Source organism: Mycobacterium sp. 852002-51613_SCH5001154, assembly GCF_001667425.1.
Classification (GTDB): domain Bacteria; phylum Actinomycetota; class Actinomycetes; order Mycobacteriales; family Mycobacteriaceae; genus Mycobacterium.
On the sequence record NZ_LZII01000054.1, the window covers coordinates 1 to 114,163 of the forward strand.

Below are 114,163 nucleotides of genomic sequence, written 5' to 3' on the forward strand. Positions count from 1 at the left end.
CCAGTAAACGACGGCTCCCGCCGCTCCGCGAAAGCGGCATACGCCGCGGCCGCGTCCGCCGTCGCGAAATTGCCCACCTGAGCGCGGGCCTCGTTGGCCAGCGCGTCGCGCAAGGTGCTGTCGGCTCCCTCGTTCAGCAGAGCCTTGGTGTGGGCGAGGGCGATCGGCGGACCGGCCGCCAGCCGGTCGGCGAGATCGTCGACGAAGGAGTCGATCTCCGCCGCCGACACCACCCACGTCACCAGGTTCAGCGCGTACGCCTCCCCGGCGTCAATCGTCTCGGCGAGCAGCGCGAGCCGCTTCGCCTGTTGCAGGCCAACGAGTTTGGGCAACAACCAGGAACCACCGAGGTCAATCGACAGACCCCGCTTGGAGAAGATCTGGCAGAACGTCGATTCCGGCGTGGCGACGACGAAGTCGCATCCGAGCGCGAGGTTCCAGCCCGCCCCGACGGCCACTCCGGCCACCTTGGCGATCGTCGGTATCGCAAGCTCGTGCAGCTCCAGCGCGACGTCAGTCAGCCGCTGCAGCTTGTAATTCGGATGAATGTCGTCGGGGACCGAGATGTCGGCACCGGAGCAGAAGCTGCCGCCGGAGCCGGCGAGCACGAGCGCGCGCACGCCGCGGTCGTGACCGGCGGCGTGCAGCGCGTCGCGCAACGCAACCCAGAGTTCGGGGTTGATCGCGTTCTTACGGCGCGGACGGTTGAGGGTCAGGGTGCGTACTCCGGCGCGGTCTTCCGACAGCAGCACGGGGTCGCCGGGCGCGGTCAATAGCTCCTCGGCAACTTCAGAACGTTGGATCCCAGGAAGTTCAGGATCATCTCCTGGCTGACGGGCGCGATCTTCATCAGCCGGGCCTCGCGGAAGTAGCGCGTGATGTGGTATTCCTCCGCGTATCCCATACCACCATGCGTTTGCAACGCCCGGTCCGCGGCGGTGAAGCCAGCATCGGCGCACAGGTATTTCGCCGTATTCGCCTCGCGCCCACAGGGTTTGCCGTTGTCATACAACCAGGTGGCCTTGCGCAACATCAGCTCGGCGGCGTCCAGGCGTGCCAGCGAGTCGGCGAGCGGGAACTGCAGGCCCTGGTTCATGCCGATGGGCCGGCCGAACACCTCACGCTCGTTGCCGTATTTCACCGCCTTGTCCAGCGCCACCCGGCCGATGCCGAGCGCCTCGGCGGCGATCAGCATCCGCTCCGGATTCAGGCCGTCCAGAATGTACTGAAAGCCCTTGCCTTCCTCGCCGATTCGGTCCTCGACAGGCACCTCGAGATTGTCGATGAACAATTCGTTGGAGCTGACGGCGTTGCGGCCCATCTTGCGGATGGGGCGGATGTCGACCCTGCTGCGGTCGAGGTCGGTGATGAACAACGTCATCCCGTCGGTCTTCTTGGTGACTTCCTCATATGACTGGGTACGCGTCAGCAGCAGGATCTTGTCGGACTCCATCGCTTTGGAGATCCACACCTTCCGGCCGTTGACGATGTAGCGATCGCCGTCGCGCTTGGCGAAGGTGGTGATTCGCGACGTGTCCAGTCCGGCGCCAGGTTCGGTCACGCCGAAGCAGACGTGCACTTCGCCGGTCGCGACCTTGGGCAGCGTGCGCGCCTTGAGTTCGTCGGAGCCGTGCACCACCACCGGTTGCATGCCGAAGATGGACAAATGGATCGAGCTGGCGGCGTTCATGGCGCCGCCGGATTTGGCGACCTCCTCGAGCAGGATGGTGGCTTCGGTGATTCCGAGGCCGTGGCCGCCGTACTCCGGGGGAATCGTCATGCCCAGCCAGCCACCCTGAGCGATGGCGTCGTAGAACTCGGTCGGAAATTCGTGCGCCTGGTCTTTTTCCATCCAGTACTGGTCGTCGAACTTGCGCGCCAACTCGGCGACCGACCGGCGGATCAGCTCCTGATCGTCAGTCAGCTCAAAATTCATTCCGACGCTGGACATTGCGCCGCCTCCTCTTTCAGCGCGAGCAGACGCAAACTCGCATAATCGCGACCGGAGTCATGCGAGTTTGCGTCTGCTCGCGGGACCGGGGGACCCTCAGTCCTTGTTGCCGGAAAGGGCCTTCGCGTTCGCCGCGAAGTCCGCGAAGGACGAGCCGCCCCGGCCGTCCTTTTCGTGGCCCTGCGCCTTGATGGACACGTCGTGCCCCTCGGCGGCCTTGCGTAGCGCACCGACCGTCGCCTGTTCGCGCGAGATGTGGGTGAACGGGTCGAACGAGTACCAGCGCATGGCGTTCTCATGTGTCATCTTGTTGATTTCGTCGTCCGGAACGTCGTTGAGGGACAACACATCCCATAGCTCTTCCGGCGCGCCCGGCCACATCGAGTCGCTGTGCGGGTAGTCGGCTTCCCAGCAGATGTTGTCGATGCCGATCATATTGCGCAGCGCCACGCCGACCTTGTCGCTGATGAAGCAGGTCAGGAAGTGCTCACGGAAGACCTCGCTGGGCAGCTTGCCTTTGAAGTCCTGGTGCGTCCATGCGGAGTGCATCTCGAAGGTCCGGTCCGCACGCTCGAGGAAGTAGGGAATCCAGCCTGTTCCGCCCTCGGACAACGCGACCTTCAGGTCCGGGTATTCCTTGATCGGCCGCGACCAGAGCAGGTCCGCGGCGGCCTGCACGATGTTCATCGGCTGCAGTGTGATCATCACGTCCATCGGCGCATCCGGCGCGGTGATCGCCAGCCGGCCCGAGGAACCGATGTGCACGTTCATCACGGTGTCGGTGTCCACCAAGGCTTTCCACAGCGGGTTCCAGTACTCGTCGTGGAAGCTGGGATAGCCCATCGCGGCCGGGTTTTCGGTGAAGGTCAGCGCATGCACGCCCTTTTTCGACACCCGGCGCACCTCGGCGGCACACGCCTCCGCATCCCAGATCACCGGGATCGCCATCGGGATGAAGCGCGCCGGGTAGGCGCCGCACCACTCGTCGATGTGCCAGTCGTTGTATGCCTGCACCAGCGCGATCGAGAAATCATGGTCGTCGGTGGCGAACAGCCGCCCGGCGAAGCCCGGGAAGGAGGGGAAGCAGATCGAGGCCAGGATGCCGCCGGCGTTCATGTCCTTGACGCGCTCGTCGACGTTGTAACAACCCGGCCGGATCTCGTCGAGCCCAGTCGGCTCGATGCCGTACTCCTCCTTCGGCCGTCCGGCGACCGCGTTCAATGCCACGTTCGGGATGACCGTGTCGCGGAACTTCCACATGTCCGAGCCGTCTGCGTTGTGCACCAGCCGCGGCGCGTCGTCCTGGTACTTCTTCGACAGGTGGTTCTTGAACATGTCGGGCGGCTCGACGGTGTGGTCGTCGACGCTGATCAGGATCATGTCTTCTTTGTTCATGGCCGTTGCCCTTCCGTCGGGTTCGTCTATTCGATTCCGCTCCCACGCAGCCTCGGCGAATCGCTGTCCCGTGCCAAGATCACTAAAATGAAAACTATCTTCTCGCCAAGCGAGAATCAACATCCAGCGGACGCCGCGGCCGGTGTTCATCGGCTGACAAACGCCGGAGCGTGCCCGTAATTTGCCCGCGTCCGAGCGACTATGCGCTGCGGCGACTGCCCGCGTTGCGCAGGACTCCGGCATCGCCGACGACGTTCTTGCTGGCAGGCGGCTGTTTCGTTGGCCGGGCGGGCGCACGGCGCCGGTGCCGGGCGCGGCCCCGCCGGCCGGCATTGACCGGCCGAGCGTTTCGTGCAACTCTATTGGTTAGAAATGAGAATATGATTCTCCTTGGCCGAGAGGTGGCCCGGAGGAGAGCGAGAGGAGAGCGCCGATGCGGTTGCCGCCGCTGCCGGCTGATCAGTGGGACGAGGTTACCCAGAAGGCACTCTCGGCAATGCGTGGCGCGGAGACCAACAATGCGCTCAGCACCCTCGCCCACCACCCGGCGCTGGCCAAGGCATTTCTGCGGTTCAACGTTCACCTCTTGACCTCGTCCACGCTGCCGGTGCGCATCCGAGAACTGGCCATCCTGCGGGTCGCACATCGTCGCGAATGCACCTACGAGTGGTCTCACCACGTCCGCATGGCCAAGGACGCGGGAATCACCGACGACGAGATCGCCGCGGTGGAACGAGGCGAGTCCGCGGACGAGTTTGATCGCGCGGTGATCGCCGGCGTCGATGAGCTCGAGGCGAAATCACAGCTGTCCGACGAGACCTGGGCCGCGCTCGGCGAGCGCCTCAACGATCAGCAGCGGATGGATTTCGTCTTCACGGTCGGCTGCTATGCCCTGCTGGCCATGGCCTTCAACACTTTTGGCGTACAGCTCGAGAACGCCGATCAGGACCATCAAGAGAGGTAGATAAGGTGCCCCACTTCCCCAAGCCGGCCGCAGGCAGCTGGACTGAAAATTACCCCGACCTCGGCACGGCGCCAGTCGATTACACCGACTCGATCGATCCGGCCTTCTTCGAAGCCGAGCGCGACGCCGTCTTCAGGAAGACCTGGCTCAACGTCGGCCGGGTCGAGCGACTGCCGCGTACCGGCAGCTACTTCACCAGAGAACTGCCGGCGGCCGGCAAGGGCACGTCGGTGATCATCACCAAGACCAAGGACGGGGCGGTCAAGGCGTACCACAACGTCTGCCGCCACCGCGGAAACAAGTTGGTGTGGAACGATTTTCCCACCGAGGAGACCTCCGGCACCTGCCGGCAGTTCACCTGCAAGTACCACGCCTGGCGATACAGCCTCGACGGTGACCTCACGTTCGTCCAACAGGAAGAAGAGTTCTTCGACCTCGACAAGAGCAAATTCGGCCTGGCGCCCGTCCGCTGCGAGGTGTGGGAAGGCTTCATCTTCATCAACTTCGACGACAACGCGGCGCCGCTGATCGACTACCTCGGGCCGCTGGCCAAGAGCATCGAGGGCTACCCCTTCGGCGAGATGACGGAGACCTACTCCTACCGGGCCGAGGTCGGCAGCAACTGGAAACTGTTCATCGACGCGTTCGTCGAGTTCTACCACGCGCCGATCCTGCACCAGGGGCAGTACACCAAGGAAGAAGCCGCCAAGATCCAGAAGTTCGGGTATGAAGCGCTGCACTACGAGGTGGCCGGCCCGCACAGTCTGCAGTCGACCTGGGGCGGTCAGGCGCCGCCCCCGGACATGTCCATGGTCAAGCCGATGGACCAGGTGTTGCGCAGCGGTTTGTTCGGTCCCTGGGATAAGCCGGAGATCATCGAGAAGCTGGAGCTGCCGCCGGGTGTCAACGTGAAGCGGGTGCCGCAGTGGGGCATCGACTCATGGCTCTTCTACCCCAACTTCATGTTGTTGATCTGGGAGCCGGGCTGGTTCCTGACCTACCACTACTGGCCGACCGCCGTCGACAAGCACATCTTCGAGTGCACGCTGTACTTCGTCCCGCCGCGCAACGCGCGCGAACGCCTGGCCCAGGAGTTGGCCGCCGTAACCTTCAAGGAGTACGCGCTACAAGACGCCAACACGCTGGAGGCGACCCAGACCATGATCGGCACCCGGGCCGTCAAGGAATTCTTGCTGTGCGATCAGGAGGTCTTGATCCGCCATCTGCACAAGACGACCGGTGATTACGTGAAGGAGTACCAGAACAATGGCGTTACCGTCTGAATTCGCGGACCTGCAGCCGTATTTGGATTGGGACCTGGCCACCGAGCCGGAGCGCTACGCCAAGCGGCTGGCCTCTACGATGGCCGAGATGCAGGCGTTCTACGACGTCGCGTTCCCGCGCCTCAACGATGCCATCGAGTACTGCGACAAATACCCGCTGGACGATCTGCCCGACGACGCGAGGACTCTCATGCACATCATGCAGTCGCTCGTGATGGTGTCGTTTCCGATCGAGGCGTGGAAACAGGCCCGGGTGCCCGACAGCGGCGCGGCCTGGGTGGAGTGCATCCGGGAACCGGTGATTTAACCGGTGTTGACCCTCAAGGCGGCCGGGCTGCTCGACGTCGACGCCGGCGAGATCGTGTCCCCCGGCGTTGTGCAGATCGAGGGTGACCGGATCGTCGGCGTCGGGGGCTCAGGTCCCCCGGGCCCAGAAGACTCGGTCATCGATCTCGGCGACCAGATCCTGCTGCCCGGGCTGATGGACATGGAGGTCAACCTGCTGATGGGCGGCCGCGGGGAGAAACCCGGCCTGTCCCAGGTTCAGGACGATCCGCCGACGCGGGTGCTGCGCGCGGTCGGCAATGCGCGGCGCACGTTGCGCGCCGGATTCACCACCGTGCGCAACCTCGGCCTGTTCGTCAAGACCGGCGGCTACCTGTTGGACGTCGCGCTGGGCAAGGCCATTGATGCCGGCTGGATCGACGGTCCGCGCGTGGTGCCGGCCGGGCATGCCATCACGCCGACCGGCGGCCACCTGGACCCGACGATGTTCGCGGCGTTCGCGCCCCACGCCCTCGAGCTGACCGTCGAAGAAGGGATCGCCAACGGCATCGACGAGATCCGCAAGGCGGTGCGCTACCAGATCAAACATGGCGCCGAGCTGATCAAGGTCTGCTGTTCGGGCGGGGTGATGTCACTGACCGGTCCGCCTGGCGCGCAACACTATTCGGATGAGGAGCTGTGCGCGATCGTCGATGAGGCCCACCGACGTGGGCTGCGCGTCGCGGCGCACACGCACGGCGCCGAAGCGGTCAAGCATGCCGTTGCGGCCGGCATCGACTGCATCGAGCATGGCTTCCTGATCGACGACGAAGCGATCGCGTCGCTGGTCGAGCACGGCACCTTTCTGGTGAGCACCCGGCGCCTGGCCGATGGCGATGCGATGGACGTCTCGCACGCTCCGCCAGAGCTGCAGGCCAAGGCGGCCGAGATGTTCCCGAAGGCCAGGACTTCGATCCTGGCCGCCTACCAGGCCGGCGTGAAGATCGCCGTCGGCACCGACGCGCCCGCGATCCCGCACGGACGCAACGCCGACGAGCTGGTCACCCTCGTCAACTGGGGCCTGCCGCCGCTGGCGGTTTTGCGGGCGGCGACGGTGACCGCGGCCGAGCTGATCAACTCGACGGACCGCGGGCGGATCGCAGCCGGGCAGCTTGCCGACATCATCGCGGTGCCGGGAAGCCCCTTGGAAGACATAACCGTTACCCAGCAGGTGAGCTTTGTCATGAAAGGCGGCAAGGTCTATGTCGACAAATCAGCCAACCCGAACTGACGACCTGGTCGAGATCCAGCAGCTGCTCGCCCGCTACGCGGTGACCATCACCCAGGAAGACATCGACGGGCTGATCGGCGTCTTCACCCCGGACGGGACATACAGCGCGTTCGGGTCCACGTACAAGTTGGACAGATTCCCAGAATTGGTGGCCGCGGCTCCAAAGGGGTTGTTCCTCACCGGAACTGCCTTGATCGAGAACATCGACGGCGATTCGGCGAGCGGCACCCAGCCGTTGTGCTTCATCGACGGCGCCACCCACGACATGCGGATCGGCTACTACCGCGACACCTACTCCCGGACCACCGACGGCTGGCGGCTGAAAACCCGCGCCATGACGTTCATTCGCCGCAGCGGCGTGCACGACTCCGGGCGCCCGCACGCCGTCGGCCGTCCCACGCCGTGAATGTCGAGGAATTCCGGGCCGGTCTGCGCTCGTGGCTCGACGACAATGACCTGACCCCAGGCCCCGACCACTCACTGCAGGGCCATATGCGGCAGTTCGCCCGGGTCAGCCGCGCACTCTACGACGCCGATTGGATGCGCTACGGCTGGCCCACCGAGGTCGGTGGATTGGGTGGTCCCGCCGTGCTGCGCGCGATCGTCGGCGAAGAGGTGGTCGGTCGCCGCCTCGCCGAACCCGGACCCTATTCGATGCTCGAGGTGCTCGCACCCACGATGATCGATTACGCGGCCCCAGAGCTTGCCGCCGAAATGGTGCCGCGGCTGCTGAGCGGCGAAGAACAATGGTGTCAAGGCTTTTCCGAGCCGGGGTCAGGCAGCGACCTGGCGTCGTTGACCACCCGCGCAACGCAGCAAGGCGAGAACTGGATCGTCAACGGGCAGAAGGTCTGGACCAGCTTCGCGCAGTTCTCGACGCGCTGCGTCCTGCTCACCCGCACCGCACCCGGACACGACGGGATCACCGCCTTCTTCGTCGACCTCGACACCCCGGGCATCACCATCCGGCCGCTCCGGACGATGCATGGGGTCGACGAATTCTGCGAGGTCTATTACGAGGACGTGGTGATCCCGGGGAGCCGGATGCTCGGCCGGCCGGGAGACGGCTGGCGGCTCGCCATGGACCTGCTCCCCTACGAACGGTCCACCTGCTTCTGGCAGCGGATCGCGTACCTGTACTCCCGCTTCGACGAACTCATCGCGCAGGCGTCCGACGTCGGCGAGCCGAACGAATCTGAGCTTGGCGCAGCCTATCTGGCTCTTCACACGCTGCGCTGCCGATCCCGCGACACCCAGCATCGGCTGCGCGACGGGGCCCGACTGGGAGCCGACACGTCCATCGACAAGGTGCTGCTCGCCGGCGCAGAGCAGCGACTCTACGACACCGTCCGGGACCTGCTGCCCGGGGCGCTCGAGCTGGACGACACGCCGTGGCGCGCGGAATACCTGTACTCGCGCGCGGCGACCATCTACGGCGGAACCGCGGAAATCCAGCGCAACATCATCGCTCGGCGGCTACTCGACCTCGGGAAGGAGTGAACCGTGGAGTCGACGGATCCTGAGTCGCTGCGACTGCTCGAAGGTTCGCTGCGGACGACGATGACGGCCGCATCGGGGGTTAAGCTCGACGTAGCGCTGGCCGACCTGGGCTGGCGCGACATGCTGGACGAAATACCGGACGTTGCCGTGCCTCTGGTGTTCCGCCTGCTTGGTGAGACGGGCGCGCACGCGCCGATGCTCAACGACGTAATCTTATGCGAGAGCGGGGCCGCGCCGGGGGACACCCTGCCGCTACCGTTCGCCGGTGGCTCCTGGGTGATATGGGAGCGCGGCGATGCGGGCGCGAAGTCGGCGGTCGACGAGTCGCTGCCGATACACCGGGTGCCACAAGGGAGTTCTTTGCCACCGGCCGCGCTGCATGCGGGGCGGCGGGCCCTGGGCTGGTGGCTGGTCGGCGCCAGCCGGGCCATGCTCGCGCTGGCGCGCCAGCACGCCCTCGACCGCGTCCAGTTCGGGCGGCACATCAGCTCGTTCCAGGCGATCCGCCACCGGCTGGCCGAGACGCTCGTAGCGATCGAGGGCGCCGAGGCGACGCTGCACGTCGCCGCGCAATCAAATGATCACGACGGCCTGGGCGCCCTGCTGGCGAAGGCCGCCGCCGGCCAGGCCGCGCTCACCGCCGCCCGCCACTGTCAGCAGGTACTCGGCGGGATCGGCTTCACCGCCGAGCACCCACTACATCACCACGTCAAACGGTCGCTGATCCTGGACGGACTGCTGGGCAACGCACAGGAGCTCACTCGGGTGGCCGGAAAAACATTGGTAGATAAGCGGTTTGCGCCGCGGCTCGCCGAGCTCTAGCCGGTCCACGGCCCCGCCGCCACGCTCGCCGCCGGAGGACCGGAAAGCCGGCGCGTAGACTCCGTCTGGCCGCCAGGAGGATGGGACGCGATGAGTCAACCCGAGCAACCACGAAACGAGATGGGTGTCGCTGCGCTGCTCGTGGGCCTGGTCGCGCTCCTGACGTGCTGGATGCTGATCGGGGTGCCCTTCGGCATTGCGGCGGTGATCACGGGCGATATCGCGCGCAGACGCGTGCAGCGACGCGAAGCGAACAATCCGCGAATCGCGCTGGCGGGCATGGCATTAGGGGCCGTATCGATCGCGGCCGGGCTCGTCGTAATCGGGTACTACGCGTGGCGGGACGCCCGCTAGTTCCGGGGCAACCCCAGCACGCGCTCGGCGATGATGTTCCGCTGAATCTCCGACGTGCCGCCCGCAATTGTCGCGGCGAAGCTGCGCGCGTATCGATCGAACCAGCTGCGGTAATGACTGTCGAGGTTCAGCGGGGCGAACGGAGCGGTCACCGCCCGGTACACCAACCCGTCCGCGCGCGCGGCGTCCAGCGCATCCTCGGACGCCCGTTGCAGGGCTTCGGATCCCAGCAGCTTGAGCACCGATTGGGCCGGTACGTCCTCTTCACCGCGCGCGGCCCGCGATAACGCCGCGGACCCCAGGAGCCGCAGCGCGTGGGCGTCCATCACCAGGGTGGCGTAGCGATCTCGCTCCAGCGCGCTCGACGGGCGGAAATCGATGCTCAATTCGTGCAACAGGTCGACGTATCCCATCCAGAGCATGACGCGTTCGTGCCCCAGCGAGCCGGTGGCCACCCGCCACCCCCCGTTGAGCTCGCCCACCAGATTCTCGGCCGGCACCCGCGCGTCGGTGAAGAACACCTCGTTGAAGTCGACTTCGTCGCTGTCGCACATGGACGCGAACGGGCGTCGCACCACGCCCGGTGTATCGGTCGGGATCAGCAACACGCTAATGCCCTTGTGTTTCGGCGCCTTTGGATCGGTGCGCACAAAGGTCAGCAGCACGTCGGCATCGTGGGCGCCCGACGTCCACACCTTCTGCCCGTTGACCACGAAGTGATCACCGTCAAGCACCGCACGCGTTTTCAGCGACGCGAGGTCCGAGCCCGCTCCAGGTTCGCTCATTCCCAGGGCCGCGGTGATCTCGGCCCGCAAAATCGGCACCGCCCAACCTTGCTTCTGTTCGGGTGTGCCGAAGGTCAGCAACGAGGCCGCGATGATGCCCACGCCTTGCGGATTGAAGCTTTGATAGATGCGCCGCCTCCCCAGCTCCTCCAAGTAAACGTATTGCTGCAACAGCGTGGCGTTGCGTCCGCCGAACTCGGGCGGGTTGCCGGGAAGCAGCCATCCGCTGTCGAACAACAGCCGCTGCCAGCGTCGGGCCCATTGCGGCACGTGCGAACTGGAGCGTGGCCGCTCGAACGCCTCGGCCCCGGTGGGCAGGTGCGCGTCCAGGAAGGCGATGAATTCGGAACGGAACGCCTCGACGTCGGCGTCAAAGGTGAGCTGCACGCGACTCCCCGGGACGGTCGTGAGCACCGCCGGGTGTCGGTAGATCACGATTTCCGCCGACCGCGCGGTTCGCTCTTATGATTACGCTTCCAAACACACGTCTAAGAGAATAGTATTCTCATGGCGAGGAAGTTACAATCTCCGACACATGATCCGTGAGGGGGTCGAGCGCAGCGATGTCACGGCGTTCTCCGGTACAGTCCAATCATGTTCTCCCCTCGCGGCAATCAGCTGAGCCGGCCGTGACCAGCCCAAGCGAAGAGCCGGCCTGGAAGCAGCGCGCCGTCGAGAGGTCGATCAAGACGGCGAAATTGCGAGCCGCGCAACGCGTTCAGCGCTTCCTCGACGCGGCGCAGGCCATCATCATCGAGAAGGGCTCCACGGACTTTACCGTGCAGGAGGTCGTCGACCGCTCCCGTCAGTCGCTACGCAGCTTCTACCTGCAGTTCGACGGCAAGCACGAGCTGCTGTTGGCGCTGTTCGAAGACGCCCTGAGCCGGTCCGCCGACCAGATTCGCGCGGCCACGGAAAGCCAGGCCGATCCGCTGGAGCGGCTGAAGGTGGCCGTGCAACTCCTGTATGAGGCCTCCCGTCCGGATCCGACCGCCCAGCGACCGCTGTTCACCGACTTTGCGCCACGGTTGCTGGTGACCCATCCCGCTGAGGTCAAGGTGGCGCATGCGCCCCTGTTGGCTTTGCTCACCGAGTTGATGGAAGAGGCTTATGACGCCGGCAAATTGCGCGCGGGCGTCAATGCGAAGCGGATGGCTGCGATGACCATGCAGACCGTGATGTTCATCGCGCAATCCAGCGGCGGCTCCGACGATGCGACCATCCATCCCATTACCAGCGAAGAGGTATGGGATTTCTGCTCACGCGGCTTCGTCGGCTAGCGCGAACCCCGCTGCGCCGTCACCCCTGCTGGGCCTGATCAAATACCGCACGTCATTTGCTGATGAGAATCAGATTCTCTAATATTTAGAATCACAAATAGCCAAAACGGATTCGTCGTTGACACTCACGAGCGGGTGGTGACAAAGTGCAAAGGCGGCGAGATGCGCAAGCCGGGGCATGCGGCAACGGCTGTTCACGCTGAGGCATGCGATCACTAGTCAGGAGTTGAGGTAGCCATGACCGGACGTGTTGAGGGCAAAGTCGCTTTCGTCACCGGAGCGGCGCGCGGTCAGGGCCGCAGCCACGCGGTGCGGTTGGCACAAGAGGGCGCCGACATCATCGCCATCGACATCTGCAAGCCCATCCGCGAGGGAGTGACGGACACCGCGATCCCGGCCTCGACGCCCGAGGATCTTGCCGAGACGGCCGACCTGGTCAAGGGCCACAACCGCAGGATCGTCACCGCCGAGGTCGACGTGCGCGACTACGCGGCGCTGAAATCCGCCGTGGACAGCGGCGTCGAACAACTCGGCCGGCTCGACATCATCGTGGCCAACGCCGGGATCGGTAACGGCGGCGACACCCTGGACAAAACCAGCGAAGAAGACTGGACCGAGATGATCGACATCAATCTCGCCGGGGTGTGGAAAACCGTGAAAGCCGGTGTGCCGCATCTCCTGTCGGGCGGCCGGGGCGGTTCCATCATCCTGACCAGCTCGGTCGGCGGCCTGAAGGCCTACCCCCACACCGGCCATTATGTCGCCGCCAAACACGGTGTCGTCGGGTTGATGCGTGCCTTCGGGGTTGAGCTGGGGCAGCACATGATTCGGGTCAACTCGGTACATCCCACCCATGTCAAGACACCGATGCTGCACAACGAGGGCACCTTCAAGATGTTCCGCCCGGACCTGGAGAATCCCGGTCCCGACGACATGGCGCCGATCTGTCAGCTGTTTCACACCATGCCGATTCCATGGGTGGAGCCGATCGATGTCAGCAACGCCGTGCTGTTCTTCGCCTCGGACGAGTCGCGCTACATCACCGGCGTGACCCTGCCCATAGATGCGGGTAGCTGCCTTAAGTAGCATCCGGTCCGTGAATGGAATTGCCGGATTTGAAGGTCGTGGGGCGGTCGTCACGGGTGGTGCGAGCGGTATCGGCTTGGCCACCGCCACCGAATTCGCCCGCCGCGGCGCCCGCGTGGTGCTCTCCGACGTCGATCAGCCGGGCCTCGAGCAGGCGGTAAACCACCTGCGCGCCCAGGGATTCGACGCGCACGGCGTGGTATGCGACGTCCGGCATCTCCACGAAATGGTTCACCTGGCGAAAGAATCCTTCCGCCTGCTCGGCCGCGTCGACGTCGTCTTCAGCAATGCCGGCATCGTGGTCGCGGGTCCGATCGCGCAGATGACCCACGACGACTGGCGCTGGGTCATCGATATCGACCTGTGGGGCAACATCCACGCCGTCGAGGCGTTCCTGCCGCGGCTGCTCGAACAGGGCACGGGCGGACACCTCGCGTTCACCGCGTCCTTCGCCGGCCTGGTTCCCAACGCGGGTCTCGGGGCCTACGGCGTCGCCAAGTACGGTGTGGTCGGCCTGGCGGAGACGCTGGCCCGCGAGGTCAAGGACAACGGCATCGGCGTTTCGGTGTTGTGCCCGATGGTGGTGGAGACCAAGCTGCTCTCGAACTCGGAACGGATCCGCGGGGCGGACTACGGGCTGTCGTCATCGCCGAAGGCGGCGGACGGGACGCTACCGACGCAGGACGAGGGCGTCGGCGTCGAGGACGTCGCCCGGTTGACGGCGGATGCGATCCTGGCCAACCGTCTGTACGTGCTTCCGCACGAAGCCGCCCGCGCGTCGATCCGCCGCAGGTTCGAACGCATCGACCGCACCTTCTCCGATCAGGCCGGCGAGGGGTGGAACCACTAGCCGGACGGGCCGAGCCGGTACTCGCCCGTTTTCGGGTCGTGATACCAGCCGCTCGCCGCGTGGGTGCCGCCGTCGACGTGCAAAGTCTGCCCGGTCAGGTAGGCCGACATGTTGGATGCGAGAAAAACTGCGACGCTGGCGATTTCGTCGACGTGGCCCGGGCGTCCCAGCGGCACCACATCGCCGATTCGGGTCAGCGCCGCCTCGCCGCCGAGCTGCGCCAGCCCCTCGGTGAGCGTGATGTCGGGCGCGATCGCGTTGACCCGGATGCCGTGCGGCGCCAGTTCGAGCGCCGCGGTCTGGGTGTAGTTGATGACGCCCGCCTTGGCCGCCGCGTACGCGGCGTAGCCGGGTGCGGCGCGCACGCCCTCGATCGATGTCACCGAGACGATGCTGCCGCCGGTGCCCGCCGACACCAGCTGCCTCGCGATGCGCTGGGTGCACAGCAGCACGTGGCGCAGGTTGGCCCGGTAGAGCGCATCCCAACCGTTCTCACTGGTTTCCAGCAGCGGTGACGAAAACACCCCTCCGGCGTTGTTGACCAGGATCGTCGGAGCGCCGAGTTCGGCGTTCGTGCGCCGCAGCGCGTCGTCCACCTGGCCGCTGTCCCGGACATCGGTCACGATGCCCAGGGCGCCAATGGATTCCGCGGCCTGAGCGCAGGTTTGCGGGTCGCGCTCCCAGATCGCCACTGTCGCGCCGAAGGCGGCGAGACCGGCCGCGACGCCGCGACCGATGCCCGCTCCCCCGCCGGTGACCACCGCCACGCGGCCGGTGAGCATGATGTCCGAGGGATCGATTGCCATCGTCGGTCACATCACCGGTGCGCAACCGATAACGCCGTCGGCTTCCAAGTCAGCGATTTCCGAGCCGTCCAACCCCAGCCCGGCCAGCAATTCATGGTTGTGCTGCCCCAGCAGCGGCGCGTGCTGGGTGTGGAACTTCGACGGCCCTGCGGACAGCCTCATCGGCACGGTGCTGAGCCTAGCCGGGCCGTTGACCGGGTGGTCGACCTCCTCGAAGAAGCCACGAAACGCCAGCTGATCCAGTTCTGTTTGGCGGTGCGGTTGCATGACCTTGGCCACCGGAACGCCGGCGTTCCAGAGAGTAGCGACGATCTCGTCGCGGCTGCGTCGCGCACACCACGCGGCCAACGGTTCGTCGATGGCGTCCTCATGCTCTTTCCGACCCCGTGCGCTGGCCAGCTTGGGATCCCTTGCCCATGGGGGTGACCCGATAGCGGCGCACAACCCCTTCCACTGTTCGTCGGTGCTTACCGCGACCGCGACCCAGCTGTCGGGCCGGCCGAACTCGTCGATGTCGTTGCTGCGGTAGAGGTTTTGCGGCACCGCCGTCGGTCCCCGGTTGCCCGCGCGTTCCAGCACTGCCCCGTACGCGGAATATTCGATGACCTGCTCCGCGGCGATGCTGAGCGCGGCGTCCACCATCGCCGCTTCGACGAACACACCCTCGCCGCTGCGGCGCCGGTGCTCCAGCGCCAGCAGCAACGCATTCACGGCATGCATGCCCGCGTTCGGGTCACCGATCGAGTATGGGTCGTACGGTGTGCGGTCGGCGTATCCGGTCAGCCACGTCAATCCGGACGCGGCCTCGATGACATACGCGAATGCCGGGTTGTCGCGCCACGGGCCCTCCAGTCCGAAGCCGGGCATCCGCACCATCACGACGTCGCGCTTAATCGATTGGACCGCAGTGAAATCCAGGCCCATCTGGTCGAGCACGCGTGGCGTGAAGTTCTCCACTATCACGTCGCAGGTCGCGATGAGACGGCGCAGGAGATCTCGGCCGCGCGGACTCTGCAAGTCCAGCGTGAGGCCCTTCTTGTTGGTGTTCAGCGCCGCGAAGATCGGCGACTTCTCCCACCACTGGTTCTCGCTGGCGGGCACGCCCGCGATCAGCCGGGTCCCGTCCGGACGGCGGGTCGATTCCACGTGGATGACTTCCGCACCAAGCATCGCCAGAAAGTGGGTGCAACAGGGGCCGGCCCAGAACGTCGTCATGTCAAGCACGCGAATCCCACTCAGAGGCAGCCGATTCCCGTCGCCGGTGGGCACGGGCCGGGGTATCAATTCTGCGGTCCGGTACTGCGCCGTGTGCTCGCCCAGCTGCGGTGCCGGTTGCGGCCGGCGAAGCCGCGCGGGCGTCATCCGGTAGGGATGGCCCGGCTGCTGGAACCGGCCGCCCGGGTTCTCGACAAACGAACCGCGCTCGCGGAACTGGTCGAGCGATGCGACGTTGGCACCGTTGGCAACCGGGGCGTTGGGGATTCGGAAGGCGGTTGCGAGTTCGCGTATCTCGTCGACCGTGTTGCTTTCGAACCACGCGTAGATTTCGTCGGCATTGAGGTTGGCCCGCTCGGTGATCGTCAGCGATGAGTCCTCGTCGATCCATTCGGGGTGGCCGACCATCGCGCACAAGTCGAACCACTGCTGCGCGGTCCCGCATCCGACGTCCACCAGTCCGTCCTTGGCGCGCGCCACACCCGGTACGGTGACGCGGCGCGCATCCCGCCAGGGCCGCCCGAGCATCTCGAAATAGGTGACGGGATAGTAGGTGAGAGAAAGGATCTGCGTTTCCAGCATGGACAGGTCGAGAAGTTCCCCCGGTTCATCGCCGCTTCGGCCGTGTCGCGAAGCGAGCATGGCCGCGCTCGCGTAGGCCCCGGCCAGATACTCACCGACTTGCCCTCCCACGAATACCGGTGCGCGGTCCGCCTCGCCACGTCCGAGGCCGATGATCCCGCCCGACCACGCCTGCAACGTGAATTCGGTGGCCGCCCTGTCGTTCCAGGGCCCCTCCAGGCCGAATGGCGTGATCGACATGACGGTGAGGTGCGGATGGCGGCGGTGCATGACCGCGGGCGCGAACTCGGGGCGCTCAGCGACTCTCGAGCCGGCGGACCACACCACCGCATCCGCGGCTGCCAGCAGCCTGTCGACCAGCTCGACGTCGACGTCGAGCCGTGGATCCACAACGACGCTGCGCTTCGACCCGGCCAGAAAGCCAAACAACGCCCCGTCGCCGCCGGGTGGTATGACGGCGCCAGAGGCGGACCAGGAACGCAGTGGATCGCCTTCGGGCGGCTCGATTTTGACGACGTCCGCTCCACCGTCGGCCAGCAACTTGGTGCAGTAGGCGCCCGCGATTCCGGTGGATAGCTCGACCACGGTACAGCCGGCCAGCGGTGGCTCGATGGCGGACTCCGTCACTACCGCTTCCGCTTTCGATTCTTGGCGCCCCCGCTCTTGCGTCCCTTCTTGCTCAGGCGCCATTCCTGGGGGAACTTGTCGTCGTTGTCTTTCACCGCTCCGCCCAGACCCCGATCGATGGCATCACCGAGCATGAAGTCGTCGCCGTCGGGTCGGACCGCACTGCCCATCGACTCGAAGAATCCGCTGAGCATGCTGCCCATGTACTCGCCCTGAAACTGTTTCATGATCTCGAAGAAGACCTTCTGCATGAACACCGTGTCGGTTGGGCGATTGCGCGCGCAGGCCAGCGCGTACTTCTCCACCTCCGCTTCCAGCTCTGCTCTGGGGACCACGCTGTTGAGGAAGTTGCAGTCGTACATCTCCGCGGCGGTGAAAGCCCGTCCGGTGAACACCATTTCCTGGAACTTCCGGATCCCCATCGTCTGCGCCCACCACCACATTCGCGGACCCCAGCCGTAATACCGGAAGGAGGGATGCCCAAAGAGCGCGTCGTCGCTGGAGATCACCAGGTCCGCGTCGGCCGCTTGGTAGAAATGCCAGCCGTAGCAGTAGCCCTTAGCCTCGAGGATGCTGATCTTCTTGAAGTCCTGCAGGCCCCTTATCCCCGAGTTCGGGTTGGCGTACCACTGGCCCAGGGTGGCACCCCGCCGAAACGAACCCTCGGGCGGAAAGCTGACGTCGTCGTCGCCGATCCGATACTCGGCGAGCCGGTGCTGCTGGTCGGCGGAGTTCTGCGCCGCCATTTCCTCGATCAGGTCCGCACCCGAGCCGAGATCGTCGCCGGCTCCGCGGACCACCAACACCTTGACCTCGTCGTCGATCGAGGCGCGGTGTAACAGGTCGGCGTAGCGCAGCCTGGCGGCGATCGTGGGTGCATTGAGTTGGCCCGGCCGATCGAACGTAATGGTGGCGATGCGGGTCTCGGCGTCCTTGTCGTACCTGACGATCTCCTCCGCTGGAGGTTTAGGCTTGCCGGCCATGGCTATTCGCGCCAAGCAGGACTGTCGGTCAGCACCTCGGAGCCCTCGGCGGTGATCAATACGGCTTCCCGTCCGAAGACCGCACCGATTCCCTGTTCCCATACGTAGCCCGTCACGGCCAGCACCATGCCCGGATCCAACCGTTCCCCGGTCGCGGTCACCGGCAGGTGCGTCGAGATCACGGGCGGATCAAAGCCCATGCCCAGCCCGCGGGCCACCGGCATCGGCGGCGGCGCCTCCCCGGCGGCCTGGTAAGCACCCAGCAATTCGTTCGCGGCGGCGCCCGGGCGGCATGCGGCCAGCAGCCTGCCCCACAGGCTGTCCCAGCGTCGATACAGGGTGGCCGCGCCGCGCACGGCGCCCACCGGCCACGTGCGCCCAACCTCGCCGATGTACCCACCGGCCAGCACACCGGCCGAAAACGCCACCAGGTCGCCGACCTTGACCCGGCCGTCACCGGTCGCCCGCCGCCACGGATGATCGGGGGACGTCACCCACGCAACATCCTGGTTCGACGGGGTACTCACCCCGCCGGCCGCGACGGCCTCCAGCAGGACACCGGCCAGCGCCTGCTCCGTTACCCCGGGCCGTAGTTCGGAAACGGCGGCGGCCAAACCCGATTGGGCGACCGAGATCGCCTCCCGCAACGCAACCACTTCTTCGGCCGTCTTGATACGCCGGGCGGCCCGCATCGCCAGCTCGCCGTCCACGAGCTCTGCATTGGGAAACGCCGTCGGCAGCAGTTGTGCGAAAATCGGTGATATCGCGTCGGTTCCAAGACGCCGGGCGGTGGATGCGCCGTCGATGCGCCGCAGCGCCGACATGGTGTTCGTCGGGTTCCACGAGATGCCGTACAGGTTCTCATGTGGAATCTCGTCGGGGATGCCCTCATCCCAGGTGCTGAGGAGATGGATCGCCCCCGTCTCACGCACCAGCACACACGCGGGGCCGAACGGCCGGGTCCCGGCGACCCACAACTGTGGTGCTCCGGTGACGTAGCGGACGTTGGCTTGGCGGCCGAGGACCAGCACGTCGAGGTCGTGCGCCGCCATCTGATCCAGCACACGCCGGCGGCGTCCCGTGCGCAGCGCGCGGTCGTCGGGGCAAACTTCAACTGACATGGGAGCCATAGGGGTCATAGGGGTAGTCGGTCAATCGGATCCAGCCCTCCTCGGTGATTACCAGGACCTCTTCGCTGCGGTAACCGCCGGTGCCGTCTTCCCACACCACGGGCTCCAAGACCAGCACCATGCCGGGTTGCAGGACGAAATTCTCGTCGAATTCCTGGCCGAGATCGGTTCCGATCATGGGCATTTCGGCCGCGTTCACGCCGATGCCGTGGCCCAGGTAGAAGTGCGGGAGCCATGGCTTGCTACCGCCGTTGGCGTTGATGGCGGCCCGGCCCAGATCCGCCGCCGTGGCGCCGGCCTTGGCGACACCCAGCACGGCGGACATGATCGCGAACCATTTGTCGAACTGCGCCTGCTGGCGGGGTGACGGGTCCCGGCCGACGATCCACGTGCGTCCGAAGTCCGAACAGTAACCGTGGTAGGTGATGCTGACGTCGGTCCACAGCACGTCGCCTTCGGCCAGTTCGCGCTCGGTACTCAGCAGGGGCAGCGCGAGGTCGCCGTGTGTGGTCCATACGCCATCGGCCTTGCTCGGCGGCATCACCTGCCAGATCGGCTCCAGCATGCTGGCCGTGGCACCCAACTCGAAGGCGCGCCGCAAAAAGCTTGCGGATAGATCGATCTGGCGAACACCTGGCGCGAGCCGCTTCTGGACCTCGACCATCGCCTCGTCGGTGATCCGGATGGCGGTGCGCATGCAGGACAATTCGTCCGGCGTCTTCACCGCCTTCGCGGCGCTGACGATGGCCGCGGCATCGATGGGCGCACCGCCGCGGAACAACGACTTCGCGGCGCGCGACATGGCACCGGTGCACTCATCGACCGCGATCACCGCCTGCGCCGGAATCAACTCGGCCAGCAGTCGCGCGAAATCCTCGACGCCCTCGTCGAATTCGAGATACACCGGCCCGTGCAGATGGTCGGCGGGCAGATCCGACTCCGACGCGGCGCCCTCGCGGAAGGGCAGGAACAAATGCGGCCACTCATCCCCGGCGAGCACCACGGCCACCGGCCGCTCCACATAGGACAAGCCTGCATCACCGAGCGGCCAGCTGGTTCCGGTGGCATAGACCACCGCGCTGTTGCCCAGCAGTATCAGTGCATCGACGCCGCGTTCGGCCATCGCCGAGCGCAGCCGAGTCCCGGTCTCGCGGCGCATGCGGCCCAGGTCGGGCGTCTCGGGGATCAGCAGGCTACTGGTGCGCGCACCCGCGTGCGCGAACGTCGTCATCGGTCCCGCCCCTACAAGCCCAGGAACTTGGTGACGTTGCCGCTCACGATTTTCGCCGCATCCGCGGGCCCGACAGCATCGACGACGGCGGCCAGTGACTTCTCCGAATAGCCGTAAGTGCTTTCGTTGTGCGGGTAGTCGCTGGACCACATCACCTTGTCCACACCGATCTTGTCGATCAGCTGCAGACCGAGCGGGTCGACCATGAACGACGCGCTCATGTGATTGTCCCAGTAGTACCGCACGTCATGCTGCAACGGGCGGTTGAACATGTGCTGGTATGAGGCCACCAGGTGCTCGGCGTCCTGCAGGGCCCACGGGACCCAGGCGATGCCGCCCTCGAACCAACCGATCCGCAGGCCCGGGTGGTCGTCGAGTATGCCGCCAAAGATGTACTTGGAGAAGGTCTCCCGGAAGCCATCGATGTTGATCATCATTCCGACGACGACGCTGTTGAACTCGGTCGGGCTCTTCGGCGGCGTTTCCCCGATGTGGTGCGTAATCGGAAGACCGGCGGCCTCGATCTCGTCCCAGACCGGCCTCATGGAGGTGCTGGAGTAGTCGATCGGGTTACCGTCATCACCCTTGCCGGGATTCAGCGGCATCAGGAAGGTCTTGAGGCCCAACGACTTCAGTTCCTCCAGGGTCTTGCGCGTGCCCTGCGGGTCCCACCAGTTGATCAGCCCGGCGCCGTAGAAATGGCCGTTGGAGCGCTCCTGGAGTTCGGCGATGTACTCGTTGTAGATCCGGAACGCGAGCTCACGCAGATCCTTGTCCGGGTAGTGGAAGAGCGCCAAAATCGCGTTGGGGAAGGCCAACTCCTTGTCGACCCCGTCGTCGTGCAGCTCCTGGATGCGGGCGTCGATGTTGGTGCTCGCCGCCCCGGGCAAGTCGTCGTACTGCATCAGCACCGCGCTGAAGTCACCCGGCAGGAACGACTGTCCCTTGCGGCCGACCTGGTAGGCGCCATCCTCGTACCAGATTCGCGGCGCCTTGTCCTTGAGATCGTCCGGAAAGCGTTGGTAGAAGATGTCGTCCGCCAGAGAGATGTGATTGTCCGCGGAGAACACCACGGTTCCCGCCGGCAGGCCGATTTCCGCGCCAGAGGCGTGACCGCGCCGGTCCTTCGGGGCGCCGAAGCCTTCGGGTGGGTAAAGCGAAACGGTGCTTGTGTGAGTCGTCATCATTGACCCTCCATTCGGATCGGCATTTTCACAGTAGTGACCTGCGGGCTACCAGGTCACCGGAAGTTCGTAGACGCCGTAGGCGAGCCGGTCGTCCTTGAGGGGTACGTCCTCGACCGGGACGGCGAGTTCCAGCGTGGGCACGCGGCGCAACAGGGTGCGGTAGACGATCTGCAGCTCGGCGCGGGCGAGCTGCTGCCCCACGCACTGATGCCGGCCATAGCCGAAGGCGACGTTGCGGTCGGCCCCCGAGCGGTGCAGGTAGAGCCGATCGGGTTCGGCGAACGCGTGCGGATCCCAGTTGGCCGGGGCCAAGTCGATGATGATGCCTTCGCCGGCACGGATCGTCTCCCCGGCGATATGGATGTCCTCGAGCGCGACGCGGCGCTGGCCGTTCTGAATGATGCTGAGGTAGCGCAACAATTCCTCGACCGCGCTGGCGACGACCTTGGGATCCTCGGCATCGCGGATGACTGCCAGCTGGTCCGGGTTCACCAGCAGCGCTAGCACCCCGAGTCCGATCATGTTCGAGGTGGTCTCGTGCCCGGCGATCAGCAGACCGGTGCCCAGCTGGGCGGCCTCTTTCACGCTGAGCTCACCGGCTTTCACCCGCTCGGCAAGGTCGGAAACCGCGTCCTCAGCCGGGTTCTCCAACTTGGCCTCGACCAGCTGCGCAAGGTACTTGTGCAGGCTCATGGCGCCCTTGACGGTGTCTTCGCCCGTCGCATAACGCGCGAGGCCGACGTTGGCGTGGTGCTGGAACATGTCGGCGTCTTCGTACGGAACGCCGAGCAGCTGGCTGATCACCAGGGACGGGACGGGCAGCGCCAACGCGGTGACCAGGTCGGCGGGGCAGGGTCCGGCCAGCATCGCGTCGATGTGGTCGTCGGTGATCTGCTGAATGGTCGGACGCAACCCTTCAACCCGCTTGAACGTGAACGGTTTCGACAACATGCGCCGAAATCGGGTGTGCTCTTCCCCGTCGGCGGTGAAAACCGATCGCGGACGCTTGTGCACGGTGGACAACATGCCCGCATTCCAGTGCGGAAACCCGGGCAGCCGGTCGTCGACACTGACCCGCGAATCCGAGAACAGCTCCCGCACTTGCTCGTAGCCGGTGACGAGCCACGGTGTGCTGCCGTCCCAGATCCGGACTCGGGACAGCGGTCGCGCGTCGGCCAGCGCCATGACGCCCGGCGGCGGGGCGAAGGGGCAGCCCGCCTGCCTCGGCATCGGATAATCGGGGATTTCGGGGGCCACCTCGGCCGCAGAAGTGTTCGTCAGCGTCTCTGACATGTCATTCCTCGATGTGAATGGCCAGCGCGGGGCACGCCGCGGCGGCTCGCCGTGCGCCCTCGGCCTGTTCGGATGATGGATTGGGGTTGAGCAGAACGACGACACCGTCGTCGTCGCGCTGGTCGAACACCTCGGGGGCGTTCATCACGCAGTTTCCCGACGAAGCGCAGACGTCTTGGTCGACAGTCACTTTCATCTGCAGACCCTTCACTCGTACGGCGTCACGGGCGCCAGCCACAGGCCGACGATCGCGTCGATGAGACCGGATGCGGCGGCCCGCCAGGATCGCTGGGGGGGCGAGGCACCCCCGGCAAGCGCTCGTTCCCGATCGGCGCAAGTGTGCATCAACAGGTTGCGGGCCATGATGTTTCGTTCGAAATGCACTTCGGCCGGCAGGTTGGGCAGACAGCGGTTGATGCCCTCGACGACCTGAACCAGCGACGGTGAGCTAAGGGCGCCCTTGACGATGATGTTGTAGTACGCGGGATCGGTCATCGCCTGCGCCGCGAAACGCGCGTACCAGGTGGGGTTGCCGAGCACTTCGAGGTGATCGGTGAGCGGGCGCACCAGGCACGCCACCCAGTCCCTCATCTCGGTCGAACCACCCGATTCGCGTAGCTCGCTCACCATCTGCTCGCGCAGCCGCTCGACCGGCAAGCGGTGCTTCTGTTCGATCGCGCGCACCAGGTCGGCCTTGGTGCCGAAGTGGTAGCCCACGGCGGCGTTATTGCCCTGCCCGGCGGCCTCGCTCACCTGCCGATTCGATACCGCGAACATGCCGTGCTCGGCGTACAACCGCTCAGCCGCGACCAGGATCGCTTCCTGGGTGGAGCTGGCCCGCTCCGTGCGAACCGTCCGGCCGATGGTGGTCACCCGGTTAGTCAACCGCGGGCCGGCGATTAAGTCAAGCGATTGATTTAATTCGGGCCAGTTTAGTCCGGCGATCTCCACTTCGGTGCCACATAGCGGACAACGGGTGACAAAGGTCCCTCGCCCCTAGTCGCTCCGCTGGGTGACGATGGCTTCTTGCGCGGCGGCAACGTGGCGGTGTCAGAACGGTGAATCATTGCGGGGGTAGGGATGTTGTCAGCCAGCCGGGTCTCGGCGATCGAGGAATCGGCGTGGTTTCAGTCGAAGTGGGCTCCCTACCTGTTGACCGATGCGGATTTGCGCATCCGCGCGGTGAACCCGGCCTGCGAGCTCGTGTCGGGACACCCGCGGGAGGGCCTGCTCGGCCACCAGCTGTTCGACGTCTTCCCGGATAACCCGCGCGATCCGGAAGCGGACGGAGTCGCCAACGCTTCCGCGTCGCTGGAGTTGGTCCTTCGTCGCGGGATCCGGCATTGGCTGGGGGTGCAGCGGTATGACATTCCCGACTGGCGGAACCCGGGCGAGTTCGTCTACAAGGTTTGGACGCCGGTGAATTCCCCGATCAAAGAGGGCAAGAAGACCGTTGCCGTGCTGCAGCATGCCCAGGACATCACCCGCGTCGTGCCGCCGGCGCCCACCGACCGCGCGTATCCGAAACTGCTCGAGTTGAGGAGCGCTGCCGAGGTGCTGGGGCGCCAGTTCCCCGACCTTCCCCTCGAGGCTGTGCTCAGCGTGCTGGCGCATTCCCACAGCGTGATCATGGAAAGTGCTGGCGTGGAAGACCTTAAGCGCGCGGAGGCACTGGCCAAGCTACGGCTCGAAACCCACGCCGGACATCCCGCCGAAGGGCCATGACGTCACCCTCACTCACCCTTGCGCGACTCGTTGCGTGGGCGAATCACCTTCCCGGCGGATGTCCCCCCGTCTACCGGTAGCACGGCCCCGGTGACATAGCGGGACCGATCGGTGGCGAAGTACAGCGCCGCCTCGGCGACGTCCTCGGGAGTGCCCTCCCGCTTCAGTGGCCGGTCGTCCCGCATTCCCTGGCGAATCCGCGCTTCGAACCGCGCGAGCTCATCGGGGTCCACGTCGACCGCCGACGAAGCCAGGATCGGCGTAGGGATGCTGCCCGGGGCGATGGCGTTGACCCGAACTTCGTGGCGCGCCAACTCAATTGCCGCGGACTTGGTGAACTGGATGACCGCGGCTTTGGATGCCCGGTAGATCATCACCCCGCCGCCAGCCTGGATGCCGCCGATCGACGTCAGGTTGATGATCGATCCGCCCCCGGATTCGGCCATGTGCCGGGCGGCATCTCGGGTACCGGCCATCACTCCCAGGACGTTGACCCCCATCACCCGGTGGAAATCGGTCAGGTCGTCGTCGAGCAGAGGGCGCAGCGGGCTCGAGATGCCGGCGTTGTTCACCATGACGTGCAGACCGCCGAATTTCTCGACGGCGGTGGCGATCAGCGCCCCGACCTGTTCGGGATCGGAGACGTCCGTGCGCCGAAACGCGGCGCCGGCGCCCAACGCTGCGGCCAGCTCCTCTCCCCGGTCGGTCTCGATGTCGGCGATGACGACTCGCGACCCCTCGGCCACGAACCGTTCCACTATTCCGCGACCGATGCCGGACGCACCGCCGGTGACGATGGCAACCTTGCCATCCAATTCGTTGACCACCCGATGAGTTAATCGGCGGCGAGCGCGTTAAGTCAAGCAATTGATTTAAGCGGCCCGTGCGGGCCGGTACGGCCTTAGGGGTTCCCCTCGTCCCGCGCACGCGCCATGCTGAGGGGCCAGTGCATCGGGAAACTCGGGAGGTTTGCACATGAAGGTTCTGGTCGTCGGCGGCAGCGGACTCATCGGATCGCAGGTCGTCGCCCAGCTCAACGAGCTGGGACACGAGGCCGTCCCCGCCTCGCCGAGTTCGGGGGTCAACACCATCACCGGCGAAGGCCTCGCCGAGGCTCTCGCCGGTGTCCACACGGTGGTGGACGTCTCCAACTCGCCATCCTGGGCCGACGACGATGTCCTGAACTTCTTCACCACCTCCACCCGCAACCTCCTCGAGGCGGAGCGAGCCGCGGGAACGCAGCACCACGTCGCACTCTCGATCGTGGGAGCCGACCGGACGGCCGAAAGTGGTTACATGCGGGCAAAAGTTGCCCAGGAAAAGGAGATCGTGGAATCGGGATCTCCGTATTCGATCGTCCGGGCGACCCAATTCTTCGAATTCGTTGAGGGCATTGCCGATTCGATGGCGGACGGCGACACGGTTCGCGCACCGCACGGGGCGTTCCAGCCCATCGCCGCCGCGGATGTCGCCACGGCCGTGACCCGCGCGGCGAGCGGCGACCCGGTCAATGGGGTGATCAATATCGCCGGCCCCGAGAAGCAGGGCATGGACGACTTCATCCGGACTCGGTTCGCCGCAACCGGCGATGACCGCCAGGTGATCACCGACAATGACGCCCGCTATTACGGTGCGGTGCTCGACGACCGCAGCATCGTCCCCATCGACGGCGAAGACGTGGTCGTCTACCCCACCACATTCAGCGCCTGGATGGCCTCCAGCGCGGCGGGCGAGACCCGCTAGGAAAACAGCACTTCGAAATTGCCGTGAGGGCGGTGATTCGTCATCGACCGCACGGCCCTGGCGGCAATCTCGACATCCACTACGTAGGTGGTTGCGCTGAGCCCCGCGGCCGAGCACGGTGTAAGACGCCGGAGATCTATGACGACGAGGAGCGATCAATGCCTGTGCAACCCAGACCCGGCGCCCCCGTCGACAAATCGGTCCTCACCAGACGCGGATTCATGGCCGCCGGCATCGCGGGCGGATTCGCGTTGGCGGCGTGCAGTCAGTCCAAGCCCGCGCTATCGGGCAACGCCCAGATGTCCGCGGCCATCGCCGCGGCCGAGGCCGCCCGGCCGCATAGTGGCCGCACCGTCACCGCCAGCCTGACCGTCCAGCAGGTCCAGGTCGACCTGGGTGGACCGGTCGTCCGCACCCTGGCCTACGGAAACACGATCCCGGGCTCGCCGATCCGCGCCAGGATCGGCGATGAACTAGTCGTGACGGTGAGCAACCGGCTCGACCATCCGACTTCGGTGCACTGGCACGGCATCGCGCTGCGCAACGACATGGACGGTGCCGCCCCCGCCACCCCGAACATTCCTGCCGGCCAGGACTTCACCTACCGGTTCTCGGTCCCGAATTCGGGCACCTACTGGGCCCATCCGCACACCGGTCTGGACGCCGACATGGGCCTATACCTACCGGTAATCGTAGACGACCCCACCGAGGGTAACTACGACGCCGAATGGATTGTGGTCCTTGATGATTGGACCGATGGTGTCGGAAAGTCACCTCAGCAGCTCTACACCGAGCTGACCAACCCGAACAAGCCCGCCCCCTCAAGCGCCCCCGAGACCACGTCGACAACGCCGCCGACCACCACGACAACAACGACAGCCAGTGAGACCTCGACGACCTCGTCCACCAGCGAAACCTCGACGACGTCGACCAGCCCCACCACGTCGACCAGTCCGACCACCCCGGCAGCCGGGAGCGTCGGTAGAAGTGATCTGCTCGGGGGCGACGCCGGAGACATCGCTTACCCCTACTATCTGGTCAACGGCCGAGTTCCCGCCGCTCCCATGACCTTCAGCGCGAAGCCCGGCCAGCGTATCCGGATCCGTTTCATCAACACCGGTTCCGACACCACGTTCCGTGTGGCGCTGGGCGGTCATTCGATGACCGTCACCCATACCGACGGCTACCCGGTGGTGCCGGCCCAAGTCGACGCCCTGCTCATCGGCATGGCGGAGCGCTACGACGTCATCGTGACGGCGGCCGACGGCGTTTTTCCGCTGGTCGCACTCGCCGAAGGAAAGAATGCCGTGGGGCGGGCGCTGTTGTCGACCGGAGCGGGCAGCCCACCCGATCCGGGGTTTCAACCGCCCGAACTCAACCGGCGGGTGGGCACGGTGGAAATGTTCACGGCGACAACGCCCGTCAATCTGGGCCGGCCCCAGTCCGGACTCGACCTACCGGTCGTGCTGGGCGGCAACATGACCCAATACAACTGGACGATCAACGGAAAGCCCTACAGCGCCACGGAGCCGTTGCACATCCGAGAGGGGGAACGGCCCACCCTCACGTTCGACAACGCCACGATGATGTATCACCCGATGCACCTGCACGGCCACACGTTCCAACTGATCAAGCCCGACGGCAGCCCCGGCGCGCGCAAGGACACCCTCATGGTGCTGCCCAAGCAGAAGTTGCTCGCCGTGCTGGTGGCCGACAATCCCGGCGTGTGGATGTTGCACTGCCACAACACCTATCACCAAGAGGCCGGCATGCAGACCCGCCTGGAGTACGTCTTCTAGACCTAGGCGGCGGCGAAGAAGTCGAGCAGCAGCTGGTTCACCGTCGTTGGCTGCTCGATCTGCGGGCAGTGGCCGGCCTTGTCGACCACGACCGAACGGGCGCCGTCGATCTCCTTGGCGATCTGCGCGGCCCAGCCGGCCGGAAGGAGCTTGTCGTGTCCACCCTCGACGACCAGCGTCGGCGCGGTGATGCGCTCGTAGGCTCGAGCGCTCGAGGGTGTGCCGGACGGCGTGGCCCCCGGGCGACGAAACCGGGCCGCGGCGACGGCCTCCCACGCCCCCGGCGCGGTGCTCGACTCAAAGCGGCGCCGCACGTAATCGTCGTCGGCGGGATAGCCCGGGTCGTGGAACAGGGCCTCGACGATGCGCCGCATGCCGGGCAACGTTGCGTCGTATTGCTGTAGCGCCTCGAAGTGCTGATTCTGTTGAATTTCGCCGCCCCCGCAGATGATCGTCAGGGTGCGGACGGGCAGCAGGGGTGCGTCCGAGGTGGCGTCGGTCAGCAAGTTGATGGCGCCCATCGAGTTGCCCACGAAGTGCGCCGAGGCGATGCCGAGCAGCTCGCAGAACCGCGCCACGTGCCGGATCCGCATCCCGCGTCCGTCAACGAAGTCGATGACCTTTGCCGACTCTCCGAAGCCTAGCTGGTCCGGCGCCAGCACTCGGTATCGCGCGGCGAGGGCGGCGATGTTGCGTTCCCAGCCGAGTTCGGCGCCGGCACCGAACTCACCGCCGTGCAGCAGCACCACCGGGTCGCCGTCGCCCGCTTCCAGATAGCTGGTGGCCAGCCCGTCGACCGTCGTGGTTCTGCGCTGGATCTGCATCACTTGATCGCTATCGGATTCACCGGTGAGCCGACGGCCCCAACGAATCTCAGGGGCGGCGCGACGAGCTGGAACTCGTAGACCCCGTCCTCGGCGCAGTCGGCCGCCAGCGCGGAAAGGTCCCAGTACTCGCCGAGCATCATTCCCATGTCGCGCAGCGTCAGCAGGTGGAAGGGCAGAAACACTCCGTCGACACCGGACACCGGGTCTTCGACCTGCAGGTTGTCGGAGGCCACGGCGGCGACCTCGTGATCGTGTAGCCACGAGGCGCACCGCCAGTCCAATCCCGAGTACGGCTCGGTCTTGTCGCCGGTCATGAGAAACCTTGTCCACCAACCGGTTCGGATGAGCACGATGTCGCCGCGTTCGATCGTTACACGCTGCGCGCGAACGACGTCGTCCAGTTCCTCGGGGCTGATCGGGTTTCCGTGTTCGAGGAACACCTCGGCGCCCCGGTGGCGGACCAGGTCCAGCAGCACGCCACGCGAGGTGATGCCCTTGCCGTCGACCTTCTCGATTCCAAGGTGAAAGGCCCCCAGGCTGGTGACCGAACTCGCCGAGAAACCGTTGTAGAGCTTGTCTTCGTAGTACACGTGCGACAGCGCGTCCCACTGGGTGGCGGCCTGAAGCGGCATGATGATCATGTCGTCGTTGAAGCGGAACAGGTTGTCGACGAAGTACGGGCCCATCTGCGCCGCCGTCGGATTCCGCCCCCAACCCGGTCCGTACTGCGGGAGTGAGTTGACATCGCCGCCGTCCACCGTCATGACGTGTATCGGATTGTGCCGGAAACCGAAGGCGCCCTGCGGGCCTGACGAACCGAAATCCACTCCGAGCGGGAACACCTTGCCGTGCCGGACCAGGCCGGCGGCCTGGGCAACCTTGTCCGCGGTGATGAAGTTCAGCGTGCCCAGCTCGTCGTCAGCGCCCCACCGCCCCCAGTTGGAGACTTCGCGAGCGGCCCGGCGGAAGTCGGTCACGCTGGCCACGGCGCTCCCTCCTCCAGTTCTCTGGCGATGGCGGCACCCACGTTCCCGCCGTCGACCCACAACACCTGGCCCGAAATATAGCTGGCGGCATTGCTATTCAGGAAGAGCAGGGCCGAGGCTTGTTCGGCGGGCCCGGACACCCGCCCCAGGGGTTTGGGGATGTCGTCGAGGAAGGCCTGCCCGTACGCGCCGCGAAGCTGGTCGAGGATCGGGGTTTCGGTGACCCCGGGACCGGTGCAGTTGATGCGGATTCCCCGCCCGCCGAGGACCGTGGCGCTTCGCATCGTGTAGAGGATGATCGCTTCCTTGGAGAACTGATAGCCGCGGCCGGCGAGCGCGTCGGGGTGGGCGTGGCACCAGTCGATGCCTTCCCGCATGGTCGCGGTGTTCAGTAGCGGCGCCACCGACCGGAGATGGTCGCGGTATGCCGCCGCCGCGAGTGACGAGACGCTCACGATGGAAGACCCCGCCGGCATCCTCGGAATCAGCGCCTCGGTGATGTGCCGCAGCCCAAGGAAGTTGATGGTGACGACCAGTGGCGGATTGCCGATGCCCGACGAGACACCGGCGACGTTGAAGAGCGCGTCGACGCGCCCGTCGACGGCGGCGACCGCGGCATCGATCGATCCTTGCTCAGCGAGGTCGACCTCGTGAAAGTCGTTGATTTCGAAGGCGGGCGGCCGCTTGTCCAGACCGACGACTTCGGCCCCCAACTCCGTGAGCTGGCGCACCACATGTTCGCCGATGCCCGAGGCGCAGCCGGTCACCAGCGCCCGGCAGCCGTCATAGCGCCACAGCTCGTCGATTCGTCCCAAGACTCAACCGGCTTTCGGTGTCACTTGCCTTGCTGTTCTTTCAACCGCTGGGCCGCCTGGACGCGGCCCTCATTGATCTCCGCCATGGCTTCGGGGATCTCGCTGGCGGTGAACTTACCGCCCCGGCCGGTCGGCAGGCCACCGAACGAATAGTGCTCGTCGAAGTGCGGCGCGGTCGATGCCGGCCGCCGCGCCTCGACCTTCTCGATGACGGGCTCCAACCGCTTGGCCTTTTCGGCCGTTGCTTTCGCGTCGCGCTCGATGAACTCGGGCAGCACTTCGGAGCCCATCAGCTCGATGGATTCCATGGTGCCCTCGTGGCTTCGCGGGTTGAGCAGCAGGATGATCTCGTCCACGCCGCTTTCCTCGTAACCGCGCAGGAACTCCCGCACCGTGGCCGGAGAACCGATCGCGCCCCGGCCGGGGCCGTAAGCCAGCGTCGGATCCTTCTCGACCTCTTCGAGATACCGCTGCCAAACCCCGGTCCGCCCGGGAGTGTGTACGCCCGTCATGTAGTAGTGCATGATGCCGAACGAGAAGAAGCCGCCGCCCTGACCGAGCCGTTGCAGCGCCTGCTCGTCGGACTTGGCGACCATCATCGACAGGTCGCCGCCGATGGCCAGAATGTTCGGATTGATCCGCGGTGTAACGGGCACGCCGTTCTCTTCGAACTCCTTGTAGTAACCGTTCACCCGTTCGGTCAGCGGTCCGGGTCCGGTGTAGGCGAAACTCAATGCACCAATGGCCTTTTGGGCAGCCATCTGCACGCTCGCCGGGCGCGTGCAGGCGACCCAGACCGGCGGGTGCGGCTTTTGCAGCGGCTTGGGGACGACGTTGCGTGCCGGCATCTGGACGTGCTCACCGTTGAAGCCCGCGAAGGGTTCCTCGATCATGCAGCGGATCGAGACCTCGAGCGCCTCCTCCCACTGGGCCCGTTTGTCGGCCGGATCGATGTTGAATCCACCGAGCTCACCGACGGAGGACGACTCCCCGGTGCCGAATTCCACGCGGCCGTTGGAGAGCAGGTCGAGGGTGGCGATGCGTTCGGCGACCCGGGCCGGGTGATTGACCACGGGTGGCAGATGCATGATGCCAAACCCCAACCGGATGTTCTTGGTCCGCTGACTGGCCGCGGCCAGGAAGATTTCCGGTGCCGTCGAGTGGCAGTACTCCTCGAGGAAGTGGTGCTCGGTCAGCCAGACGGTGGAGAATCCTGCCTTGTCGGCGGCCTCGACCTCGTCGAGGCAGTCTTGCATCATGACGTGCTCGTCGTCGGGCGCCCAGGGCCGCGGTAGGGCGAACTCGTAGAACAGCGATATTTTCATTGCTACCTCCTATGAGAATTAAGGGTTCGGTTGGCGGCTTGTGCGGCAAGGTGATTCGCCGCGACGAAGCCGAAGGTCATCGCGGGGCCGATCGTCGCCCCCGCGCCGGCATAGCTGCGTCCCATCACCGGCGCGGACGTGTTGCCCACCGCGTACAGCCCCGGCACCACGGTGTCGTCGTCCCGCAGCACCCGCGCGTATTCGTCGGTACGCAGGCCGCCGGATGTCCCGAGGTCGCCCAGGACGATCCGGAATGCGTAGTACGGCGGATCGCCCAGCGGGTACAGGTTCGGGTTGGGCAGGGTCGGATCACCGTAGTAGTTGTCGTAGACGCTGTCGCCGCGGTTGAAGTCGTCGTCGTGGCCCTTGCGGGCGAGTTCATTGAAGCGCCTGGCGGTTTCGGACAGATTCTGCGCGGGAACGCCGATCCTGTCCGCCATCTCCTCCCACGTCATCGCCGCCTTGACCACGCCCGATTCCAGCCAAGCCGAAGGGACCTTGCGGCCGGTGGGGACCGGCGCGCCCGGGATTTTCGGTATCGGCAGATGGCCGCCGATGACATAGCGATTCCACGACCTGTGGTCGGTGAGCAGCCAACAGGGGATGTGGGTAACTCCGGATTTGTGGCCGTCGATCATGGCGTGACCGAAGTCCATGTAGGGCGCGGCCTCGTTGATGAAGCGCGTGCCGTTGCCGTTGACGATGAACTGCGCAGGCATCATGCGTTCGTTGAGCATGAATTGCATGCGACCGTCCGGCCATTGGATGGCGGGGAACCACCACGCCTCGTCGAGCAACTCGGTTGCGGCGCCGACCTTTTGCGCCGCCCGGATGCCGTCGCCCATGGCGGCGGGGTTGCCGAAGCTCCAGTCCTGATCCACTACGGGTAGTAGTTCCTTGCGCCACGCGAGGTCGTGGTCGAAGCCACCGGACGCCAGGATGACCCCGAGGTGCGCCCCGATCCGCTGCGTTTCACCACCCCTTTCCAATGACACGCCGGTAACGGTCCCGTCCGCGTCGGTGAGCAACTCGGTCATCGGCGAGTCCAGCCACAGCGGGATGCCGCGTTCACGCATGGTCAGCCGCAGGCGCGCGGCCAATGACTGTCCGATCGCCGCCATCCGTTCGCCGAACAGCCGCGCCCGAACCATCCGCGAAATCAGCTTGAGGAGCACGCCTTTGCCGGCCCACGATTGCCGGATGCGGTAGAAGGTCCGAAGTTCTTTGGGCCCCAGCCAGATTCCCTTGGGGGCCAGCGCCAAGGGCTGCAGAAGCTTGTGCTCGTCGGGCCCCAGTTTCCGCAGGTCGATGGGCGGCACGTTGATCGTGCTGCCGAGTTCGGATCCGCCGGGCAGTTCCGGGTAGTAGTCGGCGTAACCGGGTTTCCAGACGAATTCACACCACCCGGAGAGCCGTTCGAGGAATTCGAGCATTTTCGGCGCGGATTCGACGTACTGCCGTATCCGGGCCTCGCTGACGAATCCTTCGGTGATCCGTTGCAGGTATTCGACGACGCCCTCGGGTGAGGGCACGTAGCCCTCCCTGCGCTGCGCGGGCGCGCCCGGCACCCAGATGCCGCCCCCGGACAGCGCGGTGGATCCGCCGAAGAACGACGACTTCTCCACGACCAGCGCGTCCAGGCCCGCGGCTTGGGCGGTCAGGGCGGCGGTCATGCCGCCGCCGCCCGACCCGACGACGAGTACGTCGACGACGTGGTCGAACCCGTCCTCCCCGCCCGTCATTTCAGCACTGCCGTTCTGATGGCGAACCCGGCGATCAGTTCGGCGGCCGGCTTGTAGTAGCGCCCCACGGTTTCGTACGGCCCGGCGCTCGCCAGCGCCGAGAATGCGGCGATCCAGGTTCTGATTTCCTGGGCGGAGCCCCCACCCTCGTGCGCGACGAACGAGTTCGACCACTGGTCGAGTTCGGCGAGCCAGCCGCCGTCGATGATCTCGAGGAATCGCTGGTCCCACACCGGGTTCAGTGCCTGCAGCTCGTCCTCGCCTGCGGCGAAGCGCTTGGCCGCATCGATCACGGCCGCCTGCCGGGCCTGGCGCTGCTCGGGCGTCATCGGCCGGCCGTGCACGATGCGCTCCAGTACCGGCGGCGGTGCGGTCGCCAATGTCGGTACCGGCGGGCTGTGGGAAAGCCCACCGGATCCCAGCACCAGGACCCGCTTGTCGAGTGTGGTCAGATAGGTGCCGACGGCCGCACCGAGCGCCCGGCAACGATGCAATGGCCCCAGTGGGACGCCGATCGCGTTGATGAAGATCGGTATCACCGGGCGTGAGGTGGCCTCGCCAAACAACTTCTCGAGGGGCTGAACGGTTCCATGATCCACGTCCATGCAGGCCGAAACCGCGACGTCGACCCCCGCGTCGAGGACGGCTTTCGCGCACTCGGTGGCCAGCCTTTCCGGAACGTCGAGCGGGCCCGCATGGGTGCCGTAATCACCAACTCCGTTGGCGCCCGTGCCGATACAGAAGGGCGGCATCATCTTGTAGAAGAACCCGTTGTAGTGGTCCGGGGAGAAGGTGACGACCAGTTCGGGGTCGTAGTCGGCGACGAATTGTCGCGCGCCGGCGATCGCGCCTTCGATGTCGTCAAGCAGGTCCTGCGACGGCCCCGGAAGATTCAGGAGCGGGCTGTGCGACATACAGCACAGAGCCAGTGCCACTTTGCGGATCACCCCCTCGCGGCGTGAGTGTGAGTGCATCGATGAGCGCGGCGCTCAGGTCGGGGGCGCGCTGCGCGATGCACGCACCGGCGATGCACCGATCGGGACGCAGGAACAACACCGATTCCTCGTGGGTGTCGAACCAGGATTTGACCGCACCGTCGCGGTCGCCCACGACGACGACGTCGGGATCGTCGTGGCCGGTCCAGTGCAGTTGGGTCAGTGGCCGCAACGCAATGAATCGGGCGCCCAGGGCTTTCCAGTTCGCGAAGGCGGCGTCACCGAGAATGTACCGGGGGTTGTTGTTCCAGCAGAGCACCGCGAACCAGTCGCCGAGCACGTCGTCCAGCAGCACGTTCTGCCGATCCCGGGTGTCGACCCGGGGCTGGATGAACAGCGTGCCCACCGCTGAATCCGCCCGGCCGGTGCCGGGTTCGTGAACGACGGCCCCCTGTTCGTAGCGCGGCATCGGCTTGAACCGCATCTCCAGGACATACCGCTTGAGCGACGGCACAATTGACGCCGACCGCACCAAAAGGTTTCGCGCGCCGGCCACCCGGCGGTTGGTGGGCGAAATCACTCGCCCCACCATGGTGGAAAGGTCGATCATGGCCCGCGCGTGCTTGCGGCGCTCCATGTCATAGGTGTCCAGCAAGTGCTCGCCGGCACGCCCGCTCACGACCGCGGCGAGCTTCCAACCCAGATTGGCCGCGTCGCGGATGCCGCTGTTGTAACCCTGGCCCTGCCAGACGGGCATCAGGTGCGCGGCGTCCCCGGCCAGCAACAGCCGGCCCTTGCGGAACGCGCCGGCGATCCGCGAGTGATGGGTGTAGACCCGGCGCCGGATCACGTCGACGCGGTCCGGGTGCGGCACCATCCGGGCCAGCATCCGCGTCAGGAACGCCGGATCCTCAGCCTGCTCGTCGGTCTCGTCGGCGTGAATCATGAACTCGAAGCGGCGAATTCCGTGCGCGATCGAGATCGAGGCATAGGGCCGTTCCGGGTCGGCGCCGACCTCGCTGTTGGGGTGACCGAGCGGGTCGTTGGCGATGTCGACCACCAGCCAGCGGGTCGACGAAGTTGTCCCGTCGAAAGATACGCCCATCATGCGGCGGGTCATACTGCGACCGCCGTCGCATCCCACCACGTAACGCGCTCGGAGGCTGGACGTTTCATGGTCGCGCTCGCCCCCGAGTTCGACGGTCACCCCGTCGGCGTCGTCCTGACACGCCACCATCGGTCGTCCCCACCGCACCTCGACGTGCCCGAATCGTTCCAGCCCGGCCAGCAATTCGGCGTCGACGAGCGGTTGCACGAAACCGTTGCGCTTCGGCCACCCGAACCGCGCATCGGGCGGCGCCATTTCGGCGAGCACCCGCCGCCTCGCGTCGACGAACCGCAGGATCTGGTTGGGCACCGTATGCGGCACGATGCGATCGGCCAGCCCGATCGACTGGAAGGTCCGCAGCGCCTCGTCGTCGAGCCCCACCCCGCGCGGATAGTCGATCAGCGTGTCGCGTTCGTCGACCACCACGGTCCGGATGCCCCGCAGCCCAAGGATATTGGCCAAAGTCAGGCCGACCGGGCCGGCGCCGACCACGACGACGTCGGTCTCGATTCCTGCCGGCTGGCGCCCCGCGTCGACCATCACCGCCCCAACAGGAAGTCGAGATGCAGCCGATTGAAAGTCTTGGGGTCCTCGTACTGCGGCCAGTGCCCGCAGCCGGGCATCACCTCGAAGCGGGCGTTGGGAATCATCGACGCGATGCGGCGGCCCTCGGTCACGTCCGCGGTGGGGTCGTCGCTGGTCCACAACACCAGCGTCGGCGCGGTGATCGCACCGTATTCGTCCGGGCCGATGATGTTGCGCGCCCGAATCTCGGGGTCCTGCAGGGCCATGATGTCGCGCATGGCGTCGACGAATCCCGGTTGGCGATAGACGCGTTGGCGGCTGGCGACGAGGTCGTCGTAGCCCTTGGACTTGTCGGCCATCAACCACTTGATCCGCGCTTGCACCGTTTCCCACGTCGGGTCTTCCGCGGCCGCCATGGATAGCGTGATGATGCGCTTCATCACCACCGGGTCGGCTTGGGAGCCGCCGGCGGTATTGAGGACGAGGCGGTCGACCACGTCGGGATGGTCGATGGCGGCGCGGGTGGCCACCCAACCGCCCAGCGATTCACCGCTGATGCTGGCGCGATTGACGCCGATGGTGCGCAGGACGGCCATCAGGTGCTCCACATAGTGGTGGACCTCCAGCGGGTGGCCCGGTTTGCTGGTGTAGCCGTGGCCCAGCATGTCTATCGACCAGGTCCAGAAGTGCTCGGCGTGCGCCCCCAGGTTGCGGACGTAGGCCTCGGCGTGGCCACCGGATCCGTGCAACAGCATCAGCACCGGCTTGCCGGGGTCGCCGGCCCGCAGGTAGCGGGTCCGCACACCCCCGGCGTCGAGGTAGCCCTGCTCAAACGCGACGCCCTGGAGATCGCTCCAGATGCTTTCGAACTCCGCCACGGTTCCTCTCTGGCCTTCAGATCGTGGAAATCGTATTCTCGTTCTTGACGAACTTGGTGTGCTAATATCGCACACTAGCGTGCGTTATTAATAGAGCTTCGCTCTCGCAAGGAGGTCTGTCAAGGCTGTGGCAGGTTCGGTGACAGGTTCACAAACGCTGGCCCGGGGGCTGACCGCGCTGCAGGTGGTGGCGGATGCCCCAGGTGGGCTTACCGTGCAACAGCTCGCCGAACAGGTCGGGGTGCATCGCACCATCGCCTATCGACTGCTTTCAACGCTGGCCGAATTCCGATTGGTGGCCAAGGGAGAGGACGGGCGCTACCGGCCGGCTTCCGGGCTCGCCGTTCTCGGCGCTTCGTTCGACCGCAACGTGCGCCAGGTCAGCCTGCCGACCCTGCGCGCGCTGGCCGACGAGCTGGGCACCACGGTGTCGTTGCTCATGGCCGAGGGGGACCAGCAGGTGGCGATCGCGGTCATCGTGCCGAGCCATGTTGCCTACCAACTGTCCTTCCACGAAGGAAGTCGATATCCGCTCGAACGGGGTGCGGCCGGAATCGCCTTGCTCGCGAGCATGCCGCCGCGTCCCGGGGAACGCGACCTGGTCACCCGCGCTCGCGAGAGCGGCTGGGTGAGCACCTACGGGGAGATCGAGCCGAACACCTACGGCCTGGCCGTGGCGGTGCGCCGCCACCCGCCCTCCCCGCCCACGTGCATCAACCTCATCTCCCACCGAGAAGACGTCGTGATGCGTGGAAAAGATGCGGTCATCAAAGCCGCGAAGCAGTTGTCCGAGCTGCTGGGCTGAAGGGATAACGATCAATGTCGTGGGACATGCAAGTCGACGTCGTCGTGCTCGGCAGTGGTGGCGCCGGGCTTACCGCCGCCCTCACCGCGGCCGCATCCGGCGCCTCGGCGGAGGTCTTCGAGAAGGCGCCGACCGTCGGGGGGACCACCGCGGTGTCGGGTGGCGTCGTCTGGATCCCGGCCCATAACCGTTCGCCCGACGGCGAATTGACGACCGCCGACGCGTTGCGATACCTGCGCGCGCAGTCCCTGGGCTCGATGGACGACGAGTCGGTCGAGACATTCGTGCGCACCGGCCCGGCGATGCTCGACTTCGTCGAGGCGCACAGCGGTTTGCGCTTCGAGATCGCCACCGGCTTCCCCGACTATCGGCCCGAATTGCCGGGAGGGCAACCGGCCGGCGGCCGTTCACTGAGTGCCGCTCCCTTCGATCTGGCGCAGTTGGGCGAGTGGGCCACTCGGATCACGTCGTTTCCCGCCGACTGGTCCAACGTCGGATTCGATGCCGAGACCAGGGCCCGTCTGCACGCGGCGATCGATGAAAGAACGAGCCACCTGTGCGTTGCAGGCACCGCCCTGATCGCCGGGCTCCTCAAGGGACTGCTGGACGCCGGCGTCACCCCACACACCAACGCGCGGGCCGAACGACTCATCGCCGAGGACGGAGAAATCACCGGGGTGCGAATCGGCCTGCAGGGACGCAGCATCGACGTTCGCGCCCGAAACGGCGTCATCCTCGGCACCGGCGGCTTCGAGTGGGATCCCGCTCTGGCGCAAGCCTTTCTGCGCGGCCCGATGCACGGCGCGGTCTCGCCGCCCAATAACACCGGCGACGGCCTGCGCATGGCGATGGCACAGGGCGCGGACCTGGCGAACATGGGCGAGGCCTGGTGGGTGCCGATCGTCCAAATCCCCGACGACACCATCGAGGGCAAGCCACGCAGCCGCAGTGTACGGCTGGAACGGACGCGGCCAAGGAGCATCATCGTCAATTCGGCGGGCCGTCGATTCGTCAACGAGGCCTGCGACTACAACTCGATGGCCGGTGCGTTCCACTACCTCGATCCACGCGGCGGGTACGTCAACGACCGCGGGTGGATGGTGTTCGATTCAATTCACCTGCAGCGCTACGGGTTCCTGGGCATCGAACCGGGACAGCCCGTTCCGGACTGGTTCTGTGAGTCGGCGGACCTCGCCGAGTTGGCGGGCAAGACCGGCATCGAGGCGGACGGCCTGATCCGCACCGTCGAGGCCTGGAACCGCCACGTGGCCGCCGGCGCCGATCCCGACTTCGGGCGCGGCTCCAGCGCGTACGACGGCTACTGGGGCGACGACAGTGCGACCACACCGGCCGGCAAAACCCTCGGCCCGATCGACACCGCCCCCTTCTACGCGGTGCCGGTGCGCATCGGCGCGATGGGCACCAAGGGCGGCCCCCGGACCGATCGCGACGGCCGCGTGTTGCATGTGGGCGGTGAGCCCATCCCGGGTCTTTACGCCGCCGGCAACGCGATGGGCGGTGTGACCGGACGCGCTTACGGCGGTGCCGGCGGAACGTTGGGTCCCGCAATGGTGTTCGGTTACCGCGCCGGGTATGCGGCCGCCACCGGAAAGTCCGTCGACCTGAAGTAGCGAGCCGCGCACCACCTTGGGCATCGAGCGTGGCCGATTACTTGCGGTTGCCGTCGCCCAATCAGCCTATTTCGCGATCGGCACCTCGACGCAGATGTGAGTTCCGACCGGGACATCGAGGAAGACGAAATCTCCCCCGGCGGCGTCCACACGCGCCCGGTGCGACGCCAATCCGATGTGTCCCTCACCGAGGCGGCGGGCCACGGTCCCGACGTCGAATCCCACGCCATCATCGACCACGTTCAGGACGCACCTGTCGTCGGTAATTCCAAGCATGACCGAAGTGCTGCGAGCCCGGGAATGTTGCACGACATTGGACAGCAATTCGCGCACCACACCGAACACGATCGGGTCGATCGCATTGCGAATCGGGTAATCGATGTCGGTGGAGATCTCGATGCCCGAACGCTGGGCGGCGAAGACGGCCAGCTGCTGCACCGCGGCCGCGAGGCCGACCTGCTCGAGGACGGCGGGATGCAACTCGAAAGTCGCCTGCCGCAGGCGTTCCGACGCCATCTGAAGACCGGTGAGCGCCCGTCCGACACGATCATCGCCGGGCAGTTCCGCGCCCAACTCGACGAGTTCTTGGCGCACCGCCAAGATGTCCTGCAGCGGCCCATCGTGAATGGATTCCGAGATCCGCCGCTGCTCGACGTCGGACGCGGTCATCGTTTGAGCGAGCAACTCCTCACGCAGTGTGCTCAGGCCCGCGACTGATCGCACGTGTCGCTCCTCGATCCGGACGACGACGAGTGCCGTGGCGCACAGAAACCCGTAGAGCCCGAGCAGAAATACCGAGCTCGGCCAGTGCCCCGGACTCATCAGCACCCTGTCGTGGATGCCGGCGATGGCGAAGCCGACGAGCGTGAAGGTGAGCACCACCGCCGCACGCCGCGACGACACATCCACGCCCACCAGAACCGGCAGCAGCACCATGATCAGCAGCGGCAGGATCCCGAGGGCGGACAGCAATTGAAAGCCCGTCAACGCGACCACGTCGAGGATGGTGAAAGCAAACGGCTCCAGCCGGCCGACCCCGGCCGGGCCGCCCAACCCGACCCATCGGCGCACGGGGGTGAATGCCAGCACGAACGCGCAGAGCGCAACGAATGCGTACGCGACGACGAGGGCGCTTTGCTGCGGCCATTCCCACCGCGGGGTGTCGACGACCATGGCGGCAACCATGAGGCCCACCACACAGATCCGGAGCACCGAAACGATTCGATACGAGCGCAACTGGTGCACGCTGCGCACCCGGTCCAGTTCTGTGTCGCTGCCTTCGGTCATCCGATCACCGTAGTAATCCGCCTCGGCCCCGCCGAAGCAAACCGGCAGATTCCCCATCAGATTGCCCGGAAATTGAGAACGGCGCTCTTGAGCAGACCGCTACACTCATCGCCATGGCCGGGCCAGCAACGCCAGAAAAGGTGCGGGTGGTTGTCGGCGACGACCACCCGCTCTTTCGCGAAGGCGTGGTGCGTGCGCTCTCGTCGAGCGGTTCGGTGCATGTCGTCGGCGAGGCGGAGGACGGCTCGGCGGCGCTGGAATTGATCAAGGAGCACCTGCCCGACATCGCTCTGCTCGACTACCGAATGCCCGGCATGGACGGTGGCCAGGTGGCGGCGGCGGTGCGGAGCCAGGAGTTGCCGACCCGCGTGCTGCTGATCTCGGCGCACGACGAGCCCGCCATCGTGTACCAGGCGCTGCAGCAGGGCGCAGCCGGATTCGTGCTCAAGGACTCGACCCGCAGCGAAATCGTCAAGGCCGTGCTCGACTGCGCGCAGGGCCGCGACGTGGTGGCACCGGCTTTGGTGGGAGGCCTTACCGCGGAGATCCGTCACCGGGCGGAGCCGACGGGTCCGGTACTCAGTGCGCGAGAACGCGAGGTGCTCAACCGGATTGCGCGTGGTCAGAGCATCCCGGTGATCGCGGGTGAGCTGTACGTGGCTCCGTCGACGGTCAAGACACACGTGCAACGCCTGTACGAGAAGCTTGGCGTCAGCGATCGCGCGGCCGCCGTTGCCGAGGCGATGCGGCAAGGTCTGCTCAGCTAGCGGCCGACCGGTCGGGTCCGACCGGCGCCGGCCCATCCGCCCGCAGCAGCGCTTTCGCGAAGGCCGCGGCCTCGGCCACCAGCCGGCGAGCCCGGTGTTCCACCTCGTCGAGGTGTCCGGCGCTCACCCCGGCGCGGGTCAGCTGCCGCTTGGCGGAAACCAACGGATCGACCGCGGCGGGGTGGTTGGTCCGGAAGGTCACCGCTTCCACCATCGCAGGACCGCCACCGGCGCTCGCTCGTTCCACCGCTTCCGCGACCGAGTCATACACGGCCCCAACGCTGTTGCCGTCCACCGACAGCACGGGCAGGCCGTGGTGCTCGCGCGGACCCCGGCGCACGCCGGACGCGCTGCGGATGTTTTCGACGACGAACACCACCGGGAGTCGCCACGACAGCGCGATCTGCGCGGCCGACTTGAACTCGGCGGAGTTCACGGCTTCGTCCCCGATGACGCACAGGGTCACCTTCCCGTCGCCGGCGTGCCGCTGCGCGTAGGCATCACCCAACGCGAACAAGATCGACTGCCGCACAGGGTCGGTGGTGGCGAACAACTGCTTCCATTCCGTGGCGAATTGGCTTTCCTTCGCGCCTCCGGCCGCAGCCCGGCTCGGGGTGATCATCTCGGCGATCGCCGGACCCAGCGGAAGGGCGAGGCCGACCCGCTGGGCGTGCTCGAAGTGGTGGATCGCGGTGCTCATGACGTCGCCGGGTCGAAGCGCCGCGACGGCGCCGACGGCCACCGCCTCCTGGCCGAATGCGGCGCCCGTCGTTCCCTTGAGCAGACCGCCGATGCGACGCTCTTCCAGCGCCATGTCGAGCAGTCGCATAACCCACATCCGGCGGTACAGCTCCAGCTGCTCACCGAGGTTTACGGCCGACAATTCGGGTGTGCGAGCCATGTGCGGGTCTCCTAACTGATCCTGGGTGGCGGCGTCGAGGTGACCGCCGTGTTGTACACAAGATCAACGTAGGCAGAGTGACGCGACCGGACCTCCGCCGATCGGTCCGCAAAGGGGATGAATCCGCGTTCCCCCAATTGGGGGACAAGACGGATGGTCAGTCCTGCGGGCCATTGGTCGGTGACAGCAACTGCTCGGCCGCCGAGTAGGGGTTTTGGTCGCCGTCGACGACCGTTTCGGCCAGCCGGTCGAGATCCGGCCGGCTCCGCAGCCGGGTTTGCGCCAGCGACAGGATCTGCGCGCGGGCGCGGGCCAGTCGACGGGCACGACTGTCGGCGCGGTGGTGGGCCTCGATGGCGGCCATCAACTCCGCGATGCCTTCGCCGCGAGCGGCGATGAGGCTGACGATCGGGGCATCAGTCTCCTCCCGCAGGTCCCGAACGGTCCGTTCGGCACCTTCGCGGTCGGCCTTGTTGACCACCACGATGTCGGCGACTTCGAGCACCCCCGCCTTCGCCGCCTGAATCGCGTCGCCCGCACCGGGATTGAGGATGACGACGGTGGGATCGGCGACTGCGGCTATCTCGATCTCGGATTGCCCCACCCCCACGGTCTCCAGCAAGACCACGTGGTAACCGATCGCCCCCAGCAGCCGGATGGCTGCGGGGACGGCGGCAGCCAGCCCCCCGACATGACCGCGGGTCGCCACCGACCTGATCAACACGTCGGAGTCGTTGATATGCGCGGCCATTCGTATCCGGTCACCCAACAGCGCACCACCGCTGAACGGCGACGACGGGTCCACCGCCAACACCGCCACCCGGTCCCCCCGCTCGCGGTAGGCGCCGACCAGGGCGGCGATCGTCGTGGACTTGCCCGCGCCCGGCGGCCCGGTGAGGCCGATTACGCTCACCGATGAGGGCTCGATAGCGGCCAGCACCTCGTCGCGGCGCTCGCCCTCGACGAGAGACAGTAGCCGACCCACCGCGCGCGGAGATCCGTTGCGCGCGCCGGCGAGCAAGTCGGCGATCTCCATTTAGGGAGCTGGGACCTCGATGACGGTGGCAGACCCCATGCCGCCGCCCGCACACATGGCCGCGACCGCGATTCCGCCGCCACGACTGCGCAATTCGTGGATCAGCGTGACGAGCATCCTCGCTCCCGTCGCCGCCACCGGGTGGCCCAGCGAGCATCCGCTGCCGCTGACGTTGACCTTGTCCGGGTCGAGGTCGAGCAGCTTGACGGTGGCCACGCACATTGCGGCGAAGGCCTCGTTGATCTCGAACAGGTCCACATCCGAGAGCGAGAGGCCGGCGCGGGCAAGAGCTTTCGGGATGGCTTCCACCGGCGCCAAACCGGTGATCGCCGGGTCCACCCCGACGGATGCCCAGGACCGAACCGTGGCCAGCGCCGGTAGCCCAAGCTCGTCGCTCGCGATCGTCAGCGCCGCCGCGCCGTCGTTGGCGCCGCAGGCATTGCCGGCGGTGATGGAAAAGCCCTCAATCTCGGGATGCAGCGGCTTGAGGGCGGCCAGCTTTTCCATGGTGGTGTCGCGGCGCGGGTGTTCGTCGACGGCGAACAGTCCGTGCGGCGTTTCGATCGGGACGATCTCTTGTTTGAAGCGGCCCTCGTCGATCGCGGCGATGGCGTTGCGGTGCGAACGCAGCGCCCACGCGTCCATCTCCTCGCGGCTCACACCGGCTTTGACCGCGGCGTTCCAGCCGACCGTGATCGACATGTCGAGGTTCGGCGCCTCGGGACTGTCTGGATGGGTCGGGGGAAACCAGTCGACCCATTCGCCGTCCACCTGCATCCGGGATCGTGGGGACGTGGAGGCGGAGTTCACACCACCGGCGATGACGAGCTGATCCATCCCGGCACGCACGCTTGCCGCCGCACTCTGCACCGCCGCCTGTCCGGCCGCGCAGTGGCGATTGTTCGCCAGACCGGGCACCTGGGTCAGGCCGGCGGTGATGGCCGCATGCCGTGCGATCACGCCGCCGCCGTAGAGTCCCTCCCCCAGGATCACGTCGTCAACCTGTGCCGGGTCCAGGTCCTTCACCGCTTCGGAGACCACGTGGTGCGCCAGGTCGAAGGCGCTGGTGTCGCGCAGCGTGCCCTTCCGGGCGGTGCCGATGGGAGTGCGCAGGGCGGACACGATGACGGCTTCGGGCACGGTCTTCTCCACTTCGGCGAGCGCGACGCGAGTGCTCGAGAGCCCCCGCAGCTATGAGAACAATATTCTCTCATTGCGAGAGTCAGCGTTGCAAGGAGCGGCGAACTGGCGAGCAGACGGAAGATCGCATGAACCGGGTCGTAGGCTGCGATTTGCGTCTGCTCGCCAACCAGGAGGCATCGTCGGCAATGGAGGGAACGATCGCGGTCCCGGGCGGCACCGTGTGGTTCAAGCGGGTCGGTGCCGGAGCGGGCCTTCCCCTGCTGGTGGTGCACGGCGGTCCCGGCCTGCCCCACACCTATCTGCGTTCACTGGAGCGGTTGGCTGACGAGCGCGAAGTCATCTACTGGGATCAGCTCGGGTGCGGCAAGTCCGAGCGCCCGTCGAACCGCGAACTGTGGACCATGCAACGGTCGGTGGCCGAAATGGATGCCGTCGTAGCGGGCCTCGGCCTCAACCGCTTCCACATCTTCGGCAACTCGTGGGGCGGGATGTTGGCTCAGCAGTACGCCCTCGACGTGCCGTCGCGGGCGGTCAGCCTCACCATTTCGAACAGCATCGCGTCCATACCGCAGTTCTCGGAGATGGTGGCGCGGTTGAAATCGGAGCTCGATCCGGCAACGCAATCCGCCATCGAACGTCATGAAGCCGCGGGGACCACGTACACCGCCGAATACCAGGACGCCATCCGCACCTGGAACGAAACCTACCTGTGCCGCGTGCGCCCCTGGCCGCCAGAGCTTTTGGAAGCCTTCGCCAAGATGGGCACCGACATCTTCGAGACGATGTTCGGCCCCAGTGATTTTCACATCGTCGGAACAATCAAGGAATGGGACGTGTTCGACCGATTGGCCGAAATCACATTGCCCACGCTCATCCTCGCGGGCAGGTTCGACGAATGCGTGCCCGAACACATGTGGGACATCCACCAGCGCATCGCCGGCTCACGGTTCGTGTTTTTTGAAAAGAGCGCTCACATGCCCTTCATTGAGGAACCGGCCAAGTTCGACTCCGTGGTGCGTGACTTCCTGCGGCAACACGATTCGTCGCGCGCGTGACCGCGATCAGTTCTTGCCGGCCGCCAGCTTGGTGACGATCGACCGGAAGTCTTCGGTGAGGAACGACTGGCTCTCAGCGGACAGCGCATAGTCGAGGCTGGCCAGGACCGCCCGCTCCAGATGGATATTGAGGACCCGCTTGGTGCTTTCGACCGCTTGCTGGGGCAGCTCGAGAATCTTTTTGGCGCAGGCGATCGCGTCCGCGACGGGGTCGGCCGCCACGTGGTTGGCCAGCCCGAGCTCGACGGCACGCTGCGCGCTGATGCGGGTGCCCGTCAACGCGAACTCCTTGGCGAGCAGCAGGCTGATGTGCAGCGGCCAGGTCAGCGGGCCGCCGTCGGCGGCCACCAGCCCCACTTGAACGTGTGGATCGGCGAGGTAGGCCTCTTCGGCGATGTAGACGATGTCGCTCAGCGCCACCAGGCTGCAGCCCAGCCCGACGGCCGGGCCGTTGACCGCGGCCACCACGGGAATTCGGCAGCGTGCCATGCCCAAAACGATCTCGCGTCCGTCCCGGATGGTCTTGGCGCGCAGGTCGGCGTCGGTCGACAGCTCCTTGAGATACGAGAAATCACCGCCGGCCGAAAAAGCCCTGCCGGCCCCGGTGATCACCGCCGCGCGAGCCGCGGGGTCGTCGGTCAATCGCTGCCACAGTCGCGCAAGGCCGACATGCAAATTGTCGTTGACCGAGTTGAGGGAATCCGGCCGGTTCAAGGTGATGATCCGCAGCGGGCCGTCGGCTTGGACGTCGATTTCGGCAGGCATGTCGTACATGTCAGACTCCCAATCCCAAGATGCGTGAAGCGATGATGTTCTTTTGTATCTGCGATGTCCCGCCCATTACGCTCTGCGCGCGGCTGTACAGATAGGCGCTGAGCAGGTCCGCATCGCGGGTGCCGGTGACCGCCAGCGCGGCGTGTCCGACAGATTGCTCGACCCAGGTCATCAGCAGCTTGTCGAGCGACCCTTCGGGTCCGTGCGAAACCCCGTCGAGCTGCTCGGACAACCGCCGCCGGACATGATGGGTCAGCATCTCCGACTGGACCGCGGCCCACGAGAGCTCCTCGGGAACCGGACCACCAGAACTCCCGTTGCGGGCGTAAAGGCTTCGCACCAATTTGCCGTATCGGGCCGCGTAACCGAGAGTGGACGGCTCGCGCTCATGCCCGACGACGGTCATGGCGACCGCCCAGCCATCGCCGGGCGCGCCGACCATCCGGTCGGCCGGTACCTTGGCACCGTCGAAGAACACCTGACCGAATTCGTTGGTCACCCCGTTGATCATGCGCAGCGGGCGCTGTTGCACGCCAGGTTGTTTCATCTCCAGTACGAAGGCCGACAGGCCACGGTGGCGTTTGGCCTCTGGGTCGGTGCGGGCCAGCAGAAGGCACCAGTCCGCGACATCGGAGTAGCTGGTCCAGATCTTGTGTCCGTTCACCACATAGGTGTCGCCCTCGAGACGGGCGGTGGTGGTGAGCGAGGCCAGATCGGAACCGGCGCCGGGCTCACTGAAGCCTTGGCACCAGCGCTCGGTGCCGTTGATGATGCCGGGCAGGAACCGCTGCCGCACTTCGTCGTTCGCGTGGCGGCCGATCCCATAGATCAAGTAGCCGACGCTTGGCCGAGGCGGGGCCCCGGCTCGAGCGAGTTCCTCGTCGACGATGACGTCGTACACGGGCGGCAACTCCTGCCCGCCGTATTCGCGGGGAAACGACAACCCGAAGAAGCCCTCTCGGTACAAGGCCTGGTGCCATTCGGCCTGCCGGGCCCAGTACTCGTCGCCGGATCCGGAGAACCCCGTGGCGTACACGGAAAGCCAGGACCTGAGCCGCTCCCGGAAGGCGGCTTCGTCTGGCGAGTCACGAAAGTCCAAGATCGATCTCCTTCAACGCGACGGGCCACAGCTCGGTCGATGTCAGGGCGCGGCGCAGGTAGACGTGCACCAGGCAGTCCCAGGTGTTGCCGATGCCACCGTGCACCTGAATGGCCGTCTCACAGACGGTTCTCGCGGCACGGGCGCAGTAGACCTTCGCCACCTGGGCGGCGCGGATGGCTTCCGGGGTCGGCAGCTCGTCGACCGCCCACGCGGCGTGCCGCGATACGCTGATCGAACCTTCAATCAGCGCAAGGCTTTCGGCGAGCAGGTGGGCGATCGCCTGATAGGACCCGATCTGCTTGCCGTATTGCTCCCGGATTTTTGCGTAGTCACACGCGACCGCATGGGCGCCCCGCGCGATGCCCACCAGGTCCGCCGTCGTGGTGACGAGCGCGAGCGCTCGCCATTGCCCCGCCACGTCGGAAGAGACTTCGCCCAGTGTCGCCGCCGTTTGCGCGATTGTGGCATCGGCCCGGGTCAAATCCGCGCCGTCGGTCACGTCGCGCACATCGGCGGCGAGGACCCGCCCGTCCGAGAGGCTCAGGGCCCGCTGGGCGCCGCGCGCGTCGACGGCGCGATCGTCAACCGCGATCGTCGCGCCGGCGCTATCGGCGCCGACGCGGCGGGAGAGGTCGTCGGCGAGCACCGGGCCGAGAAACGGTGTGTCGACCAGCCGGCGTCCGAATTCCTCGGCGACAATGGCGACTTCGACACCCGACGCGCCGTCGGAGCGCAGCGACCTCCAGCCGGTCCCAGCGAGTTGCCTGTCCAGACGCGCAATCCGGCCCTGGTCGTCGAGGTCTTGGACCGCCGAGGGACCAAGGTCGTCGGCCAGCTTGGCGGCCGCGTCGCGCAATTGCTGTTGTTCAGCTGTCAGACGTACATCCATAGCGCTCCTTTAGGACTCGGCGCAATACCTTGCCCGATGGCAGGCGCGGAATGTCGGGCACGAACACGACCCGGCTCAGGTGTTTGTAGGAAGCCAGCCGCTGATCGACCCGGGCCGTGAGCTCGCCGGCGTCGACGGGTGCGCATGTCGCGACCGCGGCGACGACCGCTTCCCCGTTGATCCCGTCGGGTACACCGAACACCGCGCAGTCTTTGACGGCCGGATGACCGTGCAGCACCGTCTCGATTTCGGCGGGCGCAACCTGAAAGCCGCGCACCTTGATCATTTCCTTGAGGCGGTCGGTGATTCGCAGCCAGCCTCCGGTGTCGATCCACCCGATGTCGCCGGTCCGGTACCAGCCATCTCGAATCACCTCGGCGGTCGCTTCGGCCGGGAGGTAGCCGGCCATCAGCGACGACGACCGGGCCTGGATCTCACCGATCTCTCCGGGACAGACCGGCTCACCGGTCTCCAGCGAGACCACCCGCAGGTCGACACCCGGTACTGGACGGCCGACAGCGTCCAACCGGGCGCCCTCGATCGGATTGCAGGCGATTACAGGCAGTTCCGTGGTCCCGTACGCCGGCACCCAGCCGACGCCGGTGCGCCGGGTCACGGTCTCCGCGATGTCGGCACTGACCGGCGTCGCCCCCCACATGATGTAGCGCAGTGAGGACAGGTCGTAGGACTCGAGCCTGGGATGCGAGGCGATGGCCAGCGCGATGGGCGCGACCGCCATTTCGACTGTGATGCGGTCGCTTTCGATGTGATGCAGCATCCGGTCGATGTCGAACCGGCTATGCAGCCGCACGCAGGCACCCGTGCGCAGCGCCGTGACGATGTTGAGCAGCCCGAGGATGTGCGAAGGCGGCGTGGCGATTTGAATCCGGTCGCGCGGCGTCAGCCGCAGCGCTTCGCGCCAGTGCCGCACGGCCTCTTCCAGCGCGGCGTGGGTGTGCCGGACCGCCTTGGGCAGCCCCGTGGTGCCGGAGCTGAACACCAGCACCGCGTCGGATCGAGGCGGTGGCGGGCCGACGATCGGTTCCCCCGGCCCGGTCGGTTCGTCGAGGTGCAGCATCGGCATGGCGCCGGCCAGTACGGGATGGTCCCCGACGGCGTGGGCGGGATTGGTCAGGGCGAGCGCGTGGTCGACCTCGTCACGCTTCCATGCCGGGCTGATCAGCACCGCCGTTGCGGCCAGCCGCCAGATTCCAAGCAAAGCGGCGACGAATTCCGGGCGGTTGGACGCCATCAGCGCGACCCGCTGACCGGCTGAGACACCCTTTCTTGCCAGGGTCGCGGCCCAGCCGTCGGCCAGCGCGTCGAGCTGGGGCAGGCTCAGTCGCCGCTCCTCGAACACGACCGCGGCCGGCTCGGTCACGTCCTGTCCTTCCTGACAGGCCGGGCCGACCTGACATCCGCGCAAACTTGAGAAGATCCTATCGCTCTGTGAGAATAGTATTCTCTACAGTGAAGAATGCAAGTACGGGAGGGGGCGGTTGCAGTGACAGTCGCCCGAAGCATCGAGGAGACCCCACGGGTGACAAATCCGTCAAACGGCTCCGGGGCGGGCACGGTGACCATCCTCATGGACCGGAAGAAGGTCTCAGTGCCGCTGGTTCCCGGCGAAACGCTTTTGCAGAGCGCGCGGCGGGCCGGACTGGAACCGCCGTTCAGTTGCGAGGCGGGCAACTGCGGCACGTGCATGGCCAAGCTCGAAGAAGGCCATGCCACCATGCGGGTCAACGACGCTCTCGAAGAAGACGAGGTTGCCGAGGGCTACATTTTGACGTGCCAGGGCGTGCCGGACACCGACTCGGTAACGGTGCGTTACGAGTAGCAACCCGAAGAGAGGTGGCGGCGATGGCCAAGGGAATCATGTACGTCGAAAGTCGGCCCAGTTCGCCCGATCGCGAACAGGAGTACAACACCTGGTACGACGAAGTACACATACCCGAACTGCTGGCGCTCGACGGAATCGTCGCGGCTCGCCGGCTGCGCCCGATTGACGGGCAGGGTCCCTACGTCGCCATCTACGAACTCGAAGGCGACGATCTGCAGGCCATCTTGGACAACATGATCGCCAACGCCGGCCAGCTGCACATGTCCGATGCGTTGCTGTTGGATCCCGCGCCCATCCCCCGACTGCTCGAAACGACCAGCGAACAGAGCCGCTGAGCCTGATGAATGTCGATGACCTGATCCTGGTGAGCATTGACGACCACGTCGTCGAGCCGCCGGACATGTTCCTGCGCCACGTGCCCGCGAAATACAAGGCAGAGGCCCCGATCGTCGTGGTCGACGACAAGGGCGTCGACCAGTGGATGTACCAGGGCAGGCCGCAGGGTGTGAGCGGGCTCAACGCCGTGGTGTCGTGGCCGCCTGACGAATGGGGCCGCGACCCGGCCGGTTTCGCCGAAATGCGCCCGGGCGTCTACGACGTCCATGAACGCGTCCGGGATATGAACCGCAACGGCATCCTGGCCTCGATGTGCTTCCCCACCTTCACCGGCTTCTCCGCGCGCCACCTCAACATGCACCGCGAGGAGGCGACCCTGGTGATGGTCTCGGCATACAACGACTGGCACATCGACGAGTGGGCCGGCTCCTACCCGGATCGATTCATTCCCATCGCCATCCTGCCGACGTGGAACCCGGAGGCGATGTGCGCCGAAATCCGCCGGGTGGCGGCCAAGGGCTGCCGGGCGGTGACCATGCCGGAACTGCCGCACCTGGAAGGACTTCCGAGCTATCACGACGAGTACTGGGGACCGGTGTTCCGCACCCTGTCCGAGCAGAACGTGGTGATGTGCCTGCACATCGGCACCGGATTCGGGGCTATCAGCATGGCCCCCGACGCACCGATCGACAACCTGATCATCCTGGCCACCCAGGTCTCGGCGATGTGCGCGCAGGACCTGCTCTGGGGACCCGCCATGCGCAAGTATCCCGACCTGAGGTTCGCGTTCTCCGAGGGCGGCATTGGCTGGATCCCCTTCTATCTGGACCGCAGCGACCGCCACTACACCAATCAGAAATGGCTGCGCCGCGACTTCGGGGACAAGCTGCCCAGCGAGGTCTTCCGCGAACACTCGCTGGCCTGCTATGTCACCGACAAGACGTCGTTGAAGCTGCGTCACGAGATCGGCATCGACATCATCGCCTGGGAATGCGACTACCCGCACTCGGACTGCTTCTGGCCGGACGCGCCCGAGCAGGTGCTGGCCGAGCTCAATGCCGCCGGTGCCGACGACAACGACATCAACAAGATCACCTGGGGCAACGCCTGCCGGTTCTTCAGCTGGGATCCGTTCGCGCGAACCCCCCGCGACAGGGCGACCGTGAAATCCTTGCGCGCCAATGCTGTTGACGTGGACGTGTCGATCCGGTCGCGCGCCGAATGGGCCCGGCGCTACCAGGAGAAGCAGCTCGCCGAGCTGCCGTAGCAGGGCGGCTACCCACGCGCAGGTGACGCCGAGTGTGCGGCTCGCTTCACATTCGGCGCCGAGTGTGCGGCTAGCTTCACACTCGCGCGGTGGCGGCCCACCGCGTCGCTCACTTACCGAAGTAATGGCCGGCGTCGAGGTCCTCGATCAACCCGGCGTGCTCGGGGTGCCAGTCGAGCACCTTCTGCGTCAGCGCATTCGACGTCGGGTTGTCCAAGGCGGCGAAAAGCGCGAGGAATCCGAAGTGGCCGGCTTCTTCGGCCGGAATGCTCACCGCGGGCACCCCCAGATGACGGCCGATCACGGCGGCGATGTCGCGGAGCGGCACCCCCTCATCGGCCACCCCGTGCAAACGAGTTCCCGCTGGCGCGTTTTCGAGAGCCAGCCGGTAGAGGTGCGCGGCATCGAGCGTGTGCACCGCGGGCCAGCGGTTGGCGCCGTCACCGATGTAGCCCGACACCCCGGTGCTGCGGGCGGTGTCGATCAGGTGGTTGGTGAAGCCGTGATGATCCAGGTTGCTGTGCACCAGCGGGGATAGGCGAACGACCGACGATCGCACACCGCGTTCCGCGAGCGCGATCACGGCGTTCTCCGAGTCGGCCCGCGGTCCGCCGGGCACGGTGTCCTGTTCGGTTCGGAGTCCGCCCTGCCCCAAGAGCGAGAGCAGGAGCGTCCCCGACGTGCTGACAAACGGCCGGTCAGACCCCACGAGTTCGTCGCCTATCGCTTCCACGGCGCGCAGATCCGTCTCGGCCGCGGCCACGAAGTCGTCGAAATCATGCCTAAAGGCGAGGTGGATCACACCGTCGGACTTAGCAGCGGCGGCCCGCAGGCCGTCGCGGTCGTCGAGGTCGCCCCGGTGCACGCCGGCGCCCTTGGCCACAAGTGGCGCGGCGGACTCGTCGGAGCGGGCCAGCCCGGTGACGTGATGCCCGGCCTCCAAGAGTTCGTCGACGACTGCCGAACCGATGTGTCCGGTCGCGCCCGTCACAAAGACATGCATGGATGGTCCCTTCGCTTGCGTTGACTTTCGCGGTATCCAGTCAACGGCCACACCGGGCCGGGCGTCCAAGACCTATTCCGGATGACGCGATACCAAATAGGTATCACCGCACCTCAACCGGTACACCATTGGGCGGAGCGGGCTTCTTTACGGATACACTGTCGGCATGACCGAGTCCGCATCTCAGGTGATCGACCTGGACCTGCGACTGGTCGGTTACTTCGTGGTGGTGGCCGAACAGCGGCACTTCGGCCGTGCCGCAACCGCGCTGCGAATCGCGCAGCCGTCGCTGAGCCGGCAGATCCGCCGCCTCGAGCAGCAGCTCGGAGTCCGACTGCTCGATCGCACGCCGCAGGGCACTGGGCTCACGGGGGCCGGCGAGGTGTTCCTGCCCAGGGCCAAGGCGCTGCTGCGCTCGGCCGCGCAAGCGGTCGCGCAGGCCCGGGCCGCCGCCGAACCGAGCCGCATCACGATCGGGTACACGACGGGCATGATCGTCACCCCCGCGGTGCGCGAGATGCGCCGCGAGCACCCGGACGCCGAAGTGCAAGTCTTGCACCTGAATTGGGGCGAGGCCCTGGACGCCTTGCTCGGCCATCGGGTGGATGCGGTGGTAACCCGGCTACCGTTCCCGACCGATGGGCTGCACGTGACGATCCTCTACGACGAGCCACGAGCGCTGGCGCTATCCGTCGACCACCGCCTTGCGGGCCGGGACTTCGTGACACTCGACGACATCGCCGACGAGCCCATGCCGCGCGTGCGCAACTCCGACCCGGCCTGGAGTGCTTATTGGCGGATCGATCCTCGGCCCGGCGGCCGCCGGGCGCCCGATGGACCATTCATCGACGCGCTCGAGGACAAGTTCGAAGTCATCGCCTCCGGGCAGGCGGTGGCCATCACGGCCGGCTTCCACGGCACCGCCCTGCGGCCCGACATCACAACGGTGCCGCTGCGAGGCATCGAACCCTGCCATGTCGTTTTGGCGACTCGTGCCGGCGACCGCAGCCGGTTGGTTACGGCCTTCCGCAAGCTCGCTGAGGCGCATCTCACCGGCCCGGTCAAGGCGTAGTCGCTGCCGGCATGCTCCGCAGCGGCCTACCCGCTCAGCTCAGGCGGTGGCCGGTACTCGGGCTGGTAACCAGAAACGTTGATCGGACTCCCGACGAGGCGGAAATCGCCGGCAGTCACAACGATTTCGGGGGTCGCTTCCAGCGCCTCAGGCAGCGTCCTCACCGCAGCCGCGGGAACCCCCAACGGACGCAGCCTACGTTCCCAATCAGCGGCGGTGTCGGTCGCCAGCATCGCCGTGACCACCGCGAGCACCTCGTCGCGGCGGGACACCCGTTCGGCCATCGTCTCGAAGCCGCCGATACCCGCCTCGGTCGCGAATGATTTCCAGAAGCCGTCGTGCGTGATGAACAGTGCGAGATAGCCGTCGGCGGTCGGGAAGAGTTGCGCCGGAACATAATACGAATGGGCACCGTAGGGCCTTCGCTGCGGTTCGACAGCCTCGTTGAGGTAGGCGGAGGCGTGATAGTTGAGCTGCGACAGCATGACGTCGCGCAGCGAGACGTCCACTTGCCCGCCGGTGCCGGAGACGATTTTGGCCAACAGTCCCAGCGCTGCACACATTCCGGTGGAGTTGTCGGCCGAGGAGTAGCCGGGCAGCGTCGGCGGGCCATCCGGGTCACCGGTCAGTGCGGCGATCCCGAAGCCCGCCTGCACCACGTAGTCGAAGGCGGGATCGTCGCCGCCGTGCAGGCCGAACCCGGTGATCGCTACGCAGACGATCCGCTCGTTGTGCCGGCGCAGCTGCTCATAGGTCAAGCCCAGCCGGCGGATCGCCGACGGCTTCAGGTTCACCAGCAGCGCATGGGATTCCGCTACCAGCTCACCCAGCCGTTGCTGTCCCGTGTCGGAGTTGAGGTCCAGGCAGATGCTGGCTTTATTGCGGTTGAGGCTGGCGAAGTAGCTGGGCCCTACGCCGCGCGAGATCTCCCCGCCGCGCGGCTCGATCTTGGTGACATCGGCGCCCAGGTCGGCGAGCAACATGGTCGCGTACGGGCCTGCCAGCATGGTGCCGACCTCGAGGATGCGTATCCCCTCAAGCGGTCCGGCGGACGTCGGGGTCAACGCAATTCCGTTGCGAGCGAAGCGATCATCTCGCGTGTCCGCCTCTTGGAGGCGACCAGCTCGTCACGGTTGTCGCCGATTGGCAGCAGCCGCACTGAAAGGTCGGTGACGCCGGCATCGGCGAAACGGCGCATCCGGGCAACGATTGCCTCCGGATCGCCGGCCGCACACAGATCGCCGACATCGCGGGCGTCGCCGCGCATCAGCAGGCGCTGGTAGTTGGGCGACACCTCGGCCTCGCCCAAGATGCGGTTGGCGCGCTCCTTGGCTTCGTCGACTTGTCCAGGCGCACAGAGACATACCGGGATGCCCGCGACGATTCGCGGCGCGGGCCGCCCGGCATCCGCGGCGGCCTTGGTGATCTTGGGTGCGATGTGGTCACCGATGGCCCGCTCGTCGGCCATCCACAACACGGTGCCGTCGGCGAGTTCACCGGCGATCTGCAGCATCACCGGCCCCAACGCAGCGACCAGAACCGGCATCGGGGTATCGGCCCCGATCGCCAGTGGATTGTGCACCGTGAACGAATCGTTCTCGACGTCAACCGGTCCCGGTCCGGAGACCGCGGCGTTGAGCACCTGCAGGTAGTCGCGGGTGTAGGCGGCCGGCTTCTCATACTGCAGTCCGAGCATGTCCCGGATGATCCAGTGGTGCGACGGTCCGACTCCCAGCGCCAACCGTCCGCCGGCCACGGCGTGCGTCGAGAGCGCTTGGCGGGCAAGTGCGATCGGATGCTGAGCCTGCAGGGGCACCACCGCGGTGCCCAGCTCGATGCGCGAGCTGTGCGCGGCCATCAGCGACACCATGGTCAGGCAGTCGAAGTCGTTGGGCACCTGCGGCATCCAGGCGGTGTCCAGGCCCGCGGATTCCGCCCATTCGATGTCCGAGGCCAGCTTGTCCACCTTGCGGGCCATGTCGCCACGCTCGGCGCCGATCATTACTCCGACGCGCACTGGTCCTCCACAACGGGTTCGGGGGTGCCGGTCAATGCCCGGATCTCACGCACGAGGACGTCGAGCGATGTCCCGGTGGGGAATACCGCGGCGGCACCGGTGTCGAGCAGCTTGGGCACGTCGGCGTGCGGGATCGTTCCCCCGACCACGACAGCGATGTCCGCGGCGTCGGCGGCACGCAGTGCCTCGATGGTGCGGGCGGTGAGCGCCAGGTGCGCACCGGACAGGATGCTCAGGCCGACGACCGCCACGTCCTCCTGGACGGCGATCGAAGCGATGTCCTCGATGCGCTGCCGGATGCCGGTGTAGATCACCTCGAAGCCGGCATCACGCAGCGTGCGGGCGACGATCTTGGCGCCGCGGTCGTGTCCGTCCAGGCCCGGCTTGGCGACCAGAATCCGGGCGGCCACTAGAACACCACCGGTTGCTGGAATTCGCCCCACACTGCCTTGAGCGCGGAGACCATTTCACCGACCGTGCAGTATGCGTTGGCGCAGTCGATCAGCCTGTGCATCAGATTGTCGTCTCCTTCGGCGGAACGCGATAGTGCCGCGAGACTGGATTTGACAGCGGCCGAATCCCTTTCGGCCTTCACCTTGGAGAGTCGCTTGAGCTGAAGATCGCGGCCCTCGGCGTCCAGTTCGTACGTCACGACATCCGGTTCGGGCTCCTCGGTCACGAACCGGTTGACCCCGACGACGGGCCGGGCACCGGACTCGATGTCCTGATGCACCCGATAGGCCTCGTCGGCGATCAGGCCCTGCAGGTAGCCGTCCTCGATGGCATGGACCATTCCGCCGTGCCGCTCCAGGTCATCCATGATCTCGATGATGCGGGCCTCGGTGGCGTCGGTCAGCGCCTCGACAAAGTAGGAGCCGCCGAGCGGGTCGGCGACGCTGGCCACGCCGGTCTCGTGCGCCAGGATCTGCTGGGTGCGCAGCGCCAGTGTCGTGGTTTCCTCGGTGGGCAGGGCGAACGGCTCGTCCCAGGCCGCGGTGAACATCGACTGGACCCCGCCCAGCACCGCGGCCATCGCCTCGTAGGCCACCCGAACGATGTTGTTGTGGGCCTGCGGCGCGTACAGCGATGCGCCACCACAGACGCAGCCGAAGCGGAACATCGCCGCCTTGGCCGTCGTCGCCCCGTAACGTTCCTGCACGATGGTTGCCCAACGCCGCCGCCCCGCACGGTATTTGGCGATCTCTTCGAAGAAGTCCCCATGGGTGTAGAAGAAGAACGAGATCTGCGGTGCGAACTGGTCGATGGTCATCCGGCCGCGTTCCACCACGGTGTCGCAGTAGGTCACCCCGTCGGCCAGGGTGAACGCCATCTCTTGCACCGCGTTGGCTCCAGCGTCGCGAAAGTGCGCGCCCGCCACCGAAATCGCGTTGAATCGCGGCACCTCGGCCGCGCAGAACTCGATGGTGTCGGCAATCAGCCGCAGCGACGGCTCCGGCGGCCAAATCCACGTGCCGCGGGACGCGTACTCCTTGAGGATGTCGTTCTGGATGGTCCCGGTGAGTTTCGCCCGCGGTATGCCTTTTTTCTCGGCCGCGGCGACGTAGAACGCCAGCAGGATCGCCGCCGTCCCGTTGATCGTCATGCTCGTGCTGAGCTTGTCCAAGGGAATGCCGTCGAACAGGATCTCGAAGTCGGCCAGGGTATCCACCGCGACGCCGACCCGGCCGACCTCCTCGCCGAACTCGGGATCGTCGGAGTCATATCCGCATTGGGTCGGCAGGTCCAGCGCGACCGACAACCCGGTCCCGCCTTGCTCCAGCAGGTAGCGGTACCGGCGGTTGGATTCCTCGGCGGTGCCGAATCCCGAGTACTGCCTGAAGGTCCAGAGCTTGCCGCGGTAGCCGGACGCGAAGTTACCCCGGGTGAACGGGAACTCCCCGGGCGCCGCGGGTGACGCCTTGACGTCCCCCGGGCCGTACACCGGCGCAAGCGGAATGCCGGATGGTGTCTGAGCAGCGTTATCCATCGATGAATAACGTACTTGCAAAAAAAGAGAATGCCAATACCACATACTTGAGCTGGGGAAACAAGCGCAGCTTGGCGGTGCTCCGGACCCGATCGGGCTTTGATCCGGCCTATCGCCGGCAGAGAATCTCACCGTGGGGGATCGACAGCCAGCCATCCGGCGCCGCGGCCCATGCGCGCCACGCCGCGGAGATCTCCTCGAGTTGCGCCGCCGTGGCCAGCCCCAGATCCAGCAGGTCTCGCGCGACCCGCGAGTGCAGTATCCGATCGGCCCACATGCCGCCCCACCATTCACGCGTCGCCGGCGTCGCGTAGCACCACACGCTGCCCGTCGGCGTCACGTCGTCGAAGCCCGCCTGCTGGGCCCAGGACAGCAACCGCCGCCCCGCATCGGGTTCGCCGCGGTTCGCACGAGCGGCCCGCTGATACAACTCGCGCCACAGCTCCAGCGCCGGCAACTGCGGGAACCAGATGAATCCCGCGTAGTCGGCGTCCCGGGCCGCCACAACGCCGCCGGGGGCGCACACCCGTTTCATCTCCCGCAGCGCCCCTACCGGATCGGCGACGTGTTGCAGCACCTGGTGTGCGTGCACGATGTCGAATGCGCCGTCCGGAAAGTCGAGCCGGTGCACGTCGGCGGTCGCGAACGACACGTTCGAAAAGCCACGCTGCTGGACCTCGGTGCGGGCGACGCCAAGCACGTCGGCCGACTGGTCGACGGCCGTCACCTGTCCCGGCGCGACGCGGGCGGCCAGGTCAGCGGTGATCGTCCCGGGCCCGCATCCGATATCCAGCACCGACAAGCCGGACTTCAGGTGGGGCAGCAGGTAGGCCGCCGAGTCCTCCGCGGTGCGCCGCTGGTGACTGCGGAGCACCGACTCGTGGTGCCCGTGCGTGTAGGTGGGCCCGCGTTCGTGCGTCATGCCCGAAGCGTAAGCCGATGATCCATATTATGGAATTTGTATCTCACTATATGAGATTCAATCCTCTGGCACGTTGAGGATCGGGCGGTCGACCGCGGCACCGGGGCCATCGAAATGCCACCACTCCCCGGAGTACGGGGCGAGCCCGCCGTACTTCATGGCGTCCCGCAGGGCCGCCCGGTTCGCCTGGGCGTCGGTGCTGACCCCCTGGGTTGCGAAAGCGTTTGCGCGCGAAGAGAAATCATCGAAGTCGGTGCCCATGTCGGCCAAGCAGAGCCCGTCCGCGTGCAGGCCGGACGCGCACGGCTGCTGCGTCGTCGTCAACGTCACGTCCACTGAGCGCCCCGACTCATGGCTGTGCGCATACTGCCCGGGCCGGGCGACCCACGCCGGGTTGGGCACGACGTTGAACATCTTGACCTGAACGTCGTGGGGCCGGTAGCAGTCCCAAAACACGAGCAGGTGCCCCTGCGGGCGCAGCGCCGTGGCGGCCGCCGCCAGCCCGGGGGCCATCGTTTGGTGCACCAGGCATCGGGAGTCGGAGGGGTACAGCTGTGTGTGGGTGAAGTTGTTGGTCGTCGCGTAGCGCAGGTCGATGACGGCGTCGGGGACCACGCTGCGGACGTCGACGAATCCAGCCGCGCGCGCCGCATCGCTTACCGGCGGGACATCGGGACTCGCCTGGGCGGTCCCCATCCCGCAGACCGCGACCGCTAGCGCAAGGGCGGGGCGCAAGTGACGCATCCGGTCATTGTGGCGGTTGGCCGCGCCGAGTCGCGTTATCTGTTAGGAGATGTCGCCCTCGACGTAGCGTTGCAGGTTCGGCGCCATCGCCGCCACCACCTCGTCCTCGGGCATCGAGGCGATCGGCTCCATCTTCCAGACGTAACGCAACAATGCGAAGCCGATCAGTTGAGTGGCGATCAAGCCACTGCGCCGCAGTCGTTCGTCCTCGTCGGCGCCCAGGGTGGAACCGCCGATCAGTCCGCGTTCGACGATCAGCCGCAGCTTGTCTCGGGTCTTGTCTTCATGGGCGGCGGTCAGCACCACCGCCCGCAGGATCGGCCCGACTTCGTCATCGGTCCAGGTGTCCAGCACGGTGCGGATCAATTGCCGTCCCAGATCGGCCGTGGGCGTCGCCCACGTCGCGGCCACCGCATCGAGCCACTTCTGCGGCGGCGTGGTGGCGGCGTCGAGCAGGCCCTCCTTGGATCCGTAATAGTGATAGATCAGCGCCGGGTCGACGTCCGCGGTCCGCGCGACGGCACGAATGGCCGTGCCGGCCCAGCCATGTTCGGCGAATTCGTCGCGGGCAGCGGCCAGAATGCGCGCCGCAAGCACGCCGCGCTCGTCGCGCGGGCCGGGGGTGATCGATCGCTGCGGCACCGCCCCACCATACCCGAAGTTTCATCTTGCGTTGAGACTAGTTTCAACGTATCGTGAAACTATGACCATTCTCAACGGCCCGCAGACCACCGGTCGGGAATACCGGAACCTCAGCGAGCCGCGATACGCGTCGCGCACCGACATCAATACCGCGATCAGAATGCGGGACGGCGCAACGCTTTTGGCCGACGTGCACCGGCCCGATGCCGACGGCCGGTTCCCGGCGCTGTTGGCCGCCTCGCCATATCCGCGGCAGATGCAGGACCTCGGCGCCCCGGCGGGTTTCATCGAGGCCGGCAAGACGGACTTCTGGGTGCCACGCGGCTATGTGCATGTCATCGCCAACCTCCGCGGCACCTGCGGCTCCGAGGGCACGTTCAACTTCTTCGACGCGCAGGAACGCCAGGATGTGCATGACCTGGTGGAGTGGGTTGCGGCGCAGCCGTGGTGCGACGGAAACGTCGGCATGATCGGCATCAGTTATTTCGCGATGACCCAACTCGAGGCGGCCGTCGAGCGGCCGCCGCACCTCAAAGCGATCTTTCCCCTTGCCGTGACGAGCGACCTGTACGAGGGCGCCAACCACCACGGGCTGTTGAGTTCGTCGTTCATCACCCCGTTTCTCGCCATGATGGGCCTGACGTCCGACCGCAGCGACAAGCTGTGGCGCAGCAAGCCTGTCGGGTTGGCGCGGCGCGTCCTCAACAGTCCGGGCGTACACAAGAAGTTCGAGACCATGAACGGCGAGGCGGCGGTCACCATGCTGCGCCAACTGCTCAGGCTGCCCCACAACCCCCACCCGTGGGACGAACTATGGCAGGAGGCGGCGGTCAAGCACCCGACGCGCGACGAGTGGTGGGAAGAACGAAACCTGCTGCCACTGCTCAAGGAAATCGACATCCCGGTCTACTTGGGGTGCGACTGGCAGAACGTGCCGCTGCACCTGCCGTCGACCTTCGCCGCCTGGAACGCGTTGTCGGACAACGGGTGTGTGCGAATGGGGATGCTCGGTGAGTTCGGGCTGACCTGGCCATGGGAAAGCATGCACACCGAGGCATTGGCCTGGTATGACCACTGGTTGAAGGGCCGCGACACCGGGATCACCGACGGGCCGCCGATCCGCTACTTCTTGCCAGGCGCCGACGAGTGGCGAACGGCCGACTCCTGGCCGCCGAACGCATTGCATCGTGAGCTGGCCCTGCGTGCCGACGGCGGTCTGGATGCGGACGAGGGCGAGCCGGGAGGTCGCGAATTCATGGTGCTGGGGTCAGGTCTGGGCCGCGTCAAAGCCAGCGAGATCGATCCGCCGTCGCTGTTGGTGTGGACCAGCGAGCCGCTGAGCCAGGACGTCGATGTGGTCGGTGATATCGAGCTGCGGCTGGTGGCCTCGGCGACGGCGATGGACACCGCGTGGATCGCGACGCTGCAGGACGTGGCGCCCGACGGGAAGACGACCGACGTGACCGCGGGCTGGTTGCGCGCCAGCCTGCGGGAGGTCGACGACGCGTCCAGCCGGCCCGGTGCGCCGGTGCTGCCCTGCCGCACGCCGCAAGCGGTGCCGCCGGGAGAGGATATCGAGTATCGAATCCCGTTGGTTCCCAACGCACGCCGCTTCAAGGCGGACCACCGCATTCGGCTGACGCTCACCAGCGACGACCAGGACCCGTCGACGCCGGCGATCATGAATTTCCGGCATGCCAGCGTCGGCACCTCCAGCCTGAACACCGTGCGCTCGTCGTCGCGGTTGTTGATTCCGGTGCTCAGCCCACCGGCGTGAACTCGACGTTCAACTCGGTAAGCCTGCCCAGCAGCAAGGTGGGCTCGTAGCGGTACCGGCGACAGCCCGCCTGGCCGTGGCTACGAGTGGTTTTCGTCAAAACCGACAAGGTTTTCACCGAGTAGGAGACGGCATCAGCTGCTTCGCCAAATACGGCGCCGTTCGGCTGTGTTTCGTACGTGCAACCTCATTCGGCGTGCCCGCCGCGACAACCTGTCCACCGTCGCTGCCGGCTCCAGGCCCTAGGTCGATCACCCAGTCCGCACCCTCGACCATCCGCATGTCATGTTCGGCCACCACCACGGTATTGCCCGCATCGACCAGGCGGTGCAGTTGACGATCGAGCAGATCCACATCTGCGGGATGAAGCCCGGTCGTCGGCTCGTCGAGGACGTAGAGGGTATGCCCTCGGCGCGGTCGCTGGAGTTCGGAGGCGAGCTTAATCCGCTGCGCCTCGCCACCTGATAGCTCAGTCGCGGGCTGTCCGAGACGGAGATACCCCAGTCCGACGTCTCGCAACGTAGTCAAGCTCCGCGCCGCCTTCGTCACGTCGGCAAGAAAGCCCGAGGCCTCGTCGACGGTCATCGCGAGCACGTCGGCGATCGTGCGATCGCGGTACCGCACCTCGAGTGTCTCGTCCGAGTAACGCGCTCCTTGACACGCCGGGCAGGTGGCGTATGTGCCCGGCAGAAACAACAATTCGACGGAGACGAACCCCTCCCCCTGACAGGTGGGACACCGCCCTTCGGGCACATTGAACGAAAACCGGGCCGCTGTCCAACCGCGCCGACGAGCCTTGGCAGTCGCGGCGAATTCGTGGCGCACGGCGTCGAACAAGCCGGTGTAGGTCGCCAGCGTCGAGCGCGGAGTGCGTCCGATCGGGCGCTGGTCGACAGATACCAGCCGATTGATCTCCTCGACACCTTCTGCCGTCACGCCGACGCTCGCGTCGTGATCGAGATCGACGATCTCGGTGTCGGTTTCGTCGTTACCAGATTCGCCCGGCTCGGCTGCGCGTCCGGTGCCGAGGTGGCTGTTCACGACGTCGCCGAGGACCTTGACGACGAGCGTCGACTTGCCTGAGCCGGACACTCCGGTGACCGCGGTGTACACGCCAAGTGGCAGGTCAACGTCGAGGTCTCGCAGATTGTGGAAGCAGATCCCGCGCAGTCGCAACTGCCCGGACCGCGTCCGCGGTTCACGGGGCGGCGGCCTGGCCCCATCGAAGAGGTACCTGCGAGTGACCGATCCCTCGATGTCGGCGAGACCCGGCACCGGCCCGCTGTAGAGCACACTGCCGCCAAACTCCCCGGCCCCGGGTCCGACATCGACGACCCAATCGGCACGGCGTACCACATTCATGTCGTGCTCGACCACGAATAGCGAATTGCCGGCGCGCCGTAGGCGATCGAGCACCTCGAGCAGCGGTTCGGCGTCCGCTGGGTGCAGCCCGGCCGACGGCTCGTCGAGCACGTAAAGCACGCCGAACAACCCGGCGCGCAGTTGGGTGGCCAGCCGCAACCGTTGCAATTCGCCCGGTGACACTGTCGGGGTGCGGCGACTAAGCGTGAGGTAGCCGAGGCCGAGGTCGACGAGTACCTGAAGGCGTGCGACCAGATCGGCGGCGATCATCGTCGCCACTTCTGTCAACTCGCCCGATTCCGTTGACTCGTACGCGGGGGCGGCATCGGTCCGAGAAGCCGTCGGGCGCAACGTGTCAGCAAGATCGGCCAGCGGCATTGCCGCGTAGTCGGCGATGGTGTGCCCGGCGAATGTTACCTTCAGCGCTTCCGGTCGCAGCCCGGAACCGTCGCATACCGGGCATTCGACGGTGTCGACGAATTGCAGTACGCGACGGCGCATCATCGGGCTATGGGAATTGGCCAACGTGTGGCGGACGTGGCGCTCGGCACTGGAGAACGTCCCGTTGTAGTAATAGTCGGCCTGCACCGGGTGCTGGCGCGGGTCAATTTCGACCGTTGGCTGCTCATCGGTGAACAGAATCCAATTGCGTTGACGCTTGGGCAGTTTCCGCCATGGCTTATCGATGTCGTACCCCAACGTGATGAGGATGTCACGTAAGTTCTGGCCCTGCCACGCGCCCGGCCATGCGGCGACGGCGCCTTCACGGATGGTCAGCGACGGGTCAGGTACAAGTGACTCCTCCGTCACCCGATGAATTCGCCCCAATCCGTGGCATTCGGGACACGCCCCCACCGCGGTGTTCGGGGAGAACGCATCGGAGTCCAGTCGTTCAGTGGCCCCCGGAGGGTAGGTTCCGGCGCGCGAGAACAACATCCTCAGCAGGTTCGACAGGGTGGTGACGGTGCCGACCGTCGACCGCGACGTTGCCGAACCGCGGCGCTGCTGCAATGCGACGGCGGGCGGTAGGCCCGTGATGTCATCCACCTTGGGCGCGCCGGCTGGCAGCAGCAACCGACGGGCGTACGGGGCGACGGATTCGAAGTAGCGACGCTGGGCCTCGGCATAGATGGTCCCGAACGCCAATGACGATTTGCCGGATCCGGAGATCCCGGTGAACGCGACCAGCGCGTCGCGGGGCGCTACGACGTCGACACCACGCAGATTGTGGACCCGCGTCCCGTAAACGCGCACACATGAGTCGATTTCATCAGTGCGCAGGTCGGATTTCACTGTCATCGTGCTCAGACGAGTACCCGCGCTGCAGCCCAGCAAGCATGATGTTTGCTGCTCACCGTCGCAGCGCGCATACGGGTACGGGTGGAACGAATCGTTATCCGTCCAGTCGGCCAAGACGATGGTGTGTCCTGTGGCGCCCGACTCGGGACGAGGTTCCGGTCGCGCACCGCCTCCCGGTCGAGCCAGGTGGCGCCGACCTTTACCAGGTCGTCGCGGATGCCCGGCCACGAGGTCAGGGTCCGCCCATCGAGCAATCCTGCGGACACAAGCGCCGACGGCCCGTGAGACCGCCAAGTATGTGGGTTAGCAGTCCCGGCACCGAGAGCGTGCCGGATTTAACGCGGTGGCTTAAAGGACAATTCCCTGTCCTCAAGACTGGTGGCCAGGGGCGGGATCGAACCGCCGACCTTCCGCTTTTCAGGCGGACGCTCGTACCGACTGAGCTACCTGGCCGGAAGGCATGTAGTGCCTCGCCGAGTTGGCGACCCTGACGGGACTCGAACCCGCGACCTCCGCCGTGACAGGGCGGCGCGCTAACCAACTGCGCCACAGGGCCTTGCTGCTGCTCCGCGTCACCGCGTCGCGTACCCCCAACGGGATTCGAACCCGTGCTACCGCCGTGAAAGGGCGGCGTCCTAGGCCACTAGACGATGGGGGCCAGAACCGAATCACTCCGGGGTACTCGCAACGTGGTTTCGTTAGGAGCCACGTCAGCTTAGGTCACTGTGTGCCCAATCCTCAAACGAGCCGGCTTTCGGGCCCAAGTATCCTGAATCTCCGCGGCCCCTATAGCTCAGTTGGTAGAGCTACGGACTTTTAATCCGCAGGTCCTAGGTTCGAGTCCTAGTGGGGGCACCAAAGCGGCTAGTTGGCCGCGTCGATCGGCGCTCAGCGCCCGAGCACCGCGCTGCTGTAGGTGACATCGGCAAAGGCTTGGGCGACCTCATCGTCGGCGTAGACAAAGCCGTTGGCCGCGTGCAGTTCCGCGACCGTCTGCGACGAGGTCCGCCAGCCGCGCTGGTCGAGGTGGTCGACGATGTGGCTGCGCTCGCCGTGATAGACGAGGTCGTTGAAGTCGACCTCGAAGCCGAGCTCGCTCATCCGGTCGTGGTGCGCCCGCCAGCGCGGGTCGGCGAAAATGGCGGTGTCAGGCACGAAGTCGAAGGCCAGGCGGCTGCCGGGGGCGCTCAGCGCGGTGATGTTGTCGAACAACGCGTCCTGGGCCGCCTCGGGCAGATACACCAACAGACCCTCGGCGCTCCACGCGGAGGGGACCTGCGGATCGAATCCGGCATCGCGCAACGCCGTGGCCCAATCGTCACGCAGATCGACGGCCACGGTGCGCCGCTCGGCGGTCGGCACGGCGCCCAGATCGTCCAGAGTCAGAGTCTTGAACTCGATGACCTCCGGCATGTCGACCTCGTAGACGACGGTGCCCGCCGGCCACGGCAGGCGGTAGGCGCGCGCATCCAGCCCCGACGCGAGGATCACCGCCTGGCCGATTCCGCTCCGCGTTGCGTCCAGGAAGAAGTCGTCGTAAAACCTTGTGCGACACGCCATCCCCCGCGCCATCCGGTGCGGATCGAACTCGGAAGCCCCACCGGCCGGGATCTCGCCGTTCACCAGCCGGACGTAGACGTCGATCCCGACGGCGCGCACGAGCGGCGCCGCATAGGGGTCGTCGATCAGCTTCGCGTCGGAGGACAGGGCCCGCTGGGCGGCGACCATCGTCGCCGTCGCACCGACGCTCGTCGCCAGATCCCAACGATCACGATCGGTGCGCGCCATGGTGCTCCTCATCCCGACCAAATTAAATAGACAACCTAGTCAGTATCGCAGGACTGATCCTCAAAGCCCGCGGGACTACCCTCCGGCCTATGACCGACTTCGCCCAGCGGACGATCGACCTGGCCCGGCGCAACGTCGCGGAGGGCGGTCGGCCGTTCGCGACCGTGATCGTCAAAGACTCCGAAGTCCTCGCCGAGAGCGCCAACAAAGTGGCACAGACGAGCGACCCGACCGCCCACGCGGAAATCCTGGCCATCCGGGAGGCGTGTATGAAGCTGGGCACCGAGCACCTGGTCGACTGCACGATTTACGTGATGGCCCATCCGTGTCCGATGTGCCTCGGCTCGCTGTATTACTGCTCACCCAAGGAAGTCGTCTTCCTCATCACCCGCGAGGCCTACGAGCGGTACTACCTCGACGACCGCAAGTACTTCGAGGTGTCCACCTTCTACGACGAATTCGCCAAGAGTTGGGACCGGCGGCGCCTGCCCATGCGCTACCAGCCGCAAGAAGGCGCGGTGGACGTCTACCGGCTCTGGAACGAGCGCAACGGGGGTCAGCGCCGGTCCACGGTCGTCCCGTCACCCTGAGAAGGCAGCCGTTGGCAGCGCCGCCGAACTTGAATATTATTTGCGTATGCATGCAGGTAGTAGCGAAGCCCGGCTGCCGGACGATCAGGCGAGTCTGGTGGTCGAGGTCTTCCGGATGCTGGCCGACGCCACCCGCGTGCAGGTGCTCTGGTCGCTGACCGACCGCGAGATGTCGGTCAACGAACTCGCCGAGCACGTGGGTAAGCCGGCGCCGTCGGTCTCCCAGCATCTGGCGAAGCTGCGAATGGCGCGCCTCGTCCGCACCCGCCGGGAGGGAACGACCATCTTCTACAGCCTGGAGAACGACCACGTCCGTCAGCTCGTCATGGACGCGGTCTTCAACGCCGAGCATGCGGGTCCGGGCGTGCCCGGTCATCACCGCACGGACGGCGGGCTGAAGGCCGTCGCCGAATCAGCGCCCTTGCCGGGCCGGCGGGACAGCGGCACCAAGTGAATAAGGGATCGGCACAACGCTTTTGACCCAAGGAGTCACACCATGACCGAGCAGCACACCCATGACACGCCGCACGCGCACGAACACGAGCACGGCGACGTCACTCATGCGCACACGCACACCGCGCACGAGCACGACCACGTCCAGCACGAGCACTCCCACGGCCACGCCGACGGCACCGAGCACAGCCATCAGCACGTGCACCAGGCGGGCCTGGAGGACGTGCACGGTCACCCGCACTAGAGGGCGCTAAACCCGAGGGCAGTAGTGCATGGGATCGCCGCGCTTGTCCAGCGGCGGCAGATTGCGTGCCGGCGTCTGCGGCAGCGGCGCGTCGGCCGGGATGCGCCCGGATGCGCGGTCGAGGCCGGCACGGGCTCGCGGGTGCTTGCGGTACCTGGGCGGCACAACGGCGAAGATCAGCCGCACCATGTTGCCGAAGCGTCGGTGCAACCACTCGTCGCGGCCGGTCCACTGAAAGCCCAACCGTTCGCGAACGGCTGGGTGATAGAAGCCGACTGTGAGCCAGACGAAGAACGGCCGTGACAGCTTGCTCAGGCCGCCCCACAGCCAATCCGGGAGCCACGGAGCGATCGGCAGCTTGTCATATATGGTCAGATCGAGCACTGCCCGCGTCGCGTAATTATCCTCTAACACGTTGCGACACATGTGGTCCCAGTAGACCTGAAACTCTTCCCAGGTCTTCGGCACCGGACGCATGCTCATGCCGTACATCCGGTACCACTGAATGTGTTCGTCGAAGAGTTGGCGCTTTTCGGCTTCGGTCAGACCGCCGCCGAACCGTTCGGCCACCAGGATTGTGCCCATGAAGAACGTGCTGTGTGCCCAATAAAAGACGTCGGGATTGAGTGCGTGGTACCGACGCCCTTGGTCATCCACGCCCTTGATGTCGGTGTGGTAGTCGCGGACCTCGGCACCCGTCGTCGGAGCCCGGTCTCCGTCGAAGACCACCCCACCGATCGGGTAAAGCGACCGCATCACCCGCGGCAACGGTTCCCGGAAGAACGTCGAGTGTTGCTCCACAGCGGCGCCCAACTGCGGGTGCATGTTCTGCATGGATCCCGCGAACGGGCCCTGCAGCATGCCGCGCCAGTCGCCGAAGTACCGCCAGGTCAGCGATTCGGGGCCGAGCGGGACTGGTGGCGCGTCGTAACCGAGGGGCGACACCGGGCAGCCGCCGGCTACACCGGCCGACGAGTCCGCCGTGGTTGCAGCGTCGCGCACGACGTCGCTGGTCAGCGGACGGGGTCCGGACGTATGTTGAGGCACTATTAGGTTCCTGTAGGTATCTGCAAAACTGACTACATGCGTTGTCAGTTTCAAGCTTAGGAGCGATGTGCAGTCCGGTCAACGACGGGGCCGTTGGACCGGCGTCCCCTTGGGGGATCGCCTTGCCCTCCGCCGCGACGACCTCATCGCCGCCGGGGTGCAATTGCTCGGCAGCGACAGCCGACCGGCGTTGACCGTGCGTGCCGTGTGCCGCAAGGCCGCGTTGACCGAACGCTACTTCTACGAAAGCTTCTCGGATCGAGACGAATTCGTGCGCGCGGTCTACGACGACGTATGTACGCGCGCAATGAACACACTCACCTCCGCGAATACCCCGCGGGAGGCCGTCGAGAGGTTCGTCGAGCTGATGGTCGACGACCCGGTCCGCGGGCGCGTGTTGTTGCTGGCACCGGCGGTCGAGCCGGTATTGACGCGCTCGGGTGCGGAGTGGATGCCCAACTTCATCGAACTGCTGCAGCGCAAGTTGTCGCGGATCGGCGATCCCGTGCTGCAGAAGATGATCGCCACCAGCTTGGTCGGCGGCCTGTCCAGCCTGTTCACCGCGTATCTGAACGGCCGGCTCGGCGCGACGCGCAAACAATTCATCGACTACTGCGTCGACATCCTCTACATCACGGCGGCCCCGTACGTGCCCGCCCCCGACCTGGGGTAAGTGCGACCAACCTGTTTATCGGCCGCGCCGCGCCGGCAACTCGTAAAAGATGAACTTGTTGGCCGCGAGAAGCGCAAAATATGGGATCTAACCGTTACCGCGGGGGCGGCCGGGCAGCTTGATGCTACTGATGTACACAGATATATTGACTGCTACCCGTCGACACAGATAACTGGAGGCCTTATGTCAGCCGAGCTGACACACCTACAGCTGCTGCACGAGCTCGAGCCGTTCGTCGAGACCTACCTCAACCGGCACGAGAGCATGCATAAGGACTGGAACCCGCACGACTACATCCCGTGGTCGGACGGCAAGAACTTCTACGCGCTCGGGGGTCAGGACTGGGAACCTGAGCAGAGCAAGCTGTCCGACCTCGCCCAGGTGGCGATGGTGCAGAACCTGATGACGGAAGACAACCTCCCTTCGTACCATCGCGAGATCGCGATGAACTTCGGCCTGGACGGCCCCTGGGGCCAGTGGGTCAACCGGTGGACGGCCGAGGAGAACCGGCACGGGATCGCGCTGCGCGATTACCTGGTGGTGACCCGCGCCGTGGATCCGATCGAGCTGGAGAAGCTGCGCATCGAGGTGGTGAACCGGGGCTTCAGCCCGGGCCAGAACCAGCAGATTCGAGCCGACCTGTTTGCCGAGAGCCTGTTCGACTCGGTCATCTACGTGACGTTCCAGGAGCTGGCCACCCGGATCTCCCACCGCAACACGGGCAAGGCGTGCAACGAGACGATCGCCGACCAGCTGCTGGCCAAGATCTCGGCCGACGAAAACCTGCACATGATCTTCTACCGCGATGTCAGCGACGCCGGGTTCACCGCGGCCCCCAACCAGGCGATGAAGTCGCTGCACAAGGTGCTGCGCAACTTCCAGATGCCGGGCTACCAGGTACCCGAGTTCCGCCGGAAGGCCGTCCTCATCGCCGTGGGCGGCGTGTACGACCCGCGCATCCACCTCGACGACGTGGTCATGCCGGTGCTGAAGAAATGGCGCATCTTCGAGCGTGAGGACTTCACCGGAGAGGCCGCCGCCATGCGCGACGACCTTGCGCTGCTGATCAAGGAGCTTGAGCAAACCTGCGAGAAGTTCGAGATCTCGAAGCAGCGTCAGCTCGACCGGGAAGCGCGCACCGGCAAGAGGACCACCGCGCTCGAGCTGCACCAGACCGCGGGCACGCTGACCATGAGCCGGCGGTAACCACGCGGTGCGCATCGGGCCCATCACGCTCGCCAGCCCGGTGGTGCTGGCACCGATGGCGGGCGTAACCAACGTCGCGTTTCGGACGCTGTGTCGTGAACTCGAGCAGTCGAAGGTCGGCACCGTCAGCGGGCTCTATGTCTGCGAGATGGTGACGGCGCGCGCGCTCGTCGAGCGGCATCCGGTCACCATGCACATGACCACCTTCGCGCCGGACGAGTCGCCACGCTCGTTGCAGCTCTACACGGTCGATCCGGCGACCACGTACGCCGCGGCCAAGATGATCGCCGACGAGGGCTTGGCCGACCACATCGACATGAATTTCGGCTGTCCGGTGCCCAAGGTCACCAAACGCGGCGGCGGGGCCGCGTTGCCGTACAAGCGGCGGCTGTTCGGGCAGATCGTCGGGGCGGCCGTGCGCGCAACCGAAGGCACCGACATCCCGGTGACCGTCAAATTCCGCGTCGGCATCGATGACGAGCACCACACGCATCTCGATGCCGGCCGCATCGCCGAAATGGAGGGTGCCGCCGCGGTCGCGCTGCACGCCCGCACGGCGGCGCAGCGCTACTCGGGCACCGCAGACTGGGAGCAGATCGCCCTGCTCAAGCAGCACGTGCGGACGATCCCGGTGCTGGGCAACGGTGACATCTACGACGCCAGCGACGCCCTGACGATGATGGCCAGCACGGGATGCGACGGCGTCGTGATCGGACGCGGCTGCCTGGGCCGGCCCTGGCTCTTCGCCGAACTGTCGGCCGCATTCACCGACAGCCCGGCCCCCGTGCCGCCCACGTTGGGCGAGGTAGCGGGCATCGTCCGCCGGCACGGGCAGTTGCTGGCCGCGCACTTCGGCGAGGACAAGGGGATGCGCGACATCCGCAAGCACATCGGCTGGTACCTGCACGGCTTCCCGGCCGGCTCGGAGCTGCGCCGAGCGCTGGCGATGGTCAAGACGCTCGACGAACTCGATTCGCTGCTAAGCCAATTGGACGGCACCGTGCCCTTCCCGGACGCAGCGAGCGGCCCCCGGGGCCGGCAGGGCTCACCCGCGCGGGTGGCACTGCCCGAAGGCTGGCTCACCGACCCGGACGACTGCACTGTGCCGGCCGGCGCCGACGTGATGCACTCCGGAGGCTGATCGACCGCGCGAAATCGCGTCCGGGCAGATAACTCAGTACGATGTGGACCTTGCTGCATTGCGCGTTGCTGCGGCGGATCGGTAACGCGCCGCCGCCCGAGCGCGACAAAGGAGTGCGACCCACGGGTGGCATGACCGCTGCGCGGATACGCCAGGCGCTGGGCCGACATTGCGCACGGATACGCTGACATCCGCATCAGAGCTTCGGAGGCCGGTAAGACATGAGTGACGCCGAGGACGACGCCACTCGCGACGCCCGACGCGCTGCGCTTGGCGCCGCCCCCTGGGAGCGGTTCTCCGAGCCGCCGGCTGACTACAGTCGGCACCTCTGGCAGACCGAGAGTGCGGTCGAGCCCATCCAATCCCGGGCCGCCGACGACGAAGAATCCGGATCCCATACGGCGGGCGGAGTCAGCGTCGCCGACCTGATCGCGAAACTCGGTGCCCCTTCGACCGGCCGGTCCACTCACCGCCGCGCCGAGCCGGACGTCGAACCCGCCATCGAACCGGCCCAAGCCGAATCGGACCTGCCGGTGGAGCTGCAGAAAACCCAGGTGATCGAGGACCTGGCCTATTCGCTCGACGCGGTCTCGGAGCTCCCCGACCTCGACGCCGCCGAATATCCGAGCGGCCAGGGACCCGTATCCGGCGAAGATTCGGACGCCCAGCGGCGGACGCCCCGGCGCCGCCGCCGGCCGATGCTGCTGGCCGCGCGCGCGGTGGCCGCGGTGCTCGCGGCGCTTACCCTGGCCATGACCGGCGGGGCGTGGCAATGGAGTACGTCGAAGAATGCCCGGCTCAACACGATCAACGCTCTCGACCAGGACTCCAGCGACATCCGCGACCGCAACGGCCAGTACGGGGACGAAGATTTCCTGATCGTCGGCCTCGACTCGCGCGCCGGCGACAACGCCAACATGGGCGCCGGTAACACCGACGACGCGGACGGCGCCCGGTCGGACACCGTGATGCTGGTCAACATTCCGGCAAACCGCAAACGCGTGGTGGCGGTGTCGTTCCCGCGCGACCTGGCGATCACCCCGATGCAGTGCGAGGCGTGGAACCCGGAGACGGGTAAGTACGGGCCCCTCTACGACGCAAAGACCAAATCCTGGGGTCCGAAGATGATCTACACCGAGACCAAACTGAACTCGGCATTCGCCTTCGGCGGCCCGAAGTGTCTGGTCAAGGAGATCCAGAAGCTATCCGGTCTGAGCATCAACCGCTTCATCGCCGTCGACTTCGCGGGGTTCGCCAAAATGGTCGACGCGCTGGGCGGTGTGGAGGTGTGCTCGAAAACCGCGCTGCACGACTACGAGCTGGGCACCGTGCTCGACCACGGCGGCCGCCAGGTCCTGGACGGCTCGACCGCACTGAATTACGTGCGAGCCCGTCAGGTCACCACCGAAACCAACGGAGACTACGGCCGCATCAAACGCCAGCAGCTATTCCTGTCCTCGCTGCTGCGCTCGCTGATCTCCGAGGACACGCTGCTCGACCTGAACAAGCTCAACAATGTCGTCAACATGTTCATCAGCGACACCGTCGTCGACAACGTGCAGTCGAAGGATTTGATCCAACTCGGTCAGTCGTTGCAAGGCATGGCGGCCGGGCACGTCACGTTCGTCACCGTGCCGACCGGCGTCACCGACCAGAACGGCGACGAACCGCCGCGCATGGCCGACATGCGGGCGCTGTTCGACGCCATCATCAACGACGATCCGCTGCCCGAGGAAAACGACCAGAACGCAAAGAATCTCGGGACCTCTGACGACAAGTCCGGCGGGCAGACGAAGGCACCCGCCACCAAGAAGGCACCCGCCCCTACCGCGGCGCCCGAGGCCCGGCATGAGCAGGTCACCACGACCACACCCGGTGATGTCACGGTGCGCGTCTCCAACGCGACGACCCAGAGCGGCCTCGCGGCCACCGCGACCACCCAGCTCAAGCGGGACGGCTTCAACGTGATGACGCCGGACGACTACCCGAGCTCAGTGAACACGACGACGGTGTTGTTCTCGCCCGGCAACGAGCAGGCGGCGGCGACCGTGGCGTCTTCCTTCGCCAATGCGAAGGTGCAGCGAGTGTCCGGCTACGGGCAGGTCGTTCAGGTGGTGCTCGGACCCGACTTCAAGTCGGTCGCCACTCCCCAACCGAGCGGCTCGTCGATCAGCTTGCAGATCGAACGCGGCTCGGGCAGCGCGCCGGCCAAGCTGCCCGAGGACCTGACCGTCACCAACGCCGCCGACACCACCTGCGAGTAAGCGCCTTTGGCGGCGCTCCACCGCTCTTTTTCTCAGCCGAGAACGTAGGCTTGGCGATATGCGGACCGCCTACCACGAGCAACTCTCGGAGTTATCCGAGCGGCTCGGCGAGATGTGCGGGCTGGCGGGCATCGCCATGGAGCGGGCCACCCAAGCCCTGCTGCAGGCCGATCTGGTGCTGGCCGAACAGGTGATCTCGGACCACGAGAAGATCGCCACCCTCAGCGCCCGAGCCGAGGAAAGCGCCTTCGTGCTACTGGCCTTGCAGGCGCCGGTCGCCGGTGATCTGCGGTCCATCGTGAGCGCTATTCAAATGGTGGCCGACATCGACCGGATGGGCGCGCTGGCCCTGCACGTCGCGAAGATCGCCCGACGTCGGCATCCTCAGCACGCGCTGCCCGAAGAGGTCAATGGCTACTTCGCCGAAATGGGCAGGGTTGCAGTCGAATTGGGGAACAGCGCGCAAGAAGTGGTGATGTCACGCGATCCGGAGAAAGCCGCCCGGATCCGCGAAGAGGACGACGCCATGGACGACCTGCACCGCCATTTGTTCTCGGTGCTGATGGACCGCGAATGGAAGTACGGTGTGGCGGCCGCCGTCGACGTGACGCTCCTGGGCCGGTTCTACGAGCGCTTCGCCGACCACGCGGTCGAAGTGGCCAGGCGCGTCATCTTCCAGGCGACCGGCAAGCTGCCCGAAGAAGAAACGAAACCCACCTCGCAGTAAGCGAAACCGGGGCCGGGCTAGCCGAAGCGGCCGGAGATGTAATCCTCTGTCGCCTTCTGGCTCGGGTTGGAGAAGATCTTCTCGGTGTCGTCGACCTCGATCAACCGCCCCGGTTTTCCGACGGCTTCCAGGTTGAAGAACGCGGTGTAGTCGCTGACTCGCGCCGCCTGCTGCATGTTGTGGGTGACGATGACGATCGTGTAGTCCTGCTTCAGCTCGCTGATCAGCTCCTCGATGGCCATCGTCGAGATCGGGTCCAGCGCGGAGCACGGCTCGTCCATGAGCAGCACGTCGGGCTGCACGGCGATCGCCCGCGCGATGCACAACCGCTGCTGCTGGCCGCCGGATAATCCGCCGCCCGGCCTGTCCAACCGGTCCTTGACCTCGTCCCACAGGTTCGCGCCGCGCAGCGAGTATTCAGCGGTCTCGTCGAGCACCTTGCGATTGCGCACGCCCTGCAGCTTCAAACCCGCCACCACGTTGTCGCGAATCGACATGGCGGGGAACGGGTTCGGCCGCTGGAACACCATTCCGATCGCCCGGCGCACGCCGACCGGGTCGACCCCGGCGCCGTAGATGTCCTCGTCGTCGAGGAGCACGCTGCCCTCAACCCGGCCGCCGGGGACCACCTCGTGCATCCGGTTGAGCGTGCGCAGCACCGTCGTCTTGCCGCAGCCGGACGGGCCGATGAACGCGGTCACACTGCGGGGCAGGATGGACAGCGTCACATCCCCTACCGCGTGAAACGAACCGTAGTAGATGTTGACGGCTTTGAGGTCCAACCGCTTTGCCACTTAGTGCTCCTGCCTATGACTTTCTGGCGCCAAGAAACTTCGCTGTCACTCGGGCCCCGATGTTGAGGGTGGCGATCACCAGGATGAGGGTTAGGGCGGCACCCCACAACCGATCCGTGGGGACCGGGTTAACGCCGGCGCCGGCGCTGGTCTGGTTGTACATCATGCCGGGTAGCGTCCCCATGAATCCACTGAAGATGTCGAAGCTCATAGATTGCGAGTAACCGACGAGAATCAGCAATGGGGCCGTCTCGCCCATCACCCTGGCCACCGCCAGCATGATGCCGGTGATGATGCCGGACACCCCGGTGGGAAGCACGACCCTGACGATCGTCTTCCACTTCGGGATGCCCAGCGCATAACTGGCCTCGCGAAGGTCAACCGGGACGATCCGCAGCATCTCCTCGGTGGCTCGCACGATCACCGGCAGCATCAACAGGACCAGCGCGAGGGACACCGCGAACTGGGAGCGAGGAAGGCCCAACGTCGCCACGAACAGCGCGTAGACGAACAACGCCGCCACGATCGAGGGCACTCCGCTCAGGACGTCCACCATGAACGTGGCAAGCCTCCCCAGCGGGGTGCCGCCCCCATATTCGGCCAGATAGATGGCGAGCATGAGGCCGATCGGGATGGAGATCAGCGCGCATACCACTCCTTGCAACACGGTGCCGACGATCGCGTGATAGGCGCCGCCGCCGGCCACGAAGGCCGTCATGCCCGCTTGCGAGTGAGTCCACCAAACGGTCGACGCGATCGCCTTGAAGCCCTTGGCGATCACCGAGTAGAGCACCAACAGCAGGGGCGTCACCGCAATCACCATCGACAGCGAAACAAGCACCATCGCAACATGATCCGCGACCCGGCGGCGCCGGCTCGGCCGAGCGAACGTGCGCGGCTTCAGCGGGCGGTCCAACATCGAGGTCATCGCCCGGCGCCCCATCTGGTTCTGGAGGCGGCGCCGCGCGCCAGGGCATCGACCAGGAAGGTGAGCACGAACAGCGCCAGCCCCGCCGCGATGTACGCGCCGGCCTTGTATTGGTCGTTGAATTGCGCCACGGTCCCCGCGATCTTGGTCGCGACGGTGGAGCCGCCGTCGAACAGCGACCAGCCGAACGCCGCCTGGGTTCCGCGCAAGATGATCAGCAGCGCGACCGTCTCGCCCATCGCGCGGCCCAGTCCCAGCACCGCTGCGCTGATGTATCCCGACCGCCCGAACGGCAGCACGATCGTCTTCACCACCTCCCAACGGGTGGCGCCGAGGGCCAGCGCGGCCTCGACCTGATCCTGCGGTGTCTGGACGAACACCTCGCGGGTGACGGCGGTGATGATCGGCAGGATCATCACCGCCAGGACGATGCCGCCGGTGAAGATGGTGCCGCCGCCGGCCACCGACGCGTTGCCGTCGGCGAACAGGAAGCACCAGCCCAGGGAGTGGTTCAGCCAGGTGGCCACGGGTCGCAGTTGCGGCGCCAGCACATGCAGGCCCCACACGCCGTAGATGATGGACGGCACCCCCGCCAGCAGATCGACAGCGTAGGCCAAGGAGGCGGCGGCCCGGCGCGGCGAGTACTGCGTGACGAAGATGGCGACGCCCAGCGCGACGGGCATGGCCAGGATCAACGCGAACGCCGACACGAACATGGTGACCTTCAGCAGGTCGGAGATGCCGAAGTGCATGGCCGAGGTGTCGGTGGTGATCCAGTTGCCGCCGTAGCTGAAGAAGTTCTCCCGATCGCGCCTCAGGGCCGGGATGGCCCACAGCAGCAGGAAGCCGCCGATTGCACCGATGACGACGACGATCAGCAAGCCTGAGCTCTTGGCCAGCCAACGGAACGCGCGATCCCCGACGTGGGGGCGCGCATCACCCCATGGGTTGATCGGTATCGTCGGCGCCTCCGGGAACGGCGCGGCAACGGTCGCGCCCGAGCCGGCGTCGATCGGGTTTGGCGTAGTCACTGTGATCCCAGCACAGTTCACTCGCTCCTTAAGCGCGGGGCCGATTGGTCACTGCAGAGCGTTGATCGCGGCAACCAGTCGCTCTTTGACCCTATCGGGCAGCGGGACATAGCCGGCCGAGGGAAGCTCGGTCTGCCCGCTGCCGGCGGCGACCGTGAGGAACGACTTGATCGCGCCGGAGGTGTCCGGGTCGGAGCCCTTCGAACACACGATCTCGTACGTCGCCAGGACCAGCGGATAGACACTCGGTTCCTGGGAGCGGTACATCGAGTTGAGGTCCAGCACCAGGTCGTTGCCGTCGGCCACGAAGTTGGCAGCCTTCACCGCATTCCCGGCCGTCTCGTTGGTGAGCGGGACCGCGACGCCCTTATTGGTGGCGATCTGGGCGTACGGCATACCGCCCTGGTCGGCGAAGCCCTTCTCGACGTATCCGATCGCGCCCGGCGTCGCCCGCACGGCCTGGACGACGCCGGCCGACTTCATGGCGCCTTCGCCCACCCCGCCCTGAAATTCGGTGCCCACGCCTTTGGTCCAGCTCTGCGGCGCGGCGGCCGTCAGATATTTCTGCATGTTGTCGGTCGTTCCCGACGAGTCCGTCCGGTAGATCGGTGCGATCTTGGTATCGGGCAGCACGACGCCGGGATTGAGGGCCGCCAGGATGGGGTCATTCCAGGCGGTGATCCGTCCGCTGAAGATCTTGGCCAACGCGTCACTGCTCACCACCAATGCCGGCACTCCGGCCAGGTTGTAGACCAACGCGATCGGCCCGAACACCAGCGGCAAGTCCCACGCCGGGTTTCCATCGCATCGTGCGGCGGCCGGACCGATCTGATCGGAGGCCAGCGGCGAGTCGGCGCCCGCGAAGTCGACGTGGCCGGCGATGAACTGCTCGCGGCCGGCGCCCGAACCGGTCGGGTTGTACGACACGCTCTTGCCCGGGCAGTACTGGCCCCAGACCTGGTTGAACAACGCCATCGCGTTTTGTTGGGCCGTCGAGCCTTCCGCCGTCAGCTTGTTTTTGCCGCTGCATCCCGCCGTGCCGGTGGGCCCGGAGACGGCTGCCGCCGAAGCGTCGCGGTGGTTCTGGTCGCTGCCACAGCCGGTCAATGCGCCGATACCGACTGCGACCACCACCGCCAGCACCGCCAGCGCTCTGCCACCACCCCTGTCGAGCCTCACCGATCTAGCTTCCTGCCCCCTACGGGCCCGCGTGTGCCTCGCCGGCCATCTCCCAACAGGTTGCCAGGTCGTCGCGAAAATATGCGCTGCCGCATCCCGCGCATTCGGTTCGCGCCCACGCGTCCGTCAGTCGGAGGCGACGGCGTAGGCGGTGTCCACGCTGTAGGTGGTGAAGCCCAGGCGCTGGTAGGTGCGCACCGCGGCGACGTTGTCCGACTCCACGTAGAGCAGCACGGTCGGTTCGGCCGCCCCGGCCAGCCGCTGCGCCAACGACCCGATCCCGATGGCCGTCAGCATCTGTCCCAGACCCCGCCCCTGCGCCGACGGGTCGACGCCCACGACGTAGACCTCCCCCAGGCCGGGTTGATCGGGATGCACCTTGGTCCAATGGAAGCCCAGCAGCTTGCCCGGCTGATCGGTTTCGGAGACGCCGAAAGCGAGGAACAAGCCGTCCGGGTCGAACCACGGCTCGTTGCGCCGCTCGGCCAGCTGCGTTTCGGTCCAGCCGCCCTGTTCGGGATGGTCGGCGAAGGCGGCGTTGTTGACTCGCAGCAGTTCAGCGTCGTCGGCCGTTCCCGCGTAGGTGCGGACCCGCACGCCGGGAACGGGCCGGACCAAGTCGTGGGTGTCACGCAGCGTGCGGCGCATCTGCAGCAATTCGCGTACCGGGACGAGGCCCAGCGCGTCGGCGGTGGCCCGGGCCGGCTCGAGTGTGCCGTGCGCCCAGAACCGGTTCCGTCCGCCGGTCTCGGCCAGGGCCGCACGCGCCAGCGCCGTCCCGAAGCCGTGCCGGCGGACCCGCGGATGCACGACGAGTTCCGCCATCGCGGCTTCTGCGTCGTGCGAGAGATTGAGGTAACCGACGGTCCCGTCGGTCTCGGTGATGAGCAGATGCCCGGTGCGATCGTGCGCGAGCTCGCGCAGCACCTGTTCACCGACGGGCGCCACCCCATCGAATTCCGTTGTCGCCGTGACTAGTTCGCGCACTTGCCGCTGCTCGTCCGCGGTCAGCGCCGAGCGCCACTCGGGCGCGGTCACTGACTGCGCAACGGGTCGCCCAGGGGTTCTTGCATTTCCTCCGAGTCGGACTCGACGTCGGCGGCGGCTTCGTCGTCAGTGGCGTCGGCGATCGGGGCGCGGCCACGTGCAGGCCGGACGGCTTTGTAGCCGACGTTGCGGACGGTGCCGATCAATGCCTCGTATTCGGGGCCGAGTTTGGCGCGCAGCCGACGCACGTGGACATCCACGGTGCGGGTGCCGCCGAAGAAGTCGTATCCCCAGACTTCGTGCAGGAGCTGCGCGCGGGTGAATACCCGCCCGGCATGCTGGGCGAGGTACTTGAGCAACTCGAACTCTTTGTAGGTCAGGTCGAGCGGGCGGCCCCGCAGTCTCGCGGTGTAGGTGCCCTCGTCGATCACCAGCTCACCCAGGCTCACCTTGCCGGCGCTTTCCTGGTCGGCCAGCCCGCCGCGGCGCCCGACCACCAGCCGCAGCCTGGCGTCGATCTCGGCGGGCCCGGTGCTCGGCAGCAGGATCTCGTCCAGCCCCCAGTCGGCGCTGACCGCCACCAGACCACCTTCACTCACGACAGCCAAGACGGGGACCGACCGGCCCGCGGTGCTCAACAGCCGGCAAAGGCCACGGGCCGACGACAAATCGGTGCGCGCGTCCACCAGCACGGCGTCCGCAGTCCCAGCCTCGAGCAACGAGGACGGCTCCGCCGGTGCCGTGCGGACGGTGTGGGGAAGCAGCGACAACGACGGCAGGACCGGGTCGGGATGCAGCTCCGAGGTCAGCAGTAATAGCTCCAACTAGCCCCTCCAGCTCGGGGGAACGGCATCTTCCACAATTCGCAACGCAACGACGCGTTAGTTGCCAGGCCACCTAACGATAACTTGCCACCTGCCATTTTTGCGTGGTGACGATGCAGTGTGAGCCCCGCCACCCGGGTGGTCCGCGGCACGGCGCGCAGGGGGCTACGCGACAATATGCGGGTGCGCAAGGTCCTGATCGGGGTGGTGGCCGTGGCGATCGCGCTGGCCGCTGTTGTGGTCGGTGCCGTTGTTGTCGACTACGGAAGCAGCATCTACGCCGAATACCGGCTGTCCTGCAGCGTGCGCAAGGCGGCCAATCTGAGGTCCGAGCCGTTCGTGGCCATCGTGGCGTTTCCCTTCATCCCGCAGGCGATGCGCCACCACTACAACCAGGTGGAGATCAAAGCCAACGCCGTCGACCATGCAACGGTCGGCAAGGCCACCCTCGAAGCCACCATGTACGCGGTCGACCTGACCCACACGTCTTGGCTGATCGAACCCGCCGCGAAGCTGCCGGTGGGCAAACTGGAGAGCCGCATCATCATCGGCTCGACCCACCTGGGCCGCTATCTGGGCATCAGCGACCTGATGGTCGAGGCGCCGCCGAAGGAGACCAATACCGCCACCGGCGGCGTCACCGCGTCGGGCATCTCCGACAGCCACGGTCTGGTGTTCAGCGGCACCCCGCACTCGGCCAACTTCGAGCACCGGGTCAGCGTCTCGGTGGACCTTTCCATCGCCCCGGACGACCAGTCGACGCTGGTGATCACTCCGACCGGCGTCCTGACCGGGGCGGACACCGCGGATCAAGCCGTTCCGGATGACAAGCGGGATGCGGTGCTGCGCGCCTTCACCACCAGGGTGCCCAACCAGCGGCTCCCGTTCGGGGTGGCACCGAAGACCGAGGGCGCGCGCGGCTCAGACGTGATCATCGAGGGCATCAGTTATGGAGTGACCGTCGATCTGGACGGCTTCAAGCAGTCGTGACCCCGCCATCGCCGACGGCTTGCGGTCCGCGGGGCGACCGCCGCTGGATTTGATCACTGAACGTCATTCGGTAAGCTTGCCGACGTGCTAGCCCGCATTGAGCCCCTGCTCACCCAACGCCGCGCAGTCGATCTGTGCCGCACCGCGGGCTGTTGCTGTCGCTGTAGCTGCTGAGTCGCCGCGCACTTTCGCGCCGCACTCGGAGCAGCCCCGGAACGTTACCGTGGCCCGTCTCCCGTCGTTCGTTCCCTCAGCAGCAGGCGTATTCAGGAGTAGTACCGTGCCGATCAGCAACACCAACACCCAGCCGGACACCGTCGACGTGCGCGGCCCCAGGTTCGCCGCCTGGGTGACCACCGCGGTCCTGGTGCTCACGCTTGCCGTGTCCGCCGCGAGTCCGCTGGCGGCGGCGGTCATTCTGGGGGTGCAGGCCATTGTCTTCGCCATCGGCGCCGCGGGCGGCCCGCGCAAGCATCCCTATGGGCGGATATTCGCCCTCGTCGTTGCACCCCGGATCGGCCCCGTCACCGAGCGCGAACCGGTCGCACCGCTGAAGTTCGCCCAACTCGTCGGCTTGATCTTTGCGCTCGTGGGTGCCGTCGCGTTCGCCGCGGGCGCCTTCTTGGTCGGCGTCATCGCCACCGCCGGGGCGCTGGTCGCCGCGTTCCTGAACGCCGCCTTCGGCATCTGCCTGGGTTGCCAGCTCTACCCACTGGTTGCGCGTTTCCGAGGAGCCGCGCGCACCACATGACCTGTTCATAGAAAGCGATCGAAAGGATCCCCCGCATGGCACGCTCCGACGTCCTGGTCTCCGCGGACTGGGCCGAGAGCAATCTCGACGCAGCCGGTGTCGTCTTCGTCGAAGTCGACGAGGACACCAGCGCATACGACACCGGCCACATCCCCGGCGCGATCAGGCTGGACTGGCGTTCCGACTTGCAGGACCCGGTGAAGCGGGACTTCGTCGATGCGCAGCAATTCTCGAAACTGCTCAGCGAACGCGGCATCTCCAACGACGACACCGTGATCCTTTACGGCGGCAACAACAACTGGTTCGCCGCCTACGCCTACTGGTACTTCAAGCTGTACGGCCATGACAAGGTCAAGCTGCTCGACGGCGGCCGTAAGAAGTGGGAACTCGATGGGCGTGCACTGTCCAGCGACACGGTCACCCGGCCCGCAACCTCTTACACCGCCGCCGCCCCGGACAACAGCATCCGGGCTTTCCGCGACGAGGTCATCGCTGCCATCAACGCCAAGAACCTGGTCGACGTGCGCTCACCCGACGAGTTCTCCGGCAAGATCCTGGCGCCGGCGCATCTGCCGCAGGAGCAGAGCCAGCGTCCCGGCCATATCCCCGGAGCGATCAACGTGCCGTGGAGCAAGGCCGCCAACGAGGACGGAACCTTCAAATCCGACGAGGAGTTGGCCAAGCTCTACGCCGACGCCGGACTGGACGGCACCAAGGAAACGATCGCGTACTGCCGCATCGGAGAGCGTTCGTCGCACACCTGGTTCGTGCTCCGGGAATTACTCGGCCACAAAAACGTCAAGAACTACGACGGAAGTTGGACGGAATACGGCTCCCTGGTGGGTGCCCCGATTGAGTTGGGAAGCTGATATGTGCTCTGCCCCGAAGCAAGGAGTGACGTTGCCCGCCAGCGTCGACTTGGAAAAGGAAACGGTGATCACCGGCCGGGTCGTGGACAGCGACGGCCAGGCGGTGGGTGGCGCGTTCGTCCGCTTGCTCGACTCGTCGGACGAGTTCACCGCCGAGGTCGTCGCGTCGGCCACGGGCGACTTCCGATTCTTCGCGGCGCCAGGGTCCTGGACGCTGCGGGCGTTGTCGGCGGCCGGCAACGGGAACGCCGTGGTGACCCCGTCGGGCGCGGGCATCCACGAGGTGGACGTCAAGATCGCCTGAGACCCCGGCTGCCCTGACCGGGATCTCCCGCGGCGAATAGACTTGTCCCCGTGGTGCTCTTCTTCGAGATCATGCTGGTCGTCGCCGTCGTGGTGATCTCATGGTTCGCGCTCTACACGCTGTACCGGCTCATCACCGACGAATCGTGACCGCTGACGACCTGGGTTCTTCTGCGAGCTCCGGCGATCGCGCGGTGGCCGCCGCCGCTGAGCGCGCCAAGCTGACCGCCGGCCGCAACATTCCCGCCTTCGACGACCTGCCGCTTCCCGCCGACACCGCCAACCTGCGCGAAGGCGCCAACCTGCATGACGCACTGCTGGCGCTGCTGCCGCTCGTCGGTGTGTGGCGCGGAGAAGGCGAGGGCCGCGGACACGACGGGGATTACCGTTTCGGCCAGCAGATTGTGGTCTCGCACGACGGCGGCGACTACCTGAACTGGGAATCCCGCTCGTGGCGGCTCGACGAGACGGGCGATTACCAGGCACACGGCTTGCGCGAAACGGGCTTCTGGCGCTTTGTCAGCGATCCCGACGACCCCACCGAGTCTCAGGCCATCGAGTTGCTGTTGGCCCACTCGGCCGGGTACGTGGAACTGTTCTACGGACGGCCCCGTACCCAGTCGTCGTGGGAGCTGGTGACCGATGCGCTGGCCCGCAGCCGATCGGGTGTGCTGGTCGGCGGTGCCAAACGGCTCTACGGGATCGTCGAGGGCGGCGACCTGGCCTATGTCGAGGAACGGGTGGACGCCGACGGCGGCCTCGTTCCCCACCTTTCGGCGCGGCTCTCGCGGTACGCCGGGTAACCGCCCAGCTCATTCAGCCTCCAAGCGGTCGTCTCCAGTGTCATCATGTGCGTGCAACCACGATCTGAGGAGGTCGGCGGATGCGTCGTAGTGTGACGACGTCCCCTCCTGTCCGCCGTATCGCGTCCGTTGCCGGCCTGCTTCTCCTTGGCTATCTGTGCCTCTTGGCGCTGCGGCCTGTGAGCAGGGACGCATTGCCGGCGTGGTTGAGGTGGTTCGGTCAGCCCGGCTCGGGGCCGACGCTGTTGGTGACCTTGGCGATCCTGGCGTTATTCGTCATGGCGTTCCGATCGACGGGCGGCGGCCGCGCAACAGGTATCTCGTTCACCGTTATCGCGGCCCTGATCGGTTTGACCGCCATACTCGGCCTCAGCTCCTTTTGGTCTTGCCACGATGCAAACCACCCGGCGCTGTTCACCCCGCTGATGGCTACCGCCTCGTTAGTCAAGGGCAGCACCGGTGATTTCTCGCTGAGCGGACAACCCTGCCCTGTGCCCACCCCAATCGCCTTGGAGGTGGCACGGGTGACCGCCCTGGCCGCGATCTTCACTGGATTGGGTGGCGTTGTTATCGCGGCCTTTCGGTCCCAGGTGGACCGATTACGGGCGAACCTCGCAGACTCCGTCACTGTCATCGTGGGCATTGACGACGAGACCCAGGCGATGATCAGCGGGATCGCGGAGACGTTGGACCGTCGCAACACCTTGGTGGTGATCACCAACGCGGGTGACGACCACGTACAGCGGGCCCGCAGGCAGGGTGCCCGAGTGGTGCTGGTCGATTTCAGCACGCCGTCCACCCTTGTGTCGCTGCGACTGTGGCGCCACCTCGCACGGCTCTACTTGATGGCGCCCGATCCGGCGATCAATCTGTTGTGGCTTGACCTGATCGGTCGTCGGCTCGCCGAGGTCGGTCACAAGCAGCGGTTGCCGCTCATCGTGCGCATGGACGACCCGTGGTTGGCCGAAGCGTGGCGCGCCCAGCAATTCGGTGGATCGGACACCCGGTGGGCGGCCGACGTGATCGGAAAGTACGAGGTGACCGCAGCCCGGCTCCTCGACAGCATCATCGACGCCCAGACAATTCAGCGGGTATTCGTATGCGGCACTTCGCAATTAACCCTGGCGTTGTGCGCGGACCTGACCCGCCGCGCCCTCGAGCGTGACTTCTATACGCCTCCGGATGCACTCCCGCTACCGGCGCTCACCCTCGTCGAACGCGACGCCGACGACTACTTGCGGGATCACGACTTTCATCGCCAGCAGGCCGGCTTCATGTCGGATGGACCGGCGATCGATGCGGTATCGGAGGCAGCAACGGTACCCACCATGCTGCGTTTGATTGGCGATGCCGACCCGAAGACCAGCGCGGTGATTTTGGTCGACACTCAGGCAGCGATGGCAAGTAGGCTGGCTGCGCGCTTCCCCGAGATGCCAGTTTACGCATCGGATCTCAACACCAACCTCGCTGACGACGCGATCCGGGTCGTGGGAATGCTGCAGTCGTACTCGCTGGTGCTCGACAGTCGTGAGGGCCGAGTCCAGGATGCTTGGGAGCGTGCGGCGAGGCTGATTCACGAGCGCTATGTCTCGACGATCGACCCGGGGGGGCCGCGGTCGCCGGCCGCGATGCCGTGGGCCGACCTCAATGAGTTCTACCGCGGGTCCAACCGACGTCAGGTACGCAACGCCCTGTGGATGGTGGAAAACATCGCGGGGCACACCTGGAATACGTGGGGCAGCCCACCGGCGCAACTTTCCGGGAACGACATGGTGGGATTGCCGCCATTGGAGCAGCTTGCTCTGATGGGCTTCGACCGGGATTCCGCGATGAGCATGGCGCGGGCTGAGCACGAGGACTGGTGTCGCTATTACCGCGACCACGGCTGGAAATACGGTTCGCCTCGCGATGATTCACGAAAGATCCACGACAAGCTGGTCGACTGGTCGGTGGTGGAAAGCACGCCGGACTTGCTCAATACCGCTGTGCGGAGCTTGGCGGGTACTTTGTGGAGCCTGCGCCAGCTGGGCTTCCGGTCGCGCCCGATGTGGCAATCCTTCACTCGGGTCGGGACGGTCAGCGCGGAACAACGCGACGCCCCGTGGACGTGGACGTCGGATTCCGGGCACACCATGCGCGCCGACGCCGGCGACTGGGCGCTCCAGGAAGACGGAAAGATCTGGTCCGTGCGCGACGCCATTTTCCGCGACACGTATGAACCGGCAATTGACGGGAAATGGCAACGCAGGGGCTGCGTTCAGGCACGTCCCGCGCACGCTGGTGAAACGGTCAACACCCTGGAGGGCCCCACCATCGCCGCCGAGGGCGACTGGATCGTACGCGGGGAGACCGGCGAACAATGGCCCGTTCCCGGCGAGGAATTCGGGCGGCGCTACGCCGAATTTCAGCCCACCCAAGAAAGCCATATTTTGAATGGCGACGAGCGATAAGCGTCGAGGGCGCAATCGACTCGAATGGCGCTGAATTGGCCATCCCGAAAGGGTCTAGCACTGATACGGTATCGGCGCATGTGGAAGGTCGCATGCGGGCTATGGCCAACTTGGTTCGCTCGGCCTCACCTTAGGAGACTGTGATGGCGCTGTTTCTCAGCTACTCGAGCCAGGACAGGTCAACGGTCGATGCCCTGGCGGCCGCCCTTCGCCGCGCCCAACAGCAAGTGTGGTTCGACCAAGAGCTAGGCGGCGGCGACTCCTGGTGGGCCAAGATCCTCGAGCAGATCCGTGCCTGCGACCTGTTCCTCGTCGCGCTCTCAAGCAACTGGTTACAGTCCAAACCCAGTCAGTCCGAGCTGCGCTACGCGCAGGCTTTGAACAAGCCGATCCTTCCGGTTCGCATCGGCGACATAGGCAGCATGCGCGTGAATCCGCTTGCCGCATTGCAGATCATCGACTACCGGAATCCGACCGTTGACGCCGGCATTCAACTGGTCACCGCCGTGCACTCGCTCACCGCTAAGCCCCACCCCTTGCCCGATCCGCTGCCCGACGAGCCGCCCGTCCCGTTCGGCTACATAACACGGTTGGGCGACATGCTTGCCGAGAAGGAGCTCAGCCCGCAGCAGCAGCTCCAATTGTTGGTCGAACTCAGATCCGGACTCGATGAGGACGGCGACGACCCGAGCGCCCGCAGCGACATCGCCCAACTGTTGCGGATGCTGCGTCTGCGCCACGACGTCACCTACCGCACCCGAAACGACATCGACAATGTGCTGGCGTCGATCGACTCTGACCAGGAAGAGTCGCCGACGACACCCGACGCCAAGGCGCAGGCGCCGAAGACCTTTTCGGAAGGCACGGCCACTGCGACGACACCAGGCGGCGCATCAACCGCGACCGCGGTCCCTGCCTCGGCCGGCGGCGATTCCAAGAGGCGGCTCATCATCATCGGCGGAGCCGCGCTCGCGGTCGTCGTCGCAATCGTGGTGGGGGTTGTCGTCATGAGCCAGGGATCAACTTCGAAGAAGGCACCGGCCGGGACACGTGCTACGGCGACGGGGGCGGCCACGGTAGCGCCCCCACAGGGGGCGACCGGGCAGGCGGCGCCCGCGCCGGAGCCGAACGCGCGGCTGGACTCGCTTTTGCTCGACGCTGGGCAGGTGACCACCATCATGGCAGCGCCACAAACCCTGGAAATCGCGAGCAGCGAGACGACCACGCGGCTACGTCCGGACGAGAACTTGTCAAATCCGGCTTGCTTCGCCGCGTTCGATCCGATTCGGCAGTCCGCCTACCAAGGCTTCACGCCGACGGGAGTCAGCGGGCAGGGCTTGGATACGGCGGACAGCAGCTACCGCGTTTACCAAGCCGCGGTCAGCTTCAAAAGCGCAGCGGAAGCCAATGATTTCCTGAAGGCATCGACCCAGAAATGGAAGGCTTGCAATGGCTTAACCGTGCGGTTCAATAACAAGGCCAACTGGACCTTCGGGAACGTGGTCGAGGCTCCGTCAAGAATTACCCTGTCGCGCAAGCCGGGAGATCCCAGCCGTGCATCCTGCGAGCGCGTGCTGAGCGCGGTAGCTGATGTTGTGCTCGACGTCATGGCCTGCGAAGTGGGCATCCAGGACCAAGGCGGTCAGATCGCCGATGCGATGGCCGCCAACGTGAAGTGAACGCGCACGGCTCTCCGGTGTCGTGACATGGAGCGGCCCCCGAGCAAGGCTCCTGGTTGGACAGACCGGAAGCTCGGGGGCCGGGTGGCTACGGGGAATTCGCCAGCGCGCGTAAATCGCCGGCTCTTCGAAAGCCACTGCTGCTAGCGCGCAGCCACCTCACATGTCCATGAAGCTATCAATTTCGCGGACCACCTCCCTTCTTGTGTACGGCCGACCGTACCCGGGATTCCGCAAGCCGACAACACAATTCAGCGCTTAGCGATCACTGACGATCGCCGAGTCGACCAGTGCGGCGAATTCGGCGGCCAGCGGAGACCGGGGCAGCGGCCGACCGTCGAGCGTGTGTACGCGGGCAGCCAACGTCATACTCGAGACCAGCCAGATCCCCTGCGCCGCATTGAGATCGGCAAGCCGCAACGCGCGGTAGTCGCAGTCGTAGCCCTTGGTCCGCGCCACCTCGAAGAGGGCCTGCTGCGTGGTGCCACGCAAAATCGGATACCACGGCGGCGGTGTCAGCAGGCACAGGTCCCCACCGGCCTCCGTTGCGATCACCACCGTCGAGCGCGGTCCTTCCAGGATGTAGCCGTCCGAGCTGACGAAGATGACGTCGCCGGCGCCTTGCCGGGCGGCATGACGCAGGGCGGCCATGTTGACCGCATAGGACAGGGTCTTGGCGCCGGCGAGCAGCCACGGCATCGCGTCGGCGCCGGCGGCGGGCAGTCCACGGTCCAACGTCATCGCGGCCAGGCCCTCGCGCCGGACCGCCGTCACTCGTTCGGGGACGGCGTTGACCATCACGTAGGTAGTCGGCGTCGTCCCGCCCTCCCGGCCGCGGCTGTAGATCAGCCGCATCGCGCCTTCGTCAGCGGTGTCCGCGACCCACTGCCGAGTGGCCAGGTCGATCGCATCGCGCCAGCTCGGCAGGTCGGGCTCGGGCAGGTCCATCAGCCTCGCCGACTGGGTCAGCCGCTGCAGATGGGACTCGACCAGGCAGGGTCTGCCGTCGCGAACCAGCAGCGTCTCGAAGATGCCGTCGCCGCGAACCGCCGCCAAGTCGTCGGCGTGCAGCAGAGGCGCGTCCGGCGGATGAATCGCGCCGTCCAGCGTGACGATCACACCCGCCTGGCCTGCCATGGAGGTAAAGCCTAGCCGCGGGTGTGCGGCCCGCCGCACGCTCGGCGGCGGGTGTGCGGCCAGCCGCACGCTCGGCGACGCGGTCGCGGCTAATCCGTAGAGTTGACGTGTGAATCGCGCCGGCGACGATGCGGAGCCTAGCGATGTGGGGGTACCTCCCGCTTGCGGGGGAGAGGAGCGGCGCACATGAATCCAGTCCCCGCGCCCGATGCCGGACCCGACGCGGGCGCCGTCTGGCATTACGGCGATCCCCTGGGCGAGCAGCGCGCGGCCGAAACCGCTGCGGTCGTGGTGGACCGCTCGCACCGCGCCGTCCTCACCCTGACCGGTAGCGATCGCCAGAAGTGGCTGCACAGCATCTCCACTCAGCACGTCAGCGACCTCGCCGAGGGCGCCAGCACGCAGAACCTCAGCCTCGACGGTCAGGGCCGCGTCGAGGACCACTGGGTCCAAACCGAACTCGGCGGCACCACCTACCTGGATACCGAACCCTGGCGCGGCGAACCGCTGCTGGAATACCTGCGCAAGATGGTCTTCTGGTCTGATGTCACCCCGGCTGCCGCCGACATGGCGGTGCTTTCGCTGTTGGGGCCGCGCCTGTGCGACCGGGCGGTGCTCGACACGCTCGGCGTGGACGCCCTGCCCGCCGAGCTGACGGCGATCCCGGTGGCCGGCGGGGGCTTTCTGCGACGGATGCCCGGCGGTCCCGCCGGCCAGATCGAACTGGATTTGGTGGTCCCGCGCGGCCAGTCCGCGGGCTGGCAGGAACGTTTGGTGCAGGCGGGCCTGCGACCTGCGGGGGTGTGGGCGTACGAAGCGCACCGGGTGGCGGCGCTGCGCCCGCGATTGGGCGTCGACACCGATGAGCGCACGATTCCGCACGAGGTGGGGTGGATCGGCGGTCCCGGCGGGGGCGCCGTCCACCTGGACAAGGGCTGTTATCGGGGGCAAGAGACAGTCGCGCGGGTGCATAACCTCGGTAAACCGCCCAGGATGCTGGTGTTGTTGCACCTCGACGGTTCGGTCGAGCGGCCCTCGACGGGTGACCCGGTGCTCGCCGGCGGTCGCGCGGTCGGTCGCCTTGGCACCGTGGTGGACCACGTGGACCTCGGGCCGGTGGCCCTGGCGCTACTCAAACGCGGGGTGCCCGCCGACACGGAACTGGCGACCGGCCCGCAGGCTTCGGTGGCTGCGGTGATCGACCCGGATTCGCTGCCGGCCGCAGAGCAGATCGGCGCGGGACGGCTGGCCGTTGAACGCTTGCGGGGCGGTGCGAGATAATTGTGAATGACGTCCGCCACAGCGGCAGGGGGGACCGACACCCGACCGTAAGGCACGGTAAACTGTCAGCAGGACAATAACGACACCAGGAGATCGGAGCCGCCTACTCGTTAGGCCGCTCCGTTATTGCGCGAGGGGGTTCCCCCATGGGCCGCGGCCGGGCTAAGGCAAAGCAGACCAAGGTTGCTCGAGAACTCAAATACAGTTCCCCGCAGACCGACTTCCAGCGGCTTCAGCAAGAGCTGGCAGGAACGGGTGCCGACGACTCCACCGACCTGGAGGACGACGGCGTCGCCGACTCCTGGGCAGACAGCGACGACTGGCGTCGCTAAGACCAGCACCACTGCGCCGGTGCCATCCGCTTCGGCACGGCGCTAGCCCGGCTCCCGGCTTTTAGAATCTCGGGTGCTGCCCGACGAGCTTTGCCCGCGGGCCCTCTTTACCGCCTTTGCAGACGGTTCCCAACACCCAGCAGTCCAGGTGGCGGGCCGTCAAGATGGCCAGGGCCCGGTCGGTGTCCTCCGGGGCGACGACGGCGACCATGCCCACGCCCATGTTGAACGTCTTCTCCATCTCCTCGCGCGTCACCCGGCCACGCTGGGCGATCATGGCGAACACCGGTGCTGGCGTCCAGGTCCCGCGGTCGATCTCGGCGACCAGGCCGTGCGGGATGACGCGTTGCAGATTGCCGGCCAATCCGCCGCCGGTGACATGGCAGAACGTGCGGACATGGGTTTCGGCGGTCAACGCCAGGCAGTCTTTGGCGTAGATCCGGGTGGGTTCCAAGAGCTCTTCGCCCAGCGTGCGGCCGAACTCCTCCACATAACCCGCCAAGTTCATCCGGTCGATCTCGAGCAGCACCGTGCGGGCCAGAGAGTAGCCGTTGGAATGCAGGCCGGAGGAGCCCATCGCGATGATGGTGTCGCCGGGTTTGACGCGTTCGGGACCCAACACGTCGTCGGCCTCGACGACGCCGATACCGGTCGCCGAGATGTCGTAGTGGTCCGGTTCCATCAGGCCGGGGTGCTCGGCCGTTTCGCCGCCGAGCAGCGCGCAGCCGGCGCGCACGCACCCCTCGGCGATACCCGCCACGATCGCGCTGAGGCGTTCGGGCACGGTCCGGCCCACCGCGATGTAGTCCTGCAGGAACAGCGGCTCGGCGCCGCAGACCACGAGGTCGTCGACCACCATCGCAACCAGGTCCAGGCCGACGGTGTCGTGCTTGTCCATCGCCTGGGCGACCGCCAGTTTGGTTCCGACACCGTCGGTGGACGCCGCCAGCAGCGGTTCGCGGTAATCGTTGCGCAACGCGAACAGTCCGGCGAACCCACCTAGGCCGCCCCGCACCTCGGGCCTGGTGGCCTTCGTCGCCAGCGGCTTGAACATTTCAACGGCGCGGTCGCCGGCCTCAATGTCCACCCCGGCCGACGCGTAGGTGATGCCGTGGGTGCCCGGGCTTCGTCCGGGGCTTTTTCCGGGATCCGTCATCGCGATAAAGGCTACCGGGCGCCGCCGACCGCCGTTATCAAACGTCTTGGAAGGGGCGCGCCGGACGTCCCTCAGTGGACGATCGGCACTTCGTCGGGTGCCAGATCGTCGAGACCGGCTCCGCGGGCGGCATTGGTGAGCATGTGCTCGATGACGTTCTTGCCCAAGGCAGTCTCCTCGGGCAGTTCGATCGGATACTTGCCGTCGAAGCAGGCGGTGCAGAGCCGCGACGCGGGTTGTTCGGAGGCCGCCACCAGGCCGCGCAGCGAGATGTAGCCGAGGGTGTCCGCGCCGATGGCGTGCCGCACCGCCTCGAGAATCTCCTCTTTGTCCTGCACGGCGTTGGCGATCAGTTCGGCCGGCGACGGGAAGTCGATGCCATAGAAGCAGGGCCACTTCACCGGCGGCGACGCGATACGCACGTGGACTTCGACGGCGCCGGCCTCGCGCAGCATGCGCAGCAGCGCGCGCTGGGTGTTCCCGCGCACGATCGAGTCGTCGACGACGATGAGCCGCTTGCCTCGGATGACCTCGCGAAGTGGGTTGAGCTTCAACCGGATACCGAGCTGGCGGATGGTCTGGGACGGCTGGATGAAGGTCCGCCCGACGTAGGCGTTCTTCATCAAGCCCTGTCCGTACGGGATGCCGGACTCCTGCGCGTATCCCACCGCGGCGGGGGTACCCGACTCCGGGACCCCGATCACCAGGTCGGCGTCGACCGGGCATTCGCGGGCCAGCCGGCGACCGATCTCCACCCGGGTGGCGTGCACGGACCGGCCGGCGATCGTGCTGTCCGGACGCGCCAGGTAGACGTATTCGAAGACGCAGCCCTTGGGGGTGGGGTTGGCGAAACGCGTGGAGCGCACCCCGTCGGCATCGATCGCGAGCAGCTCGCCCGGCTCGATGTCGCGCACGAACGACGCGCCGACGATGTCGAGGGCTGCCGTTTCGGAGGCCACCACCCAGCCGCGATCCAGCCGTCCGAGTGAAAGTGGCCGCACCCCATGCGGATCGCGGCACGCATACAGCGTGTTCTCGTCCATGAACGTCAGGCAGAACGCGCCGCGCACGGTTGGCAGCAGATCCAGGGCCGCCTGCTCCAGCGTGGAATCGGCCGCGCCGTGGGCCAGCAGCGCGCCCAAGATGTCGGAGTCCGTCGTGGCCGGGGCGGGGGCGCGCCGGGCGATCAGGCCCGCGTCGCGGGCGCGGGCGGCAAGCTCAGCGGTGTTGACCAGGTTTCCGTTGTGCCCCAGAGCGACGCCGGTGCCGGCGGCGGTGTTGCGGAACACCGGTTGCGCGTTCTCCCAAGTGGTGTCGCCCGTGGTGGAGTAGCGGCAATGCCCGATGGCCACATGGCCCGGCATCGCCGCGAGCGTCTGCTCGTCGAACACCTGGCTGACCAGGCCCAAGTCTTTGAAGACGAGGACCTGCGATCCGTCGGCGACGGCGATACCCGCGGCTTCCTGCCCGCGATGCTGCAGGGCGTACAAGCCGTAATAGGTGAGTTTTGCGACGTCCTCGCCCGGGGCCCAAACCCCAAAGACACCACACTCTTCACGAGGCGAGTTCAGGTCCTGCTCAGGTTCTCCGGCGGTCACGATTGGGCGGCTCCCTGGGGAACGATTGGTGACGAAACGGAGTCTACGGGTCCGACGCCCGCGACCGCGAATTAACAGCGCGTGTTGGGCGGCGAAAATTCCCGCAGCCGACCCTAAACCTGCAGTTCAGAGTTGTCATTCAGCCGACACCGAACAAGGGCAGACAGTGTTCGATCTCACCCGTCCGAGCGCCGGAAAGGCTCAGCGCACCGGCGTCCTTCGCGTCCTGGAAGGACAGCATCCCGGTCGCCAGCAACAGCCACGTCCGCGGATCGGTCTCCACCACGTTGGGAGGCGTGCCCCGGGTGTGCCTCGGCCCGGCGACGCATTGCACCGCCACAAACGGCGGGATACGCACCTCGACGCTGGCGCCGGGCGCCACGGCGGCCAGAGTGCGGGCGGTGAGCCGGACGGCCGCGGCCAGCCCCTCGCGGTCGGGCCCCGGCAGGGATTCGTCGCGCAACCAATCCGCCACCGCCAACACGGCCTGCCGAGTCTTTGCCGGATCGGCCTTTTCACGGGCGGCCATACCCTAGGGTCTCAAACTCATGGAGCGTCGTCGCTTGCGGCGCGGGCCACCGTACAAGACCGTCGGCCTCGTGACGGTCATCATCATGGGTTTGGCCGGGTCGCTCCTGTACTTGCAGTTCCGTGGCGACCTCACGCCGACGACGAAGCTCACCATGGTCGCCACCCGGGCCGGGCTGGTGATGGATCCGGGATCCAAGGTCACCTACAACGGAGTGCAGATCGGCCGGGTGGCGAGCATCTCCGAGATCACCCGCGACGGCAAGCCGGCCGCCAAGGTGGTCCTGGACATCACCCCCCGGTACGTCGCGATGATCCCGGCCAACGTGGCGGCCGCCATCAAGGCGACCACGGTATTCGGCAACAAATACGTCGCGTTGAACTCGCCGTCTCAGCCCGCAGCCCAAGCGATCACACCGTCGACCGTGATCGATGCGAGGTCCGTGACGACCGAATTCAACACCGTGTTCGAGACACTCATCTCGATCGCGGAGAAAGTCGACCCGGTCAAGGTGAATCTGACGCTCAGCGCGGCCGCGCAAGCCCTGACGGGATTGGGCGACAAGTTCGGCGCCGCTGTGGTCAACGGCAACACGATCCTCGACGACGTGAATCCCCAGATGCGCGAAATCCGCGTTGACGTCCAGCGGTTGGCCGCGCTCGGTGACACGTACGCCAACGCCTCGCCGGACTTGTGGGACGCGCTCGACCACGCGGTGACCACGGCGCGGACGCTCAACCGCCAGCAAGCCGACCTGGACGCGGCGCTGCTGGCGGCGGCCGGACTGGGCGGCGCGGGCGCCGACGTATTCGGTCGCGGCGGGCCGTACCTGGCGCGGGGGGCCGCCGATCTGGTCAGCTCCAGCCAGCTGCTCGACGAGTACAGTCCGGAAATCTTTTGCACCATTCGGAATTTCAACGAAGTCGGACCCAAGATCCACAACGCCCTCGGCGACAACGGCTACTCGTTGGGCGCCCACGCCGCGGGCGCAATCGCCGGGGCGCCCAATCCCTACATCTGGCCGGAGAATCTGCCCCGGACCAACGCCAGAGGCGGTCCCGGCGGTCTGCCTGGCTGTTGGCAGACCATCACTCGGCAGTTGTGGCCGGCGCCGTTTCTGGTGATGGACACCGGCGCAAGCATGGCCCCCTACAACCACTTCGAACTCGGCTCACCACTTTTCGTCGAGCATGTGTGGGGTCGGCAGCTGGGCGACTACACCATCAACCCGTGACGCCGCACGCCCAGCGCGGCGATCGCGCCGGCCTCGTTGATGGCCAAATGCACCAACATGGGCGCGGCGAGGCTGCCGGAACGGTCTGCCAGCCAACCGAATAACCAGCCCGCGATGCCCGTCACCAATACGGTGCCCACCACCGGGTCGCCCGCCGACCTCGCATCCGCGACGTGGGAGAGCCCAAAGCACGCCGCTTGCAATAACATTCCACCCGACCGGCCGCACGCCCCGGAAGCGGCGGCGGTCAGCGCGGCGCGGAACGCGGCCTCCTCGGCCCAGACGGTCCCGACGGGGATGCGCAGCAGCAACCAGCCGGGCACCGATCCGGGCGGTTCCCGCTCGGCCATCGATGCCCGCACCAACGGCACCGCCGTCGTCGCCGCGATCACGCTTGCCGCCGCCGCTCCGGCCGCCGACCCAAGCCGCAGCCCCGTCCACAGCCGCGGCGGAGATAGACCCAGCGGAGCACGCGTCACCAGCACCAGCAGGCCGGCCGCGCCGGCCTGGACCGCGGCGCGCCACGCCGGGGGCAGTCGCGGGCCCAAGAAGCTCCAGCCAACCAGGGCGGCGGCCAAAGAGAACGCTTGCGCCCGGCGAAAACCGGTTCGGCCCATCAGGGTTCGCTGCTGGGTCTCATCCGAAGAGGCGGGGCAGCACTGCCTCGGACGTCTCGCGCAGTTCCTCCAGCGACGCGGTGAATAGGCCCTGAACCTCCACCGCGTCCGAGTCCTGATCGACGACGCCGATGCGCACCGCGGGCAGCCCGCGCGCCTCACACATCGCCCGGAACCGGCTCTCCTCGGTGCGCGGCACCGCCACCAAGACCCGGCCCGCCGACTCGGAAAACAACGTGACGAACGGATCGGTACCCTCGGGAAGCACGATGCGGCAACCGGTTTCGCCCGCCAGGGCCGCCTCCACGATCGCCTGCGCAAGCCCGCCCTCGGACAGGTCGTGCGCCGCGGACACCAGTCCGTCGCGAGAGGCCGCGGTCAGCACCTCGGCCAATAATCTTTCGCGTGCCAGGTCCACCGCGGGCGGCACCCCACCCAGGTGGTCGGCCGTCACCTGCGCCCAGATGGAACCGTCGAGTTCATCGTGCGTATCACCCAGCAGCATCAGGGCCTGGCCCGGTTCGCCGCCCAGACCGGTTGGGATGCGCCGGCCGACATCGTCGAGCACACCGAGCACGCCGACTACCGGCGTGGGCAGAATCGCCGCCGACCCAGTCTGGTTGTAGAAGCTGACGTTGCCGCCGGTAACCGGAATGCCAAGGGCCGCACAACCATCGGCCAGCCCCCGCACCGCCTGAGAGAACTGCCACATCACCCCGGGATCCTCCGGAGAGCCGAAATTGAGGCAGTTTGTCACCGCGACGGGGGTGGCGCCGGTGACGGCGACGTTGCGGTAGGCCTCGGCCAGCGCGAGTTGGGCTCCGACGTAGGGGTCGAGCAGCGTGTAGCGCCCCGACGCGTCAGTCGACAAAGCGATGCCGCGGCCGGTGGTTTCGTCGACACGGAGCACGCCGCCATCGGCGTGCTCGGCCAGCACGGTGTTGCCGCGCACATAGCGGTCGTACTGCTCGGTGATGAAGGCACGGCTGCACAGGTGCGGGCTGCCCAGCAGTGCAAGCAGAGTCGCGCGCAGCTCCTGCCCGGTCGTTGGCCGCGGCAGGCCGGTGGACCGGTCGGCGTTCAGGGCGTCCTGCGATTCGGGCCGCGCGAGCGGCCGCTGGTACACCGGGCCCTCGTGCGCCACGGTGCGCGGCGGCACGTCGACGATCGTTTCGCCGCGCCAGGTGATCCGCAATCGGTCGCCGTCGGTGACCTCGCCGATCACCGTGGCCAGCACCTCCCATTTGCGGCAGACCGCCAGGAAGGCGTCCACGTTCTCCGGCGCCACCACCGCGCACATCCGCTCCTGCGACTCGCTGCAGAGCACCTCCGCGGGCGTCATGTCCTTGGCCCGCAACGGGACGGCATCGAGCTCGATCGCCATCCCGCCGTCCCCGGCCGATGCTAATTCCGATGTGGCACAGGATAATCCGGCCCCGCCCAGATCCTGGATGCCGATCACCAAGCCGCCCGCGTAGAGCTCGAGGCAGCACTCGATGAGCACCTTCTCCATGAAGGGGTCGCCCACTTGCACCGACGGGAGCTTCTTGCGGGACCCTTCGCTGTCGAAGGTTTCCGACGCCAGCACCGATACCCCACCGATGCCGTCGAGGCCGGTGCGCGCGCCGAACAGGATGATCTTGTTTCCGGTGCCAGAGGCGAACGCCAGGTGCAGGTCTTCCTGGCGTAACACGCCGACGCACAACGCGTTTACCAACGGATTGCCGGCGTAGCACGCATCGAAGACCGTCTCGCCGCCGATGTTGGGCAACCCGAGCGAGTTGCCATAGCCGCCGATGCCGCGGACCACCCCGTCGACCACCCGGCGCGTGTCGGGGGCGTCGGCGGCGCCGAACCGAAGCTGGTCCATCACCGCGACCGGCCGCGCGCCCATGGCCATGATGTCGCGGACGATGCCGCCCACGCCGGTCGCCGCACCCTGGTAGGGCTCGACATAGGACGGGTGGTTGTGCGACTCTACTTTGAAGGTGACCGCCCAGCCGTCACCGATGTCGACCACGCCCGCGTTTTCGCCGATTCCGGCCAGCATGCCCGCACGCATGGCGTCGGTGGTGGTCTCGCCGAAGTAGCGCAAATGAACCTTCGACGACTTGTACGAGCAGTGCTCGCTCCACATCACCGAGTACATCGCCAGCTCGGTGTCGGTGGGTCTGCGGCCCAGGATCTCGCGGATCCGCTCGTACTCGTCCTCTTTGAGGCCCAGCTCGGCGAACGGCTGCGGCTGGTCGGGGCTGGCAGCGGCGTGCTCGACGGTGTCGGTCGCCTGGGTGCGGGCGCTCGTCCCGGAGACAGTCACGCCAGACAGTCTAGGGCGACGCCGCCATCGCCGTGGGGCGCCGCGTGGCTATTGCCCGACGACGCAGAAGACGTTGCCCTCCGGGTCGGCCAGCACCACCCAGCGAAAATTGTCGCCGAATGTGTGCCGGCCGACCTCCGTGGCCCCGCCGGCCGTCAGCCGGGAGACCTCGGCGTCAACGTCGGCGGCACCGAAGTCGAGGTGCACCCGGTTCTTCCCGGGCGTGGGATCGGGCACCTTCTGGAATCCGAGCCGGGGCCCTTCCGACAAGCTCACCGCGGTGAACTCGTCGGCGAGCAACTCCTGCGTCGTACCCCCGAACTGCTCGGCCCACCATCCGGCCAGCATCGCGGGGTCGCTGCAGTCGAAAGTGATCATCTCCACGTTGAGCGCCATACCGCCAGACCTTAGGCCTCGGAGTGACTCGGGTGAAAGGACTGCGCGGATCGCCGCGGTAATCCGGCGGTTAAGCGATGGTCAGGAAGTCGGCCATCATGGCCATGTCCTCGTGCTCGAGGTTGTGGCAATGCAGAAGGTACGAGCCGGCGTAGTCGGTGAATCGGGTGAGGACTTCCACCGCCTCGGCCGGGCGGACGTCGACGGTGTCTTTCCAGCCCATATCGAAACGTCCGGGTGCGCGGTTGTTGCGGGACAGCACTTGGAAGGAGTTCAGGTGCACATGAACGGGATGGTGGAACTCGGTGATGAACCGCCAGATTTCCGTCGTGCCGATCCTCGGGCGCGCCAGCGGCCGGCCCGGTTCATATGGCAGGTCGTTGATCGTCCATACCCCTCTTCTGCCTAGGCGGAAGAGGAAGGTCCGAGTGCCCACCACTTGCTCTCGGCTTAGGGGGGCGCTTGTGCTGAGCCGGTCGGGGATCGCCGAATCATCGGCACGGTCGGTGCCGACGATGTCGAACCGCATAACCTCGGCGGCGCTTCCGGCACCCAACAGGTTGAGTAGACGCACGCGTGTTCCGCTTTGGTAGCGGCCGAAGTCGACCGCGACCTCGAAGCGTTCGGCCGGAGCGATGTCGATGAAGTCATGGCTTACCGGCCGCGCGAGCAATCCCCCATCACTGCCGATTTGCACCAGCGCCGACCCTCCGGGCGGCTGCGGGTCCAATTGCAGCCGGTAGCGACGGGCATTGGATGCGTTGAGTAGCCGCAGGCGATAGCGGGCCGGATCGGTTTGCAGCACCGGCCATGGCGCACCGTTGACGAGGATGACGTCACCCAGGACGCCGTTCATGTAGTCGCCGGTCACCCCACCGGACTCAGCGGCCGGGTAGCGAAACGAGCCATCGGCGGCGAACGCACGATCGGTGATCATCAGCGGGATATCCCGAGAGCCGCGAGGCAGCGGCAACGCATCTTCCTCGTCGTCATGAACCAGGTGAAATCCGGCTAGCCCGCGCCACACCGCGGCACCGGTGTAGCCCATGCGGTGATCGTGGTACCACAACGTTGCGGCCCGCTGATCCATCGGATAAACGTATTCACGTTGTCCGACAACGCTGTTGCGTGCCATGTCCATCGCGGCGGGTTGACCCTGCGGCAAGATGAAATCGGTCGGATATCCATCGTGGTCTGGCGGGGTGTGCCCGCCATGCAGATGTACCACCACTGGCACCGGCAGACCGTTGCGGTGCCGCACGACGGTGCGTCGGCCGGTCCGTGACGCAATGGTGGGGCCCGGGAAGCTCGTGTTGTAAGTCCATGCCGCAGTGGTCATCTCGGGCAGGATGCGCAACTGTGTGACCTGCTGTGTGATCTCGTAGTAATCGGTGTGAGCATCGGTGCCGACTGGCGTCAATTGTTCCGGGATCGGCAGCGGGACTTGATAGGGGGCGGGCAGTTTGGGCTCACTGCGAATCAGCCGCCCCGACTCGGCGGAGCCCAGCAGTGCGTGCGACATTGGCCAGCTGGCGCCCACGACGCTGATCCCTGCCGCGGCGGCGCCCAACCGCAACGCGCTGCGCCGATTCACCGAGCCACATCCTGCTGTTCCGCGAGAGGGTGCGCGGTCAGCGGCAGACGCCAAACCGATGCGGTCAGCTGCACGATTCCAGCAATGAGCAGAACCCCGAGCGGAACGTGCAGGCCCGTCAGCCGCAATTCGCCCGAGGCGAACTCGGCAACGAAAAGAATTGTCACGAGCGTACCGACCGCTATCGGCCACCGCGGCCCGCCTGTTCTGCTGACGACCACGAGCGCAACCACCTGCACGACGGAGAGCATCGTGGTCACCCTGGCGCCGATCGAGTGCAGCATCAGTGCGTCGTACTGCCCGCCCAGGAAACTGCCGGCGAATGCGGCCTGAGCGACCGCCAGGATCGCCAATGTGGCGCTGGTAGCACGGGCGACTACCCGGGGCCAGCGTCGGCCGTCCGAGTTATCCGCCGTCATCGCGGCACACCCGCTCGGTTAAGGGTCACCGCGGCATACAGTTTGGCGGCTGTCATGGTTCTCCTTCGTCATGGCGTCGGACATCCGGGCTCAGGAATGACGACGAGACGACGCTGCGAAAAGTTACGCACGCAGTTGTAACTTTCGGCGCTGCCGAACCGTCCTTGAATTACGAGCTGCGAGTGGGCGTCGGTTGCTACCCCGGCGGTGTCCCGTCACAGCCGATTCCACGCTCACCGCAACGGAATACACCAAGGAGAAATGATGTCCAACCCGACGCCGCCCCGCTGGCTGAAGCCGATGAACAAGTTCATGATCGCGATGCAAAAGCTCGGGGTACCCACGGGACCGCCCATGGTGTTGACGGTGCCCGGCCGCAAAACCGGGAAGGCGCGCAGCACGCCCATGACACCCTTCAGGCTGGATGGACAGCTTTTTGCCGTGGCCGGATTCCCCGGTGCCGATTGGGCACGCAATGCACGCGCAGCCGGCGCCGGGACGCTCCGCAAGGGCCGAAAGGTGCAACGCGTCAGGATAACTGAGCTGGCCGCCGAGCAGGCCCGCCCGGTGTTGCGGGAATACCCGAACGAGGTGCCGGTCGGTGTCGCCTTCTTGAAGCGCTCGGGCCTGGTGCGTCACGGCCATCCCGAAGAGGTCGAGGCGCTGGCCGGCCGGATCGCCGTGTTTCGACTAGACCCCATTCCGGCGAGCTAACGCCGGACGATTCCACTATCGGTCGACCATCCCCGGAAGCCACCAACATGCACACTGCGTACCTTGTCGTGACGATAATCGCCATTGCCCTCGACGGATTTTCGGGCGTGAGCGCGCTGCTCCATTTCGCGCCCATCATTCCGCCGATGAGACGGGCCGGGGTTCCCCTGTCCTGGCTGAGATTTCCCATCGGCACCTTGAAAACCCTAGGCGCGCTTGGGCTTGTGGTCGGACTCTGGATTCCGGCAATCGGCGTCGCGGCGGCGGCCGGGCTAATTATCTTCTTCATCTGCGCGATGTACACACATGTACTCGCCAACGATATTTCCGGTCAGTTCGTCTTCGCGGGGTTCCTGCTCACGCTCAACGCCGCGACCTTCGCACTCACCCTGATCGCCCACCCCGCCGCCGTCTAGGCCTCGGAAACCTCAGAATGATTCAGGCGAAAGGAACGCGCGCATCGCCGCAGAGTAGGTCGCTACGTCGTGGGCGCCCATCAACTCGCGCGCGGAGTGCATCGCGAGCTGTGCGGCGCCGATGTCGACGGTGGGGATACCAGTCCGGGCCGAGGCCAGCGGCCCGATCGTCGACCCACAGGGCAGGTCAGCGCGGTGCTCGTAACGCTGCAGGGCGACCCCGGCCTGGTGACAGGCGAGCGCGAAGGGCGCGGCCGTGCGCCCGTCGGTGGCATAACGCAGGTTTGGGTGCACCTTGAGCACCGGCCCGGCGTTGACCTCGATGAGATGGCCGGGCTCGTGCCGCTCCGGATAGTTGGGGTGGGTGGCGTGCGCCATGTCCGCCGAGGCCAGCAATGACTCGGGCAGCCGACGCAGGAAGTCCTCCCGGGTGCCGCCGGCGGCGAGCACGATCCGCTCGAGGACGGTGCTCAATAGGTTGGACTGCGCACCGTGATCCGAAGACGAACCGACTTCCTCGTGGTCGAAGACCACCAACACGGGCAGGACGCCACGCGGCTCGGCGGCCAGCAGAGCCTCCATCCCGGCATAACAGCTGGCCTGGTTGTCCAGCCGGGGAGCGCTGAGCAGGTCGCCGTCGGCGCCGATCACCGTCGACGGGGTCAGGTCGTGGGTCATGAGGTCGGCCGCCAGCACGCTGGTCGGCGTCACCCCGGCGCGTTCCGCGACGAAGTCGATGAACGGCCTTATCTCCGCACCGGCTCCCCAAACCGCGTTGACGTGGCGTTGCGGGTCCAGGGTCAGCGATTTGCGGTCCTCGGCGAGGTGGATGGCCAGCTGGGGTACCCGCAGGATCGGGTCGTCGATCCGGACCAGCCGGTGCTCGATCCCTGCGCCGTCATACACCGACAACCGTCCACTGATGCCCAGGTCGCGATCCAGCCAGGAGTTGAGCCATGCCCCGCCGTACGGTTCCAGCGCCACGACGCGCCAACCGGCGACCAGCCGATCCGGATGCTGCTTGACCCGCAGGTTAGGGCTGTCGGTGTGTGCGCCGACGATCCGGAACGGGCCGTCGGGCCCGTCGGAATTCCAGGCGACCAGCGAGCCGGCCCGCACGGTGAAGTAGCGACCCGGTTCGTCCGGCCAGCGTTGGGCCTCGCTCAGTTCGGTGTATCCGGCGGCGGTCAGCCGCGACGCCACCGTGGCACAAACGTGAAACGGCGACGGAGAGGCGTCGATGAAATCGCAGAGGCCTGCGGCGTTGGCCGACATGTCCAACATCATGGCTGTCGACGACAACGGAGTTCACGCTAGGTCCGATTGCGCGGCTCCTTGCTCGCGCACTTCCTGCGCTCGCCGTCGCCACGCTAGGGTCGCCCATGTGCCTCCCGTCCAGCCGCAGCCGATCCTCGAGCCGTTGACGCCTGCGGCGGTCTTCCTGGTAGTGACCATCGACTACGGCGGAGAAGCGACGGTGCACGACGCGCTGCCCGACATTTCCGGCCTGGTGCGCGCGATCGGCTTCCGCGAGCCGCCGAAACGGTTGTCCGCCATCACCTCCATCGGCTCGCGAGCCTGGGATCGCTTGTTCTCCGGTCCGCGTCCCGCCGAGTTGCACCCGTTCGTCGAACTGGAAGGCCCGCGGCACACCGCCCCAGCCACGCCCGGGGATCTGCTGTTCCACATCCGGGCCGAAAGCTTGGACGTGTGTTTCGAATTGGCCGACCGCATCCTGAGGTCGATGGCCGGTGCCGTCACCGTCGTCGACGAGGTACACGGATTCCGCTATTTCGACAACCGCGACCTGTTGGGCTTCGTCGATGGCACCGAAAACCCCGACGGCCCCTTGGCCGTCAGCGCCACTGCCATCGGCGCCGAGGATTCCGAATTCGAGGGCTCGTGCTACGTACACGTGCAGAAGTATCTGCACGAAATGTCATCGTGGAACGCCCTGTCGGTCAGCGAGCAGGAGTTGGTGATCGGCCGGACCAAACTGGAGAACCTCGAACTCGACGACGACCAAAAGCCGGCCAACGCCCACATCGCCCTCAACGTCATCACTGACGACGACGGCACCGAGCTGAAGATCGTCCGGCACAACATGCCGTTCGGCGAACTCGGCAAGGGCGAGTACGGGACCTACTTCATCGGCTATTCCCGCACGCCGCGCGTCACCGAACAGATGCTGAGCAACATGTTTCTCGGTGATCCACCCGGAAACACCGACCACATCCTCGAGTTCTCCACCGCGGTCACCGGTGGCTTGTTCTTCTCCCCCACCGTGGACTTCCTTGATGATCCACCGCCACTGCCGGCAGCGCCGGTGGCGGAAACGTCTGTTGCACAAGACGGCTCACTTTCGATCGGCAGCCTGAAAGGAACCCCTTCATGAACAACCTCTACCGCGACCTGGCACCGGTCACCGAAGCCGCTTGGGACGAAATCGAAACGGAGGCGACCCGGACATTCAAACGCCATGTCGCCGGGCGCCGGGTAGTCGACGTCAGCGGCCCCGGCGGTCCGGTCACCGCGGCGGTCAGCACCGGCCGCCTGATCGACGTGGCGGCACCGTCTGACGGCGTGGGGGCTCACCTGCGGGCGAGCAAACCCCTTGTCCGGCTGCGGGTTCCGTTCACTCTCTCACGTTACGAGATCGACAATGTCGAGCGTGGTGCGCAGGACTCCGACTGGGACCCGGTCAAGGAGGCCGCCAAGAAGTTGGCGTTTGTGGAAGACCGGGCGATCTTCGAGGGTTACGCCGCCGCATCGATCGAGGGCATCCGCTCCGCCAGCTCGAACAAGCCGTTGACCTTGCCGGCCGATCCTCGCGAAATTCCGGATGTCATCACGCAGGCGATCTCCGAATTGCGGCTGGCCGGGGTCGACGGCCCCTACTCGGTGTTGCTGTCCGCCGATGTCTATACGAAGGTCAGCGAGACCACCGAACACGGATATCCGATCCTCGAGCACATCGACCGGCTGGTTCCGGGAGACATCATCTGGGCGCCGGCCATCGACGGTGCTTTCGTGCTTACCACCCGCGGCGGTGACTTCGATCTGCAACTCGGGACCGATGTGTCGATCGGCTACACGAGCCATGATGCGGACACCGTGCGGCTGTATCTGCAGGAGACGCTGACATTCCTGTGCTACACCGCCGAGGCGGCGGTCCCGCTGAGCTCCTAGGAATAAAAGCCGGGATGCGGCTGCTGTCGGTGAGGCAAGTGAACTTCTCACCTGGAGGCAGGATCCGATGGCAGCAACGATGGCCGGCTCCACCGCGCTGGTGACCGGGGCCACGTCCGGTATCGGCAAGGAAATCGCGCTCCAGCTCGCGGAACGCGGGGTTGAGGTCGTGGTACACGGCCGCGACGCCGAACGCGGCGCGAAGACCGTCCGCGAGATCGAAAATGCCGGCGGGAGAGCCCGTTTCGTCGCGGCGGACCTCAACGACCCCGACGACGTGCGCCGCCTGGCGGCCGAGGCGGGGCCGGTCGACATCTTGATCAACAATGCCGGAATCTACAAATTCGGAACCACCGTGGAGACGGATGACGCCGCCTTCGACGAGCACGTGAATGTGAACCTGCGCGCCCCTTACATTTTGGTCCAGCAATTGGCGCCGGGGATGATGGAGCGCGGCGGTGGCGCGGTGGTCAACGTGAGCACCGTCGCGGCGTCGGTGCCGGCCAGCGGCGCGGGCATCTATGGCGCTACCAAGGCCGGCCTGGAGCTGCTGACGCGTGTCTGGGCGGACGAGTTCGGCCGGTCCGGAGTGCGGGTGAACGCGATCGCGCCGGGACCAACCGACACCCCCGGCACCACCGCGACACCCGGCATGCTGGAGGCGGTGGCGGCCAGCACCGCGATCGGCCGGCCCGCCGAGCCGAGTGAAATCGCGAGCGCAATCGTCTTTCTCAGCTCTCCCGACGCCAGTTATGTCAACGGCGCTGTGGTGCCCGTGAGCGGCGGTCAACGCGCGATCACCGCCTGACGCAACGGTTTTCGCTACAGGTCCAGCACCAGCTCGGTCTCCGGGGCCGCCGAGCAGATGAGTATGGTCCCCTGCTCGGGCGGCTCCAGCGGCGGCTGCACGTAACTGGCCCTGCCGGCGACAACTCCGGTGACGCACACATGACACACGCCGCTGCGGCAGGAGAACCGGGTGGGCACGTCGCAAGCTTCGGCCAACTCGAGGATGCTCCCGAATTGGGATGACCAGTTGACCGTTAGGCCGCTGCGCGCGAAGGTGATCGACGGGCCCGTTCCCGCAAGTCCGGCCGGCGGGTGCGGCGGCGTGCGAGGAGCGCCGTCGACGATACCCGGATTGATCGACGGCAGGGCGCCGAATAGCTCGCTGTGGATCCGCTCAGGAGCCAGGCCCTCCGCGGTGAGTGCGTCGCGCATGTCGCTCATGAACTGGGTTGGGCCGCACAGGTATGCCGTGGCATTGGCCGGGATATCTAGCGCCGCGATGGCCGGGCGGTCCAAACGGCCTTGGGTCTGTGTGTAGAACACCGACTGCCGAGCACTCGGCAGAGATTTGATCAAGCTGGCGACTTCGGTTGCGAAAGCTTGCATTTCGCGGTTACGGGTGGTGTGCAGCCACCAGATGTCGCGCCTGCTGCAGGCCTCGGCGAGCGTGTGCAGCATGGCCAAGACGGGTGTGATGCCGATTCCCGCCGACATCAGCAGCACCGGGCCGCCGCCGTCGACGAGGCAAAACTCTCCGCGCGGGGCGGCGGCCTCGACGACCGAGCCCGGCTGAACGTGCAAGTGCAGCCACGAGCTGACCAGTCCGTGCTCTTCCCGCTTGACGCTGATGCGGTAGTACCCCGCGGCGGGGTCCCCGGAGAGGGAGTAACTACGCAGCGGCGCCGGGGCTCCCGCGCCGGGGATTCGCACCGTCAGATATTGCCCTGGCAGCGGCGCCGGTAGCGCGGAACGGTCCTCGGCTTCCAGTTCGATGGACATCACCTGTGGGCTTTCCCGGCGCACTCCCCTAACCCGTAAGGGCCGAAACCCATCCCACGCCGGTATCACGGTCGGAGGCTCGGACGCCGGTCCCTGCGGTGAGGCGAGCATGTCCCGGAACGACTGCTGCCAGCCCGGGCTGAGCGCGGGGACGTCGACAATCTTGTGGAGTAGCTCGAGGTCGCGGTCCGGCAAGTACAACAGCGCATCGACGTCGGCGACGCTGAGCTCGTGGCGACCACGGCGCGTACGCACGACGTCATCGCCGGCACGCACCTGTCCTTCGGAAATCACCCGAAAGTAAAATCCCGGCCGGCGTTGGGAGACAAGGAGGTTCGGCATCCTTGGTTCGTCGAGGCGCATTCCGACCCGAAAGCAGGTGACGCGGGGCTGGGTGACCTCGAACTCGGCTTCACCGATTTGGTAGCGGTCACCGATGCACACCTCGTCGTCGGGCAGCCCGCTGATGGTGAAGTTCTCCCCGAAGTGGCCCGGCACGAGGTCGTCGCGGCCCAGGTATTTCTTCCAGAAGTCATATGACTCGGTCTGATACACCATGACGGCGCGCTGCTCGCCGCCGTGGCCGCCGAGATCACCCTGACCGTCGCCGTCGATGTTCAGACGACGCACCATGACCGGCCCCTCGACCGGTGTTTTCCAGATCCCGGTGTACACGGTCTTGTGATGCCACTGAACGTTCTTGGGGCGGCCGACGTTCACCGAAACCAGCTTGCCCACTATTCACCTCCGGGCTTCGCCAGTGGGACGGCCGGCCCAGAATATGCCGCTCCGTGCCGGAGGGCAACAGGAGGTGGGACTGTTGCGCGGTGCCCGCTCAGGTGCATACTGGGCGACACAACCCAAAACGGCGCGACAGTGGATTCCTGAACGTGTGCCCGGTGCCGCGTGCTGTTTGAGGGCGAATCCGAGGAGGAAAACAATGCCGGCTGTCCATCATCGTTACGCCACCGTCGGCGGTCACCGGCTGTTCTTCCGGCACGCGGGCGACCCGAACCATCCCGCCCTGGTGCTTTTGCACGGGTTTCCCACCAGCTCCTACATGTTCCGCCATCTGATCCCGATGCTCGCCGACCGCTACCACGTCATCGCACCGGATCACCTGGGCTTCGGGCTTTCCGACGCGCCGTCCGTCCAGGAGTTCGACTACACCTTCGACGCGCTGACCGACCTCACTGCCGCATTGCTGCGCGCCGTCGACGTCGACCGGTACGCGATGTACGTCCAGGACTACGGCGCGCCGATCGGCTGGCGGCTGGCGCTGCGCGACCCGTCGGTGATCACCGCGATCATCACCCAGAACGGCAACGGCTACGACGCGGGATTCGTCGACAGCTTCTGGAAGATCGTGCGCGCATACCAACGCGAACAAACGCAGGAGACGGAGGCCGCGGTCCGGCAGTTCCTCACGCTGGATGCCACTCGATGGCAATACGTCACCGGCGTTGCCGACGAGACCCTCGTCGACCCCGAATCGTGGCACCACGATTACGCGCTCATATCGCGGCCGGGCAACGACCTGGTGCAGCTGAAATTGTTGCGGGACTATGCAACCAACGCGCCGCTCTACCCGGTGTTGCACGAATACTTGCGCGCCAGCCAGGTACCGCTGCTGGCGGTGTGGGGCCGCGGCGACGAGATCTTTGGTCCCGCCGGCGCCGAGGCGTTCGCCGACGACCTGCCGGATGCCGAGATCCGCCTGCTTGAGGGCGGCCACTTCCTGCTGGAGTCCGCACTGGACGACGTCGCCGCGCTGATTCGCGGCTTCCTAACCAAGGTTGACATGACCGCCTGACCGGTTCCGGGATCAATGGGTTGGATATCCCATAGTTCCCAAGGCTCGCGGGTTAGCCTGACGCAATGGCCCATTCCGATGTTCAAGACGAACAACGGTTGACCGCCAAGGGGCGCGCCACCCGGGACCGCATCGTGGAAGCGGCCGCCCAGCTGATCGTCACCGAGGGCCTGTCCGCGGCGAACATGGAAAACGTCCGCAAGGCGGCATCGGTCAGCGGTTCGCAGCTGGCCCACTACTTCGCCGACAAGAGCGCGCTCATTCGCGCGGTCCTCAGGCGTCAGATCGGCGTGGTGCTCGACTTCCACCGGCAGCCCCAGCTGGGTGGCCTGGCTTCTTTCGGAGACTTCGAGCGGTGGATCGACCTCAACATGCGATACCTCAGGCGCATCGGATATTTCGGCACACCCACCTACCACGCGCTTGCCGCCCAGCTGGCGAAGTCCGACCACGCGACGCGTGAAACGCTGGCGGCGGGCTATTGGCAGTGGGTCGATCTGCTCCAGGCAGCGATCCAGCGGATGAAGGATGGCGGCGCCTTGGTCGCGAACGCCGACCCTCGACGATTGGCGATGGTCATCGTCGCCGCCCATCAGGGCGGAGGCACTTTGGCATTCACCTACCGGGCGGAATGGCCGCACGCCGACGCGGTGCGCTTCGCGATCAACTACCTGCGCACCTTCGCAACCGATCCGGACGAGCGAACCCCGCGACCGGCGCGGCGTACCCGGCGCCGCGCGAGGGCCGCCACGTGAATGCCGAAAGCCCGGGACGATTCACCCGCAAGGGACTGGCGACGCGCGCACGGATCGTTGATGCAGCCGCGCGGCTCACGTTCGAGCGTGGCGTCGCCAACACCAGCATCGACCAGGTACGGCGCGCGGCCGGAGTGGGCGGCTCACAGATCGCGCACTACTTCCGCGACAAACGCGAGCTGACCCGTCAGGTCGTTGCCGCCCGCCGCGAAGACGTGCGGGCATTTCACACCCAGCCACCGCTCGGCGCCCTGGACAGCGTCGACGCCCTGCAGGCCTGGGCCGACGCCTGCGTCGCCGACATAGACGCCGTCTACCGCGTCGGCGGTTGCGTCTACGGCTCCTTGGCGGGCGAGCTGATCGACGCCGACGACGAAATTCACGACGATCTCTCCAGAGGTTATGACCAGTGGATTGAGCTGTTCGAGACCGGTCTTATGGCGATGCGCCGGCGCGGCGACCTGCGCCCCGACGCCGATCCGCGGCACCTGGCGGTGTCGTTGGTTGTCGCCCACCAAGGCGGCGCCATGCTGACGTACGCCACCGGGGATGGGGAACCACTGCGGGCCGCCGTCAACGCCGGCGTCGACTACGTCCGCTCCTTCACAGCGCAGACGCGCGCGAGCCGAGCCACCTCGACGCGGCGCCGCGGCACGTCCCGATCCAAGTAAGCGCACCGCTTCTCTGGACAGAATGGGATAGCTAGCCCATAATAATTGGGTTGGTTGGCCCAGTGAGGTCTGCGGCAGCTCACCGGTTCTGGTGGCGCGCCGATATCCCCACGCCCCCGCTGGATATTTGGGAGGAGCGCCACGTGTCCACCACCAATGCACCTGAGCTACCCTCCGCACCCGCCGTAGTCCGTGAGCGGCCCGGCGGGGAAACCATGCGGGCGATCATCCTGGAGGGATTCGGCGGCCTGGACAGCCTGGTCTACACCGACATCCCAAAGCCGTTGCCCAAGGACGGCGAAGTGGTGATCGAAGTCAAGGCCTTCGGCATCAATCACGCCGAGCTGCACATGCGCCGGGGCGAATGGGCCGAAGCCGCGGAGGTCAGCGGCATCGAATGCGTCGGCATCGTCGACTCGTGCCCGAGCGGTGAGTTCCGCGTGGGCGCAAAAGTGGCGGCGCTGATGGGCGGCCTCGGCCGAACCATCAATGGCAGCTACGCGCAGTACACCCGCGTGCGCGCGGCGAACGTCGCCGCCATCGAATCCGAGCTGCCCTGGGCACAGTTGGCCGCGCTGCCCGAAACCTACGCGGTCGCTTGGACATGCCTCTTCCGCAACCTCGGCCTGAGGTCGGGACAGACGCTGGTCCTGCGCGGCGCGACCTCGTCGCTCGGGCAGGCCGCGCTCAAGATGGCCGTCGCCGCCGGCTCGCGCGTCATCGCCACCGCGCGAAGTCACGGCCGGTTTCCCATGCTCGAGGAGCTCGGCGCATCGCGCGTCGAATTGGAAAGGCGCGACCTGGCCGACCATCTCCTGGAGGCCAAACAGGTCGATGTCGTCCTGGACTTGGTCGGCAACAGCACCATCCTGGATTCCCTCGACATGCTGCGCCGCGAGGGAACGGCCTGCCTGGCGGGATGGCTGGGCGGGCTGGACCCGATCGGGAATTTCAACCCGCTGTTGCGCATGCCAAGCGGGGTCAACTGGAACTTCTTCGGCAGCTTCGTGTTCGGGACACCCGGCTTTCCGCTCTCGGATGTCCCCCTGCAAGACATCGCACGCCAGGTCGCCGACGGCACGCTGGAGGCCACGCCGTCCCGCGTCTTCGCCTTCGACGAGATCCGCGAGGCGCACCGCGTGATGGAATCAGGGGAGGCCGGCGGCAAGATGGTCGTGGTGATGCAATAAGAGAAGCCTGTTCCAGCAAAGAAATTCGCGGGGAAGGGACTAGACGATGGGGCTGGCATGGCAGCAAGGTCCGCTTGCGACCGGATCAGCGGGACGATTCCTGACCGAGCAGCCGTTACCACGACGACTGCTGTACGCCGAGCCGCTGCGAAGGCGAATGCGAGTGCAATTCGCGGACAGGTGGATCGCTGACAGCGAGAACGTGGTTCTGTTGCACGAGCCGGGTCGCTATCCGGTCGCCTACTTCCCGCTCGGCGACATCGAGGCGGGCATCGTGTTGGCCGAGGATCGCGTCACAGAGCATCAGGACCTTGGTGGCACGCAGTGGTTCACCATCAAGGTCGCGGAGCGGGAGGCCAGCCACGCAGCTTGGCGGCATACTTGTCTGCCGCCCTATGCATCGGACCTCGACGGGCGTCTCGCGTTTGCCTGGCGCGCCATGGACGCCTTTTACGAAGAGGACGAGCGCATCGTCGGGCATGCCGCGGACGCCTATCATCGCATCGACATCCGTTCCACGGCACGGCATCTGATTGTTCGTGCTGGTGACAGGGTGATCGCCGATACCCAGCACCCGCTGGCGCTTTATGAGTCAGGATTTGCGCCACGCTGGTATGTGCCCCGCGAGGATATTGACGAGTCTGCTCTCGAAATTGTTGAGACGCAAACCTTTTGCCCCTACAAAGGTATCTGCTCCTATTACGATATCGGCGACCGGAAACGCGCGGCGTGGTCCTACCTCAGCGCATGGCGCGAGGTGAGGCGGGTGGCGAACTGGGTTTCCTTCGAGCCGGATAAGATTGATGTCTACCTCGACGGCGAACAGCTTGAACTCGAGCCAGGCCAGACCGTCATTCCCCACGGCATCGACCGCGGATTGGACACAGATGAGGTCTTAGGGAAGACACCAACCGCGGGGATCCCATGAAGGCTTCCCTCGAAGTTGTCGTCGTGCCTGTTACGGATCCCGATCGCTCGCTGCAAGGTCTCTACCTGGTCGTTTGCGACATCGAAGGCTACCGGGCGGAGCTTGTGGGACGCGGGGTGACGGTCAGCGACACCCGGCACAAGGACACGTGCGGTGGCTGGCGCGGCGGGTTTCTTCCTGGCCCAGCTAGCGGCCGCACTGACTATGCGAGCTTTGCGGATTTCCGCGATCCCGACGGTAATGCGTGGGTGTTGCAGGAACGAAACCATCAACGAGCCTGAAGGGGGCGCAGTGGTTGTGCGCAAATCCAGTCCCGACCGGGTGGGAGCGTTCTCCGACGGTGTGTTCGCGGTGCTCATCACGATCTTGGTGCTGGAGCTCAAGCCTCCGACCGCCCACAGCTTCAGCGCCCTAATCCCGCTATGGCCCACCGGCCTGAGCTATGTGGTCAGCTATTTGTTCATCGCGATCGTATGGGTCAACCATCATCACCTGTTCGGCTATGCGGAGCTGGCGACGCCGCGGCTGGTGTGGTCGAACTTCGCGCATTTGTTCTCGGTCTCGCTCATCCCGATAACCACCGAGTGGATCGCCGACAGTAGGTTCGCCGCTGCCCCCGTGGCCTCATATGCGTTCGTGTTCGTGCTCGTAAACATCACGTATCTCGCACTGTGCTGGGAAGTGGTCGACCGGCCCGCTCCTGAAGAAGTCACGGATCGAATGCGCAGGTTGTTGCGGATGAGGTCATTCATCACGATCGGCGTCTTCACAACGGCCGGCGTGGCCGCGCTTTGGTGGCCCTTTGTGGGGATGGCTTTGATTTGTTTGTGTTTGATCGGGTATCTCCGGCCGGATGCTCCAACTCTGAAAAAGGACAAGCCGTGACCATGCGCGTACCGTCAGTCCTGGTTTTCGACGTCAACGAGACACTGGTCGATATCGATTCCCTCGCACCGCTTTTCAGTGATCTTTTCGCTGATCAGCGGGTGCTTCGCGAGTGGTTCGCCCAGCTGATCATGTACTCGATGTCCGCCACGTTGGCGGACAGCTATGTGAACTTCTCCACCCTCGCCCAAGGCGTGCTGCGCATGGTGGGCGTCATCCACCACGTCGACGTCTCCGACGATGACCTGCAGCGCCTGAAGACAGGCTTGCTCACGATGCCCGCCCACCCAGACGCGGCGCCAGGGCTAGCCGCCCTACGTGACAACGGTTTTCGTCTGGTCACCTTGACGAATTCACCGCCCAACCCGGACGGGCCAACGGCGCTGCAGAGTTCCGGGCTGGCCGAATTCTTCGAAGTGCAATTGAGCGTCGACGCCTGCCACGCCTTCAAGCCGGCGCCCGCCGTCTACCGATACGCGTGCGAGACGCTCGAAGTGGCCCCGGCCGACTGCATGATGGTGGCCGCCCACGTGTG

General features: G+C 66.3%; 113 protein-coding genes and 4 tRNA genes (1 of these 117 cut by a window edge). 55 read left to right on the forward strand and 62 right to left on the reverse strand.

What is annotated here, in order from left to right; all coding sequences use genetic code 11:
* The 3 genes from A5750_RS14080 to A5750_RS14090 all read right to left on the reverse strand — a co-directional run.
* A partial coding sequence (locus tag A5750_RS14080; protein ID WP_066958082.1) for an enoyl-CoA hydratase/isomerase family protein occupies window positions 1-773 on the reverse strand: 773 nt, incomplete at its 3' end.
* Window positions 770-1,936: an acyl-CoA dehydrogenase family protein gene (locus A5750_RS14085; protein ID WP_067263531.1), complete on the reverse strand. Its 1,167-nt coding sequence runs from the start codon at window positions 1,934-1,936 to the stop codon at window positions 770-772. The genes A5750_RS14085 and A5750_RS14080, both read right to left, overlap by 4 nt.
* Before the next feature lie 111 nt (window positions 1,937-2,047).
* Entirely contained in the window at window positions 2,048-3,346 is a 1,299-nt protein-coding gene (locus A5750_RS14090) for an amidohydrolase family protein (protein ID WP_066958050.1), read from the reverse strand.
* Between the two features lie 433 nt (window positions 3,347-3,779).
* Here A5750_RS14090 and A5750_RS14095 point away from each other — a divergent pair, with 433 nt between their 5' ends.
* The 8 genes from A5750_RS14095 to A5750_RS14130 all read left to right on the forward strand — a co-directional run bounded on the left by A5750_RS14095 (window position 3,780) and on the right by A5750_RS14130 (window position 9,824).
* Window positions 3,780-4,310 (forward strand): carboxymuconolactone decarboxylase family protein, encoded by a 531-nt coding sequence (locus A5750_RS14095; protein ID WP_067263534.1) that lies wholly within the window; start codon window positions 3,780-3,782, stop codon window positions 4,308-4,310.
* A gap of 5 nt (window positions 4,311-4,315) precedes the next feature.
* On the forward strand, window positions 4,316-5,593 hold the full coding sequence (locus A5750_RS14100; RefSeq protein ID WP_067263541.1) for an aromatic ring-hydroxylating dioxygenase subunit alpha: 1,278 nt from the start codon (window positions 4,316-4,318) through the stop codon (window positions 5,591-5,593).
* On the forward strand, window positions 5,577-5,900 hold the full coding sequence (locus A5750_RS14105; RefSeq protein WP_066958044.1) for a hypothetical protein: 324 nt from the start codon (window positions 5,577-5,579) through the stop codon (window positions 5,898-5,900). Before A5750_RS14100 ends, A5750_RS14105 begins: the two co-directional genes overlap by 17 nt.
* A 3-nt stretch (window positions 5,901-5,903) precedes the next feature.
* Entirely contained in the window at window positions 5,904-7,148 is a 1,245-nt protein-coding gene (locus A5750_RS14110; RefSeq protein ID WP_067263544.1) for an amidohydrolase family protein, read from the forward strand.
* Complete coding sequence (locus A5750_RS14115) at window positions 7,120-7,554, forward strand: nuclear transport factor 2 family protein (protein ID WP_066958040.1); 435 nt, start codon at window positions 7,120-7,122, stop codon at window positions 7,552-7,554. The genes A5750_RS14110 and A5750_RS14115 overlap by 29 nt, the downstream gene beginning before the upstream one ends.
* Window positions 7,551-8,648: an acyl-CoA dehydrogenase family protein gene (locus tag A5750_RS14120; protein ID WP_067263548.1), complete on the forward strand. Its 1,098-nt coding sequence runs from the start codon at window positions 7,551-7,553 to the stop codon at window positions 8,646-8,648. Before A5750_RS14115 ends, A5750_RS14120 begins: the two co-directional genes overlap by 4 nt.
* Before the next feature lie 60 nt (window positions 8,649-8,708).
* Complete coding sequence (locus A5750_RS14125; RefSeq protein ID WP_082959113.1) at window positions 8,709-9,470, forward strand: acyl-CoA dehydrogenase family protein; 762 nt, start codon at window positions 8,709-8,711, stop codon at window positions 9,468-9,470.
* A 90-nt stretch (window positions 9,471-9,560) separates the two neighbouring features.
* Entirely contained in the window at window positions 9,561-9,824 is a 264-nt protein-coding gene (locus A5750_RS14130) for a DUF4190 domain-containing protein (RefSeq protein WP_067263557.1), read from the forward strand.
* On the opposite strand, the gene A5750_RS14135 is transcribed toward A5750_RS14130, so the two are convergent.
* A complete protein-coding gene (locus tag A5750_RS14135; protein ID WP_067263751.1) occupies window positions 9,821-10,996 on the reverse strand; it encodes an acyl-CoA dehydrogenase family protein in 1,176 nt (391 codons plus the stop codon). The genes A5750_RS14130 and A5750_RS14135 overlap by 4 nt on opposite strands.
* Before the next feature lie 242 nt (window positions 10,997-11,238).
* Between A5750_RS14135 and A5750_RS14140 the strand changes: the two genes are divergently transcribed.
* The 3 genes from A5750_RS14140 (at window position 11,239) to A5750_RS14150 (ending at window position 13,825) form a co-directional block, all read left to right on the forward strand.
* Complete coding sequence (locus A5750_RS14140; RefSeq protein WP_067263559.1) at window positions 11,239-11,889, forward strand: TetR/AcrR family transcriptional regulator; 651 nt, start codon at window positions 11,239-11,241, stop codon at window positions 11,887-11,889.
* Between the two features lie 237 nt (window positions 11,890-12,126).
* Entirely contained in the window at window positions 12,127-12,975 is an 849-nt protein-coding gene (locus A5750_RS14145; protein ID WP_067263562.1) for a mycofactocin-coupled SDR family oxidoreductase, read from the forward strand.
* 19 nt (window positions 12,976-12,994) lie between these two features.
* Window positions 12,995-13,825 carry an SDR family NAD(P)-dependent oxidoreductase gene (locus tag A5750_RS14150; RefSeq protein WP_156659786.1) on the forward strand — a complete coding sequence of 277 codons (831 nt, stop codon included), beginning with the start codon at window positions 12,995-12,997 and terminating at the stop codon, window positions 13,823-13,825.
* On the opposite strand, the gene A5750_RS14155 is transcribed toward A5750_RS14150, so the two are convergent.
* From A5750_RS14155 to A5750_RS14195, 9 genes are all read right to left on the reverse strand, one after another.
* Window positions 13,822-14,631 (reverse strand): SDR family NAD(P)-dependent oxidoreductase, encoded by an 810-nt coding sequence (locus A5750_RS14155; protein WP_067263566.1) that lies wholly within the window; start codon window positions 14,629-14,631, stop codon window positions 13,822-13,824. The genes A5750_RS14150 and A5750_RS14155 overlap by 4 nt on opposite strands.
* Before the next feature lie 6 nt (window positions 14,632-14,637).
* Window positions 14,638-17,055, reverse strand: coding sequence for a CaiB/BaiF CoA-transferase family protein (locus A5750_RS14160; protein WP_067263569.1), 2,418 nt, complete (start codon window positions 17,053-17,055; stop codon window positions 14,638-14,640).
* Window positions 17,055-18,038 carry an enoyl-CoA hydratase/isomerase family protein gene (locus tag A5750_RS14165; RefSeq protein ID WP_067263572.1) on the reverse strand — a complete coding sequence of 328 codons (984 nt, stop codon included), beginning with the start codon at window positions 18,036-18,038 and terminating at the stop codon, window positions 17,055-17,057. Before A5750_RS14165 ends, A5750_RS14160 begins: the two co-directional genes overlap by 1 nt.
* A 2-nt stretch (window positions 18,039-18,040) precedes the next feature.
* Complete coding sequence (locus A5750_RS14170; protein WP_067263573.1) at window positions 18,041-19,159, reverse strand: Xaa-Pro peptidase family protein; 1,119 nt, start codon at window positions 19,157-19,159, stop codon at window positions 18,041-18,043.
* Window positions 19,149-20,399, reverse strand: a complete 1,251-nt coding sequence (locus tag A5750_RS14175; protein ID WP_066958015.1) for a Xaa-Pro peptidase family protein — start codon at window positions 20,397-20,399, stop codon at window positions 19,149-19,151. The genes A5750_RS14170 and A5750_RS14175 overlap by 11 nt, the downstream gene beginning before the upstream one ends.
* Window positions 20,400-20,410: 11 nt before the next feature.
* Window positions 20,411-21,472: an amidohydrolase family protein gene (locus A5750_RS14180; protein WP_197505428.1), complete on the reverse strand. Its 1,062-nt coding sequence runs from the start codon at window positions 21,470-21,472 to the stop codon at window positions 20,411-20,413.
* 159 nt (window positions 21,473-21,631) lie between these two features.
* Window positions 21,632-22,879, reverse strand: a complete 1,248-nt coding sequence (locus A5750_RS14185; protein WP_067263576.1) for a cytochrome P450 — start codon at window positions 22,877-22,879, stop codon at window positions 21,632-21,634.
* Window position 22,880: 1 nt separating this feature from the next.
* A complete protein-coding gene (locus A5750_RS14190) occupies window positions 22,881-23,075 on the reverse strand; it encodes a ferredoxin (RefSeq protein WP_066958072.1) in 195 nt (64 codons plus the stop codon).
* An 11-nt stretch (window positions 23,076-23,086) separates the two neighbouring features.
* Window positions 23,087-23,752: a TetR family transcriptional regulator gene (locus A5750_RS14195; RefSeq protein ID WP_067263579.1), complete on the reverse strand. Its 666-nt coding sequence runs from the start codon at window positions 23,750-23,752 to the stop codon at window positions 23,087-23,089.
* A gap of 207 nt (window positions 23,753-23,959) precedes the next feature.
* Here A5750_RS14195 and A5750_RS14200 point away from each other — a divergent pair, with 207 nt between their 5' ends.
* Window positions 23,960-24,604 (forward strand): PAS domain-containing protein, encoded by a 645-nt coding sequence (locus A5750_RS14200; protein ID WP_067263582.1) that lies wholly within the window; start codon window positions 23,960-23,962, stop codon window positions 24,602-24,604.
* An 8-nt stretch (window positions 24,605-24,612) separates the two neighbouring features.
* On the opposite strand, the gene A5750_RS14205 is transcribed toward A5750_RS14200, so the two are convergent.
* Window positions 24,613-25,431, reverse strand: a complete 819-nt coding sequence (locus tag A5750_RS14205; protein ID WP_067263585.1) for an SDR family NAD(P)-dependent oxidoreductase — start codon at window positions 25,429-25,431, stop codon at window positions 24,613-24,615.
* 148 nt (window positions 25,432-25,579) lie between these two features.
* Between A5750_RS14205 and A5750_RS14210 the strand changes: the two genes are divergently transcribed.
* Both A5750_RS14210 and A5750_RS14215 read left to right on the forward strand, forming a co-directional pair.
* A complete protein-coding gene (locus A5750_RS14210; RefSeq protein ID WP_067263588.1) occupies window positions 25,580-26,347 on the forward strand; it encodes an SDR family oxidoreductase in 768 nt (255 codons plus the stop codon).
* A 158-nt stretch (window positions 26,348-26,505) separates the two neighbouring features.
* Window positions 26,506-28,146 (forward strand): multicopper oxidase family protein, encoded by a 1,641-nt coding sequence (locus tag A5750_RS14215; RefSeq protein ID WP_067263590.1) that lies wholly within the window; start codon window positions 26,506-26,508, stop codon window positions 28,144-28,146.
* A gap of 2 nt (window positions 28,147-28,148) precedes the next feature.
* On the opposite strand, the gene A5750_RS14220 is transcribed toward A5750_RS14215, so the two are convergent.
* Genes A5750_RS14220 through A5750_RS14255 form a run of 8 tightly spaced genes read right to left on the reverse strand, consistent with a single transcriptional unit; the run spans window position 28,149 to window position 37,287 of the window.
* On the reverse strand, window positions 28,149-28,970 hold the full coding sequence (locus tag A5750_RS14220) for an alpha/beta fold hydrolase (RefSeq protein WP_067263592.1): 822 nt from the start codon (window positions 28,968-28,970) through the stop codon (window positions 28,149-28,151).
* Complete coding sequence (locus A5750_RS14225; protein WP_067263594.1) at window positions 28,970-29,959, reverse strand: cyclase family protein; 990 nt, start codon at window positions 29,957-29,959, stop codon at window positions 28,970-28,972. The genes A5750_RS14220 and A5750_RS14225 overlap by 1 nt, the downstream gene beginning before the upstream one ends.
* Window positions 29,947-30,774 (reverse strand): coniferyl-alcohol dehydrogenase, encoded by an 828-nt coding sequence (locus A5750_RS14230; RefSeq protein WP_067263596.1) that lies wholly within the window; start codon window positions 30,772-30,774, stop codon window positions 29,947-29,949. Before A5750_RS14230 ends, A5750_RS14225 begins: the two co-directional genes overlap by 13 nt.
* A gap of 20 nt (window positions 30,775-30,794) precedes the next feature.
* Window positions 30,795-32,099 (reverse strand): LLM class flavin-dependent oxidoreductase, encoded by a 1,305-nt coding sequence (locus tag A5750_RS14235; protein ID WP_066958000.1) that lies wholly within the window; start codon window positions 32,097-32,099, stop codon window positions 30,795-30,797.
* 2 nt (window positions 32,100-32,101) lie between these two features.
* Window positions 32,102-33,841, reverse strand: coding sequence for an FAD-binding protein (locus A5750_RS14240; protein WP_067263598.1), 1,740 nt, complete (start codon window positions 33,839-33,841; stop codon window positions 32,102-32,104).
* On the reverse strand, window positions 33,838-34,755 hold the full coding sequence (locus tag A5750_RS14245; RefSeq protein WP_067263600.1) for a 3-carboxyethylcatechol 2,3-dioxygenase: 918 nt from the start codon (window positions 34,753-34,755) through the stop codon (window positions 33,838-33,840). The genes A5750_RS14240 and A5750_RS14245 overlap by 4 nt, the downstream gene beginning before the upstream one ends.
* Window positions 34,703-36,424, reverse strand: coding sequence for a bifunctional 3-(3-hydroxy-phenyl)propionate/3-hydroxycinnamic acid hydroxylase (locus A5750_RS14250; RefSeq protein ID WP_067263601.1), 1,722 nt, complete (start codon window positions 36,422-36,424; stop codon window positions 34,703-34,705). Before A5750_RS14250 ends, A5750_RS14245 begins: the two co-directional genes overlap by 53 nt.
* A complete protein-coding gene (locus A5750_RS14255; protein ID WP_067263604.1) occupies window positions 36,424-37,287 on the reverse strand; it encodes an alpha/beta fold hydrolase in 864 nt (287 codons plus the stop codon). The genes A5750_RS14250 and A5750_RS14255 overlap by 1 nt, the downstream gene beginning before the upstream one ends.
* Before the next feature lie 127 nt (window positions 37,288-37,414).
* Here A5750_RS14255 and A5750_RS14260 point away from each other — a divergent pair, with 127 nt between their 5' ends.
* The gene (locus A5750_RS14260; RefSeq protein WP_067263606.1) at window positions 37,415-38,092 is read left to right on the forward strand and encodes an IclR family transcriptional regulator; all 678 of its coding nucleotides are present in this window, start codon (window positions 37,415-37,417) and stop codon (window positions 38,090-38,092) included.
* Window positions 38,093-38,106: 14 nt separating this feature from the next.
* Entirely contained in the window at window positions 38,107-39,723 is a 1,617-nt protein-coding gene (locus A5750_RS14265; protein WP_067263608.1) for an FAD-dependent oxidoreductase, read from the forward strand.
* A gap of 66 nt (window positions 39,724-39,789) precedes the next feature.
* Here the strand turns inward: A5750_RS14265 and A5750_RS14270 are convergent, their stop codons facing one another.
* The gene (locus A5750_RS14270; protein ID WP_067263754.1) at window positions 39,790-41,010 is read right to left on the reverse strand and encodes a sensor histidine kinase; all 1,221 of its coding nucleotides are present in this window, start codon (window positions 41,008-41,010) and stop codon (window positions 39,790-39,792) included.
* Between the two features lie 113 nt (window positions 41,011-41,123).
* Here A5750_RS14270 and A5750_RS14275 point away from each other — a divergent pair, with 113 nt between their 5' ends.
* Window positions 41,124-41,777, forward strand: coding sequence for a response regulator transcription factor (locus A5750_RS14275; protein ID WP_066957983.1), 654 nt, complete (start codon window positions 41,124-41,126; stop codon window positions 41,775-41,777).
* Here A5750_RS14275 and A5750_RS14280 read toward each other — a convergent pair.
* The 3 genes from A5750_RS14280 to A5750_RS14290 all read right to left on the reverse strand — a co-directional run bounded on the left by A5750_RS14280 (window position 41,770) and on the right by A5750_RS14290 (window position 44,854).
* Window positions 41,770-42,678, reverse strand: a complete 909-nt coding sequence (locus A5750_RS14280; protein WP_067263610.1) for a thiamine pyrophosphate-dependent enzyme — start codon at window positions 42,676-42,678, stop codon at window positions 41,770-41,772. The genes A5750_RS14275 and A5750_RS14280 overlap by 8 nt on opposite strands.
* A gap of 157 nt (window positions 42,679-42,835) precedes the next feature.
* Window positions 42,836-43,714, reverse strand: a complete 879-nt coding sequence (gene meaB / locus A5750_RS14285) for a methylmalonyl Co-A mutase-associated GTPase MeaB (RefSeq protein WP_067263612.1) — start codon at window positions 43,712-43,714, stop codon at window positions 42,836-42,838.
* Complete coding sequence (locus A5750_RS14290; protein ID WP_067263757.1) at window positions 43,715-44,854, reverse strand: thiolase family protein; 1,140 nt, start codon at window positions 44,852-44,854, stop codon at window positions 43,715-43,717.
* Window positions 44,855-45,042: 188 nt separating this feature from the next.
* On the opposite strand from A5750_RS14290, the gene A5750_RS14295 reads away from it, so the two are divergent.
* Entirely contained in the window at window positions 45,043-45,912 is an 870-nt protein-coding gene (locus tag A5750_RS14295) for a proline iminopeptidase-family hydrolase (RefSeq protein WP_067263760.1), read from the forward strand.
* A 6-nt stretch (window positions 45,913-45,918) separates the two neighbouring features.
* Here A5750_RS14295 and A5750_RS14300 read toward each other — a convergent pair whose 3' ends face one another.
* From A5750_RS14300 to A5750_RS14315, 4 genes are read right to left on the reverse strand one after another with little or no spacing between them, the layout of a single operon-like run.
* Window positions 45,919-46,686, reverse strand: a complete 768-nt coding sequence (locus A5750_RS14300) for an enoyl-CoA hydratase/isomerase family protein (RefSeq protein WP_066957975.1) — start codon at window positions 46,684-46,686, stop codon at window positions 45,919-45,921.
* Window position 46,687: 1 nt separating this feature from the next.
* Window positions 46,688-47,785 (reverse strand): acyl-CoA dehydrogenase family protein, encoded by a 1,098-nt coding sequence (locus A5750_RS14305; RefSeq protein WP_067263615.1) that lies wholly within the window; start codon window positions 47,783-47,785, stop codon window positions 46,688-46,690.
* Window positions 47,772-48,677 carry an acyl-CoA dehydrogenase family protein gene (locus tag A5750_RS14310; protein ID WP_067263619.1) on the reverse strand — a complete coding sequence of 302 codons (906 nt, stop codon included), beginning with the start codon at window positions 48,675-48,677 and terminating at the stop codon, window positions 47,772-47,774. The genes A5750_RS14305 and A5750_RS14310 overlap by 14 nt, the downstream gene beginning before the upstream one ends.
* Entirely contained in the window at window positions 48,655-50,058 is a 1,404-nt protein-coding gene (locus A5750_RS14315; protein ID WP_067263622.1) for a class I adenylate-forming enzyme family protein, read from the reverse strand. Before A5750_RS14315 ends, A5750_RS14310 begins: the two co-directional genes overlap by 23 nt.
* A 123-nt stretch (window positions 50,059-50,181) precedes the next feature.
* On the opposite strand from A5750_RS14315, the gene A5750_RS14320 reads away from it, so the two are divergent.
* The 3 genes from A5750_RS14320 to A5750_RS14330 are packed head-to-tail and all read left to right on the forward strand — an operon-like array spanning window position 50,182 to window position 52,123.
* On the forward strand, window positions 50,182-50,517 hold the full coding sequence (locus A5750_RS14320) for a 2Fe-2S iron-sulfur cluster-binding protein (protein WP_067263625.1): 336 nt from the start codon (window positions 50,182-50,184) through the stop codon (window positions 50,515-50,517).
* A 23-nt stretch (window positions 50,518-50,540) separates the two neighbouring features.
* Window positions 50,541-50,855 carry a DUF4286 family protein gene (locus A5750_RS14325; protein ID WP_067203144.1) on the forward strand — a complete coding sequence of 105 codons (315 nt, stop codon included), beginning with the start codon at window positions 50,541-50,543 and terminating at the stop codon, window positions 50,853-50,855.
* 5 nt (window positions 50,856-50,860) lie between these two features.
* A complete protein-coding gene (locus tag A5750_RS14330) occupies window positions 50,861-52,123 on the forward strand; it encodes an amidohydrolase family protein (protein ID WP_067263627.1) in 1,263 nt (420 codons plus the stop codon).
* Window positions 52,124-52,232: 109 nt separating this feature from the next.
* Here A5750_RS14330 and A5750_RS14335 read toward each other — a convergent pair whose 3' ends face one another.
* Window positions 52,233-53,126: an SDR family oxidoreductase gene (locus tag A5750_RS14335; protein WP_067263630.1), complete on the reverse strand. Its 894-nt coding sequence runs from the start codon at window positions 53,124-53,126 to the stop codon at window positions 52,233-52,235.
* Between the two features lie 166 nt (window positions 53,127-53,292).
* Between A5750_RS14335 and A5750_RS14340 the strand changes: the two genes are divergently transcribed.
* A complete protein-coding gene (locus A5750_RS14340) occupies window positions 53,293-54,198 on the forward strand; it encodes a LysR family transcriptional regulator (protein ID WP_067263633.1) in 906 nt (301 codons plus the stop codon).
* 26 nt (window positions 54,199-54,224) lie between these two features.
* Here the strand turns inward: A5750_RS14340 and A5750_RS14345 are convergent, their stop codons facing one another.
* The 7 genes from A5750_RS14345 to A5750_RS14375 form a co-directional block, all read right to left on the reverse strand.
* Window positions 54,225-55,262 (reverse strand): CaiB/BaiF CoA-transferase family protein, encoded by a 1,038-nt coding sequence (locus A5750_RS14345; protein ID WP_067263637.1) that lies wholly within the window; start codon window positions 55,260-55,262, stop codon window positions 54,225-54,227.
* Window positions 55,259-56,215 (reverse strand): LLM class F420-dependent oxidoreductase, encoded by a 957-nt coding sequence (locus A5750_RS14350; protein ID WP_067263640.1) that lies wholly within the window; start codon window positions 56,213-56,215, stop codon window positions 55,259-55,261. Before A5750_RS14350 ends, A5750_RS14345 begins: the two co-directional genes overlap by 4 nt.
* Window positions 56,200-56,625 carry a cobalamin-dependent protein gene (locus A5750_RS14355; protein WP_066957957.1) on the reverse strand — a complete coding sequence of 142 codons (426 nt, stop codon included), beginning with the start codon at window positions 56,623-56,625 and terminating at the stop codon, window positions 56,200-56,202. Before A5750_RS14355 ends, A5750_RS14350 begins: the two co-directional genes overlap by 16 nt.
* Window positions 56,625-58,202 (reverse strand): methylmalonyl-CoA mutase family protein, encoded by a 1,578-nt coding sequence (locus A5750_RS14360; RefSeq protein WP_066957956.1) that lies wholly within the window; start codon window positions 58,200-58,202, stop codon window positions 56,625-56,627. The genes A5750_RS14355 and A5750_RS14360 overlap by 1 nt, the downstream gene beginning before the upstream one ends.
* A 109-nt stretch (window positions 58,203-58,311) precedes the next feature.
* On the reverse strand, window positions 58,312-59,124 hold the full coding sequence (locus A5750_RS14365) for a class I SAM-dependent methyltransferase (protein WP_067263643.1): 813 nt from the start codon (window positions 59,122-59,124) through the stop codon (window positions 58,312-58,314).
* Window positions 59,125-59,181: 57 nt separating this feature from the next.
* The gene (locus tag A5750_RS14370) at window positions 59,182-59,820 is read right to left on the reverse strand and encodes a M15 family metallopeptidase (RefSeq protein ID WP_231989204.1); all 639 of its coding nucleotides are present in this window, start codon (window positions 59,818-59,820) and stop codon (window positions 59,182-59,184) included.
* Between the two features lie 90 nt (window positions 59,821-59,910).
* Entirely contained in the window at window positions 59,911-60,510 is a 600-nt protein-coding gene (locus A5750_RS14375; RefSeq protein ID WP_067263648.1) for a TetR family transcriptional regulator, read from the reverse strand.
* Window positions 60,511-60,571: 61 nt separating this feature from the next.
* On the opposite strand from A5750_RS14375, the gene A5750_RS14380 reads away from it, so the two are divergent.
* On the forward strand, window positions 60,572-62,287 hold the full coding sequence (locus A5750_RS14380; protein ID WP_067263656.1) for a CocE/NonD family hydrolase: 1,716 nt from the start codon (window positions 60,572-60,574) through the stop codon (window positions 62,285-62,287).
* 114 nt (window positions 62,288-62,401) lie between these two features.
* Here A5750_RS14380 and A5750_RS14385 read toward each other — a convergent pair whose 3' ends face one another.
* The 5 genes from A5750_RS14385 to A5750_RS14400 all read right to left on the reverse strand — a co-directional run bounded on the left by A5750_RS14385 (window position 62,402) and on the right by A5750_RS14400 (window position 65,606).
* Window positions 62,402-64,948: an excinuclease ABC subunit UvrA gene (locus A5750_RS14385; protein ID WP_067263660.1), complete on the reverse strand. Its 2,547-nt coding sequence runs from the start codon at window positions 64,946-64,948 to the stop codon at window positions 62,402-62,404.
* Window positions 64,949-64,953: 5 nt separating this feature from the next.
* Window positions 64,954-65,283, reverse strand: a complete 330-nt coding sequence (locus tag A5750_RS26615; RefSeq protein WP_082959108.1) for a DJ-1/PfpI family protein — start codon at window positions 65,281-65,283, stop codon at window positions 64,954-64,956.
* A gap of 41 nt (window positions 65,284-65,324) precedes the next feature.
* A tRNA-Phe gene (locus A5750_RS14390) sits at window positions 65,325-65,401 on the reverse strand.
* 26 nt (window positions 65,402-65,427) lie between these two features.
* Window positions 65,428-65,504, reverse strand: a tRNA-Asp gene (locus A5750_RS14395).
* Window positions 65,505-65,533: 29 nt separating this feature from the next.
* Window positions 65,534-65,606, reverse strand: a tRNA-Glu gene (locus A5750_RS14400).
* A gap of 124 nt (window positions 65,607-65,730) precedes the next feature.
* On the opposite strand from A5750_RS14400, the gene A5750_RS14405 reads away from it, so the two are divergent.
* Window positions 65,731-65,806: transfer RNA gene (locus tag A5750_RS14405), tRNA-Lys, on the forward strand.
* 30 nt (window positions 65,807-65,836) lie between these two features.
* Here A5750_RS14405 and A5750_RS14410 read toward each other — a convergent pair.
* On the reverse strand, window positions 65,837-66,736 hold the full coding sequence (locus A5750_RS14410) for a class I SAM-dependent methyltransferase (RefSeq protein WP_066957944.1): 900 nt from the start codon (window positions 66,734-66,736) through the stop codon (window positions 65,837-65,839).
* Window positions 66,737-66,825: 89 nt separating this feature from the next.
* Between A5750_RS14410 and A5750_RS14415 the strand changes: the two genes are divergently transcribed.
* From A5750_RS14415 to A5750_RS14425, 3 genes are read left to right on the forward strand one after another with little or no spacing between them, the layout of a single operon-like run.
* A complete protein-coding gene (locus A5750_RS14415; protein WP_066957941.1) occupies window positions 66,826-67,326 on the forward strand; it encodes a nucleoside deaminase in 501 nt (166 codons plus the stop codon).
* Window positions 67,327-67,372: 46 nt separating this feature from the next.
* On the forward strand, window positions 67,373-67,780 hold the full coding sequence (locus A5750_RS14420; RefSeq protein WP_082959109.1) for a metalloregulator ArsR/SmtB family transcription factor: 408 nt from the start codon (window positions 67,373-67,375) through the stop codon (window positions 67,778-67,780).
* Between the two features lie 42 nt (window positions 67,781-67,822).
* Window positions 67,823-68,023: a zinc transporter Slc39a7 gene (locus A5750_RS14425; RefSeq protein WP_067263663.1), complete on the forward strand. Its 201-nt coding sequence runs from the start codon at window positions 67,823-67,825 to the stop codon at window positions 68,021-68,023.
* A 6-nt stretch (window positions 68,024-68,029) separates the two neighbouring features.
* On the opposite strand, the gene A5750_RS14430 is transcribed toward A5750_RS14425, so the two are convergent.
* The gene (locus A5750_RS14430; protein ID WP_082959110.1) at window positions 68,030-69,070 is read right to left on the reverse strand and encodes an oxygenase MpaB family protein; all 1,041 of its coding nucleotides are present in this window, start codon (window positions 69,068-69,070) and stop codon (window positions 68,030-68,032) included.
* Window positions 69,071-69,137: 67 nt separating this feature from the next.
* Here A5750_RS14430 and A5750_RS14435 point away from each other — a divergent pair, with 67 nt between their 5' ends.
* From A5750_RS14435 to phoU, 5 genes are all read left to right on the forward strand, one after another.
* Window positions 69,138-69,743, forward strand: coding sequence for a TetR/AcrR family transcriptional regulator (locus A5750_RS14435; protein WP_066957937.1), 606 nt, complete (start codon window positions 69,138-69,140; stop codon window positions 69,741-69,743).
* A 183-nt stretch (window positions 69,744-69,926) separates the two neighbouring features.
* Window positions 69,927-70,949, forward strand: a complete 1,023-nt coding sequence (locus A5750_RS14440; protein WP_066957935.1) for an acyl-ACP desaturase — start codon at window positions 69,927-69,929, stop codon at window positions 70,947-70,949.
* 7 nt (window positions 70,950-70,956) lie between these two features.
* The gene (dusB, locus tag A5750_RS14445) at window positions 70,957-72,090 is read left to right on the forward strand and encodes a tRNA dihydrouridine synthase DusB (protein ID WP_066957933.1); all 1,134 of its coding nucleotides are present in this window, start codon (window positions 70,957-70,959) and stop codon (window positions 72,088-72,090) included.
* A 221-nt stretch (window positions 72,091-72,311) separates the two neighbouring features.
* Window positions 72,312-74,354: an LCP family protein gene (locus A5750_RS14450; RefSeq protein WP_067263667.1), complete on the forward strand. Its 2,043-nt coding sequence runs from the start codon at window positions 72,312-72,314 to the stop codon at window positions 74,352-74,354.
* A 58-nt stretch (window positions 74,355-74,412) separates the two neighbouring features.
* Window positions 74,413-75,081 carry a phosphate signaling complex protein PhoU gene (gene phoU, locus A5750_RS14455; protein WP_066957929.1) on the forward strand — a complete coding sequence of 223 codons (669 nt, stop codon included), beginning with the start codon at window positions 74,413-74,415 and terminating at the stop codon, window positions 75,079-75,081.
* Between the two features lie 17 nt (window positions 75,082-75,098).
* Here the strand turns inward: phoU and pstB are convergent, their stop codons facing one another.
* The 6 genes from pstB to A5750_RS14485 all read right to left on the reverse strand — a co-directional run bounded on the left by pstB (window position 75,099) and on the right by A5750_RS14485 (window position 80,824).
* Window positions 75,099-75,875: a phosphate ABC transporter ATP-binding protein PstB gene (gene pstB / locus A5750_RS14460; protein WP_046186002.1), complete on the reverse strand. Its 777-nt coding sequence runs from the start codon at window positions 75,873-75,875 to the stop codon at window positions 75,099-75,101.
* 13 nt (window positions 75,876-75,888) lie between these two features.
* Window positions 75,889-76,803: a phosphate ABC transporter permease PstA gene (gene pstA, locus A5750_RS14465; protein ID WP_066958061.1), complete on the reverse strand. Its 915-nt coding sequence runs from the start codon at window positions 76,801-76,803 to the stop codon at window positions 75,889-75,891.
* Window positions 76,800-77,834 (reverse strand): phosphate ABC transporter permease subunit PstC, encoded by a 1,035-nt coding sequence (pstC, locus tag A5750_RS14470; RefSeq protein ID WP_369828740.1) that lies wholly within the window; start codon window positions 77,832-77,834, stop codon window positions 76,800-76,802. Before pstC ends, pstA begins: the two co-directional genes overlap by 4 nt.
* Window positions 77,835-77,882: 48 nt before the next feature.
* Entirely contained in the window at window positions 77,883-79,013 is a 1,131-nt protein-coding gene (pstS, locus tag A5750_RS14475) for a phosphate ABC transporter substrate-binding protein PstS (RefSeq protein ID WP_066957927.1), read from the reverse strand.
* A gap of 126 nt (window positions 79,014-79,139) precedes the next feature.
* Window positions 79,140-80,051: a mycothiol synthase gene (gene mshD, locus A5750_RS14480; RefSeq protein WP_066957925.1), complete on the reverse strand. Its 912-nt coding sequence runs from the start codon at window positions 80,049-80,051 to the stop codon at window positions 79,140-79,142.
* On the reverse strand, window positions 80,048-80,824 hold the full coding sequence (locus A5750_RS14485) for a response regulator transcription factor (RefSeq protein WP_066957923.1): 777 nt from the start codon (window positions 80,822-80,824) through the stop codon (window positions 80,048-80,050). Before A5750_RS14485 ends, mshD begins: the two co-directional genes overlap by 4 nt.
* Window positions 80,825-81,001: 177 nt before the next feature.
* On the opposite strand from A5750_RS14485, the gene lmeA reads away from it, so the two are divergent.
* The 8 genes from lmeA to A5750_RS14520 all read left to right on the forward strand — a co-directional run bounded on the left by lmeA (window position 81,002) and on the right by A5750_RS14520 (window position 88,669).
* Complete coding sequence (gene lmeA, locus A5750_RS14490) at window positions 81,002-81,814, forward strand: mannan chain length control protein LmeA (RefSeq protein ID WP_066957921.1); 813 nt, start codon at window positions 81,002-81,004, stop codon at window positions 81,812-81,814.
* Window positions 81,815-81,898: 84 nt separating this feature from the next.
* Window positions 81,899-81,988, forward strand: a complete 90-nt coding sequence (locus tag A5750_RS26620) for an Ms5788A family Cys-rich leader peptide (RefSeq protein WP_369816355.1) — start codon at window positions 81,899-81,901, stop codon at window positions 81,986-81,988.
* A 106-nt stretch (window positions 81,989-82,094) separates the two neighbouring features.
* A complete protein-coding gene (locus tag A5750_RS14495; RefSeq protein ID WP_066957919.1) occupies window positions 82,095-82,565 on the forward strand; it encodes a DUF4395 domain-containing protein in 471 nt (156 codons plus the stop codon).
* A gap of 35 nt (window positions 82,566-82,600) precedes the next feature.
* Window positions 82,601-83,434 carry a sulfurtransferase gene (locus A5750_RS14500; RefSeq protein WP_066957917.1) on the forward strand — a complete coding sequence of 278 codons (834 nt, stop codon included), beginning with the start codon at window positions 82,601-82,603 and terminating at the stop codon, window positions 83,432-83,434.
* Between the two features lies 1 nt (window position 83,435).
* The gene (locus A5750_RS14505; protein ID WP_003877205.1) at window positions 83,436-83,738 is read left to right on the forward strand and encodes a DUF1416 domain-containing protein; all 303 of its coding nucleotides are present in this window, start codon (window positions 83,436-83,438) and stop codon (window positions 83,736-83,738) included.
* Between the two features lie 145 nt (window positions 83,739-83,883).
* Window positions 83,884-84,540 carry an FABP family protein gene (locus A5750_RS14510; RefSeq protein ID WP_066957915.1) on the forward strand — a complete coding sequence of 219 codons (657 nt, stop codon included), beginning with the start codon at window positions 83,884-83,886 and terminating at the stop codon, window positions 84,538-84,540.
* 179 nt (window positions 84,541-84,719) lie between these two features.
* Complete coding sequence (locus tag A5750_RS14515) at window positions 84,720-86,990, forward strand: hypothetical protein (RefSeq protein WP_231989198.1); 2,271 nt, start codon at window positions 84,720-84,722, stop codon at window positions 86,988-86,990.
* Window positions 86,991-87,133: 143 nt separating this feature from the next.
* On the forward strand, window positions 87,134-88,669 hold the full coding sequence (locus A5750_RS14520; protein ID WP_067263675.1) for a sensor domain-containing protein: 1,536 nt from the start codon (window positions 87,134-87,136) through the stop codon (window positions 88,667-88,669).
* A gap of 258 nt (window positions 88,670-88,927) precedes the next feature.
* On the opposite strand, the gene A5750_RS14525 is transcribed toward A5750_RS14520, so the two are convergent.
* Entirely contained in the window at window positions 88,928-89,788 is an 861-nt protein-coding gene (locus A5750_RS14525) for an aminodeoxychorismate lyase (protein ID WP_156659782.1), read from the reverse strand.
* A gap of 204 nt (window positions 89,789-89,992) precedes the next feature.
* On the opposite strand from A5750_RS14525, the gene A5750_RS14530 reads away from it, so the two are divergent.
* Window positions 89,993-91,087 (forward strand): folate-binding protein YgfZ, encoded by a 1,095-nt coding sequence (locus tag A5750_RS14530; RefSeq protein WP_066957906.1) that lies wholly within the window; start codon window positions 89,993-89,995, stop codon window positions 91,085-91,087.
* A 146-nt stretch (window positions 91,088-91,233) separates the two neighbouring features.
* Window positions 91,234-91,419 (forward strand): DUF3073 domain-containing protein, encoded by a 186-nt coding sequence (locus A5750_RS14535; RefSeq protein ID WP_066957904.1) that lies wholly within the window; start codon window positions 91,234-91,236, stop codon window positions 91,417-91,419.
* 61 nt (window positions 91,420-91,480) lie between these two features.
* Here the strand turns inward: A5750_RS14535 and purM are convergent, their stop codons facing one another.
* The 3 genes from purM to A5750_RS14550 all read right to left on the reverse strand — a co-directional run bounded on the left by purM (window position 91,481) and on the right by A5750_RS14550 (window position 94,702).
* Entirely contained in the window at window positions 91,481-92,575 is a 1,095-nt protein-coding gene (gene purM / locus A5750_RS14540) for a phosphoribosylformylglycinamidine cyclo-ligase (RefSeq protein ID WP_066957902.1), read from the reverse strand.
* 71 nt (window positions 92,576-92,646) lie between these two features.
* Entirely contained in the window at window positions 92,647-94,173 is a 1,527-nt protein-coding gene (purF, locus tag A5750_RS14545; protein ID WP_066957900.1) for an amidophosphoribosyltransferase, read from the reverse strand.
* Window positions 94,174-94,312: 139 nt separating this feature from the next.
* Complete coding sequence (locus A5750_RS14550; protein ID WP_067263678.1) at window positions 94,313-94,702, reverse strand: sterol carrier family protein; 390 nt, start codon at window positions 94,700-94,702, stop codon at window positions 94,313-94,315.
* A gap of 19 nt (window positions 94,703-94,721) precedes the next feature.
* On the opposite strand from A5750_RS14550, the gene A5750_RS14555 reads away from it, so the two are divergent.
* Complete coding sequence (locus A5750_RS14555) at window positions 94,722-95,936, forward strand: MCE family protein (RefSeq protein WP_066957896.1); 1,215 nt, start codon at window positions 94,722-94,724, stop codon at window positions 95,934-95,936.
* On the opposite strand, the gene A5750_RS14560 is transcribed toward A5750_RS14555, so the two are convergent.
* The 5 genes from A5750_RS14560 to A5750_RS14580 form a co-directional block, all read right to left on the reverse strand.
* A complete protein-coding gene (locus tag A5750_RS14560; protein ID WP_066957893.1) occupies window positions 95,918-96,553 on the reverse strand; it encodes a CPBP family intramembrane glutamic endopeptidase in 636 nt (211 codons plus the stop codon). The two genes, A5750_RS14555 and A5750_RS14560, sit on opposite strands and share 19 nt — an antisense overlap.
* A 19-nt stretch (window positions 96,554-96,572) precedes the next feature.
* A complete protein-coding gene (purL, locus tag A5750_RS14565; protein ID WP_067263681.1) occupies window positions 96,573-98,870 on the reverse strand; it encodes a phosphoribosylformylglycinamidine synthase subunit PurL in 2,298 nt (765 codons plus the stop codon).
* A 48-nt stretch (window positions 98,871-98,918) separates the two neighbouring features.
* Window positions 98,919-99,266: a VOC family protein gene (locus A5750_RS14570; RefSeq protein ID WP_066957889.1), complete on the reverse strand. Its 348-nt coding sequence runs from the start codon at window positions 99,264-99,266 to the stop codon at window positions 98,919-98,921.
* Window positions 99,267-99,336: 70 nt separating this feature from the next.
* Window positions 99,337-100,860, reverse strand: a complete 1,524-nt coding sequence (locus tag A5750_RS14575; protein ID WP_067263684.1) for a multicopper oxidase family protein — start codon at window positions 100,858-100,860, stop codon at window positions 99,337-99,339.
* Window positions 100,857-101,213, reverse strand: coding sequence for a hypothetical protein (locus A5750_RS14580; RefSeq protein WP_066957885.1), 357 nt, complete (start codon window positions 101,211-101,213; stop codon window positions 100,857-100,859). Before A5750_RS14580 ends, A5750_RS14575 begins: the two co-directional genes overlap by 4 nt.
* A 330-nt stretch (window positions 101,214-101,543) precedes the next feature.
* On the opposite strand from A5750_RS14580, the gene A5750_RS14585 reads away from it, so the two are divergent.
* Together A5750_RS14585 and A5750_RS14590 are read left to right on the forward strand one after the other, a co-directional pair.
* A complete protein-coding gene (locus tag A5750_RS14585) occupies window positions 101,544-101,993 on the forward strand; it encodes a nitroreductase family deazaflavin-dependent oxidoreductase (protein ID WP_066958056.1) in 450 nt (149 codons plus the stop codon).
* 68 nt (window positions 101,994-102,061) lie between these two features.
* Window positions 102,062-102,409, forward strand: coding sequence for a DoxX family protein (locus A5750_RS14590; protein ID WP_231989199.1), 348 nt, complete (start codon window positions 102,062-102,064; stop codon window positions 102,407-102,409).
* A gap of 12 nt (window positions 102,410-102,421) precedes the next feature.
* Here the strand turns inward: A5750_RS14590 and A5750_RS14595 are convergent, their stop codons facing one another.
* A complete protein-coding gene (locus tag A5750_RS14595; protein ID WP_082959116.1) occupies window positions 102,422-103,684 on the reverse strand; it encodes a M18 family aminopeptidase in 1,263 nt (420 codons plus the stop codon).
* A 109-nt stretch (window positions 103,685-103,793) separates the two neighbouring features.
* On the opposite strand from A5750_RS14595, the gene A5750_RS14600 reads away from it, so the two are divergent.
* From A5750_RS14600 to A5750_RS14610, 3 genes are all read left to right on the forward strand, one after another.
* Window positions 103,794-104,804, forward strand: coding sequence for a Dyp-type peroxidase (locus tag A5750_RS14600; protein WP_067263694.1), 1,011 nt, complete (start codon window positions 103,794-103,796; stop codon window positions 104,802-104,804).
* Window positions 104,801-105,598, forward strand: a complete 798-nt coding sequence (locus A5750_RS14605; RefSeq protein WP_067263697.1) for a family 1 encapsulin nanocompartment shell protein — start codon at window positions 104,801-104,803, stop codon at window positions 105,596-105,598. Before A5750_RS14600 ends, A5750_RS14605 begins: the two co-directional genes overlap by 4 nt.
* 67 nt (window positions 105,599-105,665) lie before the next feature.
* Window positions 105,666-106,406, forward strand: coding sequence for an SDR family NAD(P)-dependent oxidoreductase (locus tag A5750_RS14610; protein WP_066957877.1), 741 nt, complete (start codon window positions 105,666-105,668; stop codon window positions 106,404-106,406).
* Window positions 106,407-106,420: 14 nt separating this feature from the next.
* Here the strand turns inward: A5750_RS14610 and A5750_RS14615 are convergent, their stop codons facing one another.
* On the reverse strand, window positions 106,421-108,124 hold the full coding sequence (locus A5750_RS14615; RefSeq protein WP_067263700.1) for an MOSC and FAD-binding oxidoreductase domain-containing protein: 1,704 nt from the start codon (window positions 108,122-108,124) through the stop codon (window positions 106,421-106,423).
* 202 nt (window positions 108,125-108,326) lie between these two features.
* Here A5750_RS14615 and A5750_RS14620 point away from each other — a divergent pair, with 202 nt between their 5' ends.
* From A5750_RS14620 to A5750_RS14650, 7 genes are all read left to right on the forward strand, one after another.
* Window positions 108,327-109,199: an alpha/beta fold hydrolase gene (locus A5750_RS14620; RefSeq protein WP_066957873.1), complete on the forward strand. Its 873-nt coding sequence runs from the start codon at window positions 108,327-108,329 to the stop codon at window positions 109,197-109,199.
* A 65-nt stretch (window positions 109,200-109,264) separates the two neighbouring features.
* Window positions 109,265-109,954: a TetR/AcrR family transcriptional regulator gene (locus A5750_RS26360; protein WP_066957871.1), complete on the forward strand. Its 690-nt coding sequence runs from the start codon at window positions 109,265-109,267 to the stop codon at window positions 109,952-109,954.
* Complete coding sequence (locus A5750_RS26365; RefSeq protein ID WP_066957869.1) at window positions 109,951-110,625, forward strand: TetR/AcrR family transcriptional regulator; 675 nt, start codon at window positions 109,951-109,953, stop codon at window positions 110,623-110,625. The genes A5750_RS26360 and A5750_RS26365 overlap by 4 nt, the downstream gene beginning before the upstream one ends.
* A gap of 143 nt (window positions 110,626-110,768) precedes the next feature.
* Window positions 110,769-111,815: a zinc-binding alcohol dehydrogenase family protein gene (locus A5750_RS14635; RefSeq protein WP_066957868.1), complete on the forward strand. Its 1,047-nt coding sequence runs from the start codon at window positions 110,769-110,771 to the stop codon at window positions 111,813-111,815.
* Between the two features lie 46 nt (window positions 111,816-111,861).
* Window positions 111,862-112,743: a DUF427 domain-containing protein gene (locus A5750_RS14640; RefSeq protein ID WP_066957866.1), complete on the forward strand. Its 882-nt coding sequence runs from the start codon at window positions 111,862-111,864 to the stop codon at window positions 112,741-112,743.
* A gap of 153 nt (window positions 112,744-112,896) precedes the next feature.
* Window positions 112,897-113,628 carry a TMEM175 family protein gene (locus A5750_RS14645; RefSeq protein WP_231989200.1) on the forward strand — a complete coding sequence of 244 codons (732 nt, stop codon included), beginning with the start codon at window positions 112,897-112,899 and terminating at the stop codon, window positions 113,626-113,628.
* A 2-nt stretch (window positions 113,629-113,630) separates the two neighbouring features.
* Window positions 113,631-114,163, forward strand: partial view of a haloacid dehalogenase type II gene (locus A5750_RS14650; RefSeq protein ID WP_066957864.1) — the 5' portion only. It continues 148 nt past the right edge of the window; the window shows 533 of its 681 coding nt (coding positions 1-533); its start codon is at window positions 113,631-113,633; the stop codon falls past the right edge of the window.

Bases quoted from the DNA above. Each gene is read 5' to 3' on its own strand.
- A5750_RS14090 (WP_066958050.1), bottom strand. From the start codon at position 3,346: ATGAACAAAGAAGACATGATCCTGATCAGCGTCGACGACCACACCGTC.
- A5750_RS14610 (WP_066957877.1), top strand. From the start codon at position 105,666: ATGGCAGCAACGATGGCCGGCTCCACCGCGCTGGTGACCGGGGCCACG.
- A5750_RS14190 (WP_066958072.1), bottom strand. From the start codon at position 23,075: ATGAAAGTGACTGTCGACCAAGACGTCTGCGCTTCGTCGGGAAACTGC.
- A5750_RS14585 (WP_066958056.1), top strand. From the start codon at position 101,544: ATGTCCAACCCGACGCCGCCCCGCTGGCTGAAGCCGATGAACAAGTTC.
- A5750_RS14620 (WP_066957873.1), top strand. From the start codon at position 108,327: ATGCCGGCTGTCCATCATCGTTACGCCACCGTCGGCGGTCACCGGCTG.
- A5750_RS14520 (WP_067263675.1), top strand. From the start codon at position 87,134: ATGGCGCTGTTTCTCAGCTACTCGAGCCAGGACAGGTCAACGGTCGAT.
- A5750_RS14335 (WP_067263630.1), bottom strand. From the start codon at position 53,126: ATGCATGTCTTTGTGACGGGCGCGACCGGACACATCGGTTCGGCAGTC.
- lmeA (WP_066957921.1), top strand. From the start codon at position 81,002: ATGCGGGTGCGCAAGGTCCTGATCGGGGTGGTGGCCGTGGCGATCGCG.
- A5750_RS14530 (WP_066957906.1), top strand. From the start codon at position 89,993: ATGAATCCAGTCCCCGCGCCCGATGCCGGACCCGACGCGGGCGCCGTC.
- A5750_RS14115 (WP_066958040.1), top strand. From the start codon at position 7,120: ATGTCGACAAATCAGCCAACCCGAACTGACGACCTGGTCGAGATCCAG.
- A5750_RS14340 (WP_067263633.1), top strand. From the start codon at position 53,293: ATGACCGAGTCCGCATCTCAGGTGATCGACCTGGACCTGCGACTGGTC.
- purM (WP_066957902.1), bottom strand. From the start codon at position 92,575: ATGACGGATCCCGGAAAAAGCCCCGGACGAAGCCCGGGCACCCACGGC.
- A5750_RS14270 (WP_067263754.1), bottom strand. From the start codon at position 41,010: ATGACCGAAGGCAGCGACACAGAACTGGACCGGGTGCGCAGCGTGCAC.
- A5750_RS14380 (WP_067263656.1), top strand. From the start codon at position 60,572: ATGACCATTCTCAACGGCCCGCAGACCACCGGTCGGGAATACCGGAAC.
- A5750_RS14175 (WP_066958015.1), bottom strand. From the start codon at position 20,399: ATGACGACGTTCGCGCACGCGGGTGCGCGCACCAGTAGCCTGCTGATC.
- A5750_RS14640 (WP_066957866.1), top strand. From the start codon at position 111,862: ATGGGGCTGGCATGGCAGCAAGGTCCGCTTGCGACCGGATCAGCGGGA.
- A5750_RS14155 (WP_067263566.1), bottom strand. From the start codon at position 14,631: ATGGCAATCGATCCCTCGGACATCATGCTCACCGGCCGCGTGGCGGTG.
- A5750_RS14130 (WP_067263557.1), top strand. From the start codon at position 9,561: ATGAGTCAACCCGAGCAACCACGAAACGAGATGGGTGTCGCTGCGCTG.
- A5750_RS14595 (WP_082959116.1), bottom strand. From the start codon at position 103,684: ATGTCGGCCAACGCCGCAGGCCTCTGCGATTTCATCGACGCCTCTCCG.
- A5750_RS14505 (WP_003877205.1), top strand. From the start codon at position 83,436: ATGTGCTCTGCCCCGAAGCAAGGAGTGACGTTGCCCGCCAGCGTCGAC.
- A5750_RS14105 (WP_066958044.1), top strand. From the start codon at position 5,577: ATGGCGTTACCGTCTGAATTCGCGGACCTGCAGCCGTATTTGGATTGG.
- A5750_RS14570 (WP_066957889.1), bottom strand. From the start codon at position 99,266: ATGGCGCTCAACGTGGAGATGATCACTTTCGACTGCAGCGACCCCGCG.
- A5750_RS14555 (WP_066957896.1), top strand. From the start codon at position 94,722: ATGGAGCGTCGTCGCTTGCGGCGCGGGCCACCGTACAAGACCGTCGGC.
- meaB (WP_067263612.1), bottom strand. From the start codon at position 43,714: ATGGAGATCGCCGACTTGCTCGCCGGCGCGCGCAACGGATCTCCGCGC.
- A5750_RS14410 (WP_066957944.1), bottom strand. From the start codon at position 66,736: ATGGCGCGCACCGATCGTGATCGTTGGGATCTGGCGACGAGCGTCGGT.
- A5750_RS14275 (WP_066957983.1), top strand. From the start codon at position 41,124: ATGGCCGGGCCAGCAACGCCAGAAAAGGTGCGGGTGGTTGTCGGCGAC.
- A5750_RS14145 (WP_067263562.1), top strand. From the start codon at position 12,127: ATGACCGGACGTGTTGAGGGCAAAGTCGCTTTCGTCACCGGAGCGGCG.
- A5750_RS14415 (WP_066957941.1), top strand. From the start codon at position 66,826: ATGACCGACTTCGCCCAGCGGACGATCGACCTGGCCCGGCGCAACGTC.
- A5750_RS14240 (WP_067263598.1), bottom strand. From the start codon at position 33,841: ATGACGGGCGGGGAGGACGGGTTCGACCACGTCGTCGACGTACTCGTC.
- A5750_RS14450 (WP_067263667.1), top strand. From the start codon at position 72,312: ATGAGTGACGCCGAGGACGACGCCACTCGCGACGCCCGACGCGCTGCG.
- A5750_RS14200 (WP_067263582.1), top strand. From the start codon at position 23,960: ATGTTGTCAGCCAGCCGGGTCTCGGCGATCGAGGAATCGGCGTGGTTT.
- A5750_RS14250 (WP_067263601.1), bottom strand. From the start codon at position 36,424: ATGGTCGACGCGGGGCGCCAGCCGGCAGGAATCGAGACCGACGTCGTC.
- A5750_RS14300 (WP_066957975.1), bottom strand. From the start codon at position 46,686: ATGTACGACATGCCTGCCGAAATCGACGTCCAAGCCGACGGCCCGCTG.
- phoU (WP_066957929.1), top strand. From the start codon at position 74,413: ATGCGGACCGCCTACCACGAGCAACTCTCGGAGTTATCCGAGCGGCTC.
- A5750_RS14125 (WP_082959113.1), top strand. From the start codon at position 8,709: ATGACGGCCGCATCGGGGGTTAAGCTCGACGTAGCGCTGGCCGACCTG.
- A5750_RS14365 (WP_067263643.1), bottom strand. From the start codon at position 59,124: ATGACGCACGAACGCGGGCCCACCTACACGCACGGGCACCACGAGTCG.
- A5750_RS14245 (WP_067263600.1), bottom strand. From the start codon at position 34,755: ATGTCGCACAGCCCGCTCCTGAATCTTCCGGGGCCGTCGCAGGACCTG.
- A5750_RS14295 (WP_067263760.1), top strand. From the start codon at position 45,043: ATGGAGGGAACGATCGCGGTCCCGGGCGGCACCGTGTGGTTCAAGCGG.
- A5750_RS14325 (WP_067203144.1), top strand. From the start codon at position 50,541: ATGGCCAAGGGAATCATGTACGTCGAAAGTCGGCCCAGTTCGCCCGAT.
- A5750_RS14220 (WP_067263592.1), bottom strand. From the start codon at position 28,970: ATGCAGATCCAGCGCAGAACCACGACGGTCGACGGGCTGGCCACCAGC.
- A5750_RS14185 (WP_067263576.1), bottom strand. From the start codon at position 22,879: ATGTCAGAGACGCTGACGAACACTTCTGCGGCCGAGGTGGCCCCCGAA.
- A5750_RS14550 (WP_067263678.1), bottom strand. From the start codon at position 94,702: ATGGCCGCCCGTGAAAAGGCCGATCCGGCAAAGACTCGGCAGGCCGTG.
- A5750_RS14085 (WP_067263531.1), bottom strand. From the start codon at position 1,936: ATGAATTTTGAGCTGACTGACGATCAGGAGCTGATCCGCCGGTCGGTC.
- A5750_RS14265 (WP_067263608.1), top strand. From the start codon at position 38,107: ATGTCGTGGGACATGCAAGTCGACGTCGTCGTGCTCGGCAGTGGTGGC.
- A5750_RS14420 (WP_082959109.1), top strand. From the start codon at position 67,373: ATGCATGCAGGTAGTAGCGAAGCCCGGCTGCCGGACGATCAGGCGAGT.
- A5750_RS14605 (WP_067263697.1), top strand. From the start codon at position 104,801: ATGAACAACCTCTACCGCGACCTGGCACCGGTCACCGAAGCCGCTTGG.
- A5750_RS14330 (WP_067263627.1), top strand. From the start codon at position 50,861: ATGAATGTCGATGACCTGATCCTGGTGAGCATTGACGACCACGTCGTC.
- A5750_RS14385 (WP_067263660.1), bottom strand. From the start codon at position 64,948: ATGACAGTGAAATCCGACCTGCGCACTGATGAAATCGACTCATGTGTG.
- A5750_RS14425 (WP_067263663.1), top strand. From the start codon at position 67,823: ATGACCGAGCAGCACACCCATGACACGCCGCACGCGCACGAACACGAG.
- A5750_RS14360 (WP_066957956.1), bottom strand. From the start codon at position 58,202: ATGGATAACGCTGCTCAGACACCATCCGGCATTCCGCTTGCGCCGGTG.
- A5750_RS26360 (WP_066957871.1), top strand. From the start codon at position 109,265: ATGGCCCATTCCGATGTTCAAGACGAACAACGGTTGACCGCCAAGGGG.
- A5750_RS14235 (WP_066958000.1), bottom strand. From the start codon at position 32,099: ATGAAAATATCGCTGTTCTACGAGTTCGCCCTACCGCGGCCCTGGGCG.
- A5750_RS14210 (WP_067263588.1), top strand. From the start codon at position 25,580: ATGAAGGTTCTGGTCGTCGGCGGCAGCGGACTCATCGGATCGCAGGTC.
- A5750_RS14095 (WP_067263534.1), top strand. From the start codon at position 3,780: ATGCGGTTGCCGCCGCTGCCGGCTGATCAGTGGGACGAGGTTACCCAG.
- A5750_RS14215 (WP_067263590.1), top strand. From the start codon at position 26,506: ATGCCTGTGCAACCCAGACCCGGCGCCCCCGTCGACAAATCGGTCCTC.
- A5750_RS14500 (WP_066957917.1), top strand. From the start codon at position 82,601: ATGGCACGCTCCGACGTCCTGGTCTCCGCGGACTGGGCCGAGAGCAAT.
- A5750_RS14280 (WP_067263610.1), bottom strand. From the start codon at position 42,678: ATGGCTCGCACACCCGAATTGTCGGCCGTAAACCTCGGTGAGCAGCTG.
- A5750_RS14170 (WP_067263573.1), bottom strand. From the start codon at position 19,159: ATGTCAGTTGAAGTTTGCCCCGACGACCGCGCGCTGCGCACGGGACGC.
- pstA (WP_066958061.1), bottom strand. From the start codon at position 76,803: ATGACCTCGATGTTGGACCGCCCGCTGAAGCCGCGCACGTTCGCTCGG.
- A5750_RS14535 (WP_066957904.1), top strand. From the start codon at position 91,234: ATGGGCCGCGGCCGGGCTAAGGCAAAGCAGACCAAGGTTGCTCGAGAA.
- A5750_RS14310 (WP_067263619.1), bottom strand. From the start codon at position 48,677: ATGGATGTACGTCTGACAGCTGAACAACAGCAATTGCGCGACGCGGCC.
- A5750_RS14370 (WP_231989204.1), bottom strand. From the start codon at position 59,820: ATGGGGACCGCCCAGGCGAGTCCCGATGTCCCGCCGGTAAGCGATGCG.
- A5750_RS14440 (WP_066957935.1), top strand. From the start codon at position 69,927: ATGTCAGCCGAGCTGACACACCTACAGCTGCTGCACGAGCTCGAGCCG.
- A5750_RS14560 (WP_066957893.1), bottom strand. From the start codon at position 96,553: ATGGGCCGAACCGGTTTTCGCCGGGCGCAAGCGTTCTCTTTGGCCGCC.
- A5750_RS14165 (WP_067263572.1), bottom strand. From the start codon at position 18,038: ATGGCCGGCAAGCCTAAACCTCCAGCGGAGGAGATCGTCAGGTACGAC.